We start from the raw sequence: 115,343 nt of genomic DNA, 5'->3' as shown, positions 1-115,343 counted from the left end.
AGAACTTTACGCAGTTCAGCGATGTTTTTCACTGTCTGCTGGTTCGCGCCAATAATCACATCACCTTTTTTCAGGCCAATCTGCGCAGCCGGAGTACCGGTTTTCACGTTGTTCACGACCACGCCCTGATCTTTGCCTTTGTTGCTCATTTCAGCGCCTTCAATACCGTTGAAGATAGAGCTGGAATCAACTTGATTCTGGCTGCTCTGCTGCAGTTCCAGATTCACGTTGACCTGCTTACCATCGCGCAGCAAGCCCAGGGTCAGTTTGCTGCCCACCGGCATAGTACCCACCTGAGCACGCAGTGCGGCAAAGCTGCTGATCGGCTTACCGTTCAGTGAGGTGATCACATCACCCGCTTTAATACCCGCTTTTGCAGCGGAGGAATTCGGCAGAACCTGACTTACGAAAGCGCCACGCTGGGCGTCAACTTTCATCGCTTTCGCCAGTTCAGAGTTCAGCTCAGTACCCATAATGCCCAACTCACCGCGTTTCACCTGGCCGTATTCCACCATCTGTGAGGTCAGGTTTTTCACCATGTTGCTCGGGATAGCAAAACCGATACCGATGTTACCGCCGTCTGGTGCAAGGATCGCGGTGTTAATACCGATCAGTTCACCGTTCAGGTTAACCAGCGCACCACCGGAGTTACCACGGTTGATTGCTGCGTCCGTCTGGATGAAGTTTTCGTAGTTTTCGGCGTTCAGACCGCTACGCCCCAGGGCAGAGACGATACCGGAAGTTACCGTCTCGCCCAGACCAAACGGGTTACCGATAGCGACGGTGTAATCACCCACGCGCAGCGCATCGGAATCCGCCATCTTAATCGCGGTCAGGTTTTTCGGGTTCTGGATCTGGATCAGCGCGATATCAGAGCGCGGATCTTTGCCGACCATCTTCGCGTCGAACTTACGGCCATCGCTCAGTTGAACTTTAATGACCGTCGCGTTATCGACAACGTGGTTGTTAGTCACGACATAGCCTTTATCGGCATCAATGATGACGCCAGAACCCAGCGCCATGAATTTTTGTTGCTGGCCACCGCCGTTACCACCTTGTCCACCGCCCTGACAGAACGGGGAGCTCTGGAACGGAGAACCTTCCTGGCAGAACGGGGAATCATCACCGAAGAACTGCTGGAAATTACGCGGCATACGCGGCGTATTAACGGTTGTGCTACCTTCTACGTTAATGCTGACCACTGAAGGCATCACCTTTTCGAGCATCGGTGCAAGGCTTGGCATCTGCTGGGCTGTCGTTGCTGAAGAAGTCTCAGCCGCCGTTGCAGAGAGCGGAGATAACGCCAAACCTAAACTCAGAGCCAGTGCACTCAGTGCTAATGTGGTTTTTTTCATGTATTTCAGTCTCGATTAACAGATAACGCAAAATTGCTGTGTTCTTCAGATTCGTTTTATAGCGCGAAGTTCCGAACTAAAGTTTCTGCAAAAAGTAAAAATTTATTGTCCGTCTTTACAAAAGCCTGGTTATTGTTCTACGGCCATCAGACGGCGGTATTCATCCCACGCATAAAGGTCTGTCATACCGCTGATATAATCCTGTAACAGCCGGCAGCGGTAATAATATTCCCATAGCGGGAACTCAGGTGAATCTGACGATAATTTACTGACAGCCTCAACATAGGCCAACCGATGACGCGTTGAGAGCTTATGGAATAAACGCGTTTCAATAGGGAAACGTTTCACACGTTCTTTTTCAACAAGTTCGGTAAAGTCTGATAACGACATGTTTAACAACGGTCGATATATCTCTAATAAACCGCTAATCACCCGGTAGCCCTGCAATTCAAGCTGCTCGACATCTGGATGGCTAAACACATGTTTTACAGCGACATTTTTATATAACTTCAGCAACTGGCTACATTCGCTGGCATCCTCTAACAGTGCATGATTAAAGGTTCCGGCAAAAATTGCAGGTAAGTTATCAATAAATCGTTGTGCCGCATACGGCACCAGTTTATTTAAGGTATTTACGCGTAAATACATAAAAAACTGATCTTCCGTGCTACGACTTAAGCTATTTGAGCGCGATTTTTCCCAGGCATTTTCTACCACCTGCGCAAACAGAGAACCGTTCTCATGCTGGCCCCACGCTTCATGCAGATGATGATAAAGCTGTTCAACGGTAAATATTCTTTTTTCTACCGCATCTTCAAGATCAGCCACACAATAAGATATATCGTCGGCCGCTTCCATAATCCACGTTAATGGGAAGCGACTGTAAAGTGCTAAATTAAGTTCTTTACGTAAACGCGCAATATAGAATTCTTCAGAAAGGTAGTAGCCCGGCTTTTTCATTAAATAATCGTGAGTCTCGGGCGTTTCGCCACGCCACCACGCCGGACGGGTATATTTTAAAATACCGCCTACCTGGGCCCAGGTAAGATTCATCCGCATCAATGTATGCACCAGACGAATACCCTGTGCGTTACCTTCAAAATGACATAAGTCCTGACGAATTTTTCGCCGCAGCTCGTTGAGCGGCTCCTCCCCTTCCCTCAATCGCAACGCTGCCACGCTACAGCGATCGTCGGTTAATGGCTGACTTTCGGCATCCGCCGGGTACAAGCGCTGACGGAACCAGTCATTAATGGCTGCCTCGCCGAAATGACCAAACGGCGGATTTCCTATGTCATGCATCAGGCACGACATTTCGACAATGCTTTCAAACGGCCCGGTCAACTCGTCCAGACCGTAAGCCTCCAGCAATTTAAGCTCTTTCAGGCGGCTTAAAATCTCTTTAGCGATATAACGCCCCACCTGCTGAACTTCCATAGAATGGGTAAGACGCGTGCGCACGGCAGCATTGCGCTCAAGTGGGAAGACCTGGGTCTTTTGTTGCAGACGGCGAATCGCCGGGGAGTTGATAATACGCCCGCGATCACTCTCGAAGATCCGCAGGATCTCATGTTCAGTTTTAACGCCCTGCGGTGAACGATAACGACGATGCCAGTTTATTTTATTTCGGAAATCAATCTGTGCCATGTCCTCTCCCGCGTGAGAAATACGCTTCCCCTCAAGCGCATGATAAACTATGCCTTCAAATCGAGCTTATCGCGAGTAAATCTATGAAAATCGGCATCATTGGTGCAATGGAAGAAGAAGTTACGCTGCTGCGTGACAAAATCGAAAACCGTCAAACTATCAGCCTGGGCGGTTGCGAAATCTATACCGGCCAACTGAACGGAACCGAGGTTGCGCTTCTGAAATCAGGCATTGGTAAAGTCGCAGCAGCGCTGGGTGCAACTCTGCTGCTGGAACACTGCAAGCCTGATGTGATTATTAACACCGGTTCCGCGGGTGGCCTGGCGCCAACGCTGAAAGTGGGCGATATCGTTGTCTCGGACGAAGCACGTTATCACGACGCGGATGTCACGGCGTTTGGCTATGAATACGGTCAATTGCCTGGCTGCCCTGCAGGCTTCAAAGCTGACGATAAACTGATCGCTGCCGCCGAGTCCTGCATTGCCGAACTGAATCTTAACGCTGTACGTGGCCTGATTGTTAGCGGCGACGCTTTCATCAACGGCTCTGTTGGTCTGGCGAAAATCCGCCACAATTTCCCGCAGGCCATTGCAGTAGAAATGGAAGCGACGGCTATCGCTCACGTTTGCCACAATTTTAACGTTCCGTTTGTGGTGGTGCGCGCCATCTCTGACGTCGCCGATCAACAGTCTCACCTTAGCTTCGACGAGTTCCTGGCCGTTGCTGCCAAACAGTCCAGCCTGATGGTTGAGTCACTGGTGCAGAAACTGGCTCATGGCTAAGTCACTATTCAGGGCGCTGGTCGCCCTGTCTTTTCTTGCGCCACTGTGGCTCAACGCCGCGCCGCGTGTCATCACTCTTTCCCCCGCTAACACCGAACTCGCATTTGCCGCCGGGATCACGCCGGTAGCGGTCAGCAGTTATTCCGACTATCCGCCAGAAGCACAGAAAATAGAGCAGGTTTCCACCTGGCAAGGGATGAATCTGGAACGTATTGTGGCGCTAAAACCCGATCTGGTCGTAGCCTGGCGCGGGGGTAACGCCGAGCGACAAGTTGACCAGCTTGCTTCGCTGGGAATAAAAGTGATGTGGGTCGATGCGACAAGCATTGAACAAATTGCCGATGCGTTACGTCAACTGGCCCCGTGGAGTCCGCAACCTGACAAGGCCGAGAAAGCCGCGCAAACCTTGCTGGAACAGTATGCGCAACTCAAAGCTAAATTCGCCGACAAACCTAAAAAACGTGTTTTCTTACAATTCGGCATTAATCCGCCCTTCACCAGCGGAAAAGAGTCGATTCAGAACCAGGTACTGGAAGTTTGCGGTGGAGAAAACATCTTTAAAAACAGCCATGTTCCCTGGCCACAGGTGAGCCGCGAACAGGTATTAGCACGCGCGCCACAGGCAATTGTCATCACTGGCGGATCGGACCAAACTCCTAAAATCGAGCAATACTGGGGTGAACAGCTCAAAATTCCCATTATTCCTCTCACAAGTGACTGGTTTGAACGTGCAAGCCCACGTATTATCCTCGCTGCACAACAACTCTGTAATGCGCTTTCACAAGTGGATTAGCGCCTGACCTTTTCAGGTGCTCAGTGGGGATTGAACAATGCTCGTCTATTGGCTGGATATAGTCGGCACAGCGGTATTTGCCATCTCCGGCGTTTTACTTGCCGGAAAATTGCGTATGGACCCTTTTGGCGTCCTGGTATTAGGCGTGGTTACCGCAGTAGGCGGTGGAACCATTCGTGACATGGCGCTGGATCACGGTCCGGTATTTTGGGTGAAAGACCCTACCGATCTGGTCGTTGCAATGGTAACCAGCATGCTGACGATCGTCCTGGTACGCCAGCCAAGACGCTTGCCGAAATGGATGCTGCCGGTGCTGGATGCTGTTGGGTTGGCAGTATTTGTTGGCATTGGCGTCAACAAAGCCTTTAATGCGGATGCGGGTCCATTGATTGCGGTATGTATGGGTGTTATTACGGGCGTTGGCGGCGGGATCATTCGCGATGTGCTGGCGCGCGAAATCCCCATGATTTTACGTACAGAAATCTACGCAACAGCCTGTATTATCGGCGGTATTGTCCACGCTACGGCTTATTATACGTTTTCCGTCCCGTTAGAAACGGCCAGTATGATGGGGATGGTGGTAACGCTATTGATTCGACTGGCAGCTATCCGTTGGCATCTTAAACTGCCGACGTTTGCGCTGGATGAGAATGGGCGTTAAAGAGAGTAGATGTGCCGGATAGTTTATCCGGCACATTAACAGCAGATTAGATGCTGAAGGAAGAACCGCAACCGCAGGTGCTTTTCGCGTTCGGGTTGGTCACGATGAAACGCGAACCTTCCAGTCCTTCAGTATAATCAACGGAACCACCAACCAGATATTGCAGGCTCATTGGGTCAACCACCAGGCCTACGCCCTGTTTTTCAATGGTCATATCGCCTTCGTTCACCTGATCATCAAAGGTGAAACCATACTGGAAGCCGCTGCAACCGCCACCGGTGATATACACGCGTAATTTCAGATTCGGGTTATCTTCGTCAGCGATCAGGCTTTTAACTTTGTTGGCTGCTGCGTCAGTAAACTCCAGCGGCAGTGCTACGTCATCACTCATATTTTGCTCCAAACGACATCGGCAATTGGGCAAATTCTAACCCAATAATAATCGCCATTATCTAATACCCTGGTATTTCGTTCAAGTATTCTCGCTGGCGACAGCGGCCTTGCTTCGCGCCAGTTGCTCCGCTTCCTGTTTTGCCAGCGTGCGCGCAAGAATCGCCGAGTATAGCGGTTTTCCGCCGGTAAATTGTGCTAATAGTGTTGCGCCAAGACCGGTAATAATCATTGGCAAAATGAGCTGATAGTTATCTGTCATCTCTAATACCAGAATGATCCCCGTTAACGGCGCACGAATGGATGCCGCCAGTAACGCGCCCATTCCGGCAATAGCAAAGGTGCCTGCTTCAAGGTGATATTGCGGAAACAGTTCAACGGCAACCATCCCGAACGCGGTTCCCAGCACGGTACCCAGCGCCAGCATCGGGGCAAAAATACCGCCCGGCGCGCCGGAAGAGAAACAGAGTAAGGTGGTGATGACCCGCGCGACAAAGATAAACACCAGCATTCCCATGCTGAAGTTCCCCGCCGTGGCGATAGGAATCAGGTTAAAACCACCGCCTGAGGTTTCAGGAGCGACAAAACCCAGCAGCCCACACAAACCACCAATCGCACCGCCCATCAGTACCCATTTGGTTATATTGCCGCCGTGTACGCGGTGTAGTAAATCCTGCATCCCCAGCACCCATTTATTAAAAATAGGGCCGAAAATGCCAAAAATAATACCGAGGATCAGATAAAGCCACAGCGTATTAAGCGGGGCGTCAGAAAGTTTACCGACATCAATAAGTGCAACTTCGTGGTTAAATACCCGGTACATAATGGTCGACATAATGACGCCAATAAATACCGCTTTAATCGAAATTAGCGTATAGCGAAACTGCGGACGCATCTCTTCAATAATAAAAAGAATCCCCGCCAGCGGCGCGTTAAAAGCCGCCGCCAGACCTGCCGCCGCACCGGTTGCCAGTAACGTATGGCGAGCTTCGTCACCTTTCATGCGGAAAATATCAAGCACCATCCGGCCAATATTACCGCCAATCTGCACGGTTGGCCCTTCGCGCCCCAGTACCATACCGCCGCCCAGCGTCCCCAGGCCACCAAAGAATTTCACTGGCAATACACGCCACCAGCGAACGGGACGTTGATCTTCCAGCGCCCCTTCAATTTCCGGGATACCCGAACCACCCGCTTCCGGCGCGTATTTGCGCACCAAGAAATAACCGAACATCGCCAGCACTGCCGAACAGAGAAAAGCAACGGTTAACAGAAGTGGATAATTATCGGCAGTATGTACCAGCGCGCCCATTCGTTGGTTCTGCAACCAGGCGACACCTTTGTCAAAAGCAACCGCTGCCAGCCCGACAAGGGTACCGACGACCGCCGCCATAAACAAAATAGCTAATGGCGTTTTATCACGCTCAAGAAGCTGGCGAATGAGTTGTCTGCGTCGCAGACGCGCAGCCTGCGGTATTTCATAAGAGGGAGTATCAGTTTTCATCCAATGATCACATATTGGTCATACAAATAAGATGACGGCATTTTACTCGTACATTCAATGAAAATCCTTTGCAAAGCGTAATGTTTCAAATGCACAAAACTTTTATACTCTACGAAGTCAAAGTTGCAGCAGTAAAAGCAACTTGTTGACGAGTATTTAACTTGTTATGAATAACCTAGAATAGCAGCCATTCACTTTTTCTACGAATCAGGAACCCCTCCATGAGTAAGTCTGAAAATCTTTACAGCGCAGCGCGTGAGCTGATCCCTGGCGGTGTGAACTCTCCTGTTCGCGCCTTTACTGGCGTGGGCGGCACTCCACTGTTTATCGAAAAAGCGGACGGCGCTTATCTGTATGATGTTGATGGCAAAGCGTATATCGATTATGTCGGTTCCTGGGGGCCGATGGTGCTGGGCCATAACCATCCGGCGATCCGTAACGCAGTGATTGAAGCCGCCGAGCGCGGTCTGAGCTTTGGTGCGCCGACCGAAATGGAAGTGAAAATGGCGCAACTGGTGACCGAACTGGTGCCAACGATGGATATGGTGCGCATGGTGAACTCCGGCACCGAAGCGACAATGAGCGCCATCCGCCTGGCCCGTGGTTTTACTGGCCGTGACAAGATCATCAAATTCGAAGGTTGCTACCACGGTCATGCTGACTGCCTGCTGGTGAAAGCCGGTTCTGGCGCACTCACTTTAGGGCAGCCAAACTCACCGGGCGTTCCGGCAGATTTCGCCAAACATACCTTAACCTGTACTTATAACGATCTGGCCTCTGTACGCGCCGCGTTCGAACAGTACCCGCAAGAGATTGCCTGTATTATCGTCGAGCCGGTGGCAGGCAATATGAACTGTGTTCCACCGCTGCCAGAGTTCCTGCCAGGTCTGCGCGCGCTGTGCGACGAATTTGGCGCGTTGCTGATCATCGATGAAGTGATGACCGGTTTCCGCGTAGCGCTAGCTGGCGCACAGGATTATTACGGCGTGGTGCCAGATCTCACCTGTCTGGGCAAAATCATCGGTGGTGGAATGCCGGTAGGTGCCTTCGGCGGTCGTCGTGATGTGATGGATGCGCTGGCTCCGACGGGTCCGGTGTATCAGGCGGGTACGCTTTCCGGTAACCCGATTGCGATGGCCGCCGGTTTCGCCTGTCTGAATGAAGTCGCGCAGCCGGGCGTTCACGAGACACTGGATGAGCTGACAACACGTCTGGCAGAAGGTCTGCTGGAAGCGGCGGAAGAAGCGGGAATTCCGCTGGTCGTTAACCACGTTGGCGGCATGTTCGGTATTTTCTTTACCGACGCCGAGTCCGTGACATGCTACCAGGATGTGATGTCCTGTGACGTGGAACGCTTTAAGCGTTTCTTCCATATGATGCTGGACGAAGGTGTTTACCTGGCACCGTCAGCGTTTGAAGCGGGCTTTATGTCTGTGGCGCACAGCATGGAAGATATCAATAACACCATCGATGCTGCACGTCGGGTGTTTGCGAAGTTGTGATCCAACATTGTTTGTCGGATGCGGCGTGAACGCCTTATCCGACCTGGAGATCAGGACCGTTTGTAGGCCCGATAAGGCGCACCAGCGTCGCATCGGGCATCGGTTGTCGGATGCGGCGTGAACGCCTTATCCGACCTACGGTTCGGGGCCGTTTGTAGGCCCGATAAGACGCGCCAGCGTTGCATCGGGCATGGTTTGTCGGATGCGGCGTGAACGCCTTATCCGACCTGGAGTTCAGGGCCGTTTGTAGGCCCGATAAGACGCGCCAGCGTCGCATCGGGCATGGTTTGTCGGATGCGGCGTGAACGCCTTATCCGACCTGGAGTTCAGGGCCGTTTGTAGGCCCGATAAGACGCGTCAGCGTCGCATCGGGCATTGTTTGCCGGATGCGGCGTAAACGCCTTATCCAGCCTGGAGTGCAGGGCCGTTTGTAGGCCCGATAAGACGCGCCAGCGTCGCATCGGGCATTGTTTGCCGAATGCGGCGTGAACGCCTTATCCGACCTGGAGTTCAGCGCCGTTATATGGAAAAATTAACGGCTCTGCTTTCTCAGCAAATAAATAAAATACGGTGCGCCGATAAACGTCGACAGCAGACCCGCCGGGATCTGGAATGGAAACAGCACCATCCGTCCACACCAGTCAGCGAACACCAGCAGTAATCCCCCCACCAGCGCTGAAATCACGATGTGCGGCATCGTCCGTCGAAAGCCCATCATCCGCGCGATATGCGGTGCCATCAGACCAACAAAACTCAACGGCCCGATGGTCATTGTCGCGGTCGCCGTCAGGCAAGCCGCTAACAGCAGCAGCGCAATTCGCGTCGGCGCCAGCGCCATCCCCACGGCTCGCGCGGTATCACCGCCCAGCGGTAAAATGGTCAGCCAGCGGCGACACAGCGGGGTAATCGCCAGCAAAATCACCATCACAATTCCGGTACGCCATACCTGCGCATCTGTCGCGTTGTAGGTCGAACCGGAAATCCAGGTCAACACTTGCGCCATTCGCGGGTCACCGCTCGCCTGCAACATCATCAAAAGCATGGTGAACGCGGTACTTAACGCCATCCCCGCCAGTAACATACGGTGTGGGGAAAATCCACCGCGTCCGGCGGCGATCATAATGATCAACAGCGTCACCGCCGCGCCGAGACTTCCCGCGGGTAACAGCCAGCCAAAGGCATTACCCGGCACCAGAAACAACATCAACACCACGCCAAACGCCGCGCCAGAGCTAATCCCCAGCACTTCCGGGCTTGCCATCGGGTTTCCGGTCAGCCGCTGAATAATACAGCCCGCCACCGCCAGCATGACGCCCGCAAACAACGCCGCCATAATTCGCGGCCAGCGCCAGGGCATCAAATCCTCGAGCAACGCCCCGCTCGCCCACGTCCAGCCGTGCGCATCACGACCAAACGACAGCGCCACCACCACAGCCATCAACAGCAGCACGCCGCCCGCGAGGGCAAACGCCAGCACATGTTGGCGTTCAGTCGCGACACGATCGTTGACCTTCATATCCGGCGCGCTAATGCTGCGTAAACGCGGCAGCAGCCACAGTAGCAGCGGGGCACCGATGAGCGCAGTGACCGAACCGGTAGAAACTTCCATCCACACGCGAGTCAGCCAGAGGATGATTTGATCAGAAAGCCACAGAATTAACGCACCAATCAGCGACGCCAGCATCAACCGTGGCAGCAGACGCCGCGCGCCCAGCATTTTCGCCAGCAACGGCGCGAACAACCCGATAAAGCCGATAATCCCCACCGCGTTCACCAGCAACGCACTGATGACAATCGCCAGCGACAGCGCAGCCAGACGCGCCAGCGACAAGGCCAGCCCGAGATTGCGCGCCACGCCATCATCAAGCCCCATCAGGGTTAACGGGCGAAGTAGCAGTAACGTCAGCATCACGCCGCCCAGCAGCTGCGGCCATAAACGCTCAACGCCGCCCCAGTCGGTTTGCGTCAGCGTTCCGGTGCTCCACAGGAACATGCTTTGCAACTGGTCGTGATGGAAGATGACCAGTAACTGATTGATTGCCCCGCAATAAAGGCTCACCACCAGCCCCGCGAGGATCAGCGTTACCGGCGAAAGCCGTTTCCCCCACGCGACGCCAAAAACGATTAAGCCAACGACACAAGCACCCGCCAGCGCAGCAAACTGGCTCGTCATCGCACCAGGGATCGCCCAGAGCGTAGTGACGGTAATCCCCAGTTGCGCGCCTGTAGCAACGCCCAACGTCGTCGGTTCCGCCAGCGGGTTACGCAGCACTTGCTGAAACAGCACGCCCACCAGCCCCAGGCCCGCGCCCACCAGCAGCGAAATCGCCAGACGCGGCAGCAAGCTGTAGTGAAAAATCATCTGCTCGATGACATCGATATCCGGCGACCAGGCAGCCTGCGCCCATTGGCTACGCGGCAGCGCCTGCGAAAAGTTCATCCAGGTCAGCGCCGTAGCGACAATCACCAGCAGCGCCAGCAATAACGCCGGGAAAAGCGCAATTCGTTTACTCACGCTTTACCTCCGATGGCGTTATCCAGAATACGCACAAAGTGCATTGCCGAAAGCGTCGCGCCATAAAACCAGACTGCGGGTACGCGCTGAAAACGTCCGGCGCGGACAAACGGCATGGCCTGCCACAGCGGGGTTGCCATTAGCGCGTCCATCTCCTTGCTGTTGTCATGATCAAAACAGAGCACATCAACATCTTTATACGCCGCCAGACGATCGATACTGACGGCAGTACTGCCCCAGAAGTTGGTTTCCCCTTGCCAGGCATTTGGGATGCCGTATTCATCGAGAATTTCCTGGAACAGGCTGTTTGGACCGAAGACCAGCATATGGCGCGGATCAAGAAGCGACGTCAGCAATAACGGGCGCGCTCCACGCTTCACAAAGCGGGGTTTCATGCTTCGGATAAAGTCTTCATATTGCGCTAAATGCGTTTCTGCTGCGCTTTGCAGATTAAGTAAATCCGCCATTTCCGTCAGCGATTTACGCGCCATCACCAGCGGCTGTTTTCCGTCGCTGAAGTTAAATCCGCGTCCCGGCGCAATGCGTGCCAGCATTTCTGGCGAAGGGCCATATCCCGCCGACCAGACCATAAACGATGGTTTCATTTCGGTCAGCAGTTCAAGGTTAGGTTCTGTGCGCAAACCAACGTCAATCACCGATTCAGGTAATGGTGGTTCGCTGACCCACAGGCGATAGTTGATGGTGTCCGCCACGCCGTAAGGTACGATGCCGAGCGCCAGCAGTAATTCCACCGGCAGCCACTCCAGCGCCACAACGCGATGTGGATCAATAGCCGCCGCACGGGCGGTATTCATCTGCCATAGCAACGGAGAAAGCGCCATCGCCGTTAACAGTCGGCGGCGCGAAATAAGAGGTAAACCGCTCATCAATAAACAAAACTCACAGGTGCAGCACCCGCCGGATGCGGCAAAATCCCCATCGGGATGCCATAAATCATTTCGAGGGTTTCGCCGCGCATAATTTCCGCAGGCGTTCCCTGAGCAATCATTTCACCACCGCGCAGGGCGACCAGATAATCACAATAGCGCGCCGCCATATTGATATCGTGCAGCACAGCAATGACCGTCAGACCACGTTCCTGACTTAAACGATGCACCAGCGCCAGCACGTCAACCTGGTGGGCGATATCCAGCGCCGAGGTCGGTTCATCCAGCAGCAGGCAACGGCTATCCTGCGCCACCAGCATGGCGATCCACGCCCGCTGACGTTCGCCGCCAGAGAGACTATCGACCAGCCGATGCGCCAGCGGTTTTAAGCCAACCAGCGAAATCGCCTCTTCGACCTTTTCGCGATCAGCCGCGCCAAAGCGCCCCAGCGCGCCATGCCACGGGTAACGACCAATCGCCACCAGTTCACGCACGGTCATCCCTTCTGCCGGAGGAAGCTGCTGCGGCAAATAAGCCACTTTGCGGGCAAACGCTTTGCTGCTCCAGCTTTCCAGCGGCTGAGCATCAAGAAGAATCTCCCCTTCCGACGGTGGCTGATGACGGCCAAGCATTTTGAGCAGAGTGGATTTACCAGAACCGTTGTGACCAATCAGACCGGTCACTTTCCCGGCAGGAAAGGTTAACGACAGCGGATGCAAAAGCGTGCGCCCTGGCACACGAAAGGAGATATTACGCAGTGCAAAAGTGGTATCGGAATGATTCGTGTATTCCTGCATAACAGCCAACTTGTGAAGCGGGCACGGAAATCCGTGCCCCAAAGAGAAAATTAGAAACGGAAGGTTGCGGTTGCAACGACCTGACGTTCTGCGCCCCAGAAGCAGCCATAGGTGTTAAAGCAGCTGGCGACGTATTCACGATCGAACAGGTTGTTGACATGCAGCGCCACGTTGGAGCCAGCCATACCGACTCGCGCCAGATCATAACGCACTAACGCATCCACGACCGTATAACTTCCCACTTTAAAGGAGTTCGCCGGATCGCCGTAGCTGGAGCCAGTATAACGACCGCCAGTACCCAGCGTCAGACCTGAAAGTGGACCGTCAAAGAAGGTGTAATCAGCCCACAGAGAAGCCATGTGTTTTGGCACCTGCGCAGGTGTATTGCCTTTATAGGTAGTATCGGTGGTGTATTCCGCATCGGTGTAAGTATAAGAACCGACTACGTTAACACTCGCCGACAGCGCCGCTTTTGCTTCGATCTCTACGCCACGCGCACGGATCTCGCCACCTTCAACCGAGAAGAAGGAACCCTCAGGATCCGCCATCAGGTTGTTGGTTTTGGTGAGATTATACAGCGCGCCAGTCACCACAATTGGGCGATCTTCCGGTACGTATTTCACGCCGACTTCGTACTGCTTACCTTTAGACGGTGCGAAAATATTACCATCCTTCCCGACCTGTGAAGAAGGTTCAAACGATTCGCTATAGCTGAAGTACGGTGTTACGCCGTTATCAAACAGGTAGTTAACGCCACCACGCCAGGTGAACTGTTTGTCATCACGCTTGTCTGTCGTTCCCGCTACGCGGTTAAGAGATTCTTGATCTGCCCAGTCGTAACGACCGCCCAGAGTGACCAGCACTTTATCCCACTGCGCCTGATCCTGAACGTAAATACCCGTTTGCTTCTGCTTATTCAGAATACGGTACGGACCGGAGTTTGCCGGATCTTTCGCATTGAAATCGAAATCGGTATTCACCGGATTGTACAGATCGAGCAGTGGCACAGAGTCGTCGTAACCAAACCAGGCGTTGATGTCATTACGCATACGCATAAAGTCGACACCGGTCAGCAGGGTATGGTCGATATCGCCAGTGGCGAATTTGCTTTGCAACTGGGTATCAACAGAGAAGTTTTGCAGCTTCTCATCATCAACGACGTATTTGCGCGCCAGATAATGACCTTTATCCGCTGGCGCTAAAGCTGCACACTGTTGGCTGTAAGCATTCGCCGGATCGGAGCAGACGCCGTAACCATAAACGCTGTTTTGCGAGGTTTTGTTTTCAGCAAAGCGCAGGTTCTGACGCACAGTAAAGGTGTCATTAAATTCGTGGTCGAAGCTGTAGCCAACCATCTTCTCATTACGAGAATAGGTGTTGTTCTTCGCCCCTTCGTTAAAGTCAGTCGGCAGACGTTTACCGTTTGGCAGCGGCTCAACGGTCCCTTCTTTCGGCAACCAGCCGTAATAACCAGTTTCCGGCTCATTCTGGAAGTAAGAAAGGAAGGTGAAATTGGTTTTATCGTCCGGACGCCAGGTAAACGCTGGAGCAATGGCATAACGCTGCTCTTCCGCGCCCTTTTGCTGGGCATTGGCAGAGCGCGCAAGACCGGTCAGACGATAAGAGTAAACGCCGTCATCGTCCAGCGCATCGCTAAAGTCAAAACCGGTCTGGAACAGGCTGTCAGTCCCGGCTTTAAACTGCACTTCTTTCAACGGTTCGGTGGTCGGGCGCTTGCTGACCATGTTCAACAGGCCGCCTGGGCTGCTTTTCCCATAAAGCACAGATACCGGGCCACGCATGATTTCAGCGCGCTCCAGCATATACGGGTCGATAACCGCATCGTTATAGAAGTTGCCCTGCATCTTCAGGCCATTCAGATAGTTGTTCTGACTTTGGCCTTCCGCAGCAAAACCACGAATGATCAGGTGGTCATAGGTGTTGGATGCACCACGCGTACCCACTGAGACACCCGGCGTATAACTGAGCGCTTCTTTTACTGACTTCGGCTGGTGCAGCGCCATCTCTTCAGCAGTCACAACAGAAATAGACTGTGGCACTTTTTGAATCGGCGTATCTGTTTTGGTACCGGTGGCGGACTGTCGCGCCGCAATAGTGGCAGCAGGCCCCCATGCGCTTTCTTGCGGCGCAGGTGCAGCGGTAACGGTGATAGTGTCTTCTTTCGGTTCAACCGCTGCCTGTGCATAAACAGACATGCCGCTAACCGCTGTGGCTACTACGACTGCGATTTTACGCAGTGAGTGTTTTGGCTGAGCAGTTTTGGAACGCGCCATTGGTATATCTCTGATGTAAAGTGAATGATAACGTAAACGAGAATGATTATTATAAAGATAAGATAATATTCGAAACGCTGGCGGGTTCGCAAGCGGTACGCAATCTGAGCGTTCCTGAAGGGTTAATAAACAACCAGATGAAAAGAAAGGGTTAATACTTTGGGTGGGATGTTATTTTACCGGATGGCAACTCGCCATCCGGTATGTCACGCTTAGACGTTAATTACTACCAAACATATCCTTGATCCAGCCTGCCACGCCGTCGCTGTCTTTCTGCTGCTGTTGAGCAGGTTGCTGTTGCGGCTGAGAAGACTGATCAAACGGATTGCCTGACGGCTGCTGCTGTATCTCACTCTGCTGGCACAGCGATTGCGGATCGCTGGTCCAGACCGGCAAAGTACGCATACCACCGCTGCAAACAAAGTTACCGTCGTAATCCACGCCCATATCCACGATATCTTCCGGCGGTACAAGATTCAGCGGCGTTGGTGTCTGATTAGCCAGATAACGCTGGTAAATCGACATCGCCCCGCTGGCACCGTACAGCTTAGTCGGCTGGTTGTTATCGCGGCCTACCCAGGTGATGGTCACCGTGCTGCCGTCAATGCCCGCAAACCAGGTATCAACGTTGTTGTTGGTAGTACCCGTTTTCCCTGCCAGATGCAGGTTCGGATATTTCGCCCCAAGCTGACGCCCTGTACCACGTTGCACCACTTGCTGCATGGTCCACAGCGTCAGATACGCCGCCTGCGCCGGAACTGCGCGTTCCGCCTGCGGGAAGCTCTGGTACAGCACCTTACCATCTTCCGCGATGACTGAACGCAGTGCAGAAAGTGGCGCGCGGTTACCGCCGCTGGCGATAGTCTGGAACGCCTGCGCCACTTCGATTGGCGTTAAGTTCAGCGCTCCCAGCAACATTGCCGGAACTGGATTCAACTGGTCTTTCGGCACGCCCAGTTTGATCCAGGTATCCGTAACCGCAGGCAGCCCCAGCGCCATCCCCAGATTCACCGTCGGCACGTTCATCGAACGGGTCAACGCATCCACCAGCATCACTCTGCCGCTTTCGCTATAACGACGGTCATCGTTCTGCGGTGACCAGACCTGACCGTTCGGCTGACGCAGCGCGATTGGCGCATCGGCAATCCACGTATTCAGACGATAGATTTTCGGCTGGCTTAACGCCGTAAGATAAGTCGCTGGTTTTGCCAGTGAACCAATCGAACGACGTGCCTGCATCGCACGGTTGTAGCCCGCAAACTGCGGTTCAGCCCCCCCGACCATCGCACGGACTTCGCCACTAAAGCGATCAACGACGACAATCGCCGTTTCCAGATCGCTCAACTTACGCTGTTTCTTCAGTGCAGGAATGCCTTCTACGGCAGCTTTTTCTGCCGCATCCTGGGCCACTGAGTCAAAAGTAGTGAAGATCTTCACACCAGAGAGATCTTTCACCTTATCGCCCAGTTTCGCCTGCAACTCCTGACGCACCAGCTGCATAAAGGCTGGCTGAGGAGAGATGACTCCGCCGCGTGGCTGTACGCCCAGCGGACGCGCACTCAGCATTTCATACAGTTCGCCGTCGATAATCTGCTGTTGTTGCAGCAAACGCAGCACCAGGTTACGTCGCTCCAGCGCCAGTTTCGGATTACGCCACGGGTTGTAGATCGACGCGCCTTTCACCATGCCAACTAACAGCGCCTGCTGGTCAAGGCTCAACTCTTCTACCGGGCGACCAAAGTAGTACAGGCTCGCCAGCGGGAAGCCACGAATTTCGTTGTCGCCGCTCTGACCGAGATACACCTCGTTCATATACAGCTCAAGAATGCGATCTTTGCTGTAACGCGCATCCATGATCAACGCCATATAGGCTTCGTTCGCTTTACGCCAGTAAGAACGTTCGCTGGAGAGGAACAGGTTTTTCACTAACTGTTGCGTCAGTGTACTCGCCCCCTGCACCGTGCGCCCGGCTGTCAGGTTCGCCAGGACCGCACGTCCAATGGAGTAGAGGCTGATGCCATCATGCTCGTAGAAATGACGGTCTTCTGTCGCCAGCAAGGTATCTACCAGCAAGTCCGGGAAACCACTGCGCGGCACAAACAGACGCTGCTCGCCGTTTGGCGAGGAGATCATGGTGATCAGGCGCGGATCAAGACGGAAGAAACCGAACTGCCGGTTGTTCTCCATATTGACGATGGTCGCCAGATGATCACCATCAAAAGTCAGACGCGCACGCACCTGCCCTTCTTTACTGTCCGGGAAATCAAACGGACGGCGGATCATTTCAATGCTGTTGGCCTGCACGGTAAATTCGCCAGGACGGGTCATCTTCGACACCTGACGATACTGGGTCGCCTCCAGCAGTTTCACCATCTCGTTCTTGCTGATGGTCATATCTGGTTCAAGGTTAACCATTCGGCCATAGACCGCCGCTGGCAACTGCCAGACCTTGCCATCAATACGGCTACGAATTTTTTGATCGAGATAAACGCCGTAAATGGCGATCAGCACGGCAAAAACGATAGCCAGTTTTAGCAGCAGCCATAACCAGCCGCGTTTGCCACGAGGCTTACGCCCTTTTCCTTTGCCCTTTCCTTTGCGCGGCATCGGTTCTTCGTCCTCATAGTCATCATAATCGTCGTAATCATCGTCGTCTTCGTAACGACGACGGCTTACCTTTTGTTTGACTGGACGCGTCGGTTTCCCTTTGCGTCCAATTGGCTCGCGGTCATTCCCGGCCATGCTTTTTCTCCGCAATATTCAGGCGCAAAAGCCCGATTTTCTGTTCTTCTGTTGCAATACAGAAGAAGATATCTCTCAAAATGCTTTTCTCCCTCTCCCTGTGGGAGAGGGCCGGGGTGAGGGCATCAGCGCGCACATTGCCCCTATGCCCGTTTACCAACCTTACGAATACTTTTTCGTCCGCCGCGTTGGTGCGGTATTCGCCGGGTCGTCCGGCCAAACGTGTTTGGGATAACGCCCTTTCATCTCCTTTTGCACCTCACGATACGCCCCTTTCCAGAAGGCCCCCAAATCACGGGTGATTTGCAGCGGCCTTTGGGCGGGTGAAAGTAACTCCAGCACCAGCGGCACACGTCCCTGGGCGATTGTCGGATTGGTGGCTTCGCCAAACATCTCCTGCATTCTTACTGCCAGCGCAGGTGGGTTATCTTCATGATAACGAATGGCGATCCGACTTCCCGTCGGCACAGTGTAATGCGCAGGCAGGGAACTCACCAGACGTTGCTGCATTCCCCAATCGAGTAATCCATGCAGCGCCTGGTAAATATCGACTGATTTCAGGCCACGTAGCGAATGTACGCCGCTCATATGCGGCAACAACCACGTTTCAAGCGTCGCCAATAAACTCGCGTCATCGACCGCTGGCCAGTCATACTCTGGTAACCACTTCGCAGCGCACAGTAAACGCAGGCGTAGCTGTTCCGCTTCTGGCGTCCAGTTGAGGACGTTTAATCCTTTATCGCGTATACCGTTAAGCATCGCCTGATGTAATTCTTCTTCCGAAGGTTTCGCTAGTGGCTGCACTTTTACCGTGAGCTGGCCAATTTGCAGCCGACGCCAGGCTTTCAGCGTGCCTTGAGCATCGTCCCACTCCACAGTGTCAGACTGCTGCACCAGTTGCGGGCAACGTTCTACTAACGTATCAATATCGACCGGCAGCGCCAGCAAAATCCGCGCATCCGGCGAGGCGCTGCCCTGCAATAATAACGGTGCGATCAGCCATTCGTGGCGGTTTAACGCGTCGTCGGCATCCAGCATCGCCCCCATGCCGTTCGCCAGTTGATAGCGACCATCTTGCCCACGCCGACGAGCAATACGATCGGCAAACGCCCCGGCAAGCAGCGGCGCAATAAGCGAACTGTCCTCCTCACCGCCGCGTACGTTTAAGCGTTTCAACAGTTGCTGACTACGTTGCTGCCAGGCAGGTTGATTGCGCGAGAACGCCACGCCAAGATCACCATTACCCATCCGTGGCGGTTCTTCGAGAATAGCGGCAATTTTTGCGGCGGTAGCCGCTTCATCGTCACTCTTCGCGCTCACCAGCATTGCCGCTAAACGCGGATCGTTACCCAGCGCCGCCATTTTTTGCCCTTGCGCACTAAGCCGTTCACCGTCCAGCGCCCCCAGCATGTGTAACAGGCGTTTCGCCGCCTGTAGATTCACCGCTGGCGGGTGATCCAGCCAGTTCATCTGTGCCGGATCGCTACATCCCCATTGCAGTAATTCCATCAACAAACCGGAGAGATCGCTTTGTAAGATCTCCGGTTCACTTTGCGCTGCGGCGCGTTCCGCCTGCTCTTTAGCGATTAAATGCAGGCAAATACCTGGCTCCAGACGCCCGGCGCGCCCGGCACGTTGCGTCATCGACGCCTGACTAACGCGCTGAGTGATCAACCGAGTAAGACCCGTACGCGGATCAAAGCGCGCTACCCTTTCCTGGGCGCAATCCACCACCAGACGGATACCTTCGATGGTTAGACTGGTTTCAGCGATGTTGGTCGCCAGCACCACTTTGCGCATTCCTTGCGGCGCAGGGAGGATAGCTTTTCGCTGATCGTTCAGCGACAACGCCCCATACAGTGGGCAGAGCAACACATCACTGCCGATGCGTGACGCCAGTTGTTCCTGCACGCGCTGAATTTCTCCGACACCAGGTAAAAATAACAGTAATGACCCAGTTTCCTGGCGCAGCAATTCGGCGGTAGCGGCAGCTACTGCTTCGTCAAAGCGTTGGTGTGCAGGCAACGGCAAATAGCGGCGCTCCACCGGATACGAGCGCCCTTCGGAAACAACAACGGGCGCTTCTGGCAGCATCTGCTGCAAGCGATCGTTATCCAGCGTAGCCGACATAATTAGCAGCTTTAAGTCATCGCGCAGACCTTGTTGCACATCGAGTAACAACGCCAGCGCCAAATCCGCCTGCAAACTGCGTTCATGAAATTCATCGAGGATCACCAGCCCCACGCCGTTCAGTTCCGGGTCGCGCTGGATCATGCGCGTCAACACGCCTTCGGTGACCACTTCCAGACGAGTATTCGGCCCGACGCAGTTTTGCGCACGCATCCGGTAGCCAACTGTGTCGCCAGGCTTTTCGTTCAGCAGCTCCGCCAGGCGTTGCGCAACGTTACGCGCTGCCAGTCGACGTGGCTCCAACAGGATGATTTTCCCGTGAATCCCTGAATGCGCCAGAAGTTGCAGCGGTAGCCAGGTCGATTTTCCGGCTCCGGTCGGCGCACTTAATAACACCTGCGGCGCATAATCGAGGGCGGCAAGTAATTCAGGTAAGACGGCTGCAACGGGTAACGACGACACAAAACGCTCCAGAGGGTTAACATTCTTCGCGCCACATTGTAGCATCGCGGTAATTCATAACCGAGTGCCTGACATGTCTGAACCGCAACGGCTGTTCTTTGCCATTGACCTACCTGCTGAAATCCGCGAACAGATTATTCACTGGCGCGCCGCACAGTTTCCACCTGAAGCGGGCCGCCCGGTTGCTGCTGAGAATTTACATCTGACGTTGGCGTTTTTAGGCGAAGTAAGCGCAGACAAAGAGAAGGCGCTCTCACTGCTGGCCGGGCGAATTCGTCAACCCGGTTTTACACTCACGCTTGATGACGCAGGTCAGTGGCTGCGTTCACGCGTGGTATGGTTGGGTATGCGCCAGCCGCCGCGCGGCTTAATCCAACTGGCGAATATGCTTCGTTCGCAGGCAGCACGCAGTGGTTGTTTTCAAAGCAATCGACCGTTTCATCCGCATATCACCTTATTGCGCGACGCCAGCGAGGCGGTAACAATCCCACCGCCTGGTTTTAACTGGTCATATGAAGTGAAGGAGTTCACTCTTTATGCTTCCTCGTTTGCCCGTGGGCGTACACGTTACACACCGCTCAAACGCTGGACGCTGACGCAATAACAAGGATTGTCATAATGGAATTTTCTCCTCCTTTACAGCGCGCCACGCTAATTCAGCGTTATAAACGCTTTTTAGCCGATGTGATCACACCTGATGGTCGTGAATTGACGCTACACTGCCCCAACACTGGCGCGATGACCGGTTGTGCAACGCCTGGCGATACCGTCTGGTATTCGACTTCCGACAATACAAAACGGAAATACCCGCACACCTGGGAATTAACCCAAAGCCAAAGCGGCGCATTTATTTGCGTTAATACGCTTTGGGCGAATAGATTGACGAAAGAGGCTATCCTTAATGGGGAAATTTCGGAGCTATCAGGCTATAGCTCGCTGAAAAGCGAAGTAAAATACGGTGCCGAGCGCAGTCGTATTGACCTCATGTTACAGGCGAGGTTTCGACCTGACTGCTATATTGAAGTGAAATCGGTTACGTTAGCGGAAAATGAGCAAGGTTACTTTCCCGATGCCGTTACCCAACGTGGGCAGAAACATCTTCGGGAGTTGATGAGCGTAGCGGCTGAAGGCCAACGTGCGGTGATTTTTTTCGCTGTACTGCATTCAGCCATTACACGGTTTTCACCCGCGCGCCACATCGATGAGAAATACGCGCAACTATTGTCAGAAGCACAACAGAGGGGAGTAGAAATTCTGGCTTATAAAGCGGAACTTTCTGCTGAAGGTATGGCTCTTAAAAAATCACTGCCTGTTACATTGTAGTAGTGTAAGTAACTGGTTAATTTACATTCTGGTCGCGTGCGCAAATACGCTTTTCCTCACACAGTTGTCAAGTGTTACGTTTAGATAATTGCTATCCGGAAAAGCATCTGCTATTTATAGCGGCCTCATTTTTCCCCCGAACATGGGGATCGATAGTGCGTGTTAAGGAGAAGCAACATGCAAGAAGGGCAAAACCGTAAAACATCGTCCCTGAGTATTCTCGCCATCGCTGGGGTGGAGCCATATCAGGAGAAGCCGGGCGAAGAGTATATGAACGAAGCCCAGCTGGCGCACTTCCGTCGTATTCTGGAAGCATGGCGTAATCAACTCAGGGATGAAGTCGATCGCACCGTTACACATATGCAGGATGAAGCAGCCAACTTCCCGGACCCGGTAGACCGTGCAGCCCAGGAAGAAGAGTTCAGCCTCGAACTGCGTAACCGCGATCGCGAGCGTAAGCTGATCAAAAAGATCGAGAAGACGCTGAAAAAAGTGGAAGACGAAGATTTCGGCTACTGCGAATCTTGCGGTGTTGAAATTGGTATTCGTCGTCTGGAAGCGCGCCCGACAGCCGATCTGTGCATCGACTGCAAAACGCTGGCTGAAATTCGCGAAAAACAGATGGCTGGCTAATTACAGCCGTTCCATCACGTTTACCACAGGCGGGAAATACTCCCGCCTTATTTTTTGTTCAAAGAGATGACAGACACACAGTATATTGGTCGCTTCGCCCCCTCTCCTTCCGGCGAGCTTCATTTTGGTTCTCTGATTGCTGCGCTTGGCAGCTATTTGCAGGCTCGCGCCCGGCAAGGTCGCTGGCTGGTACGCATTGAAGATATCGACCCGCCTCGTGAAGTTCCCGGTGCCGCAGAAACTATCCTGCGCCAGCTGGAACATTACGGCCTGCACTGGGACGGCGATGTTCTTTGGCAATCGCAACGTCACGACGCCTATCGCGAAGCACTCGCCTGGTTACATGAGCAAGAGCTAAGTTATTACTGCACCTGCACGCGTGCGCGTATTCAAAGCATTGGCGGTATTTACGACGGTCATTGCCGGGCATTGCATCATGGACCAGACAACGCGGCTGTGCGTATTCGGCAGTTGCATCCGGTCACACAGTTTACTGATCAACTACGCGGAATTATTCTCGCCGACGAAAAACTGGCGCGAGAAGATTTTATTATTCATCGTCGTGATGGTTTGTTTGCCTATAACCTGGCGGTGGTGGTCGATGATCACTTCCAGGGCGTCACAGAAATTGTTCGTGGGGCAGATTTAATTGAACCGACAGTGCGGCAAATCTCGCTGTACCAGCTTTTTGGCTGGCAGGTGCCAGATTACATTCATTTACCGCTGGCGCTAAACGAACAAGGCGCTAAACTTTCCAAGCAGAATCATGCGCCTGCGTTACCGAAAGGCGATCCGCGCCCAGTGTTAATCGCGGCACTTCATTTTCTGGGTCAGCAGGCAGAAGCGCACTGGCAGGATTACAGCGTAGAACAAATCCTTCAGTCAGCCGTCAAAAACTGGACGCTGACCGCCGTGCCAGAGTCGGCAATTGTAAATTCAACATTCTCAAATGCGTCATGCTGAGCTATGATTAGCCGCTATTTTTTTGTCCTGAATGATGTTTGACACTACCGAGGTGTATTATTTTTACCCGAGTCGCTAATTTTTGCCGCAAGGTGTTGAGCCGCGAGGAGAGCGAAGCTGAACAGGCAGTCGCCCGTCCACAGGTGACGGTGATCCCGCGCGAGCAGCATGCTATTTCCCGCAAAGATATCAGTGAAAATGCCCTGAAGGTAATGTACAGGCTCAATAAAGCGGGATACGAAGCCTGGCTGGTTGGCGGCGGCGTACGCGACCTGTTACTTGGCAAAAAGCCGAAAGATTTTGACGTGACCACCAACGCCACGCCTGAGCAGGTGCGCAAATTGTTCCGTAACTGCCGCCTGGTAGGTCGCCGTTTCCGTCTGGCTCATGTGATGTTTGGCCCGGAAATTATCGAAGTCGCCACCTTCCGTGGTCACCACGAAGGCAACGTCAGCGACCGCACGACTTCTCAGCGCGGGCAAAACGGCATGTTGCTACGCGACAACATTTTCGGTTCCATCGAAGAAGACGCCCAGCGCCGCGATTTCACTATTAATAGTCTGTATTACAGCGTCGCGGATTTTACCGTCCGTGATTACGTTGGTGGCATGCAGGATCTGAAAGACGGTGTAATCCGCCTGATTGGTAACCCGGAAACGCGCTACCGTGAAGATCCGGTACGTATGCTGCGCGCAGTACGTTTTGCCGCGAAACTGGGGATGCGCATCAGCCCAGAAACTGCCGAGCCGATCCCACGCCTTGCTACTCTGCTCAACGATATTCCGCCAGCACGCCTGTTTGAAGAGTCTCTTAAACTGTTGCAAGCGGGCTACGGTTACGAAACCTATAAACTGTTGTGTGAATATAATCTGTTCCAGCCGCTGTTCCCGACCATTACCCGTTACTTCACGGAAAATGGCGACAGCCCAATGGAGCGGATCATTGAGCAGGTACTGAAGAATACCGATACGCGTATTCATAACGATATGCGCGTTAACCCGGCGTTTTTGTTTGCCGCCATGTTCTGGTATCCACTGCTGGAAACAGCGCAGAAAATTGCTCAGGAAAGCGGCCTGACCTATCACGACGCTTTCGCGCTGGCGATGAACGACGTGCTGGACGAAGCCTGCCGTTCACTGGCAATCCCGAAACGTCTGACTACGCTAACTCGCGATATCTGGCAGTTGCAGCTGCGTATGTCCCGTCGTCAGGGCAAACGTGCATGGAAACTGCTGGAGCATCCGAAATTCCGCGCCGCCTACGACCTGCTGGCTCTGCGTGCTGAAGTGGAACGCAACGCCGAGCTGCAACGTCTGGCGAAATGGTGGGGTGAGTTCCAGGTTTCTGCGCCACCAGACCAAAAAGGGATGCTCAACGAGCTGGATGAAGATCCAACACCGCGCCGTCGCACTCGCCGTCCGCGCAAACGCGCGCCGCGTCGCGAGGGTACCGCATGACGGTGGCGTATATTGCCATAGGCAGCAATCTGGCCTCTCCGCTGGAGCAGGTCAATGCTGCCGTGAAAGCATTAGGCGACATTCCGGAAAGCCGCATTCTTGCTGTTTCTTCGTATTACCGTACCCCGCCGCTGGGGCCGCAAGATCAACCCGATTACTTAAATGCAGCCGTGGCGCTGGAAACCGCTCTTGCCCCTGAAGAGTTACTCAATCACACACAGCGTATTGAGTTGCAGCAAGGTCGCGTCCGCAAAGCTGAACGCTGGGGACCACGCACGCTGGACCTCGACATTATGTTATTTGGTAATGAAACAATTAATACCGAACGACTCACCGTTCCGCACTACGATATAAAGAATCGTGGATTTATGCTGTGGCCGCTGTTTGAGATTGCGCCGGAGCTGGTTTTTCCTGATGGAACAACATTAGACAACTTATTACAAATAAATAAATACGATGAATTAGACAAGTGGTAATTAAATAGCCACTTGAATATAAATAAATTCTGAAAAATACTCCCCAACAATTGCAATCAATGCATTTTTAAGTTACAACCACAATTAATAATATATCCCCCCTCTTAACCTTCCCACCCCATACACTATTTTTTCAACTTTAGATATTTAGTTTTACTTAAAGATGAATTAAGTGGATATATAATTTTTATTATGCACAATATCCCCCCTAATGATGAGCAGATGTAACATTCGGTAAATTCAAGTCCTCATCATTAACAAACCAATCTTCCTAGTCTATCGGGCCTCCCCATGTGCGGACTCCCGATTGAAGTTAAACTCATGGAATATAATTCAAGGATTTTTATGTCTAAAAAATTAGGTTTTGCCCTGTCTGGTCTTATGCTGACAATGGTTGCAGGTACTGCTTCTGCAGATATGGACGGTGGTCAGTTAAATATCAGCGGTCTGGTTGTTGATAACACCTGTGAAACCCGTGTAGACGGTGGTAACAAAGATGGTCTAATCCTGCTGCAAACTGCAACTGTTGGTGAAATCACTGACGGCGTACTGAATGATACCGTTGGTGCTAAAGCTAAACCTTTCAGCATCACCGTTGACTGTAGCAAAGCGAACCCGAATCCAGGTAGCACAGCTAAAATGACCTTCGGTTCTGTTTTCTTTGGTAATAGCAAAGGAACGCTGAACAACGACATGTCTATTAACAACCCGTCTGATGGCGTAAATATCGCTCTGCACAATATTGATGGTTCCACTATCAAACAAGTTCAAATTAACAATCCTGGCGATGTGTACACTAAAACCATGGATGCGACGACAAAATCTGCAGTTTATGATTTTAAAGCGTCTTACGTTCGTGCTGAAGCAAGTCAGACAGCAACTGCTGGTTATGTAAAAACTAACACTGCATACACCATTACTTATCAGTAAGTATTCACCAATTAAATTGATTGAATGAATATACAGGGAATAGTATTAATAATTACTATTTTTATATTATTCCCTGTCTTAATTAACTCTGTCAGGGATGGTTTATGTTTTTTAACACCAAACATACAGCAGCTTTATGCTTCGTAACCTGTATGGCTTTTAGCTCATCGACTATTGCGGATATCGTCATTTCTGGTACTCGCGTAATATACAAAGGCGATCAAAAAAGCGTCAACGTACGTCTGGAAAATAAAGGGAATAACCCATTGCTTGTTCAGAGCTGGTTAGATACTGGCGATGACAACGCAGAACCTGGCAGTATTAAAGTCCCCTTTACCGCCACGCCGCCAGTATCGCGTATTGATGCTAAACGTGGGCAAACAATTAAATTGGTGTATACCGCCAGTACCTCGCTGCCTAAAGACAGAGAGAGCGTGTTCTGGTTTAACGTACTGGAAGTTCCTCCAAAACCAGATGCCGAAAAGGTAGCAAATCAAAGCCTGCTGCAACTGGCATTTCGCACACGTATAAAACTGTTCTATCGCCCGGAAGCATTGAAGGGAAATCCCTCTGAAGCACCATTAGCCCTGAAATGGTCCTGGTCAGGTTCCGAGGGTAAAGCAGCATTACGAGTGGCCAATCCAACCCCTTACTACGTCTCTTTTAGCAGTGGTGATTTAGAAGCCAGCGGTAAACGCTATCCGATTGATGTGAAAATGATTGCACCATTCAGTGATGAAGTCATGAAAGTCACTGGCCTTAATGGCAAAGCAAATTCTGCAAAAGTGCATTTTTACGCCATTAATGACTTTGGTGGAGCCATTGAAGGTAATGCCAGTCTGTAATCAGGCAAGGATATAATTCCGCAGGAAGCATAACGTGACTATAAAACCAACTAAAAATTATCATAATCATCTGACCCGTATCGCCACGTTTTGCGCGCTGCTGTATTGCAATAGTGCTTTCAGTGCTGAACTCGTTGAATATGACCATACCTTCCTGATGGGGCAGAATGCCTCAAATATTGATCTCAGCCGGTATAGTGAAGGTAACCCTGCTATACCGGGTGTTTACGACGTCAGTGTTTATGTCAACGATCAACCTATTATTAACCAAAGCATTACATTTGTTGAGATTGAAGGAAAAAAGAACGCACAAGCCTGTATCACACTTAAAAATTTATTGCAGTTTCATATTAATTCTCCCGATATAAACAGCGAAAAAGCCGTTCTGCTTGCCCGAGATGAAGCTCTCGGCAATTGCCTCAATTTGACGGAAATTATCCCTCAGGCTTCCGTTCGTTATGATGTTAACGATCAACGTCTGGATATAGACGTTCCTCAAGCCTGGGTAATGAAAAATTACCAAAACTATGTTGATCCATCGTTATGGGAAAACGGCATTAATGCGGCCATGTTGTCATACAACCTCAATGGATATCATAGTGAAACCCCTGGTCGAAGAAATGACAGCATTTATGCTGCTTTTAACGGTGGGATGAATTTAGGTGCATGGCGACTGCGTGCCTCAGGCAACTACAACTGGATGACCGATTCTGGCAGTAATTATGATTTTAAGAATCGGTATGTTCAACGTGATATCGCCTCGCTGCGATCTCAACTCATTATTGGTGAGTCTTATACTACGGGCGAAACCTTTGATTCCGTCAGTATCCGAGGCATTCGCTTATACAGTGACAGCCGCATGTTGCCTCCGACATTAGCCAGTTTTGCGCCTATCATTCATGGTGTTGCCAATACCAACGCCAAAGTCACTATTACGCAAGGTGGCTATAAGATTTATGAAACGACTGTGCCGCCAGGCGCTTTCGTCATTGATGATCTGAGTCCGTCAGGGTACGGCAGCGATCTTATTATTACTGTCGAAGAATCCGATGGCTCAAAGCGGACATTCTCGCAACCTTTCTCATCGGTTGTTCAAATGTTACGCCCTGGCGTTGGACGCTGGGACATTAGCGGCGGTCAGGTCTTAAAAGATGATATTCAGGATGAGCCTAATTTATTTCAGGCCAGCTACTACTACGGTCTGAATAACTATCTGACGGGTTATACCGGTATTCAGATTACCGATAATAACTATACCGCCGGTTTGTTAGGTCTTGGCCTGAATACCTCAGTCGGTGCATTTTCTTTAGATGTGACTCACTCCAATGTTCGTATCCCGGATGATAAAACATATCAGGGGCAAAGTTATCGTGTTTCCTGGAACAAGTTATTCGAAGAAACAAGTACTTCACTGAATATCGCGGCCTATCGCTATTCGACACAGAATTATCTTGGTCTTAATGATGCACTAACTCTAATTGATGAAGTGAAACATCCCGAACAAGATCTTGAACCGAAATCCATGCGTAATTACTCGCGCATGAAAAATCAGGTTACGGTCAGTATTAACCAACCGTTGAAATTTGAGAAAAAAGATTACGGTTCATTTTATCTTTCCGGAAGTTGGTCCGATTACTGGGCTTCAGGGCAAAATCGTAGCAATTATTCTATTGGCTACAGTAACAGTGCATCCTGGGGCAGCTACAGTGTCAGTGCACAGCGTTCATGGAATGAAGACGGTGACACTGAAGATAGCATTTATCTCAGTTTCACTATTCCTATTGAAAAACTACTCGGCACTGAACAACGTAATTCAGGTTTCCAGAGTATTGATACTCAGATGAGCAGTGACTTTAAGGGTAATAACCAACTCAACGTCAGTAGCAGTGGCTATAGCGATAACGCTCGCGTCAGTTATAGCGTGAATACTGGCTATACGATGAATAAAGCCAGCAAAGATTTGAGTTATGTTGGGGGTTATGCCAGCTATGAGTCACCGTGGGGAACCCTGGCAGGTTCAGTTTCTGCAAATAGCGATAACAACCGTCAAGTTTCTCTCAGCACCGACGGTGGCTTTGTATTGCATAGCGGCGGCCTGACCTTCAGCAATGACAGTTTTAGCGACTCCGATACACTGGCGATAGTTCAGGCTCCAGGTGCTCAAGGAGCGCGAATAAATTATGGCAACAGTACTATCGATCGATGGGGGTATGGTGTCACCAGTGCACTTTCTCCTTATCATGAAAACCGTATCGCGCTGGATATCAACGATCTCGAGAACGATGTTGAATTAAAAAGTACCAGTGCAGTAGCTGTTCCGCGTCAGGGGTCAGTCGTCTTTGCTGATTTTGAAACCGTGCAAGGGCAATCAGCCATTATGAACATCACACGAAGTGATGGTAAAAATATTCCATTTGCTGCAGATATTTATGATGAGCAAGGAAATGTCATTGGTAATGTTGGACAAGGTGGACAGGCTTTTGTTCGTGGTATTGAACAGCAGGGAAATATCAGCATTAAGTGGATAGAAGAAAGTAAACCCGTTAGTTGCCTTGCGCATTATCAACAAAGTTCAGAAGCAGAAAAAATAGCGCAATCTATTATTCTGAATGGAATTCGGTGTCAGATTCAGTAACTACAAGGGACGTCAAATGATAAAAATAACGCCATATAAAATAGCGACACTGATGGGAATATTATTATCCCCCTCAGTATTAGCAACGGATATTAATGTAGAGTTTACAGCTACTGTCAAAGCGACAACCTGTAATATCACTCTTACTGGTAATAATGTCACGAATGATGGCAATAATAACTACACATTGAAAATCCCCAAAATGGGGCTGGATAAGATCGCGAATAAAACTGCAGAATCTCAGGCTGATTTTAAACTGGTTGCCAGTGGGTGCAGCAGTGGCATTAGCTGGATCGATACCACTCTGACCGGAAACGCCTCATCAAGTTCACCCAAGCTTATTATACCGCTGTCTGGTGATACAAATTCTACGACAAGTTATATCGGTATGGGTTTCAAGAGACGGGGTGCTGATGATGCCACTTTTCTTAAACCCAACAGTGCGGAAAAGATACGCTGGGACACAAACGAAATACCGTCCGACAAAGGTCTTGAAATGACTGTTGCGCTACGTGAAACATCTCAAGGCGCTGGTGTGCCGGGGAATTTCCGCGCTCTGGCGACGTTTAATTTCATCTATCAATAATAAGGATAATTAAGATGACATTTAAAAATTTACGTTATGGATTATCCAGCAGTCTGGTTCTGGTAGCCTCATTATTCAGTGTCCCGTCTTATGCTGCAACAGACAGCATTGGACTGACTGTTATTACCACTGTGGAAATGGGTACCTGCACAGCAACACTTATGGATGGTAATAATAAAATCTCCACGGTTAATTTTGGTGATGTATATATATCTGAAATAAATGCTAAAACCAAAATTAAAACATTCAAACTACAGTTTAAAGATTGTGCAGGGATTCCAGGAAAGAAAGCATATATAACATTAACCAAAGTTGGCACATGTGAAGGAAATGCCAATAATGGTGATGGATTTGCCAATGCATCTACATCCACAGAAAAAGCAAATGCGGTTGTGGTTGAAGTCTGGGGTGCCATAACACCAGATCGAGCAGATAAAAATAAACAATTTAGCTGCGCTACTCCTCAAGCGAAAGAAAAGAGTATTGTGGGTGCAACAGGTACTAATGTTGTGAACTTTGATATGAGTGCAGTCCTTGTGGTAGATAAGGATAAAACTGTCAATAATGTTACGGCAGGTGATTTTTTCGCCCCTGCAACATTTACTATCACCTATAACTAACAGACTGACAGATTCAGGAACTATATATGCATCCCACTCAACGTAAGCTGATGAATAGAATAATTCTGTTTCTGTCATTACTGTTTCCCATTACCTGTCCAGCCATCGCTGGACAGGATATCGACCTTGTTGCCAATGTAAAAAACAGCACTTGCAAAAGCGGAATCAGTAACCAGGGTAATATTGATCTTGGCGTCGTTGGTGTGGGATATTTTTCAGGTAATGTTACTCCTGAAAGTTATCAACCAGGTGGAAAAGAGTTCACTGTCACTGTCTCAGACTGTGCATTTCAGGGAACAGGAAATGTATTAAATCAACTACACATAGACTTTAGAGCACAAAGTGGTGCAATGGCTAATGGTTCCCGACAAATATTTTCCAATGAAGTTTCGTCAGGGGCGAGTAATGTAGGAGTGGTTATATTTTCTATCCAGGATCCGGCGAATACATTCAATGTTCTTAATGCTTCAGGCAGCTCACGTTCCATTTATCCAGTGATGTCGGATGACATGAATGGTTCATCCTGGAAATTTAGCACTCGAATGCAAAAAATCGATCCTGCATTGAGTGTTACATCTGGTCAACTTATGAGCCATGTGTTAGTTGATATTTACTACGAATAACTAATAAAAATAGCACAAACTCTAATAAAAACGCAACAATGGAGTAAAAATGAAAACACTCTTCAAATATTTTCTTTTTCTGGCACTATATTTTTGTTGTTATACAGTTAGCGCAACTACAAGTTTTATTGTGGGAGATAAATCAGGCGTTGATAATTTTAAAGGCCCCTCCACTGCCGCACAGATGACCTTTAATTACACATCAACATCAAGCAACTTGGTTTTTTATAAACCCACGCAGTTCGGCCCGACAGGGGTAAAACTGTACTGGTCATATCTGGACACAGGTATCGGTGGTGGTATTCTTTACTGCAATACATCTGGCGGAGCGATTGCTGGGCCAATAACCATTGAAAATGCCATGGTCTATTCAGGTAAAGATTATGGCGGGCATAAACTATTTAAGACATCAGTTCCTGGCCTGTATTACACTTTGTTAATATCAAATGTCTGGTCTGCATACAATACAATAACTGATATTCAATCACCAGGAATATATATCGGAGATCCTTCAAACCAAGAATTTTTCTTTTCCGTAACAGACAACGATCTACAAACCAAGGGTTGCAACAGAGCAAACAGCGACAATAAATTTTGGGCTATTGGTGGTATTTTACACAACATAACTGTTGAATTTTATACAGATGTTAATTTCGACCCTACATCTAATCAACAAGTCCAGTTATCCAGCTCATCAAATTATCTTTATTCGTTTAAGGCCTTCAATCCTGGTACTAAAATCAAACCTCATAGCAACCACATTTATGTCAATTTCACACTGAATAATGTGAAATTAACCTTACCAACATGTTTTATATCCATGCTTACCGGACCATCAGTCAATGGCTCAACGGTTAGAATGGGAGAATATAGTTCTGGGGCAATTAAAAATGGTGCGTCACCTGTTCCCTTTGATATCTCGCTTCAGAATTGTATTCGTGTGCGTAATATTGAAACAAAACTTGTCACTGGAAAAGTAGGTACTGAAAATACACTACTGCTTGGCAATACGCTTACTGGAAGCACTGCAGCCAAAGGTGTTGGCGTACTCATTGAAGGTTTAGCAACCAGTAAAAATCCGCTAATGACATTAAAACCTAATGATACGACCTCTGTTTATAAAGATTATGAAACCGAAGATGACACATCCGATGGGGTTTACCCTAATCAAGGTAAGGGCACATCACAGCCTCTTCATTTCCAGGCTACATTAAAGCAAGACGGGAATATTACTATCGAACCTGGGGAATTTAAAGCTACCAGTACTTTCCAGGTAACCTATCCCTGATAACGTAGCAGCACTGCCAGCTTCTGGCAGTGCTGCTACGGATAAATCATTGCCCCCACCAATGTGACTGATAAAATGCCAGACAGCACAACATCATTTATCAGGATACGTTATGAAACCGACAACGATTTCCCTGCTGCAAAAATACAAACAAGAAAAAAAACGTTTCGCAACCATCACCGCTTACGACTACAGCTTCGCGAAACTGTTTGCTGAGGAAGGACTTAACGTCATGCTGGTGGGCGACTCACTGGGCATGACGGTTCAGGGCCATGACTCCACCCTGCCAGTTACCGTTGCTGATATCGCCTACCACACCGCTGCGGTACGTCGCGGCGCGCCAAACTGCCTGCTGCTGGCTGATCTGCCGTTTATGGCGTATGCCACGCCGGAACAAGCCTTTGAAAACGCCGCAACGGTTATGCGTGCCGGTGCCAATATGGTCAAAATCGAAGGCGGTGCGTGGTTGGTAGAAACCGTACAAATGCTGACCGAGCGCGCAGTTCCTGTATGTGGTCACTTAGGTTTGACGCCGCAGTCAGTGAATATTTTCGGTGGCTACAAAGTGCAGGGGCGCGGCGATGAAGCGGGCGATCGACTGCTCAGCGATGCATTAGCCTTAGAAGCCGCGGGTGCGCAGTTGCTGGTGCTGGAATGCGTGCCGGTTGAGCTGGCAAAACGCATTACCGAAGCGCTGGCGATCCCGGTTATCGGTATTGGTGCGGGTAACGTCACCGATGGGCAGATCCTGGTGATGCACGACGCCTTTGGTATTACCGGCGGTCACATTCCTAAATTCGCTAAAAATTTCCTCGCCGAAACGGGCGACATCCGCGCGGCTGTGCGGCAGTATATGGCTGAAGTGGAGTCCGGCGTTTATCCGGGCGAAGAACACAGTTTCCATTAAGGAGTCACGTTGTGTTAATTATCGAAACCCTGCCGCTGCTGCGTCAGCAAATTCGCCGCCTGCGTATGGAAGGTAAGCGCGTGGCGCTGGTGCCAACCATGGGTAACCTGCACGATGGCCATATGAAACTGGTCGACGAAGCCAAAGCCCGCGCCGATGTGGTGGTGGTCAGTATTTTCGTTAACCCGATGCAGTTCGACCGCCCGGAAGATCTGGCACGTTATCCACGGACCTTGCAAGAGGACTGCGAAAAGCTAAACAAACGTAAAGTGGATTTAGTTTTCGCGCCCTCGGTAAAAGAGATCTACCCGAACGGTACCGAAACCCACACCTATGTTGATGTTCCTGGCCTTTCGACCATGCTGGAAGGTGCCAGCCGTCCGGGACATTTTCGCGGCGTGTCGACCATCGTCAGCAAGCTGTTTAACCTGGTCCAGCCGGACATCGCCTGCTTCGGCGAAAAGGACTTTCAGCAACTGGCGCTGATCCGCAAAATGGTTGCCGATATGGGCTTCGATATTGAGATTGTCGGCGTACCGATTATGCGTGCGAAAGACGGTCTGGCGCTGAGTTCCCGTAACGGTTATCTGACGGCGGAACAACGCAAAATTGCGCCCGGTCTGTACAAAGTTTTAAATTCGATTGCCGACAAATTACAGGCTGGCGAGCGGGATCTCGATGAAATTATTGCCATTGCAGGGCAAGAACTGAATGAAAAAGGCTTCCGCGCCGATGATATTCAGATTCGCGATGCCGACACGCTGCTGGAAGTCTCTGAAAACAGCAAACGAGCAGTGATTCTGGTAGCCGCCTGGCTTGGCGATGCTCGCCTGATCGACAACAAAATCGTCGAACTGGCGTAATACTTAACTGGCGCTACGGCTGATGGCGCCAGTTATTCATTTGCCCACGTCATGGCGATGACGTCTGTATGCGATTATTCATATCGCAGGCAACTTAGTTAGAGTTAATTAGCTTATCAATCTCTGCAAGAGATAAAGCTGTCACCTCTGCAACGTCCTCCCGAGACATCCCTTTATTCAGAAGACGTTGGGCGAATTCCTGTCTTACTTCCTGTCTTACTTCTTGATACGCTTCTTGATACGCTTCTTGATACGCCTTCTGGAATCCCTTCTCTTCAAACCACTGCGCCAACGTCTGCCTGGTTTCTCTCCGTGTCTTTATGTCCATAGGTTCTCTTAATTATCTGGTCAGTTAACAATAACAATTATCTGGCTAAAACTGATAATGCAGATAACTTAGTTAATCAGCTTATCAACCTCAGCAAGAGGTAAATTTGCCATCTCTGCAACGTCTTCCCGAGACATTCCTTTACTCAGAAGACGCTGGGCGAATTCCTGACTTACTTCCTGTCTTCCCTTCTCAATCCCCTTCTCTTCAAACCACTGCGCCAGCGTCATCATAGACTCCCCTCCTGTTTCCCTGTCTCTCACCACACCGTAAAACAAATCCGCTTGTTCAGTATGACCACGTTGCAGCATATAGTTTTGCATGGCAACTAACTGACTTCCGCTAGTGTACCCTTCGTCAATCAGCGTGACCAGTTGCTCCAGCAATAACATTAAGTCGCGCTGGCGAATATGTTTTTGCAGCAGTTCGAGAATCGCAATCCGCCGATGTTGCATGATTTCGTCATCCGGCGTAATGGTGATGTCCACCAGCGGGAAAGGGTTGTTGTAGACACGTCGCGCCAGCTCCGGCGAGTAAAACATATCAAACCAGCACATTGAGAGCGGATAAGGTGTGGCCTCGCCCTGATAAAACAGAATCGGCACCACCAGCGGTAGCTTATCGTGATCCGCCTCCAGATGCCGGTGCATGGCAGCAATAGAATAACGCATCATGCGAAAGGCCATTTTCTTATCCGGCTTGCTTTGGTGTTCAATCACAACGTGCAGATAACCGGGATTGCCCTGCATTTGCACGGAATAGAGCACGTCCGTGCTGTGTCCTTTCAGGCTCTCTTCAATGAAACTCCCCGACTCTAAATGAAGCGTGTTGAGGTCACAAAGTTCGCGTAATTCCACTGGCAAATGGATATCCAGGAAGTCGCGAGCCGTCTCCGCATGCATTAAAAATTGTTTAAATACCGCGTCATGCGGTGTGGTACTCGGTGCGTCCATCTTCCCTGCCTTCCGTGTGGCCCTGTGTGAAGGCAGTATCCAGTCAAGGCGTGCCGTCGTCAGCCACCTCTTTGTTGTTTACCGAGCAGCGTTCAGAGAAATTTCAATTGGTTACAGGCGTTACATGGCACGCTTCGGCGCGGTACGCAAACTGCTGGTGCAAAAGCCATCAGATCAGTAGACACTTATCAAAAATCGGGCAATACTGCGTGAGAATTTTCTCAAAGCAGGCATCGCCTGCTTCGTTAACGACAGGGTAGAAAGGTAGAAGTTATGATTCGCACGATGCTGCAGGGCAAACTCCACCGCGTGAAAGTGACTCATGCGGACCTGCACTATGAAGGTTCTTGCGCCATTGACCAGGATTTTCTTGACGCAGCCGGTATTCTCGAAAACGAAGCCATTGATATCTGGAATGTTACCAACGGCAAGCGTTTCTCCACCTATGCCATCGCGGCAGAACGTGGTTCGAGAATTATTTCTGTCAACGGTGCAGCGGCCCACTGTGCCAGCGTCGGCGATATTGTCATCATCGCCAGCTTCGTCACTATGCCAGATGCAGAAGCCCGTACCTGGCGCCCCAACGTTGCCTACTTCGAAGGCGACAATGAAATGAAACGTACCGCGAAAGCGATTCCGGTGCAGGTTGCCTGATAATCACCCCTGCGGCTGGTTACTCACCAGCCGCGACATCGTCTCCAGCGAATCTGTTCTTAAAATATACAGCCGCTTTAATAAATACGGATTATCCCCCGGTTTTACTTTACCTTTCATGGTCGTCACCGCCAGATGAAATCCGGCATCATTTGCCGCCTTTACCGCTTTGTCATTAAATCCACCAAATGGATACGAAAGATACAAGACTCGAGGATTAAATTGGTTTAGCGCCCGGCGAGAGCGTTCGAAATCAAACAGAATATTATGCTCACTGCGGCTGAGTAATATGGGTCGGCGATATCCATCTACCCGATGCAAAAAATGAGTATGTGACTGGAAATCAAAAACATCGCTGACGTCAAGCAGTTCAGAAACACTCATAAACTGTAATGACTGCGGATTCCATTTCTGTGGATGACGTTTGATGCGAGAGGTAATAATAAACGCCGTCGCCTTCATACCGTATTGTTTCAGAATGGGATATGCATAGCGACTCACTGATTTCAAGCCATCATCAAATGTCAGCACCACCGCGCGAGCCGGAAGATTCATCGAATTACGCAGATACCCTTCCAGTTGATACAAGGTTAACGTGGTATATCCACGATCGCGTAACCAGGTCATCTGGTTATTGAAAGCTCGCACCGACGTCGTGGTCGACGTATGACGAAAACGGGTGTTCTCTTCATCGCGTAAAATATGATGGTAGGTCAATACAGGAATACCGTTATCCTGCTGCGCATCCAGTGCGCTGATATAGGCCAGTCGTTCGCCAATACGAATTTGATACCAGGTTTGATTCAGGCGATCTTTTAATTTATTAATAATGGGATAACGCAAATTATCGGCCAACACGCCAAATGGCGCACTACCCGCATCAGGCGCGTTGTATATCGGAGTATCTTTCCATGTAATAAGATTTTGGTTACTCAGTGGCTTATTCAGATCCCCCAGACCATCTTCAACTTTTTGCCGCCCTTGTACAGGTTCCAGATGCCCTTTATCAATATACCCCGTAGCAAAACCAAAATTGAATTCATAATAATCGGCAGCGGTTGGGATGACCGAAATAATCTGCCCGGCGCGAATGTTGCCGACGGTTACCGTTTTGTCGCCAATTTTTCCCCAGATAGCTGCATCCTGAGTGGTTTGCATATAACGCGCGGGAAGCGCTGCGCCGACACCAGATGAAACCAGCAGCAGTAAAAAAATAATCTTTTTAATCATGAGAAAACTACCAGGCGAGAAACAGCGCCGTTAGTGTAGCAAAATCGGAATGCGATTTAATACTCGAACCAATTATGCTTGAGGACAAAGGGGGGATTTTTTTGTTGTTGGTGCCAGAGACTACTGACTTCAGGCCCACCCAGTTCGACAATTCGCTCGCGAAACTCCGCACTGGATAACGTTTCACGGTAGGCCAGCATCTGCTCAATTAACGGTAACGTGACACCAGAAATCACTTCGCAACGGGAATGTTTGTGGCTTAATAACGATGCAACACGATAAGGCGCAGCACCTGCAATATCGGTTAAAAAGATAACCCCATCGCCAGAATCTGTTTCATGCAGGGCATCGCACATCATGCGGCTGAGCATATTGGAACTTAATCCGCGCCAGAAATTCACCGCCCGGCACTGAATAAGTGCGCCATGTTTTTTTTCCAGCGCATCCAACATCTCTTGCGCCCGGTCGTCGTGACAGGTAATTACCCAACCTAACATCACCTTCCTCCTTAGCTGAAAATCAGTCTACCCTGACCATTGTTGATAAAGGGTGATAGTCGTCAAAACTCCTCTCCCCCGAATCCAGAGGAGAGGAAATAGCCTTAGCTGCGCAGACCGCGTCCGCGCTGGATCAGCGACCAGCAGATCAGATAAAACGCAATAATAAAAATAACCAGCACACCAAAAGTAGTAACCAGCGGCACATCATTAATGCCGAGGAAGCCGTAGCGGAATCCACTGATCATATAAACGATTGGGTTGAGATGCGACAGCCCCTGCCAGAACGGTGGCAACAAGGTCAGTGAGTAAAACACCCCGCCCAAATACGTGAGTGGCGTTAACACAAAGGTTGGTACCAGGCTGATGTCATCAAACGTTTTGGCAAACACACCATTAAGCAATCCGGCAAGAGAGAACAACACCGCCGTGAGCACCAGCGTTAAAGCGACAAATACCCACGAATGCACCTGAAACGGTACAAAGAACAGCGAAATTGCTGTCACCAGCATACCAACAAGCAGTCCGCGCGCTACGCCACCGCCGACATATCCGGCAATGATGACGTGAGTCGGAACCGGAGCGACCAGCAGTTCTTCAATATTACGCTGGAACTTGGCGCCAAAAAATGATGAAGCGACGTTGGCGTAGGCATTGGTGATTACCGACATCATGATCAGCCCCGGAACAATGAACTGCATATAGCTGAAGCCATGCATATCGCCAATACGCGAACCAATCAGGTTACCGAAGATGATAAAGTAAAGGGTCATGGTGATAACCGGTGGCACCAGCGTCTGTATCCAGATACGCATAAAGCGATGGATCTCTTTCGCCCAGATGCTTTTTAACGCCACCCAGTAAAGATGCATCATGCGCGATCTCCTTGTTTTTCATTAACCAGTGAAACAAACAGCTCTTCCAGACGGTTAGCTTTGTTACGCATACTTAGTACCTGAATGCCCTGCTCACTTAACTGCGTGAATACGCTGTTGATCCCCTGCTCACGCAGCACTTCAACTTCCAGCGTGGCGGTATCCACCAGTCGATACTGATAGCCATCGAGTTTCGGTAACGGGCTTTTCGGTGCGAGATCGAGAATAAAGGTTTCTGATTTCAGCTTCGCCAGCAGCGCCTTCATCGAGGTATTTTCCACCAGCTCACCGTGTTGAATAATGCCGATATTGCGGCACAGCATTTCTGCTTCTTCCAGGTAATGCGTGGTAAGAATGATGGTGGTGCCTTTGTCGTTTAAATCCTTCAAAAAGCCCCACATTGAACGGCGAAGTTCGATATCCACGCCTGCGGTCGGTTCATCAAGAATCAGCAGTTTAGGTTCGTGCATCAGCGCGCGGGCAATCATTAAACGACGTTTCATCCCGCCCGATAACATGCGCGCACGTTCGTTGCGTTTTCCCCACAAATCGAGTTGCTTAAGATACTTTTCGCTGCGTATGTACGCTTCTTTGCGCTCTACACCGTAGTACCCCGCCTGATTCACCACAATTTGCTGTACGGTTTCAAACGGGTTGAAGTTAAATTCCTGTGGCACCAGTCCTAACTGACGTTTAGCGTTGACGACATCTTTTTCAAGATCGTAACCAAATACGCTGACCCGCCCGGAGGTTTTATTTACCAGAGAGCTGATAATACCGATAGTGGTTGATTTTCCGGCCCCGTTCGGCCCGAGAAGCGCATAAAAATCACCCGCTTCGACTTGCAAATCTATCCCACGAAGCGCCTGAACGCCGCCTGGATAGGTTTTTTTAAGCTGTTGAAGTTCCAGTGCAATGGTCATAAATTTTTACTTACCTTACGTTCTTACACTTTATCTGTGGTTTAAATCGTCCCGGAGTTGCCCTATATTAGCCAAACGTAATTATTTGGTTACAGGTCGTTAACCTCCATGAAAGACATAGATACACTCATCAGCAATAATGCACTATGGTCAAAAATGCTGGTGGAAGAGGATCCCGGGTTTTTTGAGAAACTGGCACAAGCGCAAAAACCGCGCTTTCTATGGATTGGATGTTCCGACAGTCGCGTTCCTGCAGAACGTTTAACCGGTCTTGAGCCGGGCGAACTCTTTGTTCACCGTAATGTTGCTAACCTGGTCATTCACACCGACCTGAACTGCCTTTCCGTGGTTCAGTATGCAGTGGATGTTCTCGAAGTTGAACACATTATTATCTGTGGCCACTACGGTTGCGGCGGCGTACAAGCCGCAGTTGAAAACCCGGAACTGGGGCTTATCAACAACTGGCTGCTGCACATCCGCGATATCTGGTTCAAACATAGCTCATTGCTCGGCGAAATGCCGCCAGAGCGCCGTCTGGATACCTTGTGTGAACTGAACGTAATGGAACAGGTATATAACCTGGGCCACTCCACCATTATGCAATCAGCGTGGAAACGCGGGCAGAAAGTGACCATTCACGGCTGGGCCTACGGCATTCACGACGGCTTGCTGCGTGATCTGGATGTTACCGCCACCAACCGCGAAACCCTTGAGCAACGTTACCGTCACGGGATTTCCAACCTCAAGCTGAAACACGCCAACCACAAATAAATATGCCATGCCGGATGCAACACATCCGGCAACTTTACACTTACTCGTCCAGCAGAATCACTTTGCCGATATAGGGCAGATGACGGTAACGCTGTGCGTAATCAATGCCGTAACCCACCACAAACTCATCCGGGATCGAGAAACCGATAAATTCTACCGGGACGTTCACTTCACGACGGGACGGTTTATCCAGCAGCGTACAAATCGCCAACGACTTCGGTTCACGCAGGCTTAAGATCTCACGCACTTTCGACAGTGTATTCCCCGAGTCGATGATATCTTCAACAATCAGCACGTCCTTGCCACGGATATCTTCATCCAGATCTTTGAGGATTTTCACATCACGGGTGGTGGACATGCCGCTACCGTAGCTGGAGGCGGTCATAAAGTCGACTTCATGAGATACCTGGACTTCACGGCACAGGTCCGCCATAAACATAAATGAGCCACGCAGCAGACCTACCAGCACCATATCGCTGCCGCTGTCTTTGTAACGCTCAGTAATCTGACGACCCAGTTCGGCGATACGCGCTTTAATCTCCGCTTCGGGGATCATTACTTCTACAGTATGTTTCATATCTCTAACCATATGATTTAAAAACAAATCACTTCGCACGGGCGGGATTCAGCACCGCAACAAAGCGCAAGACATGCAGTATACCAGTAAAACTATTCATTCGCGGAATCTGTTAATAAAGCTCAAATTGTGATGACGATCACACATGTTAAAACCTATAATTAATTGCTACTAAAATATTAATGAATTGAAATGGTGTCTCTTTATGGCAATTAACAATACAGGCTCGCGACGATTACTCGTCACGCTAACAGCCCTATTTGCAGCACTTTGCGGGCTGTATCTACTTATTGGCGGAGGCTGGCTGGTCGCGATTGGCGGCTCCTGGTATTACCCTATCGCTGGCCTTGTGATGCTCGGCGTCGCCTGGATGCTGTGGCGCAGTAAACGTGCCGCGCTTTGGCTGTACGCCGCCCTGCTGCTCGGCACCATGATTTGGGGCGTCTGGGAAGTTGGTTTCGACTTCTGGGCGCTGACTCCGCGCAGCGACATTCTGGTGTTCTTCGGCATCTGGCTGATCCTGCCGTTTGTCTGGCATCGCCTGGTCATTCCTGCCAACGGCGCAGTTGCCGCACTGGTGGTGGCACTGTTGATTAGCGGCGGTATCCTGACCTGGGCCGGATTTAACGATCCGCAGGAAATCAATGGCACTTTAAGCGCCGATGCCACACCTGCCGAAGCTATCTCACCCGTTGCCGATCAGGACTGGCCTGCCTATGGTCGCAATCAGGAAGGTCAACGCTTTTCACCACTGAAACAAATTAACGCCGATAACGTCCACAATCTGAAAGAAGCCTGGGTGTTCCGTACAGGCGATGTGAAGCAGCCGAACGATCCGGGCGAAATCACCAATGAAGTGACGCCGATTAAAGTAGGCGATACGCTTTACTTATGTACCGCTCACCAGCGCCTGTTTGCGCTCGATGCCGCCAGCGGCAAAGAGAAATGGCACTATGATCCTGAGCTTAAAACCAACGAGTCTTTCCAGCACGTAACCTGTCGTGGCGTCTCTTATCATGAAGCCAAAGCAGAAACCGCTTCGCCAGAAGTGATGGCGGATTGCCCGCGTCGTATCATTCTTCCGGTGAATGATGGTCGCCTGATTGCGATTAACGCTGAAAACGGCAAACTGTGCGAAACCTTCGCCAATAAAGGCGTGCTCAATCTGCAAAGCAATATGCCGGACACCAAACCGGGTCTGTATGAACCGACTTCGCCGCCGATTATCACCGATAAAACCATCGTGATGGCCGGTTCAGTTACCGACAACTTCTCAACCCGCGAAACGTCTGGCGTGATCCGTGGTTTTGATGTCAACACGGGTGAGCTGCTGTGGGCCTTTGATCCGGGCGCAAAAGATCCGAACGCGATCCCGTCTGACGAACACACCTTTACCTTTAACTCGCCAAACTCGTGGGCACCTGCGGCCTATGACGCGAAGCTGGATCTGGTCTATCTGCCGATGGGCGTGACCACGCCGGATATCTGGGGCGGTAATCGCACACCAGAACAGGAACGTTACGCCAGCTCGATTCTGGCGCTGAATGCCACTACCGGGAAACTGGCGTGGAGCTACCAGACCGTTCACCACGACCTGTGGGATATGGATCTTCCGGCACAGCCGACGCTGGCGGATATCACCGTTAATGGTCAGAAAGTGCCGGTTATTTACGCTCCGGCGAAAACCGGCAACATTTTTGTGCTCGATCGTCGTAATGGTGAACTGGTGGTTCCGGCCCCGGAAAAACCGGTTCCCCAAGGTGCAGCGAAAGGCGATTACGTTACCCCTACTCAACCGTTCTCTGAACTGAGCTTCCGTCCGACGAAAGATTTGAGCGGTGCGGATATGTGGGGCGCCACCATGTTTGACCAGCTGGTGTGCCGCGTGATGTTCCACCAGATGCGCTATGAAGGCATTTTCACCCCGCCATCTGAACAGGGTACGCTGGTCTTCCCGGGTAACCTGGGGATGTTCGAATGGGGCGGGATTTCCGTTGATCCGAATCGTGAAGTGGCGATTGCCAACCCAATGGCACTGCCGTTTGTTTCGAAACTGATCCCGCGCGGTCCTGGCAACCCGATGGAGCAGCCGAAAGATGCCAAAGGCACGGGTACGGAATCCGGCATTCAGCCGCAGTACGGTGTACCGTATGGCGTCACGCTCAACCCGTTCCTCTCACCGTTTGGTCTGCCGTGTAAACAGCCAGCATGGGGCTATATCTCGGCGCTGGATCTGAAAACCAACGAAGTCGTGTGGAAGAAACGTATTGGTACGCCGCAGGACAGCATGCCGTTCCCGATGCCTGTTCCGGTGCCGTTCAATATGGGTATGCCGATGCTGGGCGGACCAATCTCCACAGCGGGTAACGTGCTGTTTATCGCCGCTACGGCAGATAACTACCTGCGCGCTTACAACATGAGCAACGGTGAAAAACTGTGGCAGAGCCGTTTACCGGCGGGTGGTCAGGCAACACCGATGACCTATGAAGTGAATGGCAAGCAGTATGTGGTGATCTCCGCAGGCGGTCACGGTTCATTTGGTACGAAGATGGGCGACTATATTGTGGCTTATGCGTTGCCGGATGATATGAAGTAAGATTCGCTCAGATTGCGTGCGCGTTGTTCATGCCGGATGCGGCGTGAACGCCTTATCCGGCCTACAAAACCCTGCAAATTCAGTAGATTGCGGAGTTCACGTAGACCCGATAAGCGTAGCGCATCAGGCAGATTTGCGTTTGTCATCAGTTTAATGCCCGGAGAGATCCGGGCATATTTCCGAATACGGTCTTTTTATACCGTAAACCCTAACATCATCCCCGTATCTTCATGCTCCAGCAGATGGCAGTGCGCCATATAAGCATGTTCTTTCGGTGCATCGTGATTAAACTTCACCAGCACTTCACTGACATTACCTTCTACCTTAACGGTATCTTTCCAGCCCGCGCGATGCGTCGCTGGCGGTTTGCCATTTTCTGACAAGATACGGAACTGCGTGCCGTGAATATGGAACGGATGCAGCATCATGTCGCCCACGCCAGAGATAACCCAACGTTCGTACTGCCCTTTCGCCGCCGCAAACATCGGCTTGTTCATATCAAACGCCTGACCGTTGATTTTATTGGCATGGTGGAAATCGAACTTCCCGCCGTGGTTCATATGATTCATATTGCCATGCCCCATATGCCCCATATGCCCCATCATCTGGCTGTGATCCATCCCGGTCATCGCCTGATCGCCATATTTCTCCATCAGCATCTGCATCCCCATCATATCGAGCATCGGGTCCATAGAGAGTTGCAGCTTACGTACCGTCAAACCTTCCAGCGAAGGTAACGCAGGCAGGCTACTTAACGTATCTGGCAAAGCACCTGAGGCACTAATAGCAATCGGCTGAATCCGCATTACCGGATGCGGCTTGTCAAACGGCGCAATCGCCATCCCCATCTGGCTGACCGGCAGCGTCACCAGGTCAAATGGTTTGTTGTCGTTAACCTCCACCAGCACTTCAAAACGCTCGCCCATCAGCACTGGCAGCTCGTTCACCTTCACCGGTTCAGGCAGCAGACCGCCGTCGCTGGCAATCACATAAAGCGGGCGATTGTCGCTGGTAGCGAAATTGAGCGAGCGGGCGTTACAGCCATTGAGTAAACGCAGGCGCAGCCAGCCGCGCGGTGCGGCGTGTTGCGGGTAGATTGCACCGTTGGTCAGCAACGTATCACCAAACCAGCCCACGGCGGCGGTCATCACATCCAGTTGATAATCAATCTGCCCATCGGCGCTAAATTTCTTATCCTGAACGATCACCGGAACATCATCGATACCCCACTGTTTTGGCAGCATTAATTTCAGGATCTCGTCATCTTCAATCACCACCAGACCAGCCAGCCCCATCGCCACCTGACGCCCAGTTTTGCCGTGCTGATGCGGATGGAACCAGCAGGTAGCGGCAGGTTGATCGACGTTCAGCGTCACCGTGCGTTGACCGCCAGGCGGAATAATCCCCTGCGGGCCGCCGTCCACTTCGCCCGGGACTTCCAGCCCGTGCCAGTGCAACGTCGTCTCTTCCGTCAGTTGGTTATAGATATCAACCGTTACCGCTTTGCCACGCTGTAACTTCACCGCAGGCCCTAACAGATTACCGTTATAGCCCCAGGTGGTCGCCGTTTTCCCGGCAAAGGTGGACTGACCTGGCATTATCGATAATTTTATGCGGCCACGAACATCAGAAGTGAGGAGTTCGGGGATCGGCAGTGTTGGACGTTCGGCGGCAAAAACTGTTCGACTCCACAGCGGCAAAGCCGAAGCCACGCCCAGCGCGACGGAATATTTTAAGAAATCACGGCGTTGCATAGTTATTTCCTTATTCTCAAGCAGGCGAAACAAAATCAAACGTTGAGCATAGTCCTTACCCTTACGGGAAGGTCAAGCCGCAGACACAATTTAATCGACAATAATGGTCGTCGCCTCGCTCACAGTGTGCTAACGTTTATCTTCTTTAAGTCCTGGTAGAAGCAATGAAGACGTTTTTCAGAACAGTGTTATTCGGCAGCCTGATGGCCGTTTGCGCAAACAGTTACGCGCTCAGCGAGTCTGAAGCCGAAGATATGGCCGATTTAACGGCAGTTTTTGTTTTTCTGAAGAACGATTGTGGTTACCAGAACTTACCTAATGGGCAAATTCGTCGCGCACTGGTCTTTTTCGCCCAGCAAAACCAGTGGGATCTCAGCAACTACGACACCTTCGACATGAAATCCCTCGGTGAAGACAGCTACCGGGATCTCAGCGGTATCGGCATTCCCGTCGCGAAAAAGTGCAAAGCCCTGGCCCGCGATTCCTTAAGCCTGCTTGCCTACGTTAAATAATCACAGCTCCTTTTTGTAGAAATATTGACCGTGCAACCACGGTCAATGTTAGCTATTATGTTGCGCTCTTTTTTTACGAGTGTTAACAAAGGAGGTATCAACCCATGGCCGAAAATAAACTGTGGCATGAAACGCTTCACGACCAGTTTGGGCAGTACTTTGCTGTAGATAACGTTCTGTATCATGAAAAGACCGATCACCAGGATCTGATCATTTTTGAGAACGCCGCATTTGGTCGCGTGATGGCGCTGGATGGCGTCGTACAAACCACCGAGCGCGACGAGTTTATCTATCATGAGATGATGACCCACGTTCCACTACTGGCCCACGGTCACGCGAAACATGTGCTGATTATCGGCGGCGGCGACGGTGCCATGCTGCGTGAAGTGACCCGGCACAAAAGCGTTGAGTCAATCACGATGGTGGAAATCGACGCGGGTGTCGTGTCGTTCTGCCGTCAGTATCTGCCCAACCATAACGCCGGTAGCTACGACGATCCGCGCTTTAAACTGGTGATCGACGATGGCGTCAATTTCGTTAATCAAACCAGCCAGACCTTTGATGTCATTATCTCCGACTGCACCGATCCTATCGGTCCCGGCGAAAGTCTGTTCACCTCAGCATTTTATGAAGGCTGCAAACGCTGCCTGAATCCTGGCGGTATCTTCGTCGCACAAAACGGCGTCTGCTTTTTACAGCAGGAAGAGGCTATCGACAGTCATCGCAAACTCAGCCATTACTTCAGCGACGTTGGCTTTTATCAGGCGGCGATCCCGACCTATTACGGCGGCATCATGACCTTTGCATGGGCGACAGATAACGACGCCTTACGCCATCTCTCAACCGAAATTATTCAGGCGCGTTTTCTCGCCTCTGGCCTGAAATGCCGTTATTACAATCCGGCAGTCCATTCGGCAGCTTTTGCCTTACCTCAGTATCTGCAAGACGCTCTGGCTTCACAGCCGTCCTAAGGAGAAGATAAGAAATTGAAAAAACTGAAACTGCATGGCTTTAATAATCTGACCAAAAGTCTGAGTTTTTGTATTTACGATATCTGCTACGCCAAAACTGCCGAAGAGCGCGACGGTTATATTGCTTATATCGATGAACTCTATAATGCCAACCGTCTGACCGAAATCCTGTCAGAAACCTGTTCCATTATCGGGGCCAATATTCTTAACATCGCCCGCCAGGATTACGAACCACAGGGTGCCAGCGTCACTATCCTGGTGAGTGAAGAACCGATCGACCCGAAACTCATCGACAAAACAGAACACCCCGGCCCACTGCCAGAAACGGTCGTTGCCCATCTCGATAAAAGTCATATTTGCGTACATACCTACCCGGAAAGTCATCCTGAAGGCGGTTTATGTACCTTCCGCGCCGATATTGAAGTCTCTACCTGCGGCGTGATTTCTCCGCTGAAGGCGCTGAATTACCTGATCCACCAGCTTGAGTCCGATATCGTAACCATTGATTATCGCGTGCGCGGTTTTACCCGCGACATTAACGGTATGAAGCACTTTATCGACCATGAGATTAATTCGATTCAGAACTTTATGTCTGACGATATGAAGGCGCTGTATGACATGGTGGATGTGAACGTCTATCAGGAAAATATCTTCCATACCAAGATGTTGCTTAAAGAGTTCGACCTTAAGCACTACATGTTCCACACCAAACCGGAAGATTTAACCGACTGCGAGCGCAAAGAAATTACCGCTGCGCTGTGGAAAGAAATGCGCGAGATTTATTACGGGCGCAATATGCCAGCCGTTTAACGGCTCAGGCGGAGCACGGAGGCTCCGCCTGATTTATTTACTTCTGCTGCACGAAATTACGGTACGCCGCCACCACCTGAAGAAAATCCTCAACGCCGCACAGCGACAAGCTCTCTTCGTCGTAGTAGTTCATCCCCTCTTCCATTTCATCGCCAGCGAATTCCAGTTGATTGGCGCGAACCATCACCTCTTCGCCGTCCATCCATAGCGTGTACTCATGCCCAGCCCGCTGCCAGGAACGTTCGCTACCTTTCAATGCGTGCGCCGCTTGTTCCACTTCATCAAGCAAGGCCAGGTTTTCTTTCACCTCTTCATTAAACCAGTGTCCGACCACTTCATGCCCCATGGACATGCGCACCTTTACCACTCCGGTAATATCGCGCAGAAATTCGTAATCCATAGTGTGTTCCTCTGCTCCCGGCAATGCGCCGAAATCGCATTGCGCCATTGATGTAATTATCGCAGCCTTACCGGAGAAAAACAGCGGAACGGCGATGGTTTAGAAATAAAAAATGCCCGGGAATCTCATTCACCGGGCATTGTGTCGTTTATGCGCAGCGCGTGCGCTGACTTTTTAAACTGCAGTCTGGAAAATCACACCATCGGCTTTTTCAGTGTACTGAGAAAGCTGGTTGAAGTTCAGGTAACGGTAAGTATCAACGGCAGTTTTATCCACCTGCGCCACGTAGGTCTGGTACTCTTCCGGCGTCGGCAGTTTGCCAATCAGCGCCGCAACAGCAGCCAGTTCCGCAGAAGCCAGGAAGACGTTCGCGCCAGTACCCAGACGGTTCGGGAAGTTACGGGTCGACGTGGAAACTACCGTCGCACCGTCCGCTACACGCGCCTGGTTGCCCATACACAAGGAACAGCCAGGAATTTCGATACGCGCACCGCTCTTACCGAAGACGCTGTAGTAGCCTTCTTCGGTCAACTGCGCGGCGTCCATACGGGTTGGCGGAGCCACCCACAGGCGGGTCGGCAACTGGCCTTTGTGCGCATCCAGCAGTTTACCAGCAGCACGGAAGTGACCGATGTTAGTCATGCAAGAACCGATAAACACTTCGTCGATCTTCTCGCCCTGTACCGCAGACAGCGGACGCGCGTCGTCCGGATCGTTCGGCGCACAGAGGATTGGCTCTTTGATATCAGCCAGATCGATGTCGATCACTGCCGCGTATTCCGCATCTGCATCGGCTTCCAGCAGCTCAGGATTCGCCAGCCATTTTTCCATGCCCTGAATACGACGTTCGAGAGTACGACGATCGCCATAACCTTCCGCGATCATCCACTTCAGCAGGACGATGTTGGAGTTCAGGTATTCGATGATCGGCTCTTTGTTCAGCTTGATGGTACAACCAGCGGCAGAACGCTCGGCGGACGCATCGGTAAGCTCAAATGCCTGCTCAACTTTCAGATCCGGCAGACCTTCAATTTCCAGAATGCGGCCAGAGAAGATGTTTTTCTTGCCTTTCTTCTCAACGGTCAGCAGACCTTGTTTGATCGCATACAGCGGAATGGCGTGTACCAGATCGCGCAGGGTAATGCCCGGCTGCATCTTGCCTTTGAAGCGCACCAGAACGGATTCCGGCATATCCAGCGGCATTACGCCAGTTGCAGCAGCAAACGCCACCAGACCAGAACCCGCCGGGAAAGAGATACCGATCGGGAAACGGGTATGGGAGTCACCACCCGTACCGACGGTATCCGGCAGCAGCATACGGTTTAGCCAGGAGTGGATTACGCCGTCACCCGGACGCAGCGACACACCGCCACGGTTCATAATGAAGTCCGGCAGCGTGTGGTGCGTGTTAACGTCAACCGGCTTCGGATACGCCGCTGTGTGACAGAAAGACTGCATCACCAGGTCAGCCGAGAAGCCCAGGCACGCCAGGTCTTTCAGTTCATCACGGGTCATCGGGCCAGTGGTATCCTGAGAACCTACAGAAGTCATTTTCGGTTCACAGTACGCGCCTGGACGAATACCTTTCACACCACAGGCGCGACCTACCATTTTCTGCGCCAGCGAGAAGCCACGGTCGCTTTCAGCGACATCTTTCGCCTGACGGAACACATCGCTCTGCGGCAGACCAAGTGCTTCACGCGCTTTGGTGGTCAGGCCACGCCCGATAATCAGCGGAATACGACCACCAGCACGCACTTCATCAATCAGCACGTCGGTTTTCAGTTCGAAGGTCGCCAGCAGCTCGTTGGTTTCGTGGTTACGCACTTCACCTTTGTACGGGTAAACGTCAATCACGTCGCCCATGTTCAGGTTAGAGACGTCCACTTCAATTGGCAGTGCACCCGCGTCTTCCATCGTGTTAAAGAAGATTGGTGCAATTTTACCGCCGAGGCACAGACCACCGCCGCGTTTGTTCGGCACATGCGGAATATCATCGCCCATAAACCACAGGACGGAGTTAGTGGCGGATTTACGCGAAGAACCCGTACCCACAACGTCACCGACATACGCCAGCGGGAAACCTTTCTGTTGCAGAGCTTCAATTTGCTTGATCGGACCAACAGCGCCTGGCTGGTCTGGCTCAATGCCTTCACGGGCGTTTTTCAGCATCGCCAGCGCGTGCAATGGGATGTCCGGGCGCGACCACGCATCCGGTGCCGGAGAAAGGTCATCGGTGTTGGTTTCGCCAGTGACTTTGAAGACGGTAACGGTCAGTTTTTCAGCCAGCGCCGGGCGATTCAGGAACCATTCGGCATCCGCCCAGGACTGCATTACCTGCTTCGCATATTCGTTGCCTGCTTTGGCTTTCTCTTCTACGTCATAGAAGTTATCGAACATCAGCAGCGTGTGGGACAGTGCTTTGGCAGCGATCGGAGCCAGTTTGGCATCGTCCAGCGCATCGATCAGCGGATGAATGTTGTAACCACCCTGCATGGTACCCAGCAGTTCGATGGCTTTTTCCGGAGTCAGCAGTGGGGATTTGGCTTCGCCTTTGGCGACAGCAGCCAGGAAGCCTGCTTTGACATAGGCGGCTTCATCGACGCCAGGGGGAACACGGTTGGTTAACAGATCTAACAGGAATTCTTCTTCGCCCGCGGGCGGGTTTTTCAGCAGCTCTACAAGCGCGGCCATTTGGTTTGCATCCAGGGGTTTGGGCGCAATCCCCTCAGCGGCACGCTCAGCTACGTGCTTACGGTATTCTTCTAGCACGACGGTTCTCCTCGCTCTCATTGTCATAGTGCGGCAGGCGATTCTCTTCACGCTCCTGTGAGACAGCAGTTTGTAGGGTAAATGCCCAGTACCGCAACGGGCAGAATAGCAGGATTTTGACGATGTGTTAATCTGTTTACAAAAAAGCAACATAAAAAAAGTGGCTGAATCGTTAAGGATGGTCTAGAGATTGTTTCCCTCCGTAAAAACTTCGTTAATTCGCATGATGATAATCACCTTTCTCAACGAATCCCAAGATTAGTCAAAATTTAAACTACCGCCTCTTTATACTCAGATTTACAGCACCTGCGGGTGGCAGTTCGCCGACCATTGCGATTTCCTTGAGATCCGAATTATGAAAATGACTTTGCCGTTTAAACCCCATGTGCTGGCGCTAATTTGCAGTGCCGGGCTTTGTGCCGCCTCTGCCGGGCTATATATAAAAAGCCGCACAGTGGAAGCGCCTGTGGAAGCGCAATCGACACAACAGACTGCGCCTGACATCACCGCAGTTACGCTTCCTGCAACGGTTTCCGCGCCCCCCGTAATGCCTGCCGTCGTCAAATCCGCATTCAGCACTGCACAAATCGATCAATGGGTCGCGCCCGTCGCGCTATATCCCGACGCCCTGCTTTCGCAGGTGCTGATGGCATCGACCTATCCGGCAAATGTCGCCCAGGCCGTGCAGTGGTCGCACGACAACCCGCTCAAGCAAGGTGATGCCGCTATTCAGGCAGTATCCGACCAGCCGTGGGATGCCAGCGTTAAATCGCTGGTGGCTTTTCCGCAATTGATGGCGTTGATGGGGGAAAACCCGCAATGGGTGCAAAATCTTGGCGACGCATTTCTGGCGCAGCCGCAGGATGTGATGGACTCGGTACAACGTTTGCGGCAACTGGCGCAACAAACCGGGTCACTGAAGTCATCAACTGAACAAAAGGTCATCACGACAACGAAAAAAGTCGTACCGGCAAATCAGCCCGCCAGCGCCCCTGTCACACAATCAAATACCGTTTCTACGTCCAGCCCCGTCGTCGCAGAACCTGCACCGACCGTAATAACCATTGAGCCCGCCAATCCGGATGTAGTTTATATTCCCAACTACAACCCAACCGTGGTTTACGGCAGTTGGGCCAATACCGCTTATCCGCCGGTTTACCTGCCGCCGCCAGCCGGAGAACCGTTTGTTGACAGCTTTGTGCGCGGATTTGGCTACAGCATGGGCGTTGCTACCACGTATGCACTATTCAGCAGCATCGACTGGGACGATGACGATCATGACCATCATCATCATGACGATGATGATTATAATCACCACGATGGCGGTCATCGTGACGGTAATGGCTGGCAACACAACGGCGACAACATCAATATCGACGTCAACAATTTCAACCGCATTACTGGTGAGCATCTTACTGACAAGAATATGGCATGGCGGCACAATCCGAATTACCGCGATGGTGTGCCTTATCATGATCAGGATATGGCAAAACGGTTTCACCAAACCGATGTTAAAGGCGGCATGAGTGCCACACAGTTACCTGCCCCAACGCGCGACAGCCAGCGCCAGGCGGCAGCAAGCCAGTTTCAGCAACGAACACACGCAGCACCAGTCATTACACGAGATACCCAACGTCAGGCTGCGGCACAGCGGTTTAATGAAGCGGAACACTATGGCAATTATGACGACTTCCGCGAGTTCAGCCGCCACCAACCACTGACCCAGCAGCAAAAGGACGCCGCTCGTCAGCGTTATCAGTCTGCCTCACCTGAGCAGCGCCAGGCGGCCCGCGAGAAAATGCAGACTAACTCACACAACCAGCAGCGAAGAGAGGCGGCGCGTCAGCGTATTCAGTCAGCCTCGCCAGAACAGCGCCAGGCGGCCCGCGAGAAAATGCAGACTAACTCGCACAACCAGCAGCGAAGAGAGGCAGCGCGTCAGCGTATCCAGTCTGCCTCGCCTGAGCAGCGCCAGGTTTTTCGAGAGAAAGTTCAGGAGAGCCGCCCGCAACGTCTGAACGACAATAACCATACTGCCCGACTGAATAATGAGCAACGGTCAGCGGTACGCGAACGGTTGTCTGAACGTGGAGCAAGGAGACTGGAAAGGTAAATTGCAGGCATAAAAAAAGCGGCGTAGTTAGCCGCTTAAGACTGATGACAAACATCGAATTGCCCGATGCGCAAGTTTATCGGGCCTACATGGCTCCTGCAATATATTGAATTTGCATGATTTTGTAGGTCGAATAAGGCGTTCACGCCGCATCCGGCATCAACAACGAGCACTTTATCAACAATCTGAAGCGGCCTGGTCAGCCGCTTCTTAATTTACCGGATGTTCCGGCACAAGAAGAATTACTTCTTCTTCGCTTTCGGGTTCGGCAGGTCGGTGATGCTACCTTCGAACACTTCTGCTGCCAGGCCCACAGACTCGTGCAGAGTCGGGTGCGCGTGGATGGTCAGCGCGATGTCTTCAGCGTCACAACCCATTTCGATCGCCAGACCGATTTCACCCAGCAGCTCGCCGCCGTTGGTACCGACAATCGCACCACCGATCACACGGTGAGACTCTTTGTCGAAAATCAGCTTGGTCATACCGTCTGCGCAGTCGGAAGCGATCGCACGACCAGAAGCAGCCCACGGGAAGGTGGCGGTTTCGTAGCTGATGCCTTTCTCTTTCGCTTCTTTCTCAGTCAGACCTACCCATGCAACTTCTGGTTCGGTATAAGCGATGGACGGGATAACTTTCGGATCGAAGTAGTGTTTTTGACCTGCGATAACTTCAGCGGCAACGTGACCTTCGTGAACACCTTTGTGTGCCAGCATCGGCTGACCGACGATATCGCCGATAGCAAAGATGTGCGGCACGTTAGTGCGCAGCTGTTTGTCAACGCGGATGAAGCCACGGTCGTCCACTTCCACGCCAGCTTTGCCTGCATCGAGGTTTTTACCGTTCGGCACACGACCAATCGCTACCAGTACGGCGTCGTAACGCTGCGGTTCAGCCGGTGCTTTTTTACCTTCCATCGTCACATAAATACCGTCTTCTTTCGCTTCAACGGCGGTAACTTTGGTTTCCAGCATCAGGTTGAATTTCTTGCTGATACGCTTGGTGAAGACTTTAACGATGTCTTTGTCCGCCGCCGGGATAACCTGGTCGAACATTTCAACCACGTCAATCTGTGAACCCAGCGCGTGGTATACGGTACCCATTTCCAGACCGATGATACCGCCGCCCATTACCAGCAGGCGTTCTGGTACTTCTTTCAGTTCCAGCGCGTCAGTGGAGTCCCAGATACGCGGATCTTCATGCGGAATAAACGGCAGTTGAATCGGGCGAGAACCCGCTGCAATGATCGCGTTGTCGAAGTTGATCACGGTTTTACCGTTCTCACCTTCAACTTCCAGGGTGTTAGCCCCGGTGAATTTACCCAGACCGTTGACCACTTTGACTTTGCGGCCTTTCGCCATACCAGCCAGACCACCGGTCAGCTGATTGATCACTTTCTCTTTCCAGGTACGAATCTTGTCGATATCGGTTTTCGGTTCGCCGAAGACGATACCGTGTTCAGCCAGCGCTTTGGCTTCTTCGATAACTTTTGCTACGTGCAGCAGTGCTTTAGAAGGGATACAGCCGACGTTCAGGCAAACACCACCAAGGGTGTTGTAGCGTTCTACGATTACGGTTTCCAGACCTAAATCAGCGCAACGGAAGGCAGCGGAGTAACCTGCGGGGCCTGCCCCAAGTACCACGACCTGAGTTTTGATTTCAGTACTCATCATGACCTCTATATATTTATCTCCGGCGGGTCTGACGTTTTTTTTATGACGCCCATTATCCACCGGGTCGTTCTATCCGTCGGTATTTTACAAAATTGTTAACAATTTTTAAACAACAAACGGCAACCGATTTGTCTATTCGCTAATAACCTCAATACATTCATGAGATTACCAGAAAAAAGCCGGCCGTTGGGCCGGCTCTTTTACTTACATCACCAGACGGCGAATGTCAGACAGCGTGTTGTTAATGATGGTAATGAAACGGGCACCATCAGCACCGTCGATCACGCGGTGGTCGAAGGAGAGAGAAATCGGCAGCATCAGACGCGGCACGAACTCTTTACCATTCCACACCGGCTCCATCGCGGACTTGGAAACGCCGAGGATAGCCACTTCCGGCGCGTTCACAATCGGCGCGAAGTGGGTAGTACCCAGGCCGCCGATGCTGGAGATGGTGAAGCAACCGCCCTGCATTTCGCCCGCAGTCAGCTTACCGTCACGCGCTTTCTTAGAAATAGTCATCAGCTCGCGAGACAGCTCGATGATGCCTTTCTTGTTGACGTCTTTGAATACCGGAACAACCAGACCGTTCGGGGTATCCACCGCCACACCGATGTTGATGTACTTCTTCAGGGTCAGACGCTGACCGTCTTCCGACAGCGAACTGTTGAAGCGAGGCATCTGCTCAAGAGCTGCAGCAACGGCTTTCATGATGAAGACAACTGGGGTTATCTTCACATCCAGCTTACGTTTCGCTGCTTCTTCGTTCTGCTGTTTACGGAACGCTTCCAGCTCGGTGATATCGGTTTTGTCGAAGTGAGTAACGTGCGGGATCATCACCCAGTTACGGCTCAGGTTAGCACCAGAGATTTTCTGAATGCGGCCCAGTTCCACTTCTTCGATTTCACCAAACTTGCTGAAGTCCACTTTAGGCCACGGCAGCATGCCTGGGATACCGCCGCCAGTCGCTGCCGGAGCCGCTTCTGCACGTTTGATAGCTTCTTTCACGTAAGCCTGAACGTCTTCGCGCAGGATACGACCTTTACGGCCAGTGCCCTTCACTTTCGCCAGGTTAACACCAAACTCGCGTGCCAGACGGCGGATCAGCGGAGTCGCGTGAACGTAAGCGTCGTTTTCAGCAAATTCAGATTTGCCTTCAGCTTTCGCAGCCGGAGCTGCTGCCGGGGCTTCAGCTTTTGCTGCCGGAGCCGGGGCTGCCGCTTCCTGTTTCGCAGGAGCTGCCGCAGGCGCTGCGCCTTCAACTTCGAAGATCATAATCAGCGAGCCAGTTTTCACTTTATCGCCAACGTTGACTTTCAGTTCCTTCACGACGCCTGCAAACGGAGCCGGAACTTCCATAGAAGCTTTGTCACCTTCTACGGTGATCAGTGACTGTTCAGCGGCAACTTTGTCGCCCACTTTCACCATCACTTCAGTCACTTCAACTTCGTCACCGCCGATATCCGGAACGTTAACTTCTTTCACGCCAGTCGCTGGTGCAGGGGCCGCTGCCGGAGCCGCTTCCTGTTTAGCTGCCGGAGCTGCCGCGCCTGCTTCACCCGCGACTTCGAAGACCATAATCAGCGAGCCGGTAGACACTTTGTCACCCACGTTCACTTTGATCTCTTTCACGGTGCCTGCAAACGGAGCAGGAACTTCCATAGAAGCTTTATCGCCTTCTACGGTGATCAGCGACTGCTCAGCTTCAACTTTGTCGCCCACTTTCACCAGGATTTCGGTCACTTCAACTTCGTCGCTGCCGATATCCGGAACGTTAACGTCTTTTGCCGCTGCAGCCGCTGGTGCTGCTGCCGGAGCTGCTTCTTTCTTCTCTTCTGCCTGAGCAGGTGCAGCGTCTGCTGCACCGTCGGCGGAATCGAAAATCATAATCAGTGCGCCGGTCTGGGTTTTATCGCCAACAGAGACTTTGATCTCTTTAACGATACCCGCCTGCGGAGACGGAACTTCCATAGAGGCTTTGTCGCCTTCTACGGTGATCAGCGACTGTTCGGCTTCAACTTTGTCGCCCACTTTGACTAGGATCTCGGTGATTTCAACTTCATCAGCCCCGATGTCCGGTACTTTGATTTCGATAGCCATTATTCTTTTACCTCTTACGCCAGACGCGGGTTAACTTTATCTGCATCGATGTTGAATTTGGCGATTGCGTCAGCAACCACTTTCTTATCGATTTCGCCACGTTTAGCCAGTTCGCCCAGCGCCGCTACAACCACGTAGGAAGCATCAACTTCGAAGTGGTGACGCAGGTTCTCACGGCTGTCGGAACGACCGAAGCCATCAGTACCCAGGACGCGGTAGTCGTCAGCCGGTACGTAAGTACGGACCTGCTCAGCGAACAGTTTCATATAGTCGGTAGATGCCACTGCCGGAGCGTCGTTCATCACCTGAGCGATGTATGGAACGCGCGGAGTTTCCAGCGGGTGCAGCATGTTCCAGCGTTCACAATCCTGACCATCACGCGCCAGTTCGGTGAAGGAAGTCACGCTATAAACGTCAGAACCTACGCCGTAATCTTTCGCCAGGATCTCTGCCGCTTCACGGACGTGACGCAGGATAGAACCGGAGCCCAGCAGCTGAACTTTACCTTTGCTACCTTCAATGGTTTCGAGTTTGTAGATACCTTTACGGATACCTTCCTCAGCACCTTCCGGCATTGCCGGCATGTGGTAGTTTTCGTTCAGCGTAGTGATGTAGTAGTAAACGTTCTCTTGTTTTTCACCGTACATACGCTCCAGACCGTCATGCATGATGACAGCAACTTCGTAAGCGTAAGCCGGGTCGTAAGAGATACAGTTCGGGATAGTCAGCGACTGGATGTGGCTGTGACCATCTTCGTGCTGCAGACCTTCGCCGTTCAGGGTGGTACGACCGGAAGTACCGCCGATCAGGAAGCCACGCGCTTGCTGGTCGCCAGCCGCCCAGCACAGATCGCCGATACGCTGGAAGCCGAACATCGAGTAATAGATGTAGAACGGAATCATCGGCAGATTGTTGGTGCTGTAAGAGGTCGCCGCTGCCAGCCAGGAACACCCTGCGCCCAGCTCGTTGATCCCTTCCTGCAGAATCTGACCTTTCTCGTCTTCTTTATAGTAAGCAACCTGCTCGCGGTCCTGCGGGGTGTACTGCTGACCGTTCGGGCTGTAAATACCAATCTGACGGAACAGACCTTCCATACCGAAAGTACGCGCTTCGTCGGCGATGATCGGTACCAGACGATCTTTGATCGACTTGTTCTTCAGCATTACGTTCAGGGCACGAACGAAAGCGATTGTGGTGGAGATCTCTTTGCTCTGCTCTTCCAGCAGCGCGCCGAAGTCTTGCAGGCTCGGCAGCTCCAGCTTCTCGGTGAAGTTCGGCTGGCGGCTTGGCAGATAACCGTGCAGTTTCTGACGCTGAGCGTGCAGATAGGTATGCTCTTCAGAACCTTCCGGGAAGGTGATGTACGGCAGTTTTTCGATATCTGCATCAGACACCGGCACATTGAAACGGTCGCGGATGTGACGCACGCCGTCCATGTTCATTTTCTTAACCTGGTGCGCGATGTTTTTACCTTCAGCCGCGTCGCCCATGCCGTAACCTTTAATGGTATGAGCAAGGATTACTGTCGCTTTGCCTTTGGTTTCCTGCGCTTTCTTGAATGCAGCGTAGATTTTCTTCGGATCGTGACCACCACGGTTCAGTGCCCAGATCTGCTCGTCAGTCCAGTCTGCAACCAGTGCTGCGGTTTCAGGATATTTACCGAAGAAGTGTTCACGAACGTATGCACCATCTTTCGATTTGAAGGTCTGGTAGTCGCCGTCAACGGTTTCGTTCATCAGCTGGATCAGTTTACCGCTGGTATCTTTACGCAGCAGTTCATCCCAACGGCTACCCCACATCACTTTGATCACGTTCCAGCCAGCACCTTCGAAGATGCCTTCCAGTTCGTTGATGATCTTGCCGTTACCGGTGACCGGGCCGTCAAGACGCTGCAGGTTACAGTTGATAACGAAGACCAGGTTATCCAGTTTTTCACGGGTAGCGATAGTGATCGCACCTTTGGATTCCGGTTCGTCCATTTCACCGTCGCCGAGGAACGCGTAAACGGTTTGTTTAGAGGTATCTTTCAGGCCACGGTGTTCCAGATATTTCAGGAATTTAGCCTGGTAAATAGCACCAATCGGACCCAGACCCATAGATACGGTCGGGAACTGCCAGAATTCCGGCATCAGTTTCGGGTGCGGATAGGAAGAGAGGCCATTGCCGTGAACTTCCTGACGGAAGTTATCCAGCTGCTCCTGAGTCAGACGACCTTCCAGGAAAGCACGTGCGTACACGCCCGGGGAGATGTGGCCCTGGAAGTAAACCAGGTCGCCGCCATCCTGCTCGTTACGTGCACGGAAGAAGTGGTTAAAGCACACATCATAAATGGTTGCGGAAGACTGGAAGGACGCCATGTGGCCGCCCAGTTCGAGGTCTTTTTTCGACGCACGCAGAACCGTCATGATGGCGTTCCAGCGGATAGCTGAACGAATACGGCGTTCCAGTTCCAGATTACCCGGATACTCCGGTTGTTCTTCAACGGGGATGGTGTTGATGTAGTTGCTGATACCGGTGCCCGCGGCTACGTTGACACCGCCTTTGCGGGCTTCAGCAAGCAGTTGGTCGATCAGATACTGAGCACGCTCAACACCTTCTTCACGGATGACCGATTCGATCGCCTGGAGCCAGTCGCGAGTTTCGATCGGATCCACGTCATTTGGGAAACGTTCTGACATGGGTTATTCCTTATCTATCTAATAACGTTGAGTTTTCTGGAACCTGTCCCATTGAACTCTCGCCGGAAAGCTCAATAAGACAGGTTCTACGTTTAGTTGCCGCGCTTTTATATGCGCTTGATTTACAACATCTTCTGGATAATTTTTACCAGAAAAATCACTAATTCTTTCGTTGCTCCAGACGGCGCAGAGAACGCTCACGGCGACTCTCTTCACGGCTTCTGTCGAGCAAAATTTCTTCGATAAAGGCCAGATGACGATGCGATGCTTCGCGCGCTTCTTCCGGCTTACCGGCCATAATCGCTTCGAATATGCGGGTGCGGTGACTACTCACCAGCGGCAGCATCTCGCGACGCGAATAGAGCAATTCGAAGTTCTGACGGACATTCTGGGCCAACATCGGCTCCATACACCTTAGCAGATGAAGCAAAACCACATTGTGGGCCGCTTCGGTGACGGCAATCTGATACTGGAGTACGGCGTTTGATTCCGCGTCCAGATCGCCAGACTGCTGCGCCAGTTCTATGGCGTGGTGGAGTTCACGGATGCGTTCCTTGTCTTCATCGGTACTACGCAGCGCGGCGTAATAAGCGGCGATACCTTCCAGGGCGTGTCGTGTTTCGAGCAAGTCATACTGTGATTCAGGATGGTCGGAGAGCAGCTCCACCAGCGGATCGCTGAAGCTTTGCCAGAGGCTGCTCTGAACAAACGTGCCGCCACCCTGGCGACGAAGCAACAAGCCCTTCGCTTCGAGACGTTGAATCGCCTCACGCAATGAGGGACGGGATACATCGAACTGTTTTGCCAGTTCGCGTTCCGGTGGGAGTTTTTCGCCCGGGCGGAGAGTGCCTTCGAGGATCAAAAACTCCAGTTGCTGCTCAATCACATCGGAGAGTTTTGGTTGGCGGATTTTGCTGTAGGCCATGAGTTCCTGTCTTAAGCCACTTGCCGAAGTCAATTGGTCTTACCAATTTCATGTCTGTGACGCTAAAGTAACAAAGTATTCACCTTATGTCCATACAGGTTTTGATTGAAATCATGAAACTGTGCACATTTTAACAACTTGACATATATAACGTTTCAAAGTTGTAACTATGCACAAATGTAGACTTTACGTAAGAAAGGGATTTTTTAACGATTATTAAACTATAAAAATCCGAGTTGAACCGATTCACTTACCAATTTATCGGTTTTTAATTCAAAAATAATGAATTTATATTCATTTTATATATTGAGCGGATTTGAGGCTGATCTTTACAAACGGTTCCTTTTTAAGCAACTCATCTTCAACCATGCATAAAGCGGGTGCATTCGCTGCCGCATACCATTATTCTTGATCTGACGGAAGTCTTTTTGTAACAATTCAAACGCCTTTGATGTAAACAAATTAATACAACAAACGGAATTGCAAACTTACACACGCATCACTGCGTAGATCAAAAAAACAATCACCGCACGAGGTTTCATGATGGAAGGTCAACAGCACGGCGAGCAGCTAAAGCGCGGCCTTAAAAACCGCCATATTCAGCTTATCGCGCTGGGTGGCGCGATAGGGACAGGGCTATTCCTGGGTAGCGCCTCCGTAATTCAGTCCGCAGGGCCAGGGATTATCCTGGGTTATGCCATTGCAGGTTTTATCGCCTTTCTGATCATGCGTCAGCTAGGTGAAATGGTGGTCGAAGAACCTGTCGCAGGCTCCTTCAGCCACTTTGCTTATAAATACTGGGGCAGCTTTGCCGGATTCGCTTCTGGCTGGAACTATTGGGTACTGTACGTTTTAGTTGCCATGGCAGAACTTACGGCTGTCGGCAAATACATTCAGTTCTGGTATCCGGAAATCCCCACCTGGGCTTCTGCCGCCGTATTCTTTGTGGTGATCAACGCCATCAACCTGACCAACGTAAAAGTGTTTGGCGAGATGGAGTTCTGGTTTGCCATTATCAAAGTTATCGCGGTGGTAGCGATGATCATCTTCGGCGGCTGGCTGCTGTTCAGCGGCAACGGCGGCCCGCAGGCAAGTGTTAGTAACCTGTGGGATCAGGGTGGCTTCCTGCCGCACGGCTTCACCGGGCTGGTGATGATGATGGCGATTATCATGTTCTCGTTCGGTGGTCTGGAACTGGTGGGGATCACCGCTGCAGAAGCTGATAACCCGGAGCAAAGCATCCCGAAAGCAACTAATCAGGTTATCTACCGCATCCTGATTTTCTACATTGGTTCGTTAGCCGTTCTGCTCTCACTGATGCCGTGGACACGCGTTACCGCTGACACCAGCCCGTTTGTGCTGATCTTCCACGAGTTAGGCGATACCTTTGTGGCAAATGCGCTGAACATCGTGGTACTGACGGCTGCGCTCTCCGTGTACAACAGCTGCGTATATTGCAACAGCCGTATGCTGTTCGGTCTGGCACAACAGGGTAACGCACCGAAAATGCTCGCTTCCGTCGATAAACGCGGCGTACCAGTAAATACCATTCTGGTATCTGCGCTGGTTACGGCATTGTGCGTACTGATTAACTACCTTGCCCCAGAGTCCGCTTTCGGACTGTTAATGGCGCTGGTGGTTTCTGCACTGGTTATTAACTGGGCGATGATTAGCCTGGCACATATGAAGTTCCGTCGCGCTAAGCAAGAACAAGGTGTGGCAACTCGTTTCCCTGCCCTGCTCTATCCGCTGGGTAACTGGATCTGTCTGCTGTTTATGGCGGCGGTACTGGTGATAATGCTGATGACGCCGGGAATGGCGATCTCGGTTTACCTGATCCCGGTATGGCTGGTTGTGTTAGGTATCGGTTATCTATTCAAAGAGAAAACCGCAAAAGCCGTAAAAGCACATTAATCTCTCTACGCCCTCACCCGTTCTGGGTGAGGGCAGCAATATTTACACCAATGTCCCGTAAATCGTCAGTAGCGCAATCACCACCACAACCACGAACGAGGTTTTCTTCGCCATTGAAACCGCTGCTTTCGGTGTCTCAACCTTATCGACATGCGGTTCACGCGCCAGTGAGAACTGTGCCAGACGCGTTAACACCTGGTATTGCGATGTATGGAAATCGGTCAGTGAAGCAAACCAGGCTGGTAACGCTTTCTCACCGTGACCAATCAAGGCATAAACTACGCCCGCAAGGCGAACTGGCACCCAATCCAGTACATGAAGCACGGCATCAACCCCCGACTGTAAACGATGATGCGGCGTCTGGTAGCGCGCCAGCCAGTATTGCCATGCGCGCAAGAATGCATAGCCCATCAGGGTAACGGGTCCCCAGATACCGCCTACAATTAGCCAGAACAGTGGCGCAAGGTAAAAACGAAAGTTAATCCACAGCAGGGCATTTTGCAGTTCACGCAAAAACTCACGCTCATCGCAGCCTGCGGGGACGCCATGAATCATGGTTAACTCGCCAGCCATCGTGGAACGGGCATGGCTGTCGTTACGAGAAGCTGCGGTCAGATAAGCATGATAATGGAGACGAACTTTTCCTGCGCCAATACACAACAAACCAATCAACAGCCACACCACCAGCGTCGGGACGTTGAACAATAGCCCATGCAACGCGCGCAACAGTAAAAAGGTCGCCCCCATCGCGATAATGGTCATTCCTAATGTGCGCCCCAGCGAGAAATGTTTCACCCGACGGAAAAACGCCTCGAGGCGGTGATCAAGCTGCCAGTGCTCGCCCAACTTAAACAGGCGCTCGAAAATTAACACCAGTAAGGTTGTAAACAGCGTCATGTTGTCTCCTTGCTGACCAGGGCGCGAAACCGTGCCCAATCAAAGGCAGGGCCGGGATCGGTTTTCCGATCCGGCGCAATATCACAATGTCCCGTCATATTACTGGCAATGGCTGGATAGCGATGAATCAATGCCCGCGTAACCGCCGCAAGCTGTTGATACTGCGCATCGGTATACGCCAGCGTATCAGTGCCTTCCAACTCAATCCCAATGGAGAAATCATTACAGCGTTCGCGCCCCTGATACATGGAAACACCCGCATGCCAGGCGCGTTTATCGAAAGGAACATACTGGACAATTTCACCATCACGGCGAATCAAACAGTGAGCGGAGACGCGCAAATGGGCAATCTCTGCAAAGAAGGGATGTGCCTGCGGATCAATAGTTCCGGTGAATAATGCATCAATCCACGGACCGCCAAACTCGCCTGGCGGCAGGCTAATATTGTGCACCACCAGCAAGGTGGGAGTTTCGTCATCCGGGCGACAATCGTAATGTGGTGAGGGAACGCGGCGCGCGCCGACCAGCCACCCCTGTTCTAACAACATGCAGGATCTCCTTATATGTGGTGCTAATACCCGGTTCAGAGTAGCATGTTTCTACCTTATGATTCGTTAGCTATCTGGAGTTTTAACATGCCGCCTCGCCGCTATAACCCTGACACCCGACGTGACGAGCTGCTGGAACGCATTAATCTCGATATCCCCGGCGCGGTGGCCCAGGCGCTGCGAGAAGATTTAGGCGGAACAGTCGATGCCAACAACGACATTACGGCAAAACTTTTACCGGAAAATTCACGCTCTCATGCCACGGTGATCACCCGCGAAGAGGGCGTATTTTGTGGTAAACGCTGGGTTGAAGAAGTGTTTATTCAACTGGCAGGCGACGATGTCACCATTACCTGGCATGTGGATGACGGTGATGTCATTAACGCCAATCAACTCCTTTTCGAACTCGAAGGCCCATCTCGCGTGCTGTTAACCGGCGAACGTACTGCGCTTAATTTTGTACAAACTCTTTCTGGCGTAGCCAGTAAGGTTCGCCACTATGTTGAGTTGCTGGAAGGCACCGATACGCAGTTGCTGGATACGCGAAAAACCTTACCCGGCCTGCGTTCTGCCCTGAAATACGCGGTACTTTGCGGCGGCGGGGCTAACCATCGTCTGGGGCTTTCTGACGCCTTCCTGATCAAAGAAAACCATATTATTGCCTCCGGCTCAGTGCGCCAGGCGGTCGAAAAAGCGTCCTGGCTGCACCCGGATGCGCCAGTAGAAGTTGAAGTCGAGAATCTGGAAGAACTTGATGAAGCACTGAAAGCAGGTGCCGATATCATTATGCTGGATAACTTCGACACAGAACAGATGCGCAAAGCCGTTAAACGCACCAACGGCAAGGCGCTGCTGGAAGTGTCTGGCAACGTCACCGACAAAACGCTGCGCGAGTTTGCTGAAACGGGCGTGGACTTTATCTCCGTCGGTGCGCTAACTAAACACGTACAGGCACTCGACCTTTCAATGCGTTTTCGCTAATTGCTGACAGATTTATCCGCTCCATCGCGGGCGGATAATCTCCCCTTCCCCAACTTTCTTCGTAGCGCCTCGCAAATTTCTTGTCTTTCGCTGCAACGTAATAAAAAACCTCTGAAGCCGCCTTCCCGTTTCGTTTTTTGCCCCTCGCCTGTGCTGATGGCGTTTGCCAAAGTAGCGCCAACCAAATCAAGGAGCGAAACAGATGGACAAGCAACGCGGTTTTACACTTATCGAACTGATGGTGGTTATTGGCATCATTGCCATTTTAAGCGCCATTGGTATTCCCGCTTATCAAAACTACCTGCGCAAAGCCGCACTTACCGACATGCTACAAACCTTTGTGCCTTACCGTACCGCCGTAGAATTGTGCGCGCTGGAACATGGCGGACTGGACACCTGCGACGGCGGCAGCAATGGCATCCCCTCGCCTACCACCACCCGCTATGTTTCAGCCATGAGTGTGGCAAAGGGCGTGGTGTCACTGACCGGGCAAGAGAGTCTCAATGGGCTAAGCATCGTTATGACACCCGGTTGGGATAACGCTAACGGTGTCACCGGCTGGACGCGCAACTGCAATATTCAAAGTGACAGCGCATTGCAGCAAGCCTGCGAAGATGTCTTCCGCTTTGATGACGCCAACTAAGGAGCGGCGATGAATATTTCACAGCTCACCGTCCTGTGTTTGCGTTACCAGGGGGTCTTACTGGATGCCAGCGAAGAAGTGGTTCATGTTGCGGTGGTCGATGCCCCCTCACATGAGTTGCTGGACGCATTGCATTTCGCTACCACCAAACGTATTGAGATCACCTGCTGGACGCGCCAACAGATGGAAGGTCACGCCAGTCGCAAACAACAGACATTGCCCGTAGCCGTTCAGGAGAAACATCAGCCTAAAGCAGAATTGCTGGCTCATACGTTGCAATCTGCACTGGAACAACGCGCATCAGATATTCATATCGAACCAGCGGACAATAGCTATCACATCCGCTTGCGTATCGACGGCGTTCTGCATCCTTTACCTGATGTTTCACTGGATGCCGGAGTCGCTTTAACCGCCAGGTTAAAAGTGCTGGGAAGCCTGGATATTGCGGAACATCGCCTGCCGCAGGACGGGCAATTCACTGTCGAACTGGCAGGGAACGACGTCTCATTTCGTATTGCTACCTTGCCATGTCGCGGCGGTGAAAAGGTGGTATTACGGTTGTTACAGCAGGTGGACCAGGCGCTGGATGTCAACACGCTGGGAATGCAACCATCACAACTGACGGACTTTACCCACGCCTTGCAGCAACCACAGGGACTGGTGCTGGTAACTGGCCCTACCGGCAGCGGCAAAACAGTCACGCTGTATAGCGCACTGCAAACGCTGAATACCGCCGATATTAATATTTGCAGCGTGGAAGATCCGGTTGAGATCCCCATCGCTGGGCTAAACCAGACACAAATCCATCCGCGTGCCGGACTCACCTTTCAGGGCGTTTTGCGTGCGTTATTGCGCCAGGATCCTGACGTCATCATGATCGGAGAGATCCGCGATGGCGAAACGGCAGAAATTGCCATTAAAGCCGCGCAAACGGGTCATCTGGTATTGTCCACGCTACACACCAACTCCACCTGCGAAACGCTGGTGCGTTTACAGCAAATGGGCGTTGCTCGCTGGATGCTCTCGTCGGCCCTCACTCTGGTAATAGCCCAGCGCCTGGTACGTAAACTTTGTCCGCATTGCCGCCAGCGGCAAGGGGAACCGATCCGCCTTCCGGACAATGTATGGTCATCTCCGCTGTCCCGCTGGCAGGCACCGGGTTGTGAACATTGCTACCACGGTTTTTATGGTCGTACCGCCTTGTTTGAAGTCCTGCCCATTACACCAGCCATACGCCAGCTTATTTCCTCTAATACTGAAGTTGAATCGCTGGAAACGCACGCCAGGCGGACAGGTATGCGCACACTTTTTGAAAACGGCTGCCTGGCCGTGGAACAGGGCTTAACCACCTTTGAAGAGTTAATCCGCGTGTTGGGGATGCCGCATGGCGAATAAGCAACTCTGGCGATGGCATGGCATAACCGGCGACGGCAATGCGCAAGATGGGATGCAATGGTCTGAGAGCCGTGCTTTGCTACTTTTGGCTCTACAGCAGCAAAGGGTTACCCCACTAAGCCTGAAGCGAATCGCCATCAATTCTGCGCATTGGCGAGGAGATAAAAGCGCGGAAGTCATTCATCAACTGGCGACGCTACTCAAAGCCGGGTTAACGCTTTCTGAAGGGCTGGCACTGCTGGCGGAACAGCATCCAAGTAAGCAATGGCAGGCATTGTTGCAATCGCTGGCGCACGATCTCGAACAGGGCGTGGCCTTTTCCAGTGCCTTATCGCCCTGGTCAGAGGTTTTTCCGCCGCTTTACCAGTCGATGATCCGTACGGGGGAAGTGACCGGTAAGCTGGATGAATGCTGCTTTGAACTGGCGCGTCAGCAAAAAGCCCAGCGCCAGTTGGCCGACAAAGTGAAATCAGCGTTGCGTTATCCCATCATCATTTTAGCAATGGCAATCATGGTAGTTGTGGCAATGCTGCATTTTGTGCTGCCGGAGTTTGCCGCTATCTATAAGACCTTCAACACCCCACTACCGACGCTAACGCAGGGGATCATGATGCTGGCAGACTTTAGTGGCAAATGGGGCTGGCTGCTGATAGTGCTCGGCTTTCTGCTGGCGATAGCCAACAAACTGCTGATGCGTCACCCTACCTGGCTTATTGCGCGGCAGAAATGGTTATTACGCATCCCGATAATGGGAGCCCTGATGCGGGGACAAAAACTCACGCAGATCTTTACGATTCTGGCGCTGACACAAAGTGCAGGGATTACTTTTTTGCAGGGAGTGGAGAGCGTCAGGGAGACGATGCGCTGCCCGTACTGGGCGCAACTTCTGACACAAATTCAGCATGATATCAGTAACGGTCACCCCATCTGGCTGGCGCTAAAAAATGCGGGGGAGTTTAGCCCACTCTGTTTGCAGTTAGTGAGGACAGGAGAGACATCCGGGTCGCTGGATATCATGCTGGAGAATCTTGCCCATCATCATCGGGATAACACGCTGGCGCTGGCAGATAACCTTGCCGCCTTACTGGAACCGGCGTTGCTGGTCATTACTGGAGGAATTATCGGTACGTTGGTGGTGGCAATGTATCTGCCAATTTTCCATCTGGGCGATGCGATGAGTGGGGTGGGATAATGCTGGCGTGTTGCTCCACGCCAGCATTGGGAGATTACAGATTATTGAAGATGCGGTTTTCTTGTTCCAGTACGCGGATAAACGTGGTGCGTTTGGTCAGCTCTTTCAGGCGTGAAGCCCCAACGTAAGTGCAGGCTGAACGCAGACCGCCTAAAATATCACGCGCGGTATTTTCAACCGGACCGCGCAGAGGAAGCTTAACGGTTTTACCTTCTGCAGCGCGATATTCCGCAACGCCGCCAACGTGACGTTTCATCGCAGACTCGGAGCTCATACCGTAGAACAGCATAAATTTCTCGCCGTTCTCTTCAACAATACGGCCGCCGCTCTCTTCGTGACCCGCCAGCATTCCGCCAAGCATTACGAAATCGGCACCGCCACCAAAAGCTTTCGCGACATCGCCCGGTGTGGTACAGCCGCCATCGCTGACGATCATCCCGCCCAGACCGTGCGCGGCATCGGCGCATTCGATCACCGCAGAAAGCTGCGGATAACCGACGCCCGTTTTCACGCGAGTTGTACAAACAGAGCCAGGACCAATACCAACTTTAACGATATCAGCACCGGAGAGGATAAGCTCCTCACACATTTCGCCAGTTACCACATTGCCTGCACAAATAGTTTTTGTCGGCCACGCTTCACGCGCCTTCGCAACAAACTGCACGAAGTGCTCAGAATATCCATTCGCAACATCAATACAAACGAAGTTTAATGCCGGGTTCAGGTCGAGAATTTGTTTAGTTTTTTCGAAATCGGCATCCGACGTACCGGTAGAAACCATCACATGTTTCAGCACATCAGCAGAAGAATTGTTGATAAATGCTTGCCACTCTTCAACAGAGTAATGTTTATGTACAGCGGTCAAAATATCGAAAGAAGCCAGTGCCGTAGCCATACTAAAAGTGCCTACGGTGTCCATATTTGCGGCGATAATCGGCACGCCGGACCAGCTTTGACCTGAATGTTTGAAGGTGAATTGACGTTCCAGTTCAACATCGGAACGGCTTTTAAGAGTAGAGCGTTTAGGGCGGATGAGGACGTCTTTAAAACCTAACTTCAGATCTTCTTCGATACGCATGTGCAGATTCCTGGGGTTAATGGCTATAAGGGTAAGAGCGCAACTCCAGTGACGCTATCATACGCACTAATCGATATGGCGCAAGACTGCGAAATTGTCTTTTTTTACGCTACAATCCCATAAATTTACCTGGTAAATAGTGGGCGAACGTTTCATCAATTTCGCTTTCGCGCGCTCTTTATTAACATTTTGATAATCATGATGAATTCCCAGGAATATAGATTATGAGGTATACAGTTGCCTTAACAGGCGGCATTGGCAGTGGCAAGAGTACCGTTGCAAATGCATTTGCTGACCTCGGAATTAATGTCATTGATGCCGATATTATTGCGCGTCAGGTGGTTGAACCAGGTACACCTGCACTGCGTGCCATTGCTGAACACTTTGGCGCGGATATGATTGCTGCTGATGGAACATTGCAACGTCGCGCCTTGCGCGAGCGGATCTTTGCCTATCCGGAAGAGAAAAACTGGCTTAATGCCCTGCTGCATCCTCTGATTCAGCAGGAGACGCAACGCCAGATCCAGCAAGCAACTTCACCTTATGTGTTATGGGTTGTGCCATTGCTGGTAGAAAACTCACTGTATAAAAAAGCGAATCGAGTGCTGGTGGTGGATGTCAGCCCAGAAACGCAGCTTAAGCGCACCATGCAGCGCGATGATGTTACTCGCGAGCATGTCGAACAAATTCTTGCTGCCCAGGCTACGCGCGAAGCCCGTCTTGCGGTGGCAGATGACGTCATTGATAATAACGGCACACCGGATGCTATTGCATCAGATGTTGCCCACCTGCACGCACACTATTTGCAGCTCGCGTCGCAGTTTGTCTCACAGGAAAAAACTTAATGCAGACCCAGGTCCTTTTTGAACATCCACTAAATGAAAAAATGCGTACATGGCTGCGCATTGAGTTTTTAATTCAACAACTCACCGTAAATTTGCCTATTGCTGACTACGCTGGTGCTCTGCATTTCTTCCGTAATGTTAGTGAATTGCTGGATGTGTTCGAGCGTGGAGAAGTTCGTACCGAACTACTGAAAGAGCTGGAACGTCAACAGCGTAAACTCCAGACCTGGATTGGTGTGCCTGGCGTGGACCAGACCCGTATTGAAGCATTAATTCAGCAGTTGAAGGCCGCAGGTAGCGTGCTGATTTCCGCGCCGCGTATCGGGCAATTTCTGCGTGAAGACAGGATGATTGCCCTGGTGCGCCAGCGTCTGAGCATTCCCGGTGGTTGTTGCAGCTTTGATTTACCTACGTTGCATATCTGGTTGCATTTACCCCAGTCGCAGCGCGACAGTCAGGTAGAAACCTGGATTGCCAGCCTGAGCCCGCTGACACAGGCACTTACAATGGTGTTGGATTTGATTCGTCAGTCGGCACCGTTCCGCAAACTGACCAGTCTGAACGGTTTTTATCAGGATAACGGCGAAGACGCCGATTTGTTACGGCTGAATCTGGCACTCGATTCACAGCTTTATCCGCAAATATCCGGTCATAAGAGCCGTTTTGCCATTCGCTTTATGCCGCTGGACAGTGAAAATGGACAAGTACCGGAACGTCTGGATTTCGAACTGGCTTGTTGCTAAGGAGTAAAAATGTCAGAAACTATTACGGTGAATTGTCCCACCTGCGGGAAAACGGTGGTGTGGGGTGAAGTCAGCCCATTTCGGCCATTTTGTTCCAAACGCTGCCAGTTGATCGACCTCGGAGAATGGGCTGCGGAAGAAAAACGAATCCCCAGCAGTGGCGATCTTTCTGAGAGCGATGACTGGAGCGAAGAGCCAAAGCAGTGACATTTGTCTGATGCCGCACGTAGGCCTGATAAGACGCGCCAGCGTCGCATCAGGCATCTTGTGCAAATGTCGGATGCGGCGCAAACGCATTATCCGACCTACAAAACATGATTTATCAACGAGTTAATAAACCTCGCAGGCCTGATAATACGCGCCGGCGTCGTATCAGGCATCGTGTGCAAATGTCGGATGCGGCGCAAACGCCTTATCCGACCTACGAAACCTGATTTATCAACGAGTTAATAAACCTCGTAGGCCTGATAAGACGCGCCAGCGTCGCATCAGGCATCTTGTGCAAATGTCGGATGCGGCGTAAACGCCTTATCCCACCTACAAAACCTAATTTATCAACGAGTTAACAAACCACGTAGGCCTGATAAGACGCGCCAGCGTCGCATCAGGCATCTTGTGCAAATGTCGGATGCGGCGTAAACGCCTTATCCGACCTACAAAACCTGATTTATCAACGAGTTAATAAACCTCATAGGCCTGATAAGACGCGCCAGCGTCGCATCAGGCATCTCGTATAAATGTCGGATGCGGCGTAAACGCCTTATCCCACCTACGAAACCTGATTTATCAACGAGTTAATAAACCTCGTAGGCCTGATAAAACGCGCCAGCATCGCATCAGGCATCTTGTGCAAATGTCGGATGCGGCGTAAACATCTTATCCGACCTACAAAGCCTAATTTATCAACGAGTTAATAAACCACGTAGGCCTGATAAGACGCGCCAGCGTCGCATCAGGCATCTCGTATAAATGTCGGATGCGGCATAAACGCCTTATCCGACCTCCAGACACTTAAGCTTCGCAATTACCGGTTCATTGGCTGGCGGAAAATCTTCTGCATTGAGGCTGGCCAGCGCCATCCACTCACCGGGCTGTCCCTCTTTCCCCCACGGTTCCCCTTCCCAGCTTTCGACCAACCAGAACCACAGTGTGATATGCCTGTCAGAGAACTGATATTCCAGCTTTTCAAACAGCGAAAAACGTTGCGGGGTAACCCCGACTTCTTCCTGAAGCTCCCGTACCATCGCTTGTTCTGCCGTTTCTCCCGTTTCTATTTTACCGCCCGGAAACTCCAGCTTATTTGCCATGTGCGCATCTGCGGCGCGACGGGTTATAAAGATTTCGTTGTTTTCGTTGCGAATAATACCTACCGCGATTTGCAGTTTTTTCATTGTCTTAAGCCTATAAAAAAGGCGCAGAATCCTGCGCCTTTTATTTCAACACTTAGCTTTTATTGCAGGCGACCATGGCACTGCTTGTATTTTTTACCAGAACCGCATGGGCAAGGATCGTTACGTCCAACTTTACGATCGCCGGTTTGCGCTGCCAGCGCAGCCGCAGCTGCAGAGTCGTCATCCTGATGGCTAAGCTGCTGCATTTGCGCTAAACGCTCAGCTTCCATACGACGCTGCTGCTCCAGCTCTTCAACTTCTTCCGGCATGCGTACTTGTACTTTGCTTAACGTGCTGATGACTTCATATTTCAACGATTCCAGCATCGCCGCAAACATGGAGAACGATTCACGTTTGTATTCCTGCTTCGGATCTTTCTGTGCATAGCCACGCAGGTGGATACCCTGACGCAGATAGTCCATCGCCGCCAGGTGCTCTTTCCACAGGGAGTCCAGCGTTTGCAGCATCACCCCTTTCTCGAAGTGACGCATCATCTCAGCGCCAACCACTTCTTCTTTACGGTGATACACTTCGATGGACTGCTCCAGGATACGCTCACGCAGCGTCTCTTCATGCAGTTCTGGCTCTTTGTCCAGCCACTCGGCAATCGGCAAATCAAGGTCGAAGTCGTTTTTCAGACGCTCTTGCAAACCTGGAATGTCCCACATTTCTTCCAGTGACTGTGGCGGAATGTAGGCATCGATGGTTGCTTTGAACACATCTTCACGAATGCTGTTGATGGTTTCGCTCACATCGCTGACATCCAGCAGTTCGTTACGCTGGGAGTAAATGGCACGACGCTGATCGTTAGCTACGTCATCGTATTCCAGCAGCTGTTTACGAATGTCGAAGTTACGGCTTTCAACTTTACGCTGAGCATTGGCAATTGCTTTAGTTACCCACGGATGCTCAATGGCTTCGCCGGGTTTCATACCCAGTTTACGCATCATGCCTGATACGCGGTCAGAGGCAAAAATACGCATCAGCGCATCTTCCATCGACAGGTAGAAACGGGAAGAACCGGCATCACCCTGACGACCAGAACGGCCACGCAGCTGGTTATCGATACGACGAGATTCGTGACGCTCAGTGCCGATGATATGCAGGCCACCTGCTTCCAGTACCGCGTCGTGACGCACCTGCCAGTCGGCTTTAATTTTTTCAATTTGCTCTGCGGTCGGGTTTTCCAGCGCGGCAACTTCTGCCTGCCAGCTACCACCAAGCACGATGTCAGTACCACGACCCGCCATGTTGGTCGCGATGGTCACCGCAGCCGGATAGCCCGCCTGAGCAACGATTGCCGCTTCGTTGGCGTGGAATTTAGCGTTCAGAACGTTATGTTTGATACCGGCTTTGGTCAGCTCGTTTGATACCAGTTCCGATTTCTCGATTGAAATAGTACCCACCAGCACTGGCTGGCCTTTCGCAGTACGTTCTTTGATATCTTCAATGATCGCCTGAATTTTTTCCGCTTCGGTCATGTAGACCAGATCCGGCAGATCTTTACGAATCATCGGGCGGTTGGTCGGAACGACTACAGTATCCAGCTTGTAGATGGAACTGAATTCGAAGGCTTCGGTATCAGCCGTACCGGTCATCCCCGCCAGTTTTTCATACAGACGGAAGTAGTTCTGGAAGGTGATCGAAGCCAGTGTCTGGTTTTCGTTCTGGATCTGTACACCTTCTTTCGCTTCCACAGCCTGGTGCAGACCATCAGACCAGCGACGGCCCTGCATGGTACGACCGGTATGTTCGTCAACGATGATAACTTCACCATCTTTAACGATGTAATCGACATCGCGAGTAAACAGCGCGTGAGCACGCAGCGCCGCCGTTACATGGTGCATCAGCATAATATTGGCCGGAGAGTACAGCGACTCACCTTCATCCATAATGCCTTCTTTCACCAGCAGCTCTTCAATAAGCACCAGACCACGTTCGGTCAGGTTCACCTGGCGAGATTTTTCATCCACCGAGAAGTGGCCTTCGCCCTGGAAGGTTTCGGAGTCTTCTTTTTCCTGACGGATCAGGTACGGAATGATTTTGTTTACGCGCTTATACATTTCCGAACTGTCTTCCGCCGGGCCGGAAATGATCAGCGGTGTACGCGCTTCATCGATCAGGATGGAGTCCACTTCGTCCACCAGCGCATAGTGCAGTTTACGCTGTACACGTTCTTCAGGGCTGAACGCCATGTTGTCGCGCAGGTAGTCAAAGCCGTATTCGTTGTTAGTACCGTAAGTAATGTCAGCCGCGTAAGCTTCACGCTTTGCCGGTGCTGGCATGCCCGGCAGGTTGATGCCGACGGTCAAGCCGAGGAATTCAAACAGCGGACGGTTGTTTTCTGCGTCACGTTGCGCCAGATAATCGTTGACGGTAACAACGTGCACGCCTTTACCGGTTAATGCGTTCAGGTAAGCAGGCAGCGTTGCGGTCAGGGTTTTACCTTCACCTGTACGCATTTCCGCGATGCAACGTTCATTAAGAACCATACCGCCGAGCAGCTGTACGTCGAAGTGGCGCATGCCAAAAACACGCTTACTGGCTTCACGCACGACAGCGAAGGCTTCCGGGATCAAGTTTTCCAGCACTTCGCCTTTTTCCAGACGCGCGCGGAACTCTGCCGTTTTTCCTTTCAGTTCTTCGTCGGAGAGTTTTTCAATCTCCGGTTCCATGGCATTGATAATGTTGACGACTTTGCGCATCCGGCGCAGGGTACGATCGTTACGACTACCGAAAACTTTAGTTAATAATTTGATTAGCATAATAAAATCTCAAACACCCCGCATTGCGGAGTAAATAAAATGAAGTAAAGGTTTCTCGTTGTTAGCTGAGGCGTTGAGGGCCAGCACGGATGCCCTGCGCCTGGCTTATCCAGACGGGCGTGCTGAAGTTTGCTTGAGGGGTAAAATGCGCATAATCAATGCGATAATCATTTTCAGACCGCGTGCCTTCCTGGGTCAGCAGCGCGCTGAGCGTATCCAGTAAAGCAAGATGTTGCGCCTGAAGCGGTAAAGATTCCTCGGCAACGGGCAGCGTTTGCGGCGCCATTGCAAAGGAGAGATGGCGGATTACCGTGCGAATAGCATGTTGATGCCAGTAATCAACGGAATAGTTAGAGTTCGGGCGGCGCGTGTTTGCTTCCAGCAAGGCCAACTGACTAAAGTTAACTTTGGCTGAAGGCTCGTGATTGCGCGTTGTCGCTTTTGCGGGCGCGTTTGGCTCGGCGGCGTTGCTGAGCGCAGGCAAACCTAAACTCGCCGCGACCATCCCTAATAAGAGATGCGGCCAGAAGTAGCGTCTACCTAACTGTCGCCAGCGCGTCAGTATTCCACTCACGTTATTGCCATCCCGATCGTATTCAACGTTTTTAGCGCACAAATCTTATCATTAAAGCCAGAAGTCCACAGCAGTATTCAAGATAAGTAACACGTAAAAGTGCTTAAGAAAACAGCGTTCGCACCGATTTCTTACGACGCTGTAAAAACTCAAAAAAAAACGACTGGGTCACCTGGCCGGAGAGAGTGCCAGATTTGCCAGTCGAATTTTATACGACAGTATAGATGTCGTTATGCCAGTACGGCTGAAGGCGCTTTGAAAGCCAACGGCAGTTCTGCGTCGTCCTGGAAGGTCACATATTCCCAGGCTTCCTGTTTCGCCAGGACAGCCTGCAACAGTTTGTTATTCAGTGCATGACCGGATTTATAAGCGGTAAATGCGCCGATAATGTTGTGACCACACATGAACAAATCACCGATCGCGTCGAGCATTTTGTGACGCACAAACTCGTCTTCAAAACGCAGGCCGTCTTCGTTCAGTACGCGATAATCGTCAACAACGATGGCACAATCGAAGCTGCCGCCCAGGCACAGGCCACGGGACTGCAGATATTCGATATCACGCATGAAACCAAACGTACGCGCACGGCTGATCTGGCGCATAAACGCATCAGCAGAGAAGTTCATCGCATAGCGTTGATTGCTGGAATCGATTGCCGGATGGTTGAAATCGATGGTGAAGTCCAGCGAAAAACCATTGTACGGCTTAAATTCAGCCCACTTATCGCCATCTTCGACGCGAACAGTCTCTTTGATGCGAACAAATTTCTTGGCGCAGTTCAGCTCGTCGATACCAGCATCAAGCAGCAGGTAAACAAACGGAGCGGCACTGCCGTCCATGATTGGGATTTCCGGCGCGTTAACTTCGATAACAATGTTATCGATGCCTAAGCCCGCGAGCGCTGCGTTCAGGTGCTCAACAGTTGAAATCCGTACATCATGCTCGTTGACCAGACACGTACAGAGCATGGTATCACGCACAGATTTGGCATCGGCCGGGAAATCTACCGGTGGATTCAAGTCGGTGCGACGATAGATGACCCCGGTGTTGGCCGGCGCAGGGCGTAAGGTCAGGGTGACTTTCTTGCCGGTATGTAAACCGACACCCGTCGCCTGAACGATACGTTTAAGTGTCCTTTGTTTGATCATCGTATTATCTCGCCAAATTATCTATCCAACCGAAGTGTACTATACATTCGGCAGGCCAGTTTAGCACAAAGAGCCTCGCAACCCAAATTCCAGCTAATTCTTAGTCAGCTTGCTTACGCAGGAATGCCGGGATATCCAGATAATCCGGCTCTTTCACGGTTTGTGGCGTATTGTCGTTCACCACTTTGGCCACGGGCTTCTGCTCTTGCGTCAGCGGCGCCATACCATGCTGCTGGTAACGGTCCATCACTGGCTGTTGAACTTGCTTATTGGTCACGAGGGTGATTTCAGGACGTTTGTCCATACCGATACCTGTCGCAACCACGGTTACACGCAGTTCATCGTTCATATCCGGGTCAAGAGAAGTACCGATAACCACGGTCGCGTTGTCCGAAGCAAATGCACGGATGGTGTTACCTACGGTTTCGAATTCATCCAGACGCAGGTCGAAGCCCGCAGTGATGTTAACCAGCACGCCGCGCGCGCCAGACAGGTCGATATCTTCCAGCAGCGGAGAAGAAATTGCCATTTCGGCCGCTTCTTCCGCACGGTCTTCACCGCTCGCCACGCCAGAACCCATCATTGCGTAGCCCATTTCAGACATCACAGTACGTACGTCTGCAAAGTCCACGTTCATCAGACCCGGACGAGTAATCAGTTCGGCGATACCCTGAACAGCGCCTTTCAGCACATCGTTAGCTGCGCCAAACGCGTCCAGCAGGGAGATACCGCGGCCCAGAACTTTCAGCAGTTTGTCGTTCGGGATTGTGATCAGTGAGTCCACATGTTTGGATAATTCAGTGATCCCCTGCTCCGCAAATGCCATACGCTTCTTGCCTTCAAAGTTGAAAGGCTTGGTCACGACAGCAACGGTCAGAATACCTAAATCTTTAGCCACTTCAGCAACAACCGGCGCTGCACCTGTACCGGTACCACCGCCCATGCCCGCTGCAATAAAGACCATGTCTGCCCCTTCCAGCGCCGCACGCAGTGCATCACGATCCTCATCAGCCGCATTACGGCCAACTTCTGGATTAGCGCCAGCTCCCAGTCCTTTGGTGATACCACTACCGATCTGAATCGTCTGCCCAACCGCCGTTTTACGCAGCGCCTGTGCATCGGTATTTACCGCGAAAAATTCAACACCTTCAATGCGCTCACGCACCATGTGTTCAACAGCATTACCGCCGCCGCCGCCGACGCCGATGACTTTAATCACCGCGTCGTTGGTAAGTTCCATTGGTTCAAACATAGTTTCTCTCCGATATGTGCCTGTCGCCTGAGGCCGTAATCACCGCCGGCCTCATAAAAATTAAAATTCTTTTCGCAGCCAACTATTGAGTCGCTTGATCCACGAGCCAACAGATGCTGTAACACGTTTTTCAACTTCCGCTTCACCGTTAAGATGTGACTCTTTCCCGTAATGAAGCAATCCCACTGCCGTTGAATAATACGGCTCCTGAGCGTAATCCGTTAAACCGGTGATATTCAGCGGCGCGCCGATACGCACCTGCGTATGAAACACGCGTTGAGCGCAGGCGGCAAGACCTTCGATCTGCGCCGCGCCACCGGTTAATACAATGCCCGCAGCCAGGTGATGCTTTACGCCTTGTTGGCGAAGCTTTTCCTGCAGCTGCAATATCTCTTCGTTGACCAGGTTGAGCAGCTCGGTATAGCGCGGCTCAATCACCTCCGCCAGCGTCTGACGTTGCAGACTACGCGGCGGACGACCACCTACACTCGGCACTTCCACGCTCTCGTCTTTACCGACGATGGAACCCAGCGCGCAGCCATGACGAACTTTAATCGCTTCGGCGTCGCTTGGCGGTGTGCCAAAGGCATAAGCGATATCACTGGTCACGACATTGCCAGCATAAGGAATTACCTTGGTGTGACGCAATGCCCCGCCAGTATAAACGGCGATATCCATTGTACCACCACCGATATCGACGACGCAGACGCCCAGTTCACGTTCGTCTTCCGTCAATACCGAATAACTTGATGCCAGTCCGGCAAATATCAGTTGGTCAACTTTCAGGCCACAACGTTCAACGGCTTTCACAATGTTTTTTGCCATATCGTTGTGACATGTGATCAGGTGCACTTTTGCCTGCATACGCACGCCAGAAAGTCCTACCGGATTTTTGATCCCTTCCTGATAGTCAATCGCATACTCTTGCGGGATCACATGCAGCACACGATGTTCATCACGCACGCGCACCGATTTCGCGGTATGGACGACATTTTCTACATCTTCTTGTGTCACTTCTTCTTCAGAAATAGGCACCATACCAATTTCATTCTGGCAGCTGATGTGCTTACCAGAAAGCGCCAGATATACCGAAGAGATCTGACAATCTGCCATCAATTCTGCCTGGTCAATGGCGCGCTGTACGCACTTGACCACGGATTCGAGGTCGTTCACCCCGCCTTTATCCATACCACGTGACGGGCAGCTGCCCACACCAATGATATTGACCATACCGTCGGGCAGAACTTCCCCTACTAAAGCGGCAACCTTCGCGGTACCAATCTCCAGTCCTACTACCAGTTTTCTGTCCGTCGCCTTGATCATTGTTGTTCTGCCTGTGCCTGATTTTGTTGCTGAGTAGATTCCTCTGGCGGCAAGGGCGCCCAGCCGACTGCCGCACCAGAGTCATAACGCAAATCAACGTAGCTAATCCGTTTGCCATCGGTTTGCGCCTGCTGCTGTAAAACCGGATAAAGTTCTACAAAGCGAGCCAAACGTTTCATCGTATCGCCCCGGCCAAGATTGAGCTTAATATCGTTATTCAGCGTCAACTGCCAGGAGCGCCGCGCGGTCATCGCCGCTTCCTTCAGAGTAAATCTGTCCTTTGCCAGCATCTGCCCCATTTCGCGATAGCCCTGCAACACTTCATTTGCGCTGCCTTCCGGACCATACAACATTGGGAGCACCTGCTTGCTGGTGCGATCTGGCGGAACGCTGAAGGTGTTTCCTTCGGCGTCAACCATATGCTGATCATTCCAACGCGCAATCGGCACATATTCAACCAGATGAATCTTCAATTCATCAGGCCACTGCTTTCTGACGCTCACCTGCTTAATCCACGGCAGGCGTTGTTCAATTTGCGTCTGGATGATATTTACATCCTGGGTCATAAAGGTACCTGGCTCACCCAATGCCAGGATCGACTGCCGGATATCGTCATTACGCGTGTAATGGCGTTCACCGGTCAACACCAGCTTTGAGAGCGGCAGGCGTTGCGCATCTTCCATCCAGCCCAACACGACCCAGCCGCTCACCAACACTGTCGTTAAAACGGTCAGCAGGAAAAGGATCCCCGCCAGACGCGTTCCATTATTGCGGTGAGAAGAAATCTCTTCTTCACTGTTTCGCGTGTTCAGAGCAGCCTGCGACATATTAGTCCGCCAGTTCCAGAATTCGTACTACCAACTGCGAGAAGCTCATACCCGCCTGACGTGCCGCCATCGGCACCAGACTGTGACTGGTCATACCCGGTGAGGTATTAGCTTCCAGCAGATAAAACTGTCCATCACTGTCCAGCATGACGTCTATACGCCCCCATCCTTTGCATCCTAAAGTCGTCCATGCTTTCAGCACTAATGCCTGCAAATTTGCCTCTTGAGCCACTTCTAAACCTGCCGGGCAGAAATACTGTGTCTCATCAGAGAGATACTTAGCCTCATAATCATAGAAGGTTCCAGCGGGTTGAATACGTATTGACGGTAAAATTTCTTCACCGAGTATCGCAACCGTGAACTCCGGCCCACTTAGCCATTTTTCAATCAATACTTCTTCATCGTGCTGAAATGCCAATCTTAATGCATCTTGCAGAGCATTTTCTGCTACTACTTTTGACATTCCCACACTGGAACCTTCGCGGCTCGGCTTGACGATAAGCGGCAAACCTAAGGCAGAAATTTCTGCTAACTGCTTATCACTAATGCCTTTTTCAAACTCTGCGCGGGTTAATGCTACCCACGGCGCTACCGGTAAACCAGCGCCCTGCCAAAGCAGTTTGCTGCGTAGTTTATCCATTGAAAGCGCAGATGCCATCACTCCACTGCCGGTATAAGGCAAGCCCATCAGCTCGAGCATACCCTGCAGCGTGCCATCTTCACCACCGCGACCGTGCAGAGCGATAAACACTTTCTGAAAGCCCATCGACTTCAGTTGCGTTACGTCGATTTCTTTCGGGTCGACAGGATACGCGTCAATACCGCCTTCACGCAGCCCAGCTAACACTGCCGCGCCAGAATTCAGAGAAACTTCCCGCTCTGCGGAGGTCCCGCCCAACAGGACCGCGATTTTATCAGTCATGTTGCTCTTCCTCCGTAGTTTGCGGCTTCAGTTTGATTTCAGCTAAAGATCGGGCAATTTTTCCGATATTTCCTGCCCCCTGAACGAGGATCAGGTCGTTACCAGTTAATACTGGTGCTAACATCTCGGCCACCTGCGCCGGGTCCGGCACCAGAATCGGATCAATTTTCCCACGGCCACGGATTGTACGACACAACGAACGACTGTCCGCTCCCGGAATAGGTGCTTCGCCTGCCGGATACACTTCCAGCATCAGCAGGGTATCCACCTGAGTCAGCACATTGGCAAAATCGTCATACAGGTCGCGCGTACGGGTGAAACGGTGCGGCTGAAACAGCATCACCAGGTTTTTATCCGGCCAACCTGCACGCGCCGCTTTAATAGTCGCGTCCACTTCGGTCGGGTGGTGACCATAGTCATCAACCAGCATTGCCGTACCGCTTTTACCATTCACGGGTTCCAATGGAAATTCACCAAGGAAATCAAAGCGGCGTCCGGTCCCCTGGAAACTCTCCAGCGCACGCAAAATAGCCTCGTCTTCAATCCCCTCTTCCGTGGCGACCGCAACGGCAGCGGCAGCATTCAGGGCATTGTGACGACCTGGCGCATTCAGTGTAACGCGCATTGGCTCTTTGTCCTGACGCAGCAGCGTAAAGTGTCCCTGCGGGCCAATCTGCTGATAATCTTCCACACGCACGTCAGCATCTTCGCTGAAGCCATAAGTGGTGGTTTGACGGCCTACACGCGGTAACAATTCGCGAATTACCGGATCGTCAACACACATCACCGCACGACCGTAAAACGGCAAGTTGTGCAGAAAATTAATAAAGGTCTGTTTTAAATTCTCAAAGTCGCCCTGGTAGGTATCCATATGGTCGGCTTCGATATTAGTGACAATCGCTACCATCGGTTGCAGATGCAGGAACGACGCATCGCTTTCATCCGCTTCAGCAATCAGGTAACGACCGTGCCCTAAACGTGCATGAACACCCGCCGCTTTTACCAGCCCACCGTTCACGAAGGTCGGGTCGAGGCCCGCTTCTGCGTAGATGCTGGAAACCATCGCGGTGGTCGTGGTTTTGCCATGCGTCCCGGCAATGGCGATACCATGACGAAAACGCATTAACTCAGCCAGCATTTCAGCACGACGAATAACCGGAATACGTGCCTCATGAGCGGCAACAATTTCCGGGTTATCGGCGGAAATCGCGCTGGAAACGACGACCACACTGGCATCACGCACGTTTTCCGGGCGATGGTTGAAGTAAATCGTCGCTCCCAGATTCGTTAACTGTTGCGTGACTGGGTTTGGCGCTAAATCGGAACCACTGATCTGATACCCTTCATTGGCCAGAACTTCGGCAATACCGCCCATACCGGCACCACCGATGCCGACAAAGTGTATGTGCCGAACGCGACGCATTTCAGGCACGATGTAACGCAGTTTTGCCAATTGTTGTGTATTCATTCTTTACGCCATTAACTTCTCAAATTCATACGATGCAAAAGGCATCGCTACGATTACGCCCGGGCAGCCCGACTCACTTCATTTGCCACTCGCTCGGTGGCATCCGGAATGGATGCAGCTCGGGCGCGTTCTGCCATGGTTAATAAGGTTTCTCGCGACCACCCGGCCAGGGTGTTGGCGACGGCATCCACAGTAAGCTGTGGCTGCTCGATAATTTTGGCCGCGCCCGCTTTTTCCAGCGGCAGCGCATTCCAGTACTGTTGGCGGTCTTTATGTTGAAACGGCACAAACAACGCAGGTAGCCCTGCCGCAGCGATTTCACTCACCGTCAACGCGCCAGAACGGCAAACGACGACATCCGCCCACGCATAGGCCGCCGCCATATCATCAATAAATTCCGTCACTTTATGCTGCGGTTGCCCCGCTTCGGCATAAGCCTGTTCAACGGTTTGTTGCGAACCTTTGCCGCTCTGATGCCAGATAGTGACTGAATCACCCAGCTTTGCTGCAACCTGCGGCATTGTCTGGTTAAGGATGCGCGCTCCCTGGGAACCACCCACAACCAGAACACGAACCGGACCTTCACGACCAGCCATACGCTGCTGTGGCAACGGCAGCGCCAGCACATCAGTACGCACCGGGTTACCAACAACTTCGGCATCAGGGAAAGCCCCCGGAAACGCCTGCATCACTTTGGTAGCAATTTTCGCCAGCCATTTATTGGTCAAGCCAGCAATGCCGTTTTGTTCGTGAAGTACGACCGGAATGCCTAACGACCATGCTGCCAGACCACCAGGCCCGGAAACATAGCCGCCCATACCGAGCACCACATCGGGCTTGTAAGCTTTCATAATCGCCCGCGCCTGACGCCAGGCGTTAAAGATCCGCAGCGGAGCCGCGAGCAACGCTTTAATACCCTTGCCGCGCAGACCAGAAATGCGAATAAAGTCGATCTCGATACCGTGCTTCGGCACTAAGTCCGCTTCCATACGATCGGCAGTACCCAGCCAGCGAACTTGCCACCCCTGGGCCATTAAATGGTGCGCAACAGCCAGTCCCGGGAACACGTGCCCGCCAGTACCGCCTGCCATCACCATTAATCGCTTCCCTTTACCACTCATCGAGAACCTCGTACAAACGCCTGCGCTTTCTCCAGACGTGTTTCATAATCAATACGTAACAGCATCATGATGGCTGTCGACATAATCAGTAAGCTCGAACCACCGTAACTGATCAGCGGCAATGTCAGACCTTTAGTTGGCAACATCCCCGCTGCCGCGCCTACGTTAACCAGCGCCTGGAAGCTAAACCAGATACCAATTGAACAGGCGAGAAAACCGGAAAAACGGTGGTCAATTTCTAACGCTTTACGGCCAATCGACATCGCGCGAAAAGCGACGAAGAATACCATTAAAAGCGCCAGCACCACACCGATATACCCCAGTTCTTCGCCGATTATGGCGAAAATGAAGTCAGTGTGAGCTTCTGGCAGATACTCCAGTTTTTGTACCGAATTGCCTAAACCTTGCCCCCACAATTCGCCACGACCAAACGCCATCAGGGATTGCGTTAACTGATAGCCGCTACCGAAGGGATCTTCCCACGGGTTCCAGAACGCAGTAACACGGCGGATACGGTACGGTTCGGCGAGGATCAGCAACACAACTGCTGAAATCCCCATGCCGATAATGGCAATGAACTGCCACAATTTAGCCCCCGCCAGGAACAGCATCGCCAGTGTGGTGACGAACAATACGACTACTGTACCAAGGTCTGGCTGTGCCAGCAGTAACACTGCCAGCACCAGAATTACGCCCATCGGTTTCAGGAAGCCGCGCAGGTTGTTACGTACTTCGTCGCCTTTGCGCACCAGATAGTTGGCGATGTAACAAAACAGCGACAGCTTGGTCAGCTCCGCAGGCTGAATACGCAGCAGGCCGAGATCGATCCAACGTGATGCCCCTTTAACTGAGCTACCTACCACCAGCACGATCATCAGCAGGATGATTGATCCAAGCAGCATCGTGGCGCTGTAACGTTGCCAGAACTCCATCGGCAGACGCAGCGTAATGATCGCCAGAATGAACGCCAGGATCAGATAGACGCCATCACGCTTCGCGAAGAAAAACGGATCGTTGGTTAAGCGCTGCCCAATGGGCATTGACGCCGAAGTCACCATGATAAAGCCGATCGCCGCGAGGCCGAAGGTCAGCCACAGCAAGGTGCGATCATACATGATCAGGCTGTCGGTATCTTTTTCCCGCGAGCCCATCACCCAGCCTTTAAGCGCCGTGGAGATCCAGACCAGGATACTGAGTCCTGGCAGGCGCGGCATTTTCAGGCGAGGGAGAGATAAACGCATCAACCTAACTCCTTCGCCAGACGGGCGAACTCATTGCCCCGTTGTTCAAAGTTCTTGAATTGATCGAGGCTGGCACAGGCTGGTGACAACAGCACCATATCCCCTGGCTGCACGCGTGGCGCCAGCAAGAGCATCGCCTGCTCCATGGTTTCGGTTTGCTCTGCCACTTCCGGGCGCAGTGCCGCTAACTGGGCGCCATCACGACCAAAACAGTACAAACGCACGTTGTCGCCATTCAGATAGCGCGCCAGTGGACTGAAATCCGCCGATTTGCCATCACCGCCCAGCAACAAATGCAGCGTACCATCTACCTGCAAGCCGTTCAGCGCCGCCTCTGTACTCCCGACGTTGGTGGCTTTCGAATCGTTAATCCAGCGTACGCCGTTATGCTCCAGCACCACTTCAAAACGATGCGGCAGACCAGTGAACGTGGTTAACGCTTTCAGGCTGCTGGCGCGCGGTAACCCTGCGGCATCAGCCAGCGCCAGCGCTGCCAGCGCATTGGTATAGTTGTGTTGCCCGGAAAGTTTCATCTCTTTCACGTTCAACACTTTCTCGCCTTTCACCCGCAGCCAGGTTTCGCCCTGCTGATGATTCAGGTGATAGTCACCCATGTTGACGCCAAAGCTGACGCAGCGTTCATCCGCACCGCGAACCGGCATCGTTAAGGCATCATCGGCATTGACGACACAAACTTTCGCATTTTCGTAAATGCGCAGTTTTGCCGCACGATATTGCTGCAATCCAAACGGATAGCGATCCATATGATCTTCAGTCACGTTCAGAATGGTCGCCGCCACCGCCTGTAAGCTGGAGGTGGTTTCCAGCTGGAAGCTCGATAGTTCCAGCACGTACAGTTCGCACTCGGCATCCAGCAACATCAACGCAGGCAGGCCAATGTTACCCCCCACGCCGACGTTAACACCTGCCGCTTTCGCCATTTCGCCCACTAAGGTGGTGACAGTGCTTTTGCCGTTAGAACCGGTGATCGCCACAATCGGTGCCTGCGCTTCGCGGCAGAACAGTTCGATATCGCCAACAATTTCAATTCCGGCATCGGCAGCGGCGCTTAAAGATGGATGCGCCAGCGCAATACCGGGGCTGGCGACGATCAGATCGGCTGCCATCAGCCACTCGTCATTAAGACCGCCAGTGTGACGTTCCACCGCTTCGGGTAATTTATCCAGGCCAGGCGGTGTCATACGTGTATCCATAACGCGCGGCGTCACGCCGCGAGCAAGGAAAAAGTCCACGCAGGAAAGCCCGGTGAGGCCCAGGCCGATAATAACGACATTTTTACCCTGGTAATCAGCCATGATTAACGTACCTTCAGCGTTGCCAGACCAATCAGGACCAGCATCAGCGAAATAATCCAGAAGCGCACAATGACGCGCGGTTCCGGCCAACCTTTCAGTTCATAGTGGTGATGAATCGGCGCCATGCGGAAAATACGTTGCCCGCGCAGTTTAAAGGAGCCGACCTGCAAAATAACCGACAGGGTTTCAACCACAAACACACCGCCCATAATCACCAGCAGGAATTCCTGACGCAGCAGCACAGCGATAATGCCCAGCGCGCCGCCTAATGCCAGCGAACCGACATCGCCCATAAAGACCTGCGCCGGATAGGTGTTAAACCACAAGAAGCCCAGCCCTGCCCCGACTATCGCGGTGCAGACAATAACCAGTTCCCCGGCGTGCCGCAGATACGGTATATGCAAGTAGCTGGCAAAGTTCATGTTGCCGGTTGCCCACGCCACCAGCGCAAAACCACCGGCGACAAATACGGTCGGCATAATCGCCAGCCCGTCGAGGCCATCGGTCAGGTTTACCGCGTTACCGGTACCAACAATAACGAAGTAAGCCAGCAGGATGTAGAACAGCCCCAGCTGCGGCATCACATCTTTAAAGAACGGCACCACCAGCTGCGTTGCTGGCGTGTCTTTCCCGGCAAGATACAGCGCAAAGGCGACGCCCAGCGCGATCACCGACATCCAGAAATACTTCCAGCGCGCAATCAGGCCCTTGGTATCTTTACGCACCACTTTGCGATAGTCGTCGACAAAACCAATGATGCCGTAACCCACCAGCACCACAAGTACGCACCAGACGTACGGGTTGGAGGGGTAAGCCCACAGCAGTACGGAGATCACAATCGCCGTCAGGATCATTATCCCGCCCATGGTCGGCGTACCGCGCTTACTAAAGTGCGATTCCGGGCCATCGTTACGAACGACCTGACCAAAGGAGAGTTTTTGCAAATGGGCAATCATACGCGGGCCCATCCACAATGAGATGAACAGCGCGGTCAGCAGGCTGACGATGGCGCGAAACGTCAGATAGGAAAAGACGTTAAAGCCGGAATAATATTTGACCAAATGTTCGGCCAGCCAAACTAGCATGTCCCATTCTCCTGTAAAGCGCGTACCACCTCTTCCATGGCGGCACTACGTGAACCCTTAACTAAAATCGTAATCACCTGTTGCTCTGCAATCAGTGATTTAAGACGCGCAATTAACGCGGATTTATCAGCAAAATGTTCGCCAACGCCGCTGGCGGTGCTGATAGCATGGCTTTGTTTACCCACGCTTAACACGCGGTCAATACCAGCCGCCTTCGCCGCTTCGCCCACCTGTACATGGCAGGCTTCGCTTTCAGCGCCCAGTTCCGCCATATCGCCCACCACCAGCACGCAGTAGCCAGGCATTTCAGCCAGTACCTGGACTGCCGCGGTCATTGAACCGACATTGGCGTTGTAGGAGTCGTCGAGCAGCAACTGGTTTTCCGCCAGTTGAATGGGGAACAGACGCCCGGGAACGGCTTTCAGATTTGCCAGCCCCGCTTTGATAGCATCAAGCGTTGCGCCCACGGACATGGAGAGCGCGGCGGCTGCCAGCGCATTCGCAATATTGTGACGCCCCGGTAGCGGTAGCAGAACATCGACGCTACCCGTTGGGGTTTGTAGCGTAAATTCCGTACCGTGCGAAGTCACATGGATATTGGTGGCGGTGAAATCGCTGTTGGCGGCATTGGGTGAGAAACGCCACACTTTGCGTGAGCCAATTACGCTCTGCCAGTTCAGCCAGTCGTTGTTGTCGGCATTCATAATGGCGATACCGTTTTCCGGCAGGCCGGTAAAGATTTCGCCTTTCGCTTTTGCCACGCCAGCCAAAGAACCGAAACCTTCCAGATGCGCCGCCGCCAGGTTGTTGACCAGCGCTGCTTCCGGGCGAGTCAGACTCACAGTCCAGGCAATTTCGCCCTGATGGTTCGCGCCAAGCTCAATAACTGCGTAATCGTATTCCGGCGTTAAGCGCAGCAGCGTCATTGGCACGCCGATGTCGTTGTTGAGATTGCCCGCGGTATAAAGCGTATTGCCGCACTGGCTTAAAATCGCCGCCGTCATCTCTTTAACGGAGGTTTTACCGGAGGAACCGGTCAGAGCAACCACGCGCGCCGGAACTTGCTGGCGTACCCATGCAGCCAGTTCACCGAATGCCAGACGCGTGTCTTTAACGATTAACTGCGGCAGGTCGATATCCAGTGGACGGCTGACCAGTAGTGCGCCCGCGCCGCCAGCTTTCGCCTGGTCGGCAAAATCGTGGGCATCGAAACGTTCGCCTTTCAGGGCAACAAACAGGCAGCCCGGCGTCAGTTTTCGCGTGTCAGTGGTTACGGCATCCAGGGTTATATCTGCCCCTTTTAGTTCACCGTTGAGAATATCGGTAAGTTGGCTAAGGGTTACGCTAATCATGCGATCACCCCCAGCAGACGCGCTACCGTGACGCGATCGGAGTAGTCCAGGCGCTGATTGCCAACAATCTGGTAATCTTCATGGCCTTTGCCCGCGACCAGCACCACATCGTTCTCTTTAGCCTGCATAACGGCGCAAGTCACCGCTTCGGCGCGGCCTTCCATCACTTTGGCATGTCCGGCATCTAACATTCCCGCCAGAATATCGTTGATGATGGCGCGCGGTTCTTCGGTACGCGGGTTATCGTCAGTTACTACCGCCACGTCGGCAAACTCTTCAGCAATCGCCCCCATCAGTGGACGCTTGCCTTTATCACGATCGCCGCCACAACCAAAGACGCACCACAGCTTGCCTGCACAGTGAAGACGTGCAGCCTGCAAGGCTTTTTCCAGTGCATCCGGGGTGTGAGCGTAATCCACAACCACCGTCGGTTTGCCCGGTGCAGTAAACACTTCCATACGTCCGCAAACCGGTTGCAGACGCGCGGCGGTTTTCAGCAGGTCAGCCAGCGGATACCCCAGTGCCAGCAGCGTCGCCAGCGCGAGCAGCAGGTTGCTGACGTTAAAAGCGCCCATCAGATGACTTTCAATTTCCCCATCGCCCCAGCTTGAGCTAAAGCGAATGGTTGCGCCGCTGTCGTGATAGTTCACGTCGGTCGCTTTCAACCAGCGGCCATGACAGTTCAGATTGATATGGTCTTCCATCGACACCGCAACTGCATCCGGCAGTTTTGCCAGCCAGCGACGGCCTACTTCGTCATCGGCGTTGACTATCGCCTGACCGCAATGATGTTCAGAATAAAGCAGCCATTTTGCGGCTTCGTAATGTTCCATATCACCGTGATAATCAAGGTGATCGCGGCTTAAGTTGGTAAAGACCGACGCCGCAAATTTCAATGCTGCCACACGGTGTTGTACCAGCCCATGGGAGGAAACTTCCATTGCGCAAAAAGTCGCGCCCTGATCCACCAGCCCCGCCAGCTCATGCTGAACGTCGACTGCCGAACCGGTCGTGTTTTCCGTCGGAATAACTTTACCCAGCAGGCCGTTACCTACGGTACCCATCACCGCGCTGGTTTCACCAAGCAGTTGGCTCCACTGCGCCAGAAGCTGGGTAGTGGTGGTTTTGCCGTTGGTACCCGTTACGCCCACGAGACGTAAATTGTCAGAGGGTTCATGGTAAAAGCGGCCCGCCAGCGCTGATAAACGCTCATTGAGCTGGCTGAGATAGATGACCGGTACGCCGTGCATTTCACGGATTTCACCATCGGTCGCCTCATCTTTCGCCTCTGCAATAATGGCAGCCACACCTTGCGCTATCGCCTGCGGGATATATCGACGCCCGTCCGCCTGATGACCTACTACAGCTACAAAAAGATCGCCCGACGCAGCCACACGGCTGTCGAGTGTCATCTCTCGCAGTGCTCGCGAAGGTGCGTTTGGCACCCACGGAGCAAGAAGGTCGCGCAAATTACGATCTGCCACCTGTCCCCTCGCCTTGATTAATCACAAATTCGTTTTTATCACCCGTTGTCAGCGCATCCGGTTCGATGTTCATGGTGCGCAATACGCCGCCCATGATGGCACCAAAGACCGGCGCGGAAACGGCGCCGCCGTAGTATTTACCCGCCTGCGGATCGTTGATAACAACAACCAGCGCGAAGCGCGGCTGACTCGCAGGCGCAACGCCTGCGGTATAAGCAATATATTTATTGATGTAGCGACCATCCGGCCCGACCTTTTTCGCGGTACCGGTTTTAATGGCGATACGATAGCCTTTAATCGCCGCCTTCACGCCACCGCCGCCCGGTAGTGCCACGCTTTCCATCATATGCACCACAGTGCGGACAATGGATTCCGGGAAGACACGTTCACCAGGAACCGGGGGGTCAACCTTGGTAATCGACAGCGGGCGATAGATGCCATAGCTGCCGATGGTTGCGTAGACTCGCGCTAACTGTAACGGTGTTACCATTAGCCCGTAGCCGAAAGAGAAGGTGGCCCTCTCTATGTCAGACCACCGTTGTTTTTGAGGATATAAGCCACTGCGTTCTCCGACCAACCCCAAATTGGTCGCTTTTCCCAACCCAAAACGTGAGTAAGTATCTACTAACGCTGAGGACGGCATCGCTAACGCCAGCTTGGAAACACCGACGTTACTCGACTTCTGTAATACCCCGGTCAGGGTTAATTCGCTATAGCGCGCCACGTCTTTAATTTCGTGGCCGTTAATTCGATAAGGAACGGTATTAAGCACCGAGTTTTCCCGCACCACACCACGTTGCAACGCGGTCATCACCACCATCGGTTTAACAGTAGAACCCGGTTCAAACACGTCGGTAATGGTACGGTTACGCATCGCCTCTTTTGGCGTGCCACTCAGATTGTTGGGGTTGTAAGACGGGCTGTTGGCCATCGCCAGCACTTCACCGGTGTTGACATCCACCAGCACGGCGCTGCCGGATTCAGCCTTGTTAAAGGCCACGGCGTTGTTCAGTTCGCGATAAACCAGCGCCTGCAGGCGTTCATCAATACTCAACGCCAGGTTGTGCGCCGCCTGGCTGTCGGTAGAAGAAATATCTTCGATTACACGTCCATAGCGGTCTTTCCGCACAATACGTTCGCCCGGTTGCCCGGTAAGCCATTTATCAAAACTTTTCTCGACGCCCTCAATCCCCTGGCTATCGACGTTGGTAAAGCCAATGAGGTGAGCGGTCACTTCGCCAGACGGGTAGTAACGGCGAGATTCTTCGCGCAGATGAATCCCCGGCAGCTTCAGTTTTTTGATGTATTCAGCCATGTCAGGGTTAACCTGACGCGCCAGATAGATAAAGCGCCCTTTCGGGTTGGCATTAATGCGGGCGGAAAGTTGATCCAGCGGAATATTGAGCGCGTTAGCCAGCGCCTTCCAACGGTCGCCGACGCTGATGCCGCCGGCTTCATGCACTTCTTTCGGGTCGGCCCAGATCGCTTTTACTGGCACACTTACTGCTAACGGGCGACCAGAACGGTCGGTAATCATGCCGCGGGAGGTGGAGACTTGCTGAACGCGAAGAGAGCGCATGTCGCCCTCTTTCACCAGCATATCCGGGGAGATTACCTGCAACCAGGCAACGCGCCCCAGCAGGAAAGCCAGTGCCAATAAAATACAGCCGCATAACAACGCAAAACGCCAACTGATAAAGTTGGCATGTTCTTCCTGACGTTTTGGTTTCTGCGTTTTCGCCGCTGCTTTCATGCGTCGCGTTTATCCTTATTTTTGCACTACGATATTTTCTTGTGATGGATCAACATGCTGCATTTGCAGCTTCTCCGTGGCGATCCGTTCCACCCGGCTATGGTCGCCGAGCGCATTCTCTTCAAGAATGAGGTTGCGCCATTCAATGTCTAAAGCGTCTCGCTCCAGCACCAGTTGTTCGCGCTGAGCGGTGAGCAAACGGGTATGGTGCGCCGTGGTCACCACAGTCACCGCCGTCAAAATAATGCAAATGAACAGGCAGAGCGGCAGCTTCCCAAACCGCAAAAGATCGTCACCGATAACGCCAGGCAAGGCATGGCGCTCGTGGCTTCCCATCGATCCTTTAACTTTGCTGAGGGCTTCTGTCACTCTGCTGATCATGCGTTCGTCCTCTCTGCAATACGCAGAACTGAACTACGGGCACGAGGGTTCTCTGCCACCTCTTCTTCGCCCGGCATCAACTTACCTAGTGCTCGCAACTGACGGCCACCCAGTTTTTTGAGCTGCTCTTCAGTCATCGGTAACCCTGCCGGAACTTGTGGACCGCGACTGTTTTCACGCATAAAGCGTTTCACAATACGATCTTCCAGCGAATGAAAACTGATGATCGAAAGCCGCCCGCCTGAGGCCAGCACGTTAAGCGAGCTTTTTAGCGCCTGCTCTATCTCCTCCAGTTCACTGTTCACCCAAATGCGCACCGCCTGGAAGGTACGGGTCGCGGGATGTTTGAATTTGTCTTTCACCGGCGTTGCGGCAGCAACGACTTCTGCCAGTTCTTTAGTGCGGGTCATCGGCTGTTCGCGGTTACGCTCGACAATGGCGCGTGCAATACGTTTAGCAAAACGCTCTTCGCCATAGGTTTTTAATACCCAGGCAATATCGGATTCTTCTGCGGTTTGTAGCCATTCGGCGGCAGACTGACCGCGCGTCGGGTCCATACGCATGTCCAACGGGCCATCGCGCATAAAGGAAAAACCGCGTTCAGCATCATCGAGTTGCGGTGAAGAGACGCCAAGATCGAGCAGAATGCCGTCGATCTTGCCGATAAGATCGCGCTCGGCGACATATTCGCCCAGCGCAGAGAAAGGTCCATGAATGATGGAGAAGCGCGGATCATTAATAGTCTTCGCGACGGCAATAGCCTGCGGGTCGCGATCGATTGCCAACAAGCGTCCCGTTTCGCCAAGTTGCGAAAGAATCAGACGTGAGTGACCACCGCGACCAAAAGTTCCATCAATGTAGATACCGTCAGGACGGATATTGAGGCCATTTACGGCTTCGTCCAGCAGTACCGTGGTATGTTTATAGTTTTCCATCATTTTATAGAGACAAGTCCTGCAGTCGCTCCGACAAGTTTTCGGTAACAGACTGTTCAGCGTCGATATCTTCCCTGACCTGTTGATGCCAGGTCGTTTCATCCCACAGTTCGAACTTATTGAACTGCCCGACCAGCATCACTTCTTTCGTCAGCCCGGCATGCTGCCGCAACACAGGCGCGATTAATAATCGACCTGCGCTATCCAGCTGACACTCACTGGCATGCCCTAACAGAAGGCGTTGAACACGACGTTCAACAGGGTTCATGCTCGAAAGACGCGATAATTTGTGCTCGATAATTTCCCATTCAGGAAGGGGGTAAAGCAGCAGGCACGGGTGATGAATGTCAATGGTACACACCATTTGACCGGCAGCGCTCCCGAGCAGTTCTTCCCGATAACGGGTAGGCACCGATAAGCGCCCTTTACTGTCGAGATTGACTAACGTTGCTCCCCGGAACATGCCAGTCTCCCCCCGATTACCACTTTATCCCACAAATTCCCACTAAAAGGAGTTTACGGAGCGGAGGAAAAGCTTGTCAAGCCAGGAACATTCCTTACCGAAGCAAAAAACCCAATGTTTACGGCTAATATCTGCATTGTTTAAAAATCGCCCAACAAACGAAGCAAATTAACGTCATGAATAGTTGTAAGAAAAAATCCCATTCATCATTACCGTTTTAAAAACGACTCAATTTTCCTTAATGGAAATATAAAGTGTCAGTTTGCGACGCGAGCGGCATTTTAGGACATATCTCCCCCGGATAACAGTCCCTGTTGCACGTGCGCCATGCCTGATGCCAGCGACTTTGAACAAAAGTTTAGAAAAGTGTTTGTTTAATCGGCAATTGCCGATTTGCTTGTAACAAAATAATGCAATTGCAATCTACCGTTACGAGTTAATTATCATTCAACGCAGCGAATGGAGTTAATTGGCAGGATATTCAGGAGGGCTTATGGATAATTGTCCAGAATAGTCTTATTTACATTATGGATATCGATGTCCAATTACGTACTCAATGCGCCAGAGGTAAAATCCACTGGCGCATCTTTTCGTAATGTTTATCTACGGCTTAGTACACCACGACGATAGAGATTACGTTTAATGCGTGTTAAGCCTGGTTTTGGTTTGCGCGGTTCGTCCAGACTGGCGAGCACAATCTCCAGTACGCGTTCCGCAACATCGCGATGACGCTGGGCTACCGCCAGTACCGGACACTGTAAGAAGTCGAGCAATTCGTTGTCACCAAAGGTCGCAATTGCCAAATCAGAAGGCAGTTTGCCATCGCGGCGCAGCGTGACATCCATAACGCCTTGCAACAACGCAAATGAGGTGGTGAACAGCGCCTGCGGCATCGGATGCGTTTCCAGCCATTTTTCGAATAACTGGGCAGCGGTTTCCCGCTCATAACTGTTGGCATAAAGGAAATGCACTTCGCGTGGATCATCTTTCCAGGCGGTACGGAAACCCTGCTCGCGCAGGAAGCTGACAGAAAGCTCCGGCAACGCGCCAAGATAAAGCACCGTCTCAGCAGGAAACTTACGTAACTCTTCGGCCAGCATTTCTGCATCATCCTGGTCGGCACCCACAACGCTGGTGAAGTGTTCACGATCGAGGGCGCGGTCCAGCGCGACAATCGGGAACGGGTCGTTAGCCCAGCGTTGATAAAAAGGATGCTCCGGCGGCAGCGACGTCGAAACAATGATGGCATCGACCTGACGCTGCAAAAGATGCTCAATACAGCGCATTTCGTTGTCTGGCTGATCTTCGGAACAAGCAATCAGTAGTTGATAACCCCGTTGCCGCGCCTGACGTTCAAGATAATTAGCGATACGGGTGTAACTTGTGTTCTCCAGATCGGGGATCACAAGACCAATCGAACGTGTGCGTCCAGCACGAAGCCCAGCAGCCACGGCATTTGGGTGGTAATTGTGCTCACGCACCACTGCCATGACTTTTTCAACGGTTTTGTCGCTCACACGGTATTGCTTCGCTTTGCCGTTAATAACATAGCTTGCAGTGGTCCGCGACACTCCCGCCAGCCGAGCGATTTCATCCAGTTTCACAATTGCCCCTTGAGTAAAATGTAAAAACCATACCCATTGTACTGGCATGGGTTAAATTCATTAACATCTAAGCGCAGAAAATTAACTGCGGCAACTGCTTTTATTCCAGGTTCCCACTGAATTCGCAAAAAAAGCCCAACGTGACATGTTGGGCTGTAAATTGCGCATTGAGATCATTCTCAACGCATTATTTTATCGCCGCGCGAAAGTCCTACTACGCCGGAGCGAGCGACCTCCACAATTTTCGCCACATCGCGAATCGATGCTAAAAATGCATCAAGCTTATCGCTGGTTCCCGCCAATTGAACGGTATAAAGTGATGGCGTGACATCAATGATTTGCCCACGGAATATTTCCGTATTGCGCTTCACTTCGTCACGTCCGTAGCCACTGGCCTGAATTTTCACCAGCATGATTTCCCGCTCAACATGCACCCCCTGCCCCAGTTCGCTAACACGCAGCACATCGACCAGCTTGTGTAATTGCTTTTCAATCTGCTCCAACACTTTTTCATCGCCCACGGTCTGGATAGTCATACGCGATAATGTCGGATCGTCGGTTGGCGCAACGGTCAGGCTTTCAATGTTATAGCCCCGTTGGGAAAAGAGGCCGATCACGCGGGATAACGCGCCTGATTCATTTTCGAGTAATACGGATAATATCCGGCGCATAATCAGGTTCTCTCCGTTTTGCTTAACCACATTTCATCCATTCCGCCGCCACGAATCTGCATCGGGTAGACGTGCTCGCTGCCATCAACAGTGACATCAACAAACACCAGGCGATTATTGCGGACCTGTTCCAGTGCCTCGCTAAGTTTGTTTTCCAGCTCTTGCGGATGAGAGATCTGGATCCCAACATGGCCATAGGCTTCCGCCAGACGAACGAAATCCGGTAGCGACTGCATATAAGATTGTGAATGGCGGCCGGAATAGATCATGTCCTGCCACTGCTTCACCATCCCCAGATAGCGGTTATTGAGATTCACCACCAGCACCGGCAGTTCATATTGCAAAGCGGTAGACAGTTCCTGAATGTTCATCTGAATGCTACCGTCGCCAGTGACGCAGACCACGGTTTCTTCTGGCAATGCCATTTTGACACCCAGCGCCGCAGGCAAACCAAAGCCCATAGTGCCGAGACCACCGGAGTTGATCCAGCGGCGCGGTTTGTCGAAAGGATAATAAAGCGCGGCGAACATCTGGTGCTGCCCGACGTCGGACGTGACATATGCATCGCCTTTCGTCAACCGCCAGAGTGCCTCGATCACCGCTTGCGGTTTAATCTTTTCGCTCTGAGTGTCGTATTTAAGGCACTGGCGAGCGCGCCACTGTTCAATCTGTTGCCACCAGTCACGAATTTCATCCAACGGTTGGTGAGCCGTTTCTTGTGCCAGCAACTCCAGCATTTGATCCAGCACCAACCGCGCGTCACCAACGATCGGAATGTCGGCGGTAACGGTTTTTGAGATCGACGTTGGATCGATATCAATATGTAAAACCGTTGCATTCGGGCAGTACTTGGCCAGATTGTTAGTGGTGCGATCGTCAAAGCGCACGCCGACCGCAAAAATAACATCGGCATTATGCATGGTCATATTGGCTTCGTAGGTGCCGTGCATTCCCAGCATCCCCAGCGCCTGACGATGCGTTGCCGGAAACGCCCCCAGCCCCATTAATGAAGAGACGACGGGAAGATTAAGCTGCTCAATAATCTGTTTGAGTTGTTGATGGCAACTCGCAGTCACGGCGCCGCCGCCAACGTAAACTACCGGTTTTTTCGCTGCCGCCAGTGTCTGCAATGCGCGTTTAATCTGCCCCTTATGACCCAGTGTTGTCGGGTTATAAGAACGCATACTGACCGACTCCGGCCAGACGTAGGGTAATTTGTTCGCCGGATTAAGAATATCTTTCGGTAAATCAACCACCACTGGCCCAGGACGACCACTTGCCGCCAGCCAGAATGCCTTTTTCAGCACCTGAGGAATGTCTTCCGTTTGCTTAACCAGGAAACTGTGTTTGACTACCGGGCGGGAAATTCCCACCATGTCGCACTCCTGAAAGGCATCGTAGCCTATCAGCGAGGTCGCTACCTGACCAGAAAGGACAACCAAGGGAATGGAGTCCATATAAGCAGTGGCGATACCAGTAATCGCGTTAGTCGCCCCAGGACCCGACGTCACCAGCACGACCCCCACTTCCCCGGTTGCACGTGCCAGGCCATCGGCCATATGCACAGCCGCTTGCTCATGACGAACTAATACGTGATCGATACCCCCCACGGTATGCAATGCATCGTAAATATCAAGGACCGCGCCTCCGGGATAACCGAATACTTGTTTAACACCCTGATCGATAAGCGATCGGACGACCATCTCGGCTCCAGACAACATCTCCATGGCCTGCCTCACTGTTTGGCGGAAAAAATGTGTAAAACACATTAACCGTCCGATCTTGCTTAAGCAATTGGCAGACAGAGTCACAAACGTGAAGAAATAAGAATAAACAGGAGGAAAGGTGAAAAGAAACGATAAAATACTCCAGAATGAAGGCGTAAATTGATAATAAATTGGCTAGATTCGGCTACTTACAGCAATTTCTCTATTTTTTTAATTATTCATGAAATCTGGCGCACATGCATTTAGAACAAAATTCTGCATTTAATAAAAAAAGCAGAATAAACCAGAAAGGAATGCCTGATTTATTCTGCTTTTGTTTAGCGTTTACATATAGAAATTAATTGCTCTTCCATCCACTGATGGCCTTTATCGCGCCCGGCAGCTTCATGCCAGGAGAGATAACAGGTTCTGCTATTCTGTTTTAATGGCAGCGGTAAGACCTGCAACTCTAAAGATTCGGCGAACTCTTCAGCCAGCCAACGAGGCGCAATAGCGACCAGGTGAGTTTGCGACACCACGCTAAGGACGCTCATCATTGCCATGCCCTGATAAGCAATACTGGCTTGCTTATCTACTGTGTCGTACCACGGTTGACTAAATGAGGCGAAACGATCGAGCGAAACCGCCGCATGTTGTTCGTTATAAACATCATGTTTCAGTAATGGACCCTTAATATGCGGATGGTTCTTACTGGCTACCAGCACCATTTCATCTTTAAATAACGGCACACTGGTAAATTCAGGGCGGTGGAAATCTTCATAACTTATAACGAACTCCGTTTCCTGATAGCGCAACTGATGTTCAGTGTTCTGATTTAATGAAGACTTGAACATAACATGTATATTTGGCGCAATCTGTTCAATGTGATTATAAATCTGCGAGGTCAGAATGCTGTCTAACGGGCTACAAACACAGAGATGGAATACCCGTTCGCTACTGGCAGGCTCAAAACCTGAACCTGGTAATTCGTTTTGCACTAATTGCAGCGCCTGGCGCACAGAGCCAAAAAGCTGAAATGCGCGGGCAGTCGGCTGGATACCACGACCATAACGAACAAACAACTCGTCATTAAACATCACTTTCAGGCGTGCAACAGCGTTACTGACCGCAGGTTGCGACATTCCCAGAACATGAGCGGCACGAGTAATATTCTGCTCCTGCATCACGGCATCGAAAACAGTTAATAAGTTTAGATCGACCATGCGCAGCTGTGGCTTACTAAAATCTGCTGGTTCTGGATGATCTGTTTTTACCTCTGGCATACTTAACTCCACTGTCACACTTAACTCCCTTTTCCTTACCGGAATGCAGAAAAAAAATAATCCTGAAAAATATGATTTACCATACATATAAAATAAGAAAAAGGAAAATGAGTAAAATTAGGAAAACATAAAGATAAGAGTTCTGTTTAAAACAAAACCCACCGCCGCGCAGAGAGTCACCCACCACAGCATGATTATCTATAATGTTTTTGTCACACAAACAATATAATCATAATCACCATGAATGCTCAATCATCCGTGATATGTATAAAATCGCCACTTTAATTAAAAATTTATATATTAATCACCCATATCTTCCTTATTAACTTATCAATAATATAAGTCTCATCAATAATTAAACATTCATCAAATAAATAATTACAGAAAAATCATCAGGATGGGTTAGGTAATTGATACTATCTATACGTATATCACTTATTGATTAAATGCAATAAATTATGCTGAAGTATGTCAATTAATGAAAAGTGTGATCTGGCTGACAGAAATTAATATTGTTGGTTTATGTATACACAGCACAATTAGCTAATTTGATACATGCAAAATTACCGCTGAAAAGCCGCTTTTCTTACTACAGGGTTGACATCCGTTTTTGTATCCAGTAACTCTAAAAGCATATCGCATTCATCTGGAGCTGATTTAATGACTCACATCGTTCGCTTTATCGGTCTACTACTACTAAACGCATCTTCTTTGCGCGGTAGACGAGTGAGCGGCATCCAGCATTAAGCCAGCACGCAGTCAAAAACAACCCGCGCCATTGCGCGGGTTTTTTTATGCCCGAAGCGAGGCGCTCTAAAAGAGACAAGGACCCAAACCATGAGCCAGCAAGTTATTATTTTCGATACCACATTACGCGACGGTGAACAGGCGTTACAGGCAAGTCTGAGTGCGAAAGAAAAACTGCAAATTGCGCTGGCCCTTGAGCGTATGGGTGTTGACGTAATGGAAGTTGGTTTTCCCGTCTCTTCGCCGGGCGATTTTGAATCGGTGCAAACCATCGCCCGCCAGGTCAAAAATAGCCGCGTATGTGCGTTAGCCCGCTGCGTGGAAAAAGATATCGATGTGGCGGCTGAATCTCTGAAAGTCGCCGAAGCCTTCCGTATTCATACATTTATTGCTACCTCCCCAATGCACATCGCCACCAAGCTGCGCAGCACGCTGGATGAAGTGATCGAACGCGCTATCTATATGGTGAAACGCGCCCGTAATTACACCGATGATGTTGAATTTTCTTGCGAAGATGCCGGGCGTACCCCGATTGCCGATCTGGCGCGAGTGGTCGAAGCGGCGATTAACGCCGGTGCCACCACCATCAACATTCCTGACACCGTGGGCTACACCATGCCGTTTGAGTTCGCCGGAATCATCAGCGGCCTGTATGAACGCGTGCCTAACATCGACAAAGCCATTATTTCTGTACACACCCACGACGATTTGGGCCTGGCGGTCGGCAACTCACTGGCGGCGGTACATGCCGGAGCGCGGCAGGTAGAAGGCGCAATGAACGGGATCGGCGAACGCGCCGGAAACTGTTCGCTGGAAGAAGTGATCATGGCGATCAAAGTTCGTAAGGATATCCTCAACGTTCATACCGCCATTAATCACCAGGAGATATGGCGCACCAGCCAGTTAGTTAGCCAGATTTGTAATATGCCGATCCCGGCAAACAAAGCCATTGTTGGCAGCGGCGCGTTCGCACACTCCTCCGGTATCCACCAGGATGGCGTGCTGAAAAACCGCGAAAACTACGAAATCATGACACCAGAATCTATTGGTCTGAATCAAATCCAGCTGAATCTGACCTCTCGTTCAGGCCGTGCGGCAGTGAAACACCGCATGGATGAGATGGGATATAAAGAAAGTGAATATAATTTAGACAATCTGTACGACGCCTTCCTGAAGCTGGCAGATAAAAAAGGTCAGGTGTTTGATTACGATCTGGAGGCGCTGGCCTTTATCGGTAAACAGCAAGAAGAGCCAGAGCATTTCCGTCTGGATTACTTCAGCGTGCAGTCTGGTTCTAACGATATTGCCACTGCCGCCGTCAAACTGGCCTGCGGCGAAGAAGTCAAAGCAGAAGCCGCCAACGGTAACGGTCCGGTCGATGCCGTCTATCAGGCAATTAACCGCATCACTGACTATAACGTCGAACTGGTGAAATACAGCCTGACCGCTAAAGGTCACGGTAAAGATGCGCTGGGTCAGGTGGATATTGTCGCCAACTACAACGGTCGGCGCTTCCACGGCGTCGGCCTGGCCACCGATATTATCGAGTCCTCCGCCAAAGCCATGGTGCACGTACTGAACAATATCTGGCGCGCCGCAGAAGTCGAAAAAGAGTTGCAACGCAAAGCTCAACACAACGAAAACAACAAGGAAACCGTGTGATGTCGAAGAATTACCATATTGCCGTATTGCCGGGGGACGGTATTGGTCCGGAAGTGATGACCCAGGCGCTGAAAGTGCTGGATGCCGTGCGCAACCGCTTTGCGATGCGCATCACCACCAGCCATTACGATGTAGGCGGCGCAGCCATCGATAACCACGGGCAACCGCTGCCACCTGCAACGGTTGAAGGCTGTGAGCAAGCCGATGCCGTGCTGTTTGGCTCGGTAGGCGGTCCGAAGTGGGAACATTTACCACCGGATCAGCAACCAGAACGCGGCGCGCTGTTGCCTTTGCGTAAGCACTTCAAATTATTCAGCAATCTGCGTCCGGCAAAACTGTATCAGGGGCTGGAAGCATTCTGTCCACTGCGTGCTGACATTGCCGCTAACGGCTTCGACATCCTGTGCGTGCGCGAACTGACCGGCGGCATCTATTTTGGTCAGCCAAAAGGCCGCGAAGGTAGCGGACAATATGAAAAAGCGTTTGATACCGAGGTGTATCACCGTTTTGAGATCGAACGCATCGCCCGTATCGCGTTTGAATCTGCCCGCAAGCGTCGTCGCAAAGTCACCTCAATCGACAAAGCCAATGTGCTGCAATCCTCTATTTTATGGCGGGAAATTGTTAATGAGATCGCCATTGAATATCCGGATGTCGAACTGGCGCATATGTACATCGACAACGCCACCATGCAGCTGATTAAAGATCCATCACAGTTTGACGTTCTGCTTTGCTCCAACCTGTTTGGCGACATTCTGTCTGATGAGTGTGCGATGATCACTGGCTCGATGGGGATGTTGCCTTCCGCTAGCCTGAACGAGCAAGGTTTTGGTCTGTATGAACCGGCGGGCGGCTCGGCACCAGATATCGCAGGCAAAAACATCGCCAACCCGATTGCGCAAATTCTGTCGCTGGCGCTGCTGCTGCGTTACAGCCTGGATGCCGATGATGCGGCTTGCGCCATTGAACGCGCCATTAACCGCGCATTAGAAGAAGGCATTCGCACCGGGGATTTAGCCCGTGGCGCTGCCGCCGTTAGTACCGATGAAATGGGCGATATCATTGCCCGCTATGTGGCAGAAGGGGTGTAATCATGGCTAAGACGTTATACGAAAAATTGTTCGACGCTCACGTAGTGTACGAAGCCGAAAACGAAACCCCGCTGTTATATATCGACCGCCACCTGGTGCATGAAGTGACCTCACCGCAGGCGTTCGATGGCCTGCGCGCCCACGGTCGCCCGGTGCGTCAGCCGGGGAAAACCTTCGCCACCATGGATCACAACGTCTCCACCCAGACCAAAGACATTAATGCCTGCGGTGAAATGGCGCGGATCCAGATGCAGGAGCTGATCAAAAACTGCAAAGAATTTAGCGTCGAGCTGTATGACCTGAATCACCCGTATCAGGGGATCGTCCACGTAATGGGGCCAGAACAGGGCGTCACCTTGCCGGGGATGACCATTGTTTGTGGCGACTCGCACACCGCCACCCACGGCGCATTTGGCGCACTGGCCTTTGGTATCGGCACTTCCGAAGTTGAACACGTACTGGCAACGCAAACCCTGAAACAGGGTCGAGCGAAGACCATGAAAATTGAAGTCCAGGGCAAAGCCGCGCCGGGCATTACCGCGAAAGATATCGTGCTGGCAATTATCGGTAAAACCGGCAGCGCTGGCGGCACCGGGCATGTGGTGGAGTTTTGCGGCGAAGCAATCCGTGATTTAAGCATGGAAGGTCGTATGACCCTGTGCAATATGGCAATCGAAATGGGCGCGAAAGCCGGTCTGGTTGCACCTGACGAAACCACCTTTAACTATGTCAAAGGCCGTCTGCATGCGCCGAAAGGCAAAGATTTTGACGATGCCGTCGCCTACTGGAAGACCCTGCAAACCGACGAAGGCGCAACTTTCGATACTGTTGTGACTCTGCAAGCAGAAGAGATCGCCCCGCAGGTCACCTGGGGAACGAACCCCGGTCAGGTGATCTCCGTGAACGACAATATTCCCGACCCGGCTTCGTTTGCTGATCCTGTTGAACGCGCGTCGGCAGAAAAAGCGCTGGCCTATATGGGGCTGAAACCGGGTATTCCGCTGACCGAAGTCGCTATCGATAAAGTGTTTATCGGTTCTTGCACCAACTCGCGCATTGAAGATTTACGTGCGGCAGCGGAAATCGCCAAAGGGCGAAAAGTCGCGCCAGGCGTACAGGCACTGGTGGTTCCCGGCTCTGGCCCGGTAAAAGCTCAGGCGGAAGCGGAAGGTCTGGACAAAATCTTTATTGAAGCCGGTTTTGAATGGCGTTTGCCTGGCTGCTCAATGTGTCTGGCGATGAACAACGACCGTCTGAATCCGGGCGAACGTTGCGCCTCCACCAGCAACCGTAACTTTGAAGGCCGCCAGGGGCGCGGCGGGCGCACGCATCTGGTCAGCCCGGCAATGGCTGCCGCCGCTGCTGTGACCGGACATTTCGCCGACATTCGCAACATTAAATAAGGAGCACACCATGGCAGAGAAATTTATCAAACATACAGGCCTGGTGGTTCCGCTGGATGCCGCCAATGTCGATACCGATGCGATTATCCCGAAACAGTTTCTGCAGAAAGTGACGCGTACAGGTTTTGGCGCGCATCTGTTTAATGACTGGCGTTTTCTGGATGAAAAAGGCCAACAGCCAAACCCGGACTTCGTGCTGAACTTCCCGCAATATCAGGGCGCATCGATTTTGCTGGCACGAGAAAACTTCGGCTGCGGCTCCTCGCGTGAGCACGCGCCGTGGGCATTGACCGACTACGGTTTTAAAGTGGTGATTGCGCCGAGTTTCGCTGACATCTTCTACGGCAATAGCTTCAACAACCAGCTGCTGCCGGTGAAATTAAATGATGACGAAGTGGATGAGCTGTTTGCGCTGGTGAAAGCCAATCCGGGGATTCATTTCGACGTGGACCTGGAAGCGCAAGAGGTGAAAGCGGGAGAGAAAACCTATCGCTTTACCATCGATGCCTTCCGCCGCCACTGCATGATGAATGGTCTGGACAGCATCGGCCTGACCTTGCAGCACGACGACGCTATTGCCACTTATGAAGAGAAGCAACCAGCATTTATGCGTTAGTTTGTACGCCGTCCGGCACTCAATCGCCAAAAAGAAAAAAGCCAGCAGATAATCACTGCTGGCGTGGCGATTAACACCAATACTCAGTCACACATGATGTCCGCAAATCAGTATTCAGAATCACTCCCCTCCCACTGCATCAGCTCTTCAAGCATGGTTAATCGTTGTGGAACGCTTAACCAACGCAGCCAGCACAACGTCGCTATCGCGGTAAAATAGTGCTGATAAAACTGACGCATGGGGCACCTCCTTGCTTCATCGTTAGGAATTATTGACTTAATATAGGGAAAATAAAATTGCTGACTTTTGCGCAGGAGTTCCCCTTTTATGCCATCTGCTCGTCTGCAACAACAGTTCATCCGCCTGTGGCAATGCTGCGAGGGTAAATCGCAGGACACGACGCTCAACGAACTAGCGGAGTTATTGAGCTGCTCCCGTCGTCATATGCGCACCCTGCTCAACACCATGCAGGATCGCGGCTGGCTGACGTGGGAAGCGGAAGTCGGGCGCGGTAAACGCTCGCGTCTGACATTCCTCTACACCGGGCTGGCGCTTCAGCAACAGCGGGCGGAAGACCTGCTGGAACAGGATCGCATCGACCAGTTGGTGCAGTTAGTCGGTGATAAAACTGCCGTGCGGCAAATGCTGGTTTCTCATCTGGGCCGCAGCTTCCGCCAGGGGCGGCATATCCTGCGCGTGCTCTACTATCGCCCGTTGCGCAATCTGCTGCCTGGCAGCGCATTACGCCGTTCCGAAACGCATATCGCCCGGCAAATCTTCAGTGCGTTAACCCGAATAAATGAGGAAAATGGGGAACTGGAAGCGGATATTGCCCACCACTGGCAGCAAATTTCCCCACTTCACTGGCGCTTCTTTTTACGTCCGGGGATCCATTTTCATCATGGTCGTGAACTGGAAATGGACGACGTCATCGCCTCGTTGAAGCGTATCAATACGCTGCCGCTCTATTCGCATATTGCTGAAATTGTGTCGCCGACGCCCTGGACGCTGGATATTCATCTCACTCAGCCAGATCGCTGGTTGCCGTTACTGCTGGCGCAAGTTCCGGCGATGATCCTGCCGCGTGAATGGGAAACCCTCAGCAATTTTGCCAGCCACCCTATCGGTACCGGTCCGTATGCGGTAATGCGTAACAGCACTAACCAACTGAAAATTCAGGCATTCGATGATTTCTTCGGTTATCGGGCATTAATCGACGAAGTTAACGTCTGGGTCTTGCCGGAAATTGCCGATGAACCCGCAGGAGGCCTGATGCTGAAAGGGCCGCAGGGCGAAGAAAAAGAGATTGAAAGTCGCCTGGAAGAAGGTTGCTACTATCTACTGTTCGACAGCCGCACCCATCGCGGGGCGAATCAGCAAGTCAGAGACTGGATAAGCTATGTACTTTCGCCGACCAATCTGGTTTATTTCGCCGAGGAACAGTACCAGCAACTGTGGTTTCCGGCCTATGGGCTGCTCCCCCGCTGGCACCATGCCCGCCCAACACATTGCGAAAAACCTGCCGGGCTGGAACATCTCACCCTGACCTTTTATCAGGATCATATTGAACATCGGGTGATTGCCAGGATCATGCAGCAGATTCTGGCAAGTCACCAGGTCACGCTGGAAATCAAAGAGATCAGCTACGATCAGTGGCACGAAGGTGAGATCGAAAGCGACATCTGGCTTAACAGCGCCAACTTTACGCTGCCGCTGGATTTTTCGCTGTTCGCGCACTTGTGCGAAGTACCGCTGCTACAACACTGTATTCCTCTCGACTGGCAAGCCGACGCCGCCCGCTGGCGTAATGGCGAGATGAATCTGGCGAACTGGTGCCAACAGCTGGTTACCAGTAAAGCAATGGTACCGCTGATCCACCACTGGCTGATCATTCAGGGGCAACGCAGTATGCGCGGCCTGCGCATGAATACCCTCGGCTGGTTCGATTTTAAATCAGCGTGGTTTGCGCCACCGGATCCATGATTGCTGGTTGATAACAAAATCACTACACTAACGCCGTTCTCAACGGGGTGCCACGCAGACGCGTGCGCTGAGAAAATACCCGTCGAACCTGATCCGGATAACGCCGGCGAAGGGATTTGAGGCTCCTTCTCAAGTCCTTTGCCACTCTTTTTTGAGGTGCAAAGTGTTAAAAAAATGTCTTCCCCTGCTGTTGCTGTGCACAGCGCCTGTTTTTGCTAAACCCGTTCTGACTGTTTATACCTACGATTCCTTCGCCGCCGACTGGGGGCCAGGTCCGGTGGTCAAAAAAGCCTTTGAAGCCGACTGTAATTGCGAACTGAAACTGGTGGCGCTGGAAGATGGCGTTTCGCTTCTCAACCGTCTACGGATGGAAGGCAAAAACAGCAAAGCCGATGTGGTGCTGGGGCTGGATAACAACTTGTTAGACGCCGCCAGCAAAACCGGATTGTTTGCCAAAAGCGGTGTGGCAGCGGATGCCATTAACGTTCCCGGCGGCTGGAATAATGACACTTTCGTCCCGTTTGATTACGGCTACTTCGCCTTCGTTTATGACAAGAACAAACTGAAAAATCCGCCGCAAAGCCTGAAGGAGCTGGTTGAGAGCGATCAAAACTGGCGGGTGATTTATCAGGATCCGCGCACCAGTACGCCGGGGCTGGGTCTGCTGTTGTGGATGCAAAAAGTCTATGGCGATGACGCCCCGCAAGCCTGGCAGAAGCTGGCGAAGAAAACCGTCACAGTCACCAAAGGCTGGAGTGAAGCCTACGGCCTGTTTTTAAAAGGCGAAAGCGATCTGGTACTGAGTTACACCACCTCTCCGGCTTATCACATTCTCGAAGAGAAGAAAGATAACTACGCCGCTGCGAACTTTAGCGAAGGTCACTATCTGCAAGTGGAAGTTGCCGCCCGCACCGCTGCCAGCAAGCAGCCGGAGCTGGCGCAAAAATTCCTCCAGTTTATGGTTTCTCCGGCTTTCCAGAATGCGATCCCAACCGGCAACTGGATGTATCCGGTGGCAAATGTCACGCTGCCTGCCGGGTTTGAACAATTGACCAAACCGGCCACCACGCTGGAGTTCACGCCAGCCGAAGTGGCGGCACAACGTCAGGCATGGATTAGCGAATGGCAACGCGCCGTCAGCCGTTAATTCCCGGCTGGTTAATTCCAGGTGTAAGCGCCGCTACGCTTGTGGTGGCGGTTGCACTGGCGGCGTTTCTCGCCCTGTGGTGGAACGCGCCGCAGGGTGACTGGGCGGCAATCTGGCAGGACAGCTACCTGTGGCATGTGGTGCGCTTCTCCTTCTGGCAGGCGTTTCTCTCGGCGCTGCTCTCTGTCGTACCCGCAATATTCCTTGCCCGCGCGCTTTATCGCAGGCGCTTTCCCGGGCGGTTGGCGCTGTTGCGTCTGTGCGCAATGACCTTGATCCTCCCGGTGCTGGTCGCCGTTTTCGGCATTCTTAGCGTCTATGGTCGCCAGGGCTGGCTGGCATCGCTCTGGCAATCGCTTGGTCTGGAGTGGACATTTTCGCCCTACGGCCTGCAAGGCATTTTGCTGGCGCATGTATTTTTTAATCTGCCGATGGCGAGCCGCTTATTACTCCAGGCGCTGGAAAACATTCCCGGCGAACAACGTCAACTTGCCGCACAACTTGGGATGCGTGGCTGGCATTTTTTCCGCTTCGTCGAATGGCCGTGGTTACGGCGCCAAATCCCGCCGGTTGCTGCGCTTATCTTTATGCTCTGTTTCGCCAGCTTCGCAACCGTGCTATCGCTGGGCGGCGGTCCGCAAGCGACGACTATCGAGCTGGCTATTTATCAGGCGCTGAGTTACGACTACGATCCTGCCCGCGCGGCGATGCTGGCGCTGATCCAGATGGTGTGCTGTCTCGGTCTGGTGCTGCTGAGTCAGCGATTGAGTAAGGCCATTGCACCTGGCACCACGCTGCTGCAAGGTTGGCGCGACCCGGACGATCGTCTGCATAGCCGCATTTGCGACACTGTGTTAATTGTGCTGGCGCTGCTGCTGTTGCTGCCACCGTTACTGGCGGTGATCGTCGATGGGGTAAATCGCCAGTTGCCGGAAGTGCTGGCACAACCGGTGCTGTGGCAGGCGCTGTGGACCTCGTTGCGTATTGCGTTGGCGGCAGGCGTATTGTGTGTAGTGCTGACCATGATGCTGCTATGGAGCAGTCGCGAACTGCGGGCGCGGCAAAAAATGCTGGCGGGTCAGGTGCTGGAGATGAGCGGCATGTTGATCCTCGCCATGCCGGGGATTGTGCTGGCAACGGGCTTCTTTTTACTGCTCAACAACACCATTGGCCTGCCGCAATCTGCTGACGGCATTGTGATTTTCACCAATGCGTTAATGGCGATCCCTTATGCGCTGAAGGTGCTGGAAAACCCGATGCGCGATATCACCACGCGTTACAGCATGTTGTGTCAGTCGCTGGGTATTGAAGGCTGGTCGCGCTTAAAAGTGGTGGAGCTGCGCGCCCTGAAACGTCCGCTGGCGCAGGCGCTGGCCTTTGCCTGCGTGTTATCGATTGGTGATTTTGGCGTGGTGGCGTTGTTCGGTAACGATGATTTCCGTACCCTGCCGTTTTATCTCTACCAGCAAATTGGCTCTTATCGCAGCCAGGACGGCGCGGTCACCGCGTTAATTCTGCTGCTGCTCTGTTTTCTGCTGTTTACCGTGATTGAAAAACTACCGGGGCGAAATGTTAAAACTGACTGATATCACCTGGCTTTACCACCATTTGCCGATGCGTTTTAGCTTAACGGTGGAACGCGGCGAGCAGGTGGCGATCCTCGGGCCAAGCGGCGCGGGTAAAAGTACCCTGCTGAATTTGATCGCCGGTTTTCTGACGCCAGCCAGCGGTTCGCTGACTATCGATGGCGTTGATCACACCACAACGCCGCCGTCACGCCGTCCGGTGTCGATGCTGTTTCAGGAAAACAACCTGTTCAGTCACCTGACGGTCGCGCAGAACATCGGGCTGGGGCTTAATCCAGGACTGAAGCTGAACGCGGTACAGCAGGAGAAAATGCACGCTATCGCCCGTCAGATGGGGATTGATAATTTAATGGCGCGGTTACCGGGCGAGCTTTCTGGCGGTCAGCGACAGCGTGTGGCGTTAGCGCGTTGCCTGGTGCGCGAACAACCGATTTTATTGCTCGATGAGCCGTTCTCCGCGCTCGACCCGGCGCTACGCCAGGAGATGCTGACGCTGGTGAGTACGAGCTGCCAGCAGCAAAAAATGACGTTATTGATGGTGTCGCACAGTGTGGAAGATGCCGCGCGGATCGCCACGCGCTCGGTGGTGGTCGCCGACGGGCGTATCGCCTGGCAGGGTAAAACCGATGAGTTGTTAAGCGGTAAAGCGAGTGCTTCGGCTCTGTTGGGGATTACGGGTTAGTATGCACTGTCGGATGCGGCGTGAACGCCTTATCCGACCTACGGGTGCGTTTTGTCCGCATCAAGCAACCCGCACAAAACTATGCCCTAAACCCCAACCACTTTACGCAATATATCGATATACACCGGCATCAACGGATGGCGAATTAACACCACCAGCGCCACCACACCAACACCAGAAATCAACGGTGCCAGCCACAACAAATGACCACGCGACAAATAATGACTTAAACGATCGGTTACCTTGCCGCTGCGCCATAATCGCCAGCACAACCAACCGCCAACCCACAAAAACACCGCCGTCGCCAGCAGCAACCATTTAAACTCGCCACTCTGCATTCCGGCAGGAATATCGATCGCCGCGCCTGCCAGAATCCCCGGCAGGAAGTAAAATGGCGGCCACAGCAGGCAGCCGATAATATTTGGCGTGATAAATTTTGCCACCGGGAGATCCAGCATCCCCGCCACCATTGGCACCAGCGGACGCGTCGGGCCGACAAAACGACCGACCAGAATGGTAAACATGCTGTGTTGATGCAACGCATGTTCAGTTTTATCAAGTAGTGCTTTGTTTTTCTTCAGAAATGACCAGCGATGCAACGGCTTTTTAAACCGCCAGCCCAGCCAGAAGGAGATCCAGTCGCCCATCAGGCAGCCAACAATCCCCGCCAGCCAGGCGTGCCAGAAACTTAACTCGCCGCTACCTATCAGCGCCCCCAGCCCCGCCATCAGCACCGTACCGGGCAGAATCAAACCGACCAGCGCCAGTGACTCCAGAAAGGCCACCAACACCACCGCCATCAATGAATACACAGTGGATTGGGTAATAAAGTGTTCCAGCAATGCTTGCATAATGTGCCTGTCAAATGGACGAAGCAGGGATTCTGCAAACCCAATGCTACTCCGTCAAGCCGTCAATCGTCTGATTCGTTACCAATTATGACAACCTGAGAGCTACATCATTCACTTTTTCTTCACAACCGGCACGGAACTCGCTCGGGCTGGCGCCTGTACATTTTTTAAATACCCGCGAGAAATAGAGCTGATCGTCAAAGCCAACATTGCGTCCGACGGTGGCGATAGGCATACGAGTCGTGCTCAATAGCAGCTTCGCCTGACTGATGCGTTGATCTTCGCGCCAGCTTAAGACGCTTATCCCTAATTGCTGGCGGAACAGATGCGACAGACGCGACGGAGACAGGCAAACATGCTGTGCGACACTGGCGATATCAAAATTGCTGTCCGCCAGGTGATCGCTGATGTACTGACAAGCCTCGCGTACCCGATTATCCATTGGCGGATGTAGCGACTCATTAATGACTTCCATGCGCCGCAGTAACAATTGCTCAAGAAGATTTATCGCCAGCAACTCCGAATAGCGCCCTTCCCCTTGTCCGGCATTGATAATTTGCCCGAACAAATCGCTGAAATGCGGCTGATGCGCTTCGTTCGGGCGAAAGAAACCGGTATTGGCAAATATCGACGGCCAGTTAAGCCATTCGTGCCAGTAAGCGCGGGGGCGAAAGTAAACCCACTGGTGATACCATTCGCGGGCCTCCGGATGACGACCGTAGTGATGAATTTCTCCCGGCGGGAATAGCAAAATATCGCCTGGTCGGCAGACAAATTCTCGCCCCTGGTTTTTCACTATGCCCTGTCCGCGAATGGTGAGATTGAGAATATAGCCTTTCATTCCCAGCGGTCGGTCGATAAAAAAATCGAGATAACCATTGGCCTCAATCGGCGTTAAACCCGCCACCAGATGGGCGTTGAACGAGTAACCCGGCAGCAAGGGATCATTTTGCGCTTCAGCCATACTTTTCATACTCCCGCCATTCAGAGAAGAAACCAATTGTCCATATTGCATCAGACATTGCCGTCACTGCGTCTTTTACTGGCTCTTCTCGCTAATCCAACCGGCAACCCCGCTTGTGAAAAGCATTTTGTAACAAAGGGGGGCAAAAGCCATGACAAAAACGCGTAACAAAAGTGTCTATAATCACGGCAGAAAAGTCCACATTGATTATTTGCACGGCGTCACACTTTGCTATGCCATAGCATTTTTATCCATAAGATTAGCGGATCCTGCCTGACGCTTTTTTTCGCAACTCTCTACTGTTTCTCCATACCCGTTTTTTTGGATGGAGTGAAACGATGGCGATTGCAATTGGCCTCGATTTTGGCAGTGATTCTGTGCGAGCTTTGGCGGTGGAATGCGCCACCGGTGAAGAGATCGCCACCAGCGTAGAGTGGTATCCCCGTTGGCAGGAAGGGCAATTTTGTGATGCCCCGAATAACCAGTTCCGTCATCATCCGCGTGACTATATCGAGTCAATGGAAGCGGCGCTGAAAACCGTGCTGGCCGCGCTTAGTGCCGAACAACGCGCTGACGTGGTCGGCATTGGCGTCGACAGTACCGGCTCCACACCTGCACCAATCGACGCCGACGGCAACGTGCTGGCGCTACGCCCGGAGTTTGCCGAAAACCCGAACGCGATGTTCGTTTTGTGGAAAGACCACACGGCGGTTGAAGAAGCGGAAGAGATCACCCGCTTGTGTCATACACCTGGCAAAACTGACTACTCTCGCTATATTGGCGGTATTTATTCCAGCGAATGGTTCTGGGCAAAAATCCTGCATGTGACTCGCCAGGATAGCGCCGTGGCGCAATCTGCCGCATCGTGGATTGAACTGTGCGACTGGGTACCCGCCCTGCTCTCCGGCACCACCCGCCCGCAGGATATTCGCCGCGGACGCTGTAGCGCCGGGCATAAGTCGCTATGGCACGAAAGCTGGGGCGGCCTGCCGCCAGCCAGTTTCTTTGACGAACTGGACCCGATCCTCAACCGTCATTTACCTTCCCCGCTGTTCACTGACACCTGGACTGCCGATATTCCGGTGGGCACTTTATGCCCGGAATGGGCGCAGCGTCTCGGTCTGCCTGAAAGCGTGGTGATTTCCGGCGGCGCGTTTGACTGCCATATGGGCGCAGTCGGCGCAGGCGCACAGCCTAACGCGCTGGTAAAAGTTATCGGTACTTCCACCTGCGACATTCTGATTGCCGACAAACAGAGCGTTGGCGAGCGGGCAGTGAAAGGTATTTGCGGTCAGGTTGATGGCAGCGTGGTGCCTGGATTTATCGGTCTGGAAGCAGGTCAATCGGCGTTTGGGGATATCTACGCCTGGTTCGGTCGCGTACTCGGCTGGCCGCTGGAACAGCTTGCCGCCCAGCATCCGGAACTGAAAGAGCAAATCAAAGCCAGCCAGAAACAACTGCTTCCGGCGCTGACCAAAGCATGGGCCAAAAATCCGTCTCTGGATCACCTGCCGGTGGTGCTCGACTGGTTTAACGGTCGCCGCACGCCAAACGCTAACCAACGCCTGAAAGGAGTGATTACCGATCTGAACCTCGCCACCGACGCTCCGCTGCTGTTCGGCGGTTTAATTGCCGCCACCGCCTTTGGCGCACGCGCAATTATGGAGTGCTTCACCGATCAGGGGATCGCCGTAAACAACGTGATGGCGCTGGGCGGCATCGCGCGGAAAAACCAGGTGATTATGCAAGCCTGCTGCGACGTGCTGAATCGCCCGCTGCAAATTGTTGCCTCTGACCAATGCTGTGCGCTCGGTGCGGCGATTTTTGCTGCCGTCGCCGCGAAAGTGCATGCCGACATCCCATCAGCCCAGCAAAAAATGGCCAGTGCGGTAGAGAAAACCCTGCAACCGTGCAGCGAGCAGGCACAACGCTTTGAACATCTTTATCGCCGCTATCAGCAATGGGCGATGAGCGCCGAACAACACTATCTTCCAACTTCCGCCCCGGCACAGGCTGCCCAGGCCGTTCCGACTCTATAAGGACACGACAATGACGATTTTTGATAATTATGAAGTGTGGTTTGTAATTGGCAGCCAGCATTTGTATGGCCCGGAAACCCTGCGTCAGGTCACCCAACATGCCGAGCACGTCGTTAATGCGCTGAATACGGAAGCGAAACTGCCCTGCAAACTGGTGCTGAAACCGCTGGGTACCACGCCGGACGAAATCACCGCAATTTGCCGCGATGCCAATTACGACGATCGTTGCGCGGGTCTGGTGGTGTGGCTGCACACCTTCTCCCCGGCAAAAATGTGGATCAACGGCCTGACCATGCTCAACAAACCGTTGCTGCAATTCCACACCCAGTTTAACGCGGCGCTACCGTGGGACAGCATCGACATGGACTTTATGAACCTGAACCAGACTGCACACGGCGGTCGCGAGTTCGGTTTCATCGGCGCGCGTATGCGTCAGCAACATGCCGTCATTACCGGTCACTGGCAGGATAAACAAGCACATGAGCGTATCGGCTCCTGGATGCGTCAGGCGGTATCTAAACAGGATACCCGTCATCTGAAAGTCTGCCGTTTTGGCGATAACATGCGTGAAGTGGCGGTCACTGACGGCGATAAAGTTGCCGCACAGATCAAGTTCGGTTTCTCCGTCAATACCTGGGCGGTTGGCGATCTGGTGCAGGTGGTGAACTCCATCAGTGACGGCGATGTTAACGCGCTGGTCGATGAGTACGAAAGCAGCTACACCATGACGCCTGCCACTCAAATCCACGGCGAAAAACGACAGAACGTGCTGGAAGCGGCGCGTATTGAGCTGGGGATGAAGCGTTTCCTGGAACAAGGTGGCTTCCACGCGTTCACCACCACCTTTGAAGATTTGCACGGTCTGAAACAGCTTCCTGGTCTGGCCGTACAGCGTCTGATGCAGCAGGGTTACGGCTTTGCGGGCGAAGGCGACTGGAAAACTGCCGCCCTGCTTCGCATCATGAAGGTGATGTCAACCGGTCTGCAGGGCGGCACCTCCTTTATGGAGGACTACACCTATCACTTCGAGAAAGGTAATGACCTGGTGCTCGGCTCCCATATGCTGGAAGTCTGCCCGTCGATCGCCGTAGAAGAGAAACCGATCCTCGACGTTCAGCACCTCGGTATTGGTGGTAAAGATGATCCTGCCCGCCTGATCTTCAATACCCAAACCGGTCCGGCGATTGTCGCCAGCCTGATTGATCTCGGCGATCGTTATCGTCTGCTGGTTAACTGCATCGACACGGTGAAAACACCGCACTCCCTGCCGAAACTGCCGGTGGCGAACGCGCTGTGGAAAGCGCAACCGGATCTGCCAACCGCTTCCGAAGCGTGGATCCTTGCTGGTGGTGCGCACCACACCGTCTTCAGCCATGCGCTGAACCTTAACGATATGCGCCAGTTCGCCGAGATCCACGGCATTGAAATCACGGTGATTGATAACGACACCCGCCTGCCAGCGTTTAAAGACGCGCTGCGCTGGAACGAAGTGTATTACGGATTTCGTCGCTAAGTAGCCGCATCAGGTATGTAACGCCTGATGCGACGCTGGCGC

General features: G+C 51.9%; 100 protein-coding genes, 1 pseudogene and 1 riboswitch (1 of these 102 running past the window's edge). Of the genes and pseudogenes, 45 read left to right on the top strand and 56 right to left on the bottom strand.

Annotated features, from left to right (window positions below; all coding sequences use genetic code 11):
* Together degP and dgt are read right to left on the bottom strand one after the other, a co-directional pair.
* Nucleotides 1–1,355 carry the 5' portion of a serine endoprotease DegP gene (gene degP / locus D9741_RS09680; protein WP_130205012.1) on the bottom strand. It extends 73 nt beyond the left edge of the window, so only the first 1,355 of its 1,428 coding nucleotides appear in the window; the start codon lies at nt 1,353–1,355; its stop codon lies off the left edge, out of view.
* Between the two features lie 129 nt (nt 1,356–1,484).
* On the bottom strand, nt 1,485–3,002 hold the full coding sequence (dgt, locus tag D9741_RS09675; RefSeq protein WP_130217334.1) for a dGTPase: 1,518 nt from the start codon (nt 3,000–3,002) through the stop codon (nt 1,485–1,487).
* A gap of 83 nt (nt 3,003–3,085) precedes the next feature.
* On the opposite strand from dgt, the gene mtnN reads away from it, so the two are divergent.
* From mtnN to D9741_RS09660, 3 genes are read left to right on the top strand one after another with little or no spacing between them, the layout of a single operon-like run.
* On the top strand, nt 3,086–3,784 hold the full coding sequence (gene mtnN / locus D9741_RS09670; protein ID WP_064525028.1) for a 5'-methylthioadenosine/S-adenosylhomocysteine nucleosidase: 699 nt from the start codon (nt 3,086–3,088) through the stop codon (nt 3,782–3,784).
* Nucleotides 3,777–4,577 (top strand): vitamin B12 ABC transporter substrate-binding protein BtuF, encoded by an 801-nt coding sequence (gene btuF / locus D9741_RS09665; protein WP_130205008.1) that lies wholly within the window; start codon nt 3,777–3,779, stop codon nt 4,575–4,577. The genes mtnN and btuF overlap by 8 nt, the downstream gene beginning before the upstream one ends.
* Nucleotides 4,578–4,614: 37 nt before the next feature.
* Complete coding sequence (locus D9741_RS09660) at nt 4,615–5,238, top strand: TRIC cation channel family protein (protein ID WP_064525034.1); 624 nt, start codon at nt 4,615–4,617, stop codon at nt 5,236–5,238.
* A 46-nt stretch (nt 5,239–5,284) separates the two neighbouring features.
* Here the strand turns inward: D9741_RS09660 and erpA are convergent, their stop codons facing one another.
* The 4 genes from erpA to D9741_RS23560 are packed head-to-tail and all read right to left on the bottom strand — an operon-like array spanning nt 5,285 to nt 7,191.
* Complete coding sequence (gene erpA / locus D9741_RS09655) at nt 5,285–5,629, bottom strand: iron-sulfur cluster insertion protein ErpA (protein ID WP_001295564.1); 345 nt, start codon at nt 5,627–5,629, stop codon at nt 5,285–5,287.
* Nucleotides 5,622–5,687, bottom strand: a complete 66-nt coding sequence (gene yadW / locus D9741_RS09650; protein WP_120795373.1) for a small protein YadW — start codon at nt 5,685–5,687, stop codon at nt 5,622–5,624. The genes erpA and yadW overlap by 8 nt, the downstream gene beginning before the upstream one ends.
* Before the next feature lie 23 nt (nt 5,688–5,710).
* Complete coding sequence (gene clcA, locus D9741_RS09645; RefSeq protein ID WP_130217336.1) at nt 5,711–7,132, bottom strand: H(+)/Cl(-) exchange transporter ClcA; 1,422 nt, start codon at nt 7,130–7,132, stop codon at nt 5,711–5,713.
* The gene (locus D9741_RS23560; protein WP_214430084.1) at nt 7,129–7,191 is read right to left on the bottom strand and encodes a hypothetical protein; all 63 of its coding nucleotides are present in this window, start codon (nt 7,189–7,191) and stop codon (nt 7,129–7,131) included. The genes clcA and D9741_RS23560 overlap by 4 nt, the downstream gene beginning before the upstream one ends.
* A gap of 162 nt (nt 7,192–7,353) precedes the next feature.
* Between D9741_RS23560 and hemL the strand changes: the two genes are divergently transcribed.
* Nucleotides 7,354–8,634: a glutamate-1-semialdehyde 2,1-aminomutase gene (gene hemL / locus D9741_RS09640; protein ID WP_130205003.1), complete on the top strand. Its 1,281-nt coding sequence runs from the start codon at nt 7,354–7,356 to the stop codon at nt 8,632–8,634.
* Between the two features lie 532 nt (nt 8,635–9,166).
* Here hemL and fhuB read toward each other — a convergent pair.
* The 6 genes from fhuB to hrpB form a co-directional block, all read right to left on the bottom strand.
* Nucleotides 9,167–11,149 carry a Fe(3+)-hydroxamate ABC transporter permease FhuB gene (gene fhuB, locus D9741_RS09635; RefSeq protein WP_130217338.1) on the bottom strand — a complete coding sequence of 661 codons (1,983 nt, stop codon included), beginning with the start codon at nt 11,147–11,149 and terminating at the stop codon, nt 9,167–9,169.
* Entirely contained in the window at nt 11,146–12,036 is an 891-nt protein-coding gene (fhuD, locus tag D9741_RS09630; protein ID WP_130217340.1) for a Fe(3+)-hydroxamate ABC transporter substrate-binding protein FhuD, read from the bottom strand. The genes fhuB and fhuD overlap by 4 nt, the downstream gene beginning before the upstream one ends.
* Entirely contained in the window at nt 12,036–12,833 is a 798-nt protein-coding gene (fhuC, locus tag D9741_RS09625; RefSeq protein WP_001158929.1) for a Fe3+-hydroxamate ABC transporter ATP-binding protein FhuC, read from the bottom strand. The genes fhuD and fhuC overlap by 1 nt, the downstream gene beginning before the upstream one ends.
* A 50-nt stretch (nt 12,834–12,883) precedes the next feature.
* The gene (gene fhuA / locus D9741_RS09620; protein WP_130217342.1) at nt 12,884–15,127 is read right to left on the bottom strand and encodes a ferrichrome porin FhuA; all 2,244 of its coding nucleotides are present in this window, start codon (nt 15,125–15,127) and stop codon (nt 12,884–12,886) included.
* 219 nt (nt 15,128–15,346) lie between these two features.
* Nucleotides 15,347–17,869: a bifunctional glycosyl transferase/transpeptidase gene (mrcB, locus tag D9741_RS09615; RefSeq protein WP_130217344.1), complete on the bottom strand. Its 2,523-nt coding sequence runs from the start codon at nt 17,867–17,869 to the stop codon at nt 15,347–15,349.
* 162 nt (nt 17,870–18,031) lie between these two features.
* Complete coding sequence (hrpB, locus tag D9741_RS09610; protein WP_130217346.1) at nt 18,032–20,461, bottom strand: ATP-dependent helicase HrpB; 2,430 nt, start codon at nt 20,459–20,461, stop codon at nt 18,032–18,034.
* Between the two features lie 73 nt (nt 20,462–20,534).
* On the opposite strand from hrpB, the gene thpR reads away from it, so the two are divergent.
* From thpR to panC, 15 genes and pseudogenes are all read left to right on the top strand, one after another.
* Complete coding sequence (gene thpR, locus D9741_RS09605) at nt 20,535–21,065, top strand: RNA 2',3'-cyclic phosphodiesterase (RefSeq protein ID WP_130204991.1); 531 nt, start codon at nt 20,535–20,537, stop codon at nt 21,063–21,065.
* A 14-nt stretch (nt 21,066–21,079) separates the two neighbouring features.
* Nucleotides 21,080–21,784, top strand: a complete 705-nt coding sequence (gene sfsA, locus D9741_RS09600; RefSeq protein ID WP_130204989.1) for a DNA/RNA nuclease SfsA — start codon at nt 21,080–21,082, stop codon at nt 21,782–21,784.
* A gap of 177 nt (nt 21,785–21,961) precedes the next feature.
* Nucleotides 21,962–22,417 carry an RNA polymerase-binding protein DksA gene (dksA, locus tag D9741_RS09595; RefSeq protein ID WP_001155227.1) on the top strand — a complete coding sequence of 152 codons (456 nt, stop codon included), beginning with the start codon at nt 21,962–21,964 and terminating at the stop codon, nt 22,415–22,417.
* 66 nt (nt 22,418–22,483) lie between these two features.
* The gene (gene gluQRS / locus D9741_RS09590; RefSeq protein WP_167854546.1) at nt 22,484–23,380 is read left to right on the top strand and encodes a tRNA glutamyl-Q(34) synthetase GluQRS; all 897 of its coding nucleotides are present in this window, start codon (nt 22,484–22,486) and stop codon (nt 23,378–23,380) included.
* Nucleotides 23,381–23,439: 59 nt separating this feature from the next.
* Entirely contained in the window at nt 23,440–24,837 is a 1,398-nt protein-coding gene (gene pcnB, locus D9741_RS09585; RefSeq protein WP_205712856.1) for a polynucleotide adenylyltransferase PcnB, read from the top strand.
* The gene (folK, locus tag D9741_RS09580; protein WP_130217350.1) at nt 24,834–25,313 is read left to right on the top strand and encodes a 2-amino-4-hydroxy-6-hydroxymethyldihydropteridine diphosphokinase; all 480 of its coding nucleotides are present in this window, start codon (nt 24,834–24,836) and stop codon (nt 25,311–25,313) included. The genes pcnB and folK overlap by 4 nt, the downstream gene beginning before the upstream one ends.
* Before the next feature lie 345 nt (nt 25,314–25,658).
* Complete coding sequence (locus D9741_RS09575) at nt 25,659–26,243, top strand: fimbrial protein (protein WP_130217352.1); 585 nt, start codon at nt 25,659–25,661, stop codon at nt 26,241–26,243.
* Between the two features lie 104 nt (nt 26,244–26,347).
* A complete protein-coding gene (locus D9741_RS09570) occupies nt 26,348–27,088 on the top strand; it encodes a fimbrial chaperone (RefSeq protein WP_130217354.1) in 741 nt (246 codons plus the stop codon).
* A 34-nt stretch (nt 27,089–27,122) separates the two neighbouring features.
* Nucleotides 27,123–29,723, top strand: a complete 2,601-nt coding sequence (gene htrE, locus D9741_RS09565; protein WP_130217356.1) for a Yad fimbria usher protein HtrE — start codon at nt 27,123–27,125, stop codon at nt 29,721–29,723.
* Between the two features lie 16 nt (nt 29,724–29,739).
* Nucleotides 29,740–30,309: a fimbrial protein gene (locus D9741_RS09560; RefSeq protein WP_130217358.1), complete on the top strand. Its 570-nt coding sequence runs from the start codon at nt 29,740–29,742 to the stop codon at nt 30,307–30,309.
* A gap of 14 nt (nt 30,310–30,323) precedes the next feature.
* Nucleotides 30,324–30,929, top strand: a complete 606-nt coding sequence (gene yadL / locus D9741_RS09555; protein ID WP_130217360.1) for a fimbrial-like protein YadL — start codon at nt 30,324–30,326, stop codon at nt 30,927–30,929.
* 26 nt (nt 30,930–30,955) lie between these two features.
* Nucleotides 30,956–31,552: a fimbrial-like protein gene (locus D9741_RS09550; protein ID WP_130217362.1), complete on the top strand. Its 597-nt coding sequence runs from the start codon at nt 30,956–30,958 to the stop codon at nt 31,550–31,552.
* A 46-nt stretch (nt 31,553–31,598) separates the two neighbouring features.
* A pseudogene (locus tag D9741_RS09545) lies at nt 31,599–32,840 on the top strand (fimbrial-like adhesin); the annotation flags it as partial.
* A 112-nt stretch (nt 32,841–32,952) separates the two neighbouring features.
* Nucleotides 32,953–33,747 (top strand): 3-methyl-2-oxobutanoate hydroxymethyltransferase, encoded by a 795-nt coding sequence (gene panB / locus D9741_RS09540; protein ID WP_130217366.1) that lies wholly within the window; start codon nt 32,953–32,955, stop codon nt 33,745–33,747.
* An 11-nt stretch (nt 33,748–33,758) separates the two neighbouring features.
* Nucleotides 33,759–34,610, top strand: a complete 852-nt coding sequence (gene panC / locus D9741_RS09535; RefSeq protein ID WP_130217368.1) for a pantoate--beta-alanine ligase — start codon at nt 33,759–33,761, stop codon at nt 34,608–34,610.
* Between the two features lie 94 nt (nt 34,611–34,704).
* Here the strand turns inward: panC and D9741_RS09530 are convergent, their stop codons facing one another.
* Nucleotides 34,705–34,938: a hypothetical protein gene (locus D9741_RS09530; RefSeq protein WP_130217370.1), complete on the bottom strand. Its 234-nt coding sequence runs from the start codon at nt 34,936–34,938 to the stop codon at nt 34,705–34,707.
* 68 nt (nt 34,939–35,006) lie between these two features.
* Nucleotides 35,007–35,891, bottom strand: a complete 885-nt coding sequence (gene rpnC, locus D9741_RS09525; protein ID WP_130217372.1) for a recombination-promoting nuclease RpnC — start codon at nt 35,889–35,891, stop codon at nt 35,007–35,009.
* Between the two features lie 273 nt (nt 35,892–36,164).
* Here rpnC and panD point away from each other — a divergent pair, with 273 nt between their 5' ends.
* Nucleotides 36,165–36,545 carry an aspartate 1-decarboxylase gene (panD, locus tag D9741_RS09520; protein WP_000621508.1) on the top strand — a complete coding sequence of 127 codons (381 nt, stop codon included), beginning with the start codon at nt 36,165–36,167 and terminating at the stop codon, nt 36,543–36,545.
* Between the two features lie 3 nt (nt 36,546–36,548).
* Here panD and D9741_RS09515 read toward each other — a convergent pair whose 3' ends face one another.
* From D9741_RS09515 to D9741_RS09500, 4 genes are all read right to left on the bottom strand, one after another.
* Nucleotides 36,549–37,775 (bottom strand): polysaccharide deacetylase family protein, encoded by a 1,227-nt coding sequence (locus D9741_RS09515; protein ID WP_130217374.1) that lies wholly within the window; start codon nt 37,773–37,775, stop codon nt 36,549–36,551.
* 56 nt (nt 37,776–37,831) lie between these two features.
* Nucleotides 37,832–38,272: a PTS sugar transporter subunit IIA gene (locus D9741_RS09510; RefSeq protein ID WP_130217376.1), complete on the bottom strand. Its 441-nt coding sequence runs from the start codon at nt 38,270–38,272 to the stop codon at nt 37,832–37,834.
* 104 nt (nt 38,273–38,376) lie between these two features.
* Nucleotides 38,377–39,147, bottom strand: a complete 771-nt coding sequence (locus D9741_RS09505) for an ABC transporter permease (protein WP_064525104.1) — start codon at nt 39,145–39,147, stop codon at nt 38,377–38,379.
* Nucleotides 39,144–40,070, bottom strand: a complete 927-nt coding sequence (locus D9741_RS09500; protein ID WP_000150637.1) for an ABC transporter ATP-binding protein — start codon at nt 40,068–40,070, stop codon at nt 39,144–39,146. Before D9741_RS09500 ends, D9741_RS09505 begins: the two co-directional genes overlap by 4 nt.
* A 108-nt stretch (nt 40,071–40,178) precedes the next feature.
* Between D9741_RS09500 and can the strand changes: the two genes are divergently transcribed.
* Nucleotides 40,179–40,841 (top strand): carbonate dehydratase, encoded by a 663-nt coding sequence (gene can, locus D9741_RS09495; protein WP_130204959.1) that lies wholly within the window; start codon nt 40,179–40,181, stop codon nt 40,839–40,841.
* 40 nt (nt 40,842–40,881) lie between these two features.
* On the opposite strand, the gene hpt is transcribed toward can, so the two are convergent.
* On the bottom strand, nt 40,882–41,418 hold the full coding sequence (hpt, locus tag D9741_RS09490) for a hypoxanthine phosphoribosyltransferase (protein WP_000683335.1): 537 nt from the start codon (nt 41,416–41,418) through the stop codon (nt 40,882–40,884).
* Between the two features lie 205 nt (nt 41,419–41,623).
* Here hpt and gcd point away from each other — a divergent pair, with 205 nt between their 5' ends.
* Entirely contained in the window at nt 41,624–44,014 is a 2,391-nt protein-coding gene (gene gcd, locus D9741_RS09485) for a quinoprotein glucose dehydrogenase (RefSeq protein ID WP_130217378.1), read from the top strand.
* Nucleotides 44,015–44,208: 194 nt separating this feature from the next.
* Here the strand turns inward: gcd and cueO are convergent, their stop codons facing one another.
* Nucleotides 44,209–45,768, bottom strand: coding sequence for a multicopper oxidase CueO (gene cueO / locus D9741_RS09480; protein WP_130217380.1), 1,560 nt, complete (start codon nt 45,766–45,768; stop codon nt 44,209–44,211).
* Nucleotides 45,769–45,932: 164 nt separating this feature from the next.
* Between cueO and D9741_RS09475 the strand changes: the two genes are divergently transcribed.
* The 3 genes from D9741_RS09475 (at nt 45,933) to speD (ending at nt 48,061) form a co-directional block, all read left to right on the top strand.
* A complete protein-coding gene (locus D9741_RS09475) occupies nt 45,933–46,280 on the top strand; it encodes a YacC family pilotin-like protein (protein ID WP_000846617.1) in 348 nt (115 codons plus the stop codon).
* A 104-nt stretch (nt 46,281–46,384) separates the two neighbouring features.
* Nucleotides 46,385–47,251 (top strand): polyamine aminopropyltransferase, encoded by an 867-nt coding sequence (gene speE / locus D9741_RS09470; RefSeq protein WP_130217382.1) that lies wholly within the window; start codon nt 46,385–46,387, stop codon nt 47,249–47,251.
* 15 nt (nt 47,252–47,266) lie between these two features.
* Entirely contained in the window at nt 47,267–48,061 is a 795-nt protein-coding gene (speD, locus tag D9741_RS09465; RefSeq protein WP_130217384.1) for an adenosylmethionine decarboxylase, read from the top strand.
* A gap of 37 nt (nt 48,062–48,098) precedes the next feature.
* On the opposite strand, the gene yacL is transcribed toward speD, so the two are convergent.
* The gene (yacL, locus tag D9741_RS09460; RefSeq protein ID WP_000384306.1) at nt 48,099–48,461 is read right to left on the bottom strand and encodes a protein YacL; all 363 of its coding nucleotides are present in this window, start codon (nt 48,459–48,461) and stop codon (nt 48,099–48,101) included.
* 174 nt (nt 48,462–48,635) lie between these two features.
* Complete coding sequence (gene acnB, locus D9741_RS09455) at nt 48,636–51,233, bottom strand: bifunctional aconitate hydratase 2/2-methylisocitrate dehydratase (protein WP_130217386.1); 2,598 nt, start codon at nt 51,231–51,233, stop codon at nt 48,636–48,638.
* A gap of 355 nt (nt 51,234–51,588) precedes the next feature.
* Between acnB and D9741_RS09450 the strand changes: the two genes are divergently transcribed.
* Complete coding sequence (locus D9741_RS09450) at nt 51,589–53,346, top strand: DUF3300 domain-containing protein (RefSeq protein ID WP_130238355.1); 1,758 nt, start codon at nt 51,589–51,591, stop codon at nt 53,344–53,346.
* A gap of 242 nt (nt 53,347–53,588) precedes the next feature.
* On the opposite strand, the gene lpdA is transcribed toward D9741_RS09450, so the two are convergent.
* The 4 genes from lpdA to pdhR form a co-directional block, all read right to left on the bottom strand.
* Nucleotides 53,589–55,013 (bottom strand): dihydrolipoyl dehydrogenase, encoded by a 1,425-nt coding sequence (lpdA, locus tag D9741_RS09445; RefSeq protein WP_130205068.1) that lies wholly within the window; start codon nt 55,011–55,013, stop codon nt 53,589–53,591.
* Nucleotides 55,014–55,220: 207 nt separating this feature from the next.
* Entirely contained in the window at nt 55,221–57,113 is a 1,893-nt protein-coding gene (gene aceF / locus D9741_RS09440; RefSeq protein ID WP_044866492.1) for a pyruvate dehydrogenase complex dihydrolipoyllysine-residue acetyltransferase, read from the bottom strand.
* Nucleotides 57,114–57,127: 14 nt separating this feature from the next.
* Nucleotides 57,128–59,791 (bottom strand): pyruvate dehydrogenase (acetyl-transferring), homodimeric type, encoded by a 2,664-nt coding sequence (gene aceE, locus D9741_RS09435; protein WP_000003820.1) that lies wholly within the window; start codon nt 59,789–59,791, stop codon nt 57,128–57,130.
* A gap of 160 nt (nt 59,792–59,951) precedes the next feature.
* Nucleotides 59,952–60,716 carry a pyruvate dehydrogenase complex transcriptional repressor PdhR gene (pdhR, locus tag D9741_RS09430; protein ID WP_000331776.1) on the bottom strand — a complete coding sequence of 255 codons (765 nt, stop codon included), beginning with the start codon at nt 60,714–60,716 and terminating at the stop codon, nt 59,952–59,954.
* A 540-nt stretch (nt 60,717–61,256) separates the two neighbouring features.
* Here pdhR and aroP point away from each other — a divergent pair.
* A complete protein-coding gene (gene aroP / locus D9741_RS09425) occupies nt 61,257–62,630 on the top strand; it encodes an aromatic amino acid transporter AroP (protein WP_165383443.1) in 1,374 nt (457 codons plus the stop codon).
* A gap of 42 nt (nt 62,631–62,672) precedes the next feature.
* Here aroP and ampE read toward each other — a convergent pair whose 3' ends face one another.
* The gene (gene ampE, locus D9741_RS09420; protein ID WP_130217388.1) at nt 62,673–63,527 is read right to left on the bottom strand and encodes a beta-lactamase regulator AmpE; all 855 of its coding nucleotides are present in this window, start codon (nt 63,525–63,527) and stop codon (nt 62,673–62,675) included.
* On the bottom strand, nt 63,524–64,075 hold the full coding sequence (ampD, locus tag D9741_RS09415; RefSeq protein ID WP_130217390.1) for a 1,6-anhydro-N-acetylmuramyl-L-alanine amidase AmpD: 552 nt from the start codon (nt 64,073–64,075) through the stop codon (nt 63,524–63,526). Before ampD ends, ampE begins: the two co-directional genes overlap by 4 nt.
* A gap of 87 nt (nt 64,076–64,162) precedes the next feature.
* On the opposite strand from ampD, the gene nadC reads away from it, so the two are divergent.
* From nadC to hofC, 4 genes are all read left to right on the top strand, one after another.
* Nucleotides 64,163–65,056 (top strand): carboxylating nicotinate-nucleotide diphosphorylase, encoded by an 894-nt coding sequence (nadC, locus tag D9741_RS09410; protein WP_130204942.1) that lies wholly within the window; start codon nt 64,163–64,165, stop codon nt 65,054–65,056.
* A 202-nt stretch (nt 65,057–65,258) separates the two neighbouring features.
* On the top strand, nt 65,259–65,699 hold the full coding sequence (ppdD, locus tag D9741_RS09405) for a prepilin peptidase-dependent pilin (RefSeq protein ID WP_130204940.1): 441 nt from the start codon (nt 65,259–65,261) through the stop codon (nt 65,697–65,699).
* Between the two features lie 9 nt (nt 65,700–65,708).
* Nucleotides 65,709–67,094: a type II secretion system protein GspE gene (gene gspE / locus D9741_RS09400; protein ID WP_130217392.1), complete on the top strand. Its 1,386-nt coding sequence runs from the start codon at nt 65,709–65,711 to the stop codon at nt 67,092–67,094.
* Nucleotides 67,084–68,286: a protein transport protein HofC gene (gene hofC, locus D9741_RS09395; RefSeq protein ID WP_130217394.1), complete on the top strand. Its 1,203-nt coding sequence runs from the start codon at nt 67,084–67,086 to the stop codon at nt 68,284–68,286. The genes gspE and hofC overlap by 11 nt, the downstream gene beginning before the upstream one ends.
* 34 nt (nt 68,287–68,320) lie before the next feature.
* Here hofC and guaC read toward each other — a convergent pair whose 3' ends face one another.
* Nucleotides 68,321–69,364, bottom strand: coding sequence for a GMP reductase (gene guaC / locus D9741_RS09390; protein ID WP_130204936.1), 1,044 nt, complete (start codon nt 69,362–69,364; stop codon nt 68,321–68,323).
* A gap of 224 nt (nt 69,365–69,588) precedes the next feature.
* Between guaC and coaE the strand changes: the two genes are divergently transcribed.
* From coaE to yacG, 3 genes are read left to right on the top strand one after another with little or no spacing between them, the layout of a single operon-like run.
* On the top strand, nt 69,589–70,209 hold the full coding sequence (gene coaE, locus D9741_RS09385; RefSeq protein WP_130217396.1) for a dephospho-CoA kinase: 621 nt from the start codon (nt 69,589–69,591) through the stop codon (nt 70,207–70,209).
* Complete coding sequence (gene zapD / locus D9741_RS09380; RefSeq protein ID WP_130217398.1) at nt 70,209–70,952, top strand: cell division protein ZapD; 744 nt, start codon at nt 70,209–70,211, stop codon at nt 70,950–70,952. The genes coaE and zapD overlap by 1 nt, the downstream gene beginning before the upstream one ends.
* 9 nt (nt 70,953–70,961) lie before the next feature.
* Nucleotides 70,962–71,159 (top strand): DNA gyrase inhibitor YacG, encoded by a 198-nt coding sequence (yacG, locus tag D9741_RS09375; protein WP_000005046.1) that lies wholly within the window; start codon nt 70,962–70,964, stop codon nt 71,157–71,159.
* A 785-nt stretch (nt 71,160–71,944) separates the two neighbouring features.
* Here the strand turns inward: yacG and mutT are convergent.
* The 24 genes from mutT to leuO all read right to left on the bottom strand — a co-directional run bounded on the left by mutT (nt 71,945) and on the right by leuO (nt 99,017).
* On the bottom strand, nt 71,945–72,343 hold the full coding sequence (gene mutT / locus D9741_RS09370; protein ID WP_130217400.1) for an 8-oxo-dGTP diphosphatase MutT: 399 nt from the start codon (nt 72,341–72,343) through the stop codon (nt 71,945–71,947).
* 59 nt (nt 72,344–72,402) lie between these two features.
* Nucleotides 72,403–75,108, bottom strand: a complete 2,706-nt coding sequence (secA, locus tag D9741_RS09365) for a preprotein translocase subunit SecA (RefSeq protein WP_130204928.1) — start codon at nt 75,106–75,108, stop codon at nt 72,403–72,405.
* Between the two features lie 61 nt (nt 75,109–75,169).
* Nucleotides 75,170–75,682: a secA translation cis-regulator SecM gene (gene secM / locus D9741_RS09360; RefSeq protein WP_130217402.1), complete on the bottom strand. Its 513-nt coding sequence runs from the start codon at nt 75,680–75,682 to the stop codon at nt 75,170–75,172.
* Nucleotides 75,683–75,912: 230 nt separating this feature from the next.
* Complete coding sequence (gene lpxC / locus D9741_RS09355; RefSeq protein ID WP_000595482.1) at nt 75,913–76,830, bottom strand: UDP-3-O-acyl-N-acetylglucosamine deacetylase; 918 nt, start codon at nt 76,828–76,830, stop codon at nt 75,913–75,915.
* Nucleotides 76,831–76,930: 100 nt separating this feature from the next.
* The gene (ftsZ, locus tag D9741_RS09350) at nt 76,931–78,082 is read right to left on the bottom strand and encodes a cell division protein FtsZ (RefSeq protein WP_064525175.1); all 1,152 of its coding nucleotides are present in this window, start codon (nt 78,080–78,082) and stop codon (nt 76,931–76,933) included.
* A 60-nt stretch (nt 78,083–78,142) separates the two neighbouring features.
* Nucleotides 78,143–79,405, bottom strand: a complete 1,263-nt coding sequence (gene ftsA / locus D9741_RS09345) for a cell division protein FtsA (protein WP_000588474.1) — start codon at nt 79,403–79,405, stop codon at nt 78,143–78,145.
* Complete coding sequence (ftsQ, locus tag D9741_RS09340) at nt 79,402–80,232, bottom strand: cell division protein FtsQ (protein ID WP_000075731.1); 831 nt, start codon at nt 80,230–80,232, stop codon at nt 79,402–79,404. Before ftsQ ends, ftsA begins: the two co-directional genes overlap by 4 nt.
* 1 nt (nt 80,233) lies before the next feature.
* Nucleotides 80,234–81,154, bottom strand: coding sequence for a D-alanine--D-alanine ligase (gene ddlB / locus D9741_RS09335; RefSeq protein ID WP_130204924.1), 921 nt, complete (start codon nt 81,152–81,154; stop codon nt 80,234–80,236).
* Nucleotides 81,147–82,622: a UDP-N-acetylmuramate--L-alanine ligase gene (murC, locus tag D9741_RS09330; RefSeq protein WP_130217412.1), complete on the bottom strand. Its 1,476-nt coding sequence runs from the start codon at nt 82,620–82,622 to the stop codon at nt 81,147–81,149. Before murC ends, ddlB begins: the two co-directional genes overlap by 8 nt.
* A 53-nt stretch (nt 82,623–82,675) precedes the next feature.
* The gene (murG, locus tag D9741_RS09325) at nt 82,676–83,743 is read right to left on the bottom strand and encodes an undecaprenyldiphospho-muramoylpentapeptide beta-N-acetylglucosaminyltransferase (RefSeq protein WP_130204920.1); all 1,068 of its coding nucleotides are present in this window, start codon (nt 83,741–83,743) and stop codon (nt 82,676–82,678) included.
* The gene (gene ftsW / locus D9741_RS09320) at nt 83,740–84,984 is read right to left on the bottom strand and encodes a cell division protein FtsW (RefSeq protein ID WP_130204918.1); all 1,245 of its coding nucleotides are present in this window, start codon (nt 84,982–84,984) and stop codon (nt 83,740–83,742) included. The genes murG and ftsW overlap by 4 nt, the downstream gene beginning before the upstream one ends.
* Nucleotides 84,984–86,300: a UDP-N-acetylmuramoyl-L-alanine--D-glutamate ligase gene (gene murD / locus D9741_RS09315; RefSeq protein WP_130217414.1), complete on the bottom strand. Its 1,317-nt coding sequence runs from the start codon at nt 86,298–86,300 to the stop codon at nt 84,984–84,986. Before murD ends, ftsW begins: the two co-directional genes overlap by 1 nt.
* 2 nt (nt 86,301–86,302) lie before the next feature.
* Nucleotides 86,303–87,385 carry a phospho-N-acetylmuramoyl-pentapeptide-transferase gene (mraY, locus tag D9741_RS09310; protein ID WP_000964122.1) on the bottom strand — a complete coding sequence of 361 codons (1,083 nt, stop codon included), beginning with the start codon at nt 87,383–87,385 and terminating at the stop codon, nt 86,303–86,305.
* Nucleotides 87,379–88,737, bottom strand: coding sequence for a UDP-N-acetylmuramoyl-tripeptide--D-alanyl-D-alanine ligase (murF, locus tag D9741_RS09305; RefSeq protein WP_130217416.1), 1,359 nt, complete (start codon nt 88,735–88,737; stop codon nt 87,379–87,381). The genes mraY and murF overlap by 7 nt, the downstream gene beginning before the upstream one ends.
* Nucleotides 88,734–90,221 (bottom strand): UDP-N-acetylmuramoyl-L-alanyl-D-glutamate--2,6-diaminopimelate ligase, encoded by a 1,488-nt coding sequence (gene murE / locus D9741_RS09300; RefSeq protein ID WP_130217418.1) that lies wholly within the window; start codon nt 90,219–90,221, stop codon nt 88,734–88,736. Before murE ends, murF begins: the two co-directional genes overlap by 4 nt.
* Nucleotides 90,208–91,974, bottom strand: a complete 1,767-nt coding sequence (ftsI, locus tag D9741_RS09295; protein WP_000642222.1) for a peptidoglycan glycosyltransferase FtsI — start codon at nt 91,972–91,974, stop codon at nt 90,208–90,210. Before ftsI ends, murE begins: the two co-directional genes overlap by 14 nt.
* A gap of 15 nt (nt 91,975–91,989) precedes the next feature.
* Nucleotides 91,990–92,355, bottom strand: a complete 366-nt coding sequence (ftsL, locus tag D9741_RS09290) for a cell division protein FtsL (RefSeq protein WP_000625658.1) — start codon at nt 92,353–92,355, stop codon at nt 91,990–91,992.
* The gene (gene rsmH / locus D9741_RS09285; RefSeq protein WP_130217420.1) at nt 92,352–93,293 is read right to left on the bottom strand and encodes a 16S rRNA (cytosine(1402)-N(4))-methyltransferase RsmH; all 942 of its coding nucleotides are present in this window, start codon (nt 93,291–93,293) and stop codon (nt 92,352–92,354) included. The genes ftsL and rsmH overlap by 4 nt, the downstream gene beginning before the upstream one ends.
* Before the next feature lies 1 nt (nt 93,294).
* On the bottom strand, nt 93,295–93,753 hold the full coding sequence (gene mraZ / locus D9741_RS09280; RefSeq protein ID WP_064525207.1) for a division/cell wall cluster transcriptional repressor MraZ: 459 nt from the start codon (nt 93,751–93,753) through the stop codon (nt 93,295–93,297).
* 599 nt (nt 93,754–94,352) lie between these two features.
* Nucleotides 94,353–95,357: a catabolite repressor/activator gene (gene cra / locus D9741_RS09275; RefSeq protein WP_064525210.1), complete on the bottom strand. Its 1,005-nt coding sequence runs from the start codon at nt 95,355–95,357 to the stop codon at nt 94,353–94,355.
* Nucleotides 95,358–95,438: 81 nt separating this feature from the next.
* A complete protein-coding gene (locus D9741_RS09270; protein ID WP_032160836.1) occupies nt 95,439–95,525 on the bottom strand; it encodes a hypothetical protein in 87 nt (28 codons plus the stop codon).
* A gap of 11 nt (nt 95,526–95,536) precedes the next feature.
* On the bottom strand, nt 95,537–96,028 hold the full coding sequence (ilvN, locus tag D9741_RS09265) for an acetolactate synthase small subunit (protein WP_087602316.1): 492 nt from the start codon (nt 96,026–96,028) through the stop codon (nt 95,537–95,539).
* 2 nt (nt 96,029–96,030) lie between these two features.
* Nucleotides 96,031–97,755 (bottom strand): acetolactate synthase 3 large subunit, encoded by a 1,725-nt coding sequence (gene ilvI / locus D9741_RS09260; protein ID WP_130217422.1) that lies wholly within the window; start codon nt 97,753–97,755, stop codon nt 96,031–96,033.
* Between the two features lie 317 nt (nt 97,756–98,072).
* On the bottom strand, nt 98,073–99,017 hold the full coding sequence (leuO, locus tag D9741_RS09255; RefSeq protein ID WP_130217424.1) for a transcriptional regulator LeuO: 945 nt from the start codon (nt 99,015–99,017) through the stop codon (nt 98,073–98,075).
* Between the two features lie 660 nt (nt 99,018–99,677).
* On the opposite strand from leuO, the gene leuL reads away from it, so the two are divergent.
* The 5 genes from leuL to leuD all read left to right on the top strand — a co-directional run bounded on the left by leuL (nt 99,678) and on the right by leuD (nt 104,536).
* Nucleotides 99,678–99,764, top strand: a complete 87-nt coding sequence (gene leuL, locus D9741_RS09250) for a leu operon leader peptide (RefSeq protein WP_001300467.1) — start codon at nt 99,678–99,680, stop codon at nt 99,762–99,764.
* Between the two features lie 90 nt (nt 99,765–99,854).
* A complete protein-coding gene (gene leuA / locus D9741_RS09245) occupies nt 99,855–101,426 on the top strand; it encodes a 2-isopropylmalate synthase (RefSeq protein ID WP_130217426.1) in 1,572 nt (523 codons plus the stop codon).
* Nucleotides 101,426–102,517: a 3-isopropylmalate dehydrogenase gene (leuB, locus tag D9741_RS09240; RefSeq protein ID WP_130204904.1), complete on the top strand. Its 1,092-nt coding sequence runs from the start codon at nt 101,426–101,428 to the stop codon at nt 102,515–102,517. The genes leuA and leuB overlap by 1 nt, the downstream gene beginning before the upstream one ends.
* A gap of 2 nt (nt 102,518–102,519) precedes the next feature.
* Entirely contained in the window at nt 102,520–103,920 is a 1,401-nt protein-coding gene (gene leuC / locus D9741_RS09235; RefSeq protein ID WP_130217428.1) for a 3-isopropylmalate dehydratase large subunit, read from the top strand.
* 10 nt (nt 103,921–103,930) lie between these two features.
* On the top strand, nt 103,931–104,536 hold the full coding sequence (gene leuD, locus D9741_RS09230; protein ID WP_130217430.1) for a 3-isopropylmalate dehydratase small subunit: 606 nt from the start codon (nt 103,931–103,933) through the stop codon (nt 104,534–104,536).
* A 107-nt stretch (nt 104,537–104,643) separates the two neighbouring features.
* Here leuD and sgrT read toward each other — a convergent pair whose 3' ends face one another.
* Nucleotides 104,644–104,775 (bottom strand): glucose uptake inhibitor SgrT, encoded by a 132-nt coding sequence (sgrT, locus tag D9741_RS09225; RefSeq protein ID WP_130217432.1) that lies wholly within the window; start codon nt 104,773–104,775, stop codon nt 104,644–104,646.
* An 88-nt stretch (nt 104,776–104,863) separates the two neighbouring features.
* Between sgrT and sgrR the strand changes: the two genes are divergently transcribed.
* From sgrR to thiQ, 4 genes are all read left to right on the top strand, one after another.
* Entirely contained in the window at nt 104,864–106,519 is a 1,656-nt protein-coding gene (sgrR, locus tag D9741_RS09220; protein ID WP_130217434.1) for a DNA-binding transcriptional regulator SgrR, read from the top strand.
* Between the two features lie 33 nt (nt 106,520–106,552).
* Nucleotides 106,553–106,652, top strand: a riboswitch (TPP riboswitch).
* 30 nt (nt 106,653–106,682) lie between these two features.
* Nucleotides 106,683–107,666 carry a thiamine ABC transporter substrate binding subunit gene (gene thiB / locus D9741_RS09215; protein ID WP_130217436.1) on the top strand — a complete coding sequence of 328 codons (984 nt, stop codon included), beginning with the start codon at nt 106,683–106,685 and terminating at the stop codon, nt 107,664–107,666.
* Nucleotides 107,642–109,252, top strand: a complete 1,611-nt coding sequence (gene thiP / locus D9741_RS09210; RefSeq protein ID WP_130217438.1) for a thiamine/thiamine pyrophosphate ABC transporter permease ThiP — start codon at nt 107,642–107,644, stop codon at nt 109,250–109,252. Before thiB ends, thiP begins: the two co-directional genes overlap by 25 nt.
* Complete coding sequence (thiQ, locus tag D9741_RS09205) at nt 109,236–109,934, top strand: thiamine ABC transporter ATP-binding protein ThiQ (RefSeq protein ID WP_130217440.1); 699 nt, start codon at nt 109,236–109,238, stop codon at nt 109,932–109,934. Before thiP ends, thiQ begins: the two co-directional genes overlap by 17 nt.
* Before the next feature lie 86 nt (nt 109,935–110,020).
* Here the strand turns inward: thiQ and D9741_RS09200 are convergent, their stop codons facing one another.
* Nucleotides 110,021–110,785: a DedA family protein gene (locus D9741_RS09200; RefSeq protein WP_130217442.1), complete on the bottom strand. Its 765-nt coding sequence runs from the start codon at nt 110,783–110,785 to the stop codon at nt 110,021–110,023.
* Between the two features lie 85 nt (nt 110,786–110,870).
* Nucleotides 110,871–111,749, bottom strand: a complete 879-nt coding sequence (araC, locus tag D9741_RS09195) for an arabinose operon transcriptional regulator AraC (RefSeq protein ID WP_130217548.1) — start codon at nt 111,747–111,749, stop codon at nt 110,871–110,873.
* A gap of 338 nt (nt 111,750–112,087) precedes the next feature.
* Between araC and araB the strand changes: the two genes are divergently transcribed.
* Nucleotides 112,088–113,788 carry a ribulokinase gene (gene araB, locus D9741_RS09190; RefSeq protein ID WP_130217444.1) on the top strand — a complete coding sequence of 567 codons (1,701 nt, stop codon included), beginning with the start codon at nt 112,088–112,090 and terminating at the stop codon, nt 113,786–113,788.
* Nucleotides 113,789–113,798: 10 nt separating this feature from the next.
* Nucleotides 113,799–115,301 (top strand): L-arabinose isomerase, encoded by a 1,503-nt coding sequence (gene araA, locus D9741_RS09185; protein ID WP_130217446.1) that lies wholly within the window; start codon nt 113,799–113,801, stop codon nt 115,299–115,301.
* Nucleotides 115,302–115,343 lie beyond the last annotated feature (42 nt).

Source organism: Escherichia sp. E14V7 (assembly GCF_004212225.1).
Taxonomy (GTDB): domain Bacteria; phylum Pseudomonadota; class Gammaproteobacteria; order Enterobacterales; family Enterobacteriaceae; genus Escherichia.
Note: the sequence above shows the minus strand (reverse complement) of the source record. Positions and strands in the feature narration are given on the sequence as shown.

Bases quoted from the DNA above. Each gene is read 5' to 3' on its own strand.
- leuB (WP_130204904.1), top strand. From the start codon at position 101,426: ATGTCGAAGAATTACCATATTGCCGTATTGCCGGGGGACGGTATTGGT.
- ftsW (WP_130204918.1), bottom strand. From the start codon at position 84,984: ATGCGTTTATCTCTCCCTCGCCTGAAAATGCCGCGCCTGCCAGGACTC.
- D9741_RS09560 (WP_130217358.1), top strand. From the start codon at position 29,740: ATGATAAAAATAACGCCATATAAAATAGCGACACTGATGGGAATATTA.
- D9741_RS09200 (WP_130217442.1), bottom strand. From the start codon at position 110,785: ATGCAAGCATTGCTGGAACACTTTATTACCCAATCCACTGTGTATTCA.
- zapD (WP_130217398.1), top strand. From the start codon at position 70,209: ATGCAGACCCAGGTCCTTTTTGAACATCCACTAAATGAAAAAATGCGT.
- mtnN (WP_064525028.1), top strand. From the start codon at position 3,086: ATGAAAATCGGCATCATTGGTGCAATGGAAGAAGAAGTTACGCTGCTG.
- hemL (WP_130205003.1), top strand. From the start codon at position 7,354: ATGAGTAAGTCTGAAAATCTTTACAGCGCAGCGCGTGAGCTGATCCCT.
- fhuC (WP_001158929.1), bottom strand. From the start codon at position 12,833: ATGCAGGAATACACGAATCATTCCGATACCACTTTTGCACTGCGTAAT.
- erpA (WP_001295564.1), bottom strand. From the start codon at position 5,629: ATGAGTGATGACGTAGCACTGCCGCTGGAGTTTACTGACGCAGCAGCC.
- ampE (WP_130217388.1), bottom strand. From the start codon at position 63,527: ATGACGCTGTTTACAACCTTACTGGTGTTAATTTTCGAGCGCCTGTTT.
- D9741_RS09515 (WP_130217374.1), bottom strand. From the start codon at position 37,775: ATGATTAAAAAGATTATTTTTTTACTGCTGCTGGTTTCATCTGGTGTC.
- aroP (WP_165383443.1), top strand. From the start codon at position 61,257: ATGATGGAAGGTCAACAGCACGGCGAGCAGCTAAAGCGCGGCCTTAAA.
- D9741_RS09550 (WP_130217362.1), top strand. From the start codon at position 30,956: ATGCATCCCACTCAACGTAAGCTGATGAATAGAATAATTCTGTTTCTG.
- cueO (WP_130217380.1), bottom strand. From the start codon at position 45,768: ATGCAACGCCGTGATTTCTTAAAATATTCCGTCGCGCTGGGCGTGGCT.
- clcA (WP_130217336.1), bottom strand. From the start codon at position 7,132: ATGAAAACTGATACTCCCTCTTATGAAATACCGCAGGCTGCGCGTCTG.
- gluQRS (WP_167854546.1), top strand. From the start codon at position 22,484: ATGACAGACACACAGTATATTGGTCGCTTCGCCCCCTCTCCTTCCGGC.
- yadL (WP_130217360.1), top strand. From the start codon at position 30,324: ATGACATTTAAAAATTTACGTTATGGATTATCCAGCAGTCTGGTTCTG.
- gcd (WP_130217378.1), top strand. From the start codon at position 41,624: ATGGCAATTAACAATACAGGCTCGCGACGATTACTCGTCACGCTAACA.
- ftsI (WP_000642222.1), bottom strand. From the start codon at position 91,974: ATGAAAGCAGCGGCGAAAACGCAGAAACCAAAACGTCAGGAAGAACAT.
- ftsA (WP_000588474.1), bottom strand. From the start codon at position 79,405: ATGATCAAGGCGACGGACAGAAAACTGGTAGTAGGACTGGAGATTGGT.
- yacG (WP_000005046.1), top strand. From the start codon at position 70,962: ATGTCAGAAACTATTACGGTGAATTGTCCCACCTGCGGGAAAACGGTG.
- panD (WP_000621508.1), top strand. From the start codon at position 36,165: ATGATTCGCACGATGCTGCAGGGCAAACTCCACCGCGTGAAAGTGACT.
- murD (WP_130217414.1), bottom strand. From the start codon at position 86,300: ATGGCTGATTACCAGGGTAAAAATGTCGTTATTATCGGCCTGGGCCTC.
- thiQ (WP_130217440.1), top strand. From the start codon at position 109,236: ATGTTAAAACTGACTGATATCACCTGGCTTTACCACCATTTGCCGATG.
- pdhR (WP_000331776.1), bottom strand. From the start codon at position 60,716: ATGGCCTACAGCAAAATCCGCCAACCAAAACTCTCCGATGTGATTGAG.
- leuO (WP_130217424.1), bottom strand. From the start codon at position 99,017: ATGCCAGAGGTAAAAACAGATCATCCAGAACCAGCAGATTTTAGTAAG.
- hpt (WP_000683335.1), bottom strand. From the start codon at position 41,418: ATGAAACATACTGTAGAAGTAATGATCCCCGAAGCGGAGATTAAAGCG.
- araA (WP_130217446.1), top strand. From the start codon at position 113,799: ATGACGATTTTTGATAATTATGAAGTGTGGTTTGTAATTGGCAGCCAG.
- dksA (WP_001155227.1), top strand. From the start codon at position 21,962: ATGCAAGAAGGGCAAAACCGTAAAACATCGTCCCTGAGTATTCTCGCC.
- btuF (WP_130205008.1), top strand. From the start codon at position 3,777: ATGGCTAAGTCACTATTCAGGGCGCTGGTCGCCCTGTCTTTTCTTGCG.
- sgrT (WP_130217432.1), bottom strand. From the start codon at position 104,775: ATGCGTCAGTTTTATCAGCACTATTTTACCGCGATAGCGACGTTGTGC.
- folK (WP_130217350.1), top strand. From the start codon at position 24,834: ATGACGGTGGCGTATATTGCCATAGGCAGCAATCTGGCCTCTCCGCTG.
- ddlB (WP_130204924.1), bottom strand. From the start codon at position 81,154: ATGACTGATAAAATCGCGGTCCTGTTGGGCGGGACCTCCGCAGAGCGG.
- ampD (WP_130217390.1), bottom strand. From the start codon at position 64,075: ATGTTGTTAGAACAGGGGTGGCTGGTCGGCGCGCGCCGCGTTCCCTCA.
- leuA (WP_130217426.1), top strand. From the start codon at position 99,855: ATGAGCCAGCAAGTTATTATTTTCGATACCACATTACGCGACGGTGAA.
- thiP (WP_130217438.1), top strand. From the start codon at position 107,642: ATGGCAACGCGCCGTCAGCCGTTAATTCCCGGCTGGTTAATTCCAGGT.
- dgt (WP_130217334.1), bottom strand. From the start codon at position 3,002: ATGGCACAGATTGATTTCCGAAATAAAATAAACTGGCATCGTCGTTAT.
- can (WP_130204959.1), top strand. From the start codon at position 40,179: ATGAAAGACATAGATACACTCATCAGCAATAATGCACTATGGTCAAAA.
- araB (WP_130217444.1), top strand. From the start codon at position 112,088: ATGGCGATTGCAATTGGCCTCGATTTTGGCAGTGATTCTGTGCGAGCT.
- coaE (WP_130217396.1), top strand. From the start codon at position 69,589: ATGAGGTATACAGTTGCCTTAACAGGCGGCATTGGCAGTGGCAAGAGT.
- rpnC (WP_130217372.1), bottom strand. From the start codon at position 35,891: ATGGACGCACCGAGTACCACACCGCATGACGCGGTATTTAAACAATTT.
- murC (WP_130217412.1), bottom strand. From the start codon at position 82,622: ATGAATACACAACAATTGGCAAAACTGCGTTACATCGTGCCTGAAATG.
- lpxC (WP_000595482.1), bottom strand. From the start codon at position 76,830: ATGATCAAACAAAGGACACTTAAACGTATCGTTCAGGCGACGGGTGTC.
- sfsA (WP_130204989.1), top strand. From the start codon at position 21,080: ATGGAATTTTCTCCTCCTTTACAGCGCGCCACGCTAATTCAGCGTTAT.
- D9741_RS09575 (WP_130217352.1), top strand. From the start codon at position 25,659: ATGTCTAAAAAATTAGGTTTTGCCCTGTCTGGTCTTATGCTGACAATG.
- leuD (WP_130217430.1), top strand. From the start codon at position 103,931: ATGGCAGAGAAATTTATCAAACATACAGGCCTGGTGGTTCCGCTGGAT.
- hofC (WP_130217394.1), top strand. From the start codon at position 67,084: ATGGCGAATAAGCAACTCTGGCGATGGCATGGCATAACCGGCGACGGC.
- D9741_RS09510 (WP_130217376.1), bottom strand. From the start codon at position 38,272: ATGTTAGGTTGGGTAATTACCTGTCACGACGACCGGGCGCAAGAGATG.
- leuL (WP_001300467.1), top strand. From the start codon at position 99,678: ATGACTCACATCGTTCGCTTTATCGGTCTACTACTACTAAACGCATCT.
- ftsL (WP_000625658.1), bottom strand. From the start codon at position 92,355: ATGATCAGCAGAGTGACAGAAGCCCTCAGCAAAGTTAAAGGATCGATG.
- ftsZ (WP_064525175.1), bottom strand. From the start codon at position 78,082: ATGTTTGAACCAATGGAACTTACCAACGACGCGGTGATTAAAGTCATC.
- D9741_RS09570 (WP_130217354.1), top strand. From the start codon at position 26,348: ATGTTTTTTAACACCAAACATACAGCAGCTTTATGCTTCGTAACCTGT.
- gspE (WP_130217392.1), top strand. From the start codon at position 65,709: ATGAATATTTCACAGCTCACCGTCCTGTGTTTGCGTTACCAGGGGGTC.
- aceE (WP_000003820.1), bottom strand. From the start codon at position 59,791: ATGTCAGAACGTTTCCCAAATGACGTGGATCCGATCGAAACTCGCGAC.
- nadC (WP_130204942.1), top strand. From the start codon at position 64,163: ATGCCGCCTCGCCGCTATAACCCTGACACCCGACGTGACGAGCTGCTG.
- panB (WP_130217366.1), top strand. From the start codon at position 32,953: ATGAAACCGACAACGATTTCCCTGCTGCAAAAATACAAACAAGAAAAA.
- secA (WP_130204928.1), bottom strand. From the start codon at position 75,108: ATGCTAATCAAATTATTAACTAAAGTTTTCGGTAGTCGTAACGATCGT.
- murG (WP_130204920.1), bottom strand. From the start codon at position 83,743: ATGAGTGGTAAAGGGAAGCGATTAATGGTGATGGCAGGCGGTACTGGC.
- mutT (WP_130217400.1), bottom strand. From the start codon at position 72,343: ATGAAAAAACTGCAAATCGCGGTAGGTATTATTCGCAACGAAAACAAC.
- D9741_RS09450 (WP_130238355.1), top strand. From the start codon at position 51,589: ATGAAAATGACTTTGCCGTTTAAACCCCATGTGCTGGCGCTAATTTGC.
- D9741_RS09475 (WP_000846617.1), top strand. From the start codon at position 45,933: ATGAAGACGTTTTTCAGAACAGTGTTATTCGGCAGCCTGATGGCCGTT.
- murF (WP_130217416.1), bottom strand. From the start codon at position 88,737: ATGATTAGCGTAACCCTTAGCCAACTTACCGATATTCTCAACGGTGAA.
- ilvN (WP_087602316.1), bottom strand. From the start codon at position 96,028: ATGCGCCGGATATTATCCGTATTACTCGAAAATGAATCAGGCGCGTTA.
- mraY (WP_000964122.1), bottom strand. From the start codon at position 87,385: ATGCTAGTTTGGCTGGCCGAACATTTGGTCAAATATTATTCCGGCTTT.
- aceF (WP_044866492.1), bottom strand. From the start codon at position 57,113: ATGGCTATCGAAATCAAAGTACCGGACATCGGGGCTGATGAAGTTGAA.
- sgrR (WP_130217434.1), top strand. From the start codon at position 104,864: ATGCCATCTGCTCGTCTGCAACAACAGTTCATCCGCCTGTGGCAATGC.
- D9741_RS09530 (WP_130217370.1), bottom strand. From the start codon at position 34,938: ATGGACATAAAGACACGGAGAGAAACCAGGCAGACGTTGGCGCAGTGG.
- mrcB (WP_130217344.1), bottom strand. From the start codon at position 17,869: ATGGCCGGGAATGACCGCGAGCCAATTGGACGCAAAGGGAAACCGACG.
- lpdA (WP_130205068.1), bottom strand. From the start codon at position 55,013: ATGAGTACTGAAATCAAAACTCAGGTCGTGGTACTTGGGGCAGGCCCC.
- rsmH (WP_130217420.1), bottom strand. From the start codon at position 93,293: ATGATGGAAAACTATAAACATACCACGGTACTGCTGGACGAAGCCGTA.
- fhuA (WP_130217342.1), bottom strand. From the start codon at position 15,127: ATGGCGCGTTCCAAAACTGCTCAGCCAAAACACTCACTGCGTAAAATC.
- leuC (WP_130217428.1), top strand. From the start codon at position 102,520: ATGGCTAAGACGTTATACGAAAAATTGTTCGACGCTCACGTAGTGTAC.
- D9741_RS09500 (WP_000150637.1), bottom strand. From the start codon at position 40,070: ATGACCATTGCACTGGAACTTCAACAGCTTAAAAAAACCTATCCAGGC.
- ftsQ (WP_000075731.1), bottom strand. From the start codon at position 80,232: ATGTCGCAGGCTGCTCTGAACACGCGAAACAGTGAAGAAGAGATTTCT.
- ilvI (WP_130217422.1), bottom strand. From the start codon at position 97,755: ATGGAGATGTTGTCTGGAGCCGAGATGGTCGTCCGATCGCTTATCGAT.
- D9741_RS09505 (WP_064525104.1), bottom strand. From the start codon at position 39,147: ATGATGCATCTTTACTGGGTGGCGTTAAAAAGCATCTGGGCGAAAGAG.
- speE (WP_130217382.1), top strand. From the start codon at position 46,385: ATGGCCGAAAATAAACTGTGGCATGAAACGCTTCACGACCAGTTTGGG.
- mraZ (WP_064525207.1), bottom strand. From the start codon at position 93,753: ATGTTCCGGGGAGCAACGTTAGTCAATCTCGACAGTAAAGGGCGCTTA.
- D9741_RS09270 (WP_032160836.1), bottom strand. From the start codon at position 95,525: ATGCGCAATTTACAGCCCAACATGTCACGTTGGGCTTTTTTTGCGAAT.
- thpR (WP_130204991.1), top strand. From the start codon at position 20,535: ATGTCTGAACCGCAACGGCTGTTCTTTGCCATTGACCTACCTGCTGAA.
- D9741_RS09660 (WP_064525034.1), top strand. From the start codon at position 4,615: ATGCTCGTCTATTGGCTGGATATAGTCGGCACAGCGGTATTTGCCATC.
- araC (WP_130217548.1), bottom strand. From the start codon at position 111,749: ATGGCTGAAGCGCAAAATGATCCCTTGCTGCCGGGTTACTCGTTCAAC.
- yacL (WP_000384306.1), bottom strand. From the start codon at position 48,461: ATGGATTACGAATTTCTGCGCGATATTACCGGAGTGGTAAAGGTGCGC.
- ppdD (WP_130204940.1), top strand. From the start codon at position 65,259: ATGGACAAGCAACGCGGTTTTACACTTATCGAACTGATGGTGGTTATT.
- fhuD (WP_130217340.1), bottom strand. From the start codon at position 12,036: ATGAGCGGTTTACCTCTTATTTCGCGCCGCCGACTGTTAACGGCGATG.
- guaC (WP_130204936.1), bottom strand. From the start codon at position 69,364: ATGCGTATCGAAGAAGATCTGAAGTTAGGTTTTAAAGACGTCCTCATC.